General features: G+C 71.7%; 100 protein-coding genes, 1 tRNA gene and 1 pseudogene (1 of these 102 cut by a window edge). 66 read left to right on the top strand and 36 right to left on the bottom strand.

What is annotated here, in order from left to right:
• A protein-coding gene (locus FB453_RS34000; protein ID WP_186718022.1) for a hypothetical protein crosses the window boundary here: on the top strand, positions 1-181 show its end. 329 nt of this gene lie to the left of the window's left edge; the window shows 181 of its 510 coding nt (coding positions 330-510); its start codon lies beyond the left edge, outside the window; it ends in the stop codon at positions 179-181.
• Positions 182-204: 23 nt separating this feature from the next.
• Here the strand turns inward: FB453_RS34000 and FB453_RS03230 are convergent, their stop codons facing one another.
• Positions 205-663, bottom strand: coding sequence for a hypothetical protein (locus FB453_RS03230; RefSeq protein WP_145787357.1), 459 nt, complete (start codon positions 661-663; stop codon positions 205-207).
• Positions 664-754: 91 nt separating this feature from the next.
• Complete coding sequence (locus tag FB453_RS03225) at positions 755-949, bottom strand: acyl-CoA carboxylase subunit epsilon (protein WP_145787355.1); 195 nt, start codon at positions 947-949, stop codon at positions 755-757.
• Positions 950-1,039: 90 nt separating this feature from the next.
• Here FB453_RS03225 and FB453_RS03220 point away from each other — a divergent pair, with 90 nt between their 5' ends.
• Together FB453_RS03220 and FB453_RS03215 are read left to right on the top strand one after the other, a co-directional pair.
• Positions 1,040-3,058 (top strand): serine/threonine-protein kinase, encoded by a 2,019-nt coding sequence (locus FB453_RS03220; RefSeq protein ID WP_145787353.1) that lies wholly within the window; start codon positions 1,040-1,042, stop codon positions 3,056-3,058.
• Positions 3,059-3,123: 65 nt separating this feature from the next.
• Positions 3,124-3,351: a hypothetical protein gene (locus FB453_RS03215; RefSeq protein WP_145787351.1), complete on the top strand. Its 228-nt coding sequence runs from the start codon at positions 3,124-3,126 to the stop codon at positions 3,349-3,351.
• 82 nt (positions 3,352-3,433) lie between these two features.
• Here FB453_RS03215 and FB453_RS03210 read toward each other — a convergent pair whose 3' ends face one another.
• A complete protein-coding gene (locus tag FB453_RS03210; RefSeq protein WP_145787349.1) occupies positions 3,434-4,186 on the bottom strand; it encodes a GH25 family lysozyme in 753 nt (250 codons plus the stop codon).
• A gap of 127 nt (positions 4,187-4,313) precedes the next feature.
• A complete protein-coding gene (locus tag FB453_RS03205; RefSeq protein WP_145787347.1) occupies positions 4,314-4,865 on the bottom strand; it encodes a Uma2 family endonuclease in 552 nt (183 codons plus the stop codon).
• Positions 4,866-4,966: 101 nt separating this feature from the next.
• Between FB453_RS03205 and FB453_RS03200 the strand changes: the two genes are divergently transcribed.
• The 4 genes from FB453_RS03200 (at position 4,967) to FB453_RS03185 (ending at position 8,193) form a co-directional block, all read left to right on the top strand.
• The gene (locus tag FB453_RS03200) at positions 4,967-5,710 is read left to right on the top strand and encodes a M50 family metallopeptidase (protein WP_145787344.1); all 744 of its coding nucleotides are present in this window, start codon (positions 4,967-4,969) and stop codon (positions 5,708-5,710) included.
• Between the two features lie 84 nt (positions 5,711-5,794).
• Complete coding sequence (locus FB453_RS03195; RefSeq protein WP_145787342.1) at positions 5,795-6,778, top strand: 2-dehydropantoate 2-reductase N-terminal domain-containing protein; 984 nt, start codon at positions 5,795-5,797, stop codon at positions 6,776-6,778.
• 61 nt (positions 6,779-6,839) lie between these two features.
• Positions 6,840-7,340 carry a SigE family RNA polymerase sigma factor gene (locus FB453_RS03190; protein WP_112581912.1) on the top strand — a complete coding sequence of 167 codons (501 nt, stop codon included), beginning with the start codon at positions 6,840-6,842 and terminating at the stop codon, positions 7,338-7,340.
• Positions 7,333-8,193 (top strand): hypothetical protein, encoded by an 861-nt coding sequence (locus tag FB453_RS03185; protein ID WP_145787340.1) that lies wholly within the window; start codon positions 7,333-7,335, stop codon positions 8,191-8,193. The genes FB453_RS03190 and FB453_RS03185 overlap by 8 nt, the downstream gene beginning before the upstream one ends.
• 28 nt (positions 8,194-8,221) lie before the next feature.
• Here FB453_RS03185 and FB453_RS03180 read toward each other — a convergent pair whose 3' ends face one another.
• Positions 8,222-9,805 (bottom strand): acyl-CoA carboxylase subunit beta, encoded by a 1,584-nt coding sequence (locus FB453_RS03180; protein ID WP_145787339.1) that lies wholly within the window; start codon positions 9,803-9,805, stop codon positions 8,222-8,224.
• 84 nt (positions 9,806-9,889) lie between these two features.
• Here FB453_RS03180 and FB453_RS03175 point away from each other — a divergent pair, with 84 nt between their 5' ends.
• Positions 9,890-10,765: a biotin--[acetyl-CoA-carboxylase] ligase gene (locus FB453_RS03175; RefSeq protein ID WP_112581916.1), complete on the top strand. Its 876-nt coding sequence runs from the start codon at positions 9,890-9,892 to the stop codon at positions 10,763-10,765.
• 107 nt (positions 10,766-10,872) lie between these two features.
• The gene (locus FB453_RS03170; RefSeq protein WP_112581918.1) at positions 10,873-11,445 is read left to right on the top strand and encodes a PH domain-containing protein; all 573 of its coding nucleotides are present in this window, start codon (positions 10,873-10,875) and stop codon (positions 11,443-11,445) included.
• 44 nt (positions 11,446-11,489) lie between these two features.
• Here the strand turns inward: FB453_RS03170 and FB453_RS03165 are convergent, their stop codons facing one another.
• The 3 genes from FB453_RS03165 to FB453_RS03155 form a co-directional block, all read right to left on the bottom strand.
• Positions 11,490-12,152 (bottom strand): MaoC/PaaZ C-terminal domain-containing protein, encoded by a 663-nt coding sequence (locus FB453_RS03165; RefSeq protein ID WP_222431301.1) that lies wholly within the window; start codon positions 12,150-12,152, stop codon positions 11,490-11,492.
• On the bottom strand, positions 12,149-12,856 hold the full coding sequence (locus FB453_RS03160) for a GtrA family protein (protein ID WP_145787846.1): 708 nt from the start codon (positions 12,854-12,856) through the stop codon (positions 12,149-12,151). Before FB453_RS03160 ends, FB453_RS03165 begins: the two co-directional genes overlap by 4 nt.
• Positions 12,857-12,919: 63 nt before the next feature.
• A complete protein-coding gene (locus FB453_RS03155) occupies positions 12,920-13,456 on the bottom strand; it encodes a GtrA family protein (protein WP_112679150.1) in 537 nt (178 codons plus the stop codon).
• A gap of 439 nt (positions 13,457-13,895) precedes the next feature.
• Between FB453_RS03155 and FB453_RS03150 the strand changes: the two genes are divergently transcribed.
• The 4 genes from FB453_RS03150 (at position 13,896) to FB453_RS03135 (ending at position 18,846) form a co-directional block, all read left to right on the top strand.
• Complete coding sequence (locus FB453_RS03150) at positions 13,896-15,740, top strand: phosphoenolpyruvate carboxykinase (GTP) (protein ID WP_112581919.1); 1,845 nt, start codon at positions 13,896-13,898, stop codon at positions 15,738-15,740.
• Between the two features lie 37 nt (positions 15,741-15,777).
• Positions 15,778-16,635 carry a hypothetical protein gene (locus tag FB453_RS03145; RefSeq protein ID WP_145787338.1) on the top strand — a complete coding sequence of 286 codons (858 nt, stop codon included), beginning with the start codon at positions 15,778-15,780 and terminating at the stop codon, positions 16,633-16,635.
• 221 nt (positions 16,636-16,856) lie between these two features.
• Positions 16,857-18,044 carry a geranylgeranyl reductase family protein gene (locus FB453_RS03140; RefSeq protein ID WP_486480139.1) on the top strand — a complete coding sequence of 396 codons (1,188 nt, stop codon included), beginning with the start codon at positions 16,857-16,859 and terminating at the stop codon, positions 18,042-18,044.
• Between the two features lie 31 nt (positions 18,045-18,075).
• Positions 18,076-18,846, top strand: coding sequence for an isoprenyl transferase (locus tag FB453_RS03135; RefSeq protein WP_091394347.1), 771 nt, complete (start codon positions 18,076-18,078; stop codon positions 18,844-18,846).
• 31 nt (positions 18,847-18,877) lie between these two features.
• Here FB453_RS03135 and otsB read toward each other — a convergent pair whose 3' ends face one another.
• The 3 genes from otsB to FB453_RS03120 form a co-directional block, all read right to left on the bottom strand.
• Positions 18,878-19,702, bottom strand: coding sequence for a trehalose-phosphatase (otsB, locus tag FB453_RS03130; RefSeq protein ID WP_145787335.1), 825 nt, complete (start codon positions 19,700-19,702; stop codon positions 18,878-18,880).
• 67 nt (positions 19,703-19,769) lie between these two features.
• Positions 19,770-20,123, bottom strand: coding sequence for a hypothetical protein (locus tag FB453_RS03125; RefSeq protein ID WP_091394345.1), 354 nt, complete (start codon positions 20,121-20,123; stop codon positions 19,770-19,772).
• A gap of 162 nt (positions 20,124-20,285) precedes the next feature.
• Entirely contained in the window at positions 20,286-20,729 is a 444-nt protein-coding gene (locus tag FB453_RS03120) for an XRE family transcriptional regulator (RefSeq protein ID WP_091394342.1), read from the bottom strand.
• Positions 20,730-20,993: 264 nt separating this feature from the next.
• Here FB453_RS03120 and FB453_RS03115 point away from each other — a divergent pair, with 264 nt between their 5' ends.
• From FB453_RS03115 to FB453_RS33995, 7 genes are all read left to right on the top strand, one after another.
• A complete protein-coding gene (locus tag FB453_RS03115; RefSeq protein ID WP_030328857.1) occupies positions 20,994-21,338 on the top strand; it encodes a hypothetical protein in 345 nt (114 codons plus the stop codon).
• Positions 21,339-21,369: 31 nt separating this feature from the next.
• Entirely contained in the window at positions 21,370-21,705 is a 336-nt protein-coding gene (locus FB453_RS03110; protein WP_091394339.1) for a hypothetical protein, read from the top strand.
• A 414-nt stretch (positions 21,706-22,119) separates the two neighbouring features.
• Positions 22,120-23,535: an RNA 5'-3' helicase PhoH2 gene (gene phoH2, locus FB453_RS03105; protein ID WP_112581923.1), complete on the top strand. Its 1,416-nt coding sequence runs from the start codon at positions 22,120-22,122 to the stop codon at positions 23,533-23,535.
• Positions 23,536-23,812: 277 nt separating this feature from the next.
• Positions 23,813-24,490, top strand: a complete 678-nt coding sequence (locus tag FB453_RS03100; protein WP_112581925.1) for an aggregation-promoting factor C-terminal-like domain-containing protein — start codon at positions 23,813-23,815, stop codon at positions 24,488-24,490.
• A 106-nt stretch (positions 24,491-24,596) separates the two neighbouring features.
• Positions 24,597-25,250, top strand: a complete 654-nt coding sequence (locus tag FB453_RS03095) for a rhomboid family intramembrane serine protease (RefSeq protein WP_145787332.1) — start codon at positions 24,597-24,599, stop codon at positions 25,248-25,250.
• Between the two features lie 106 nt (positions 25,251-25,356).
• A complete protein-coding gene (locus FB453_RS03090; RefSeq protein ID WP_145787844.1) occupies positions 25,357-26,325 on the top strand; it encodes an NAD(P)/FAD-dependent oxidoreductase in 969 nt (322 codons plus the stop codon).
• A gap of 65 nt (positions 26,326-26,390) precedes the next feature.
• Positions 26,391-28,079, top strand: coding sequence for a hypothetical protein (locus FB453_RS33995; RefSeq protein ID WP_186718020.1), 1,689 nt, complete (start codon positions 26,391-26,393; stop codon positions 28,077-28,079).
• 21 nt (positions 28,080-28,100) lie between these two features.
• Here FB453_RS33995 and FB453_RS03080 read toward each other — a convergent pair whose 3' ends face one another.
• Both FB453_RS03080 and glpX read right to left on the bottom strand, forming a co-directional pair.
• On the bottom strand, positions 28,101-29,072 hold the full coding sequence (locus FB453_RS03080) for a DMT family transporter (RefSeq protein ID WP_091394316.1): 972 nt from the start codon (positions 29,070-29,072) through the stop codon (positions 28,101-28,103).
• Complete coding sequence (gene glpX / locus FB453_RS03075; RefSeq protein ID WP_091394313.1) at positions 29,069-30,100, bottom strand: class II fructose-bisphosphatase; 1,032 nt, start codon at positions 30,098-30,100, stop codon at positions 29,069-29,071. The genes FB453_RS03080 and glpX overlap by 4 nt, the downstream gene beginning before the upstream one ends.
• Positions 30,101-30,259: 159 nt before the next feature.
• Between glpX and FB453_RS03070 the strand changes: the two genes are divergently transcribed.
• Both FB453_RS03070 and FB453_RS03065 read left to right on the top strand, forming a co-directional pair.
• Complete coding sequence (locus FB453_RS03070; RefSeq protein WP_112620123.1) at positions 30,260-30,907, top strand: DUF4245 domain-containing protein; 648 nt, start codon at positions 30,260-30,262, stop codon at positions 30,905-30,907.
• A gap of 204 nt (positions 30,908-31,111) precedes the next feature.
• Positions 31,112-31,957, top strand: coding sequence for a hypothetical protein (locus FB453_RS03065; RefSeq protein ID WP_145787330.1), 846 nt, complete (start codon positions 31,112-31,114; stop codon positions 31,955-31,957).
• A 43-nt stretch (positions 31,958-32,000) separates the two neighbouring features.
• Here FB453_RS03065 and FB453_RS03060 read toward each other — a convergent pair whose 3' ends face one another.
• Both FB453_RS03060 and xseA read right to left on the bottom strand, forming a co-directional pair.
• Complete coding sequence (locus FB453_RS03060; RefSeq protein WP_030486721.1) at positions 32,001-32,222, bottom strand: exodeoxyribonuclease VII small subunit; 222 nt, start codon at positions 32,220-32,222, stop codon at positions 32,001-32,003.
• 45 nt (positions 32,223-32,267) lie between these two features.
• Entirely contained in the window at positions 32,268-33,512 is a 1,245-nt protein-coding gene (gene xseA / locus FB453_RS03055) for an exodeoxyribonuclease VII large subunit (protein ID WP_258398204.1), read from the bottom strand.
• 144 nt (positions 33,513-33,656) lie between these two features.
• Here xseA and FB453_RS03050 point away from each other — a divergent pair, with 144 nt between their 5' ends.
• Together FB453_RS03050 and FB453_RS03045 are read left to right on the top strand one after the other, a co-directional pair.
• A complete protein-coding gene (locus FB453_RS03050) occupies positions 33,657-34,643 on the top strand; it encodes a 4-hydroxy-3-methylbut-2-enyl diphosphate reductase (protein WP_091397205.1) in 987 nt (328 codons plus the stop codon).
• A 41-nt stretch (positions 34,644-34,684) separates the two neighbouring features.
• Positions 34,685-35,119 carry a hypothetical protein gene (locus tag FB453_RS03045; protein WP_112581935.1) on the top strand — a complete coding sequence of 145 codons (435 nt, stop codon included), beginning with the start codon at positions 34,685-34,687 and terminating at the stop codon, positions 35,117-35,119.
• 71 nt (positions 35,120-35,190) lie between these two features.
• On the opposite strand, the gene FB453_RS03040 is transcribed toward FB453_RS03045, so the two are convergent.
• Together FB453_RS03040 and FB453_RS03035 are read right to left on the bottom strand one after the other, a co-directional pair.
• The gene (locus FB453_RS03040; protein ID WP_145787328.1) at positions 35,191-38,487 is read right to left on the bottom strand and encodes a S8 family serine peptidase; all 3,297 of its coding nucleotides are present in this window, start codon (positions 38,485-38,487) and stop codon (positions 35,191-35,193) included.
• 149 nt (positions 38,488-38,636) lie between these two features.
• Positions 38,637-39,797: a DNA recombination protein RmuC gene (locus FB453_RS03035; RefSeq protein WP_145787326.1), complete on the bottom strand. Its 1,161-nt coding sequence runs from the start codon at positions 39,795-39,797 to the stop codon at positions 38,637-38,639.
• A gap of 54 nt (positions 39,798-39,851) precedes the next feature.
• On the opposite strand from FB453_RS03035, the gene FB453_RS03030 reads away from it, so the two are divergent.
• On the top strand, positions 39,852-40,685 hold the full coding sequence (locus tag FB453_RS03030; protein WP_145787324.1) for a hypothetical protein: 834 nt from the start codon (positions 39,852-39,854) through the stop codon (positions 40,683-40,685).
• 68 nt (positions 40,686-40,753) lie between these two features.
• Here FB453_RS03030 and ppc read toward each other — a convergent pair whose 3' ends face one another.
• The 3 genes from ppc to FB453_RS03015 form a co-directional block, all read right to left on the bottom strand.
• Positions 40,754-43,540: a phosphoenolpyruvate carboxylase gene (gene ppc, locus FB453_RS03025; RefSeq protein ID WP_112581942.1), complete on the bottom strand. Its 2,787-nt coding sequence runs from the start codon at positions 43,538-43,540 to the stop codon at positions 40,754-40,756.
• A 129-nt stretch (positions 43,541-43,669) separates the two neighbouring features.
• Positions 43,670-44,701: a YhgE/Pip domain-containing protein gene (locus tag FB453_RS03020; protein WP_145787322.1), complete on the bottom strand. Its 1,032-nt coding sequence runs from the start codon at positions 44,699-44,701 to the stop codon at positions 43,670-43,672.
• Positions 44,702-44,816: 115 nt separating this feature from the next.
• Positions 44,817-45,605, bottom strand: coding sequence for a cyclase family protein (locus FB453_RS03015; RefSeq protein ID WP_486480138.1), 789 nt, complete (start codon positions 45,603-45,605; stop codon positions 44,817-44,819).
• A gap of 442 nt (positions 45,606-46,047) precedes the next feature.
• Here FB453_RS03015 and FB453_RS03010 point away from each other — a divergent pair, with 442 nt between their 5' ends.
• Positions 46,048-46,380: a helix-turn-helix domain-containing protein gene (locus tag FB453_RS03010; protein WP_145787318.1), complete on the top strand. Its 333-nt coding sequence runs from the start codon at positions 46,048-46,050 to the stop codon at positions 46,378-46,380.
• Here the strand turns inward: FB453_RS03010 and FB453_RS03005 are convergent.
• Entirely contained in the window at positions 46,371-46,736 is a 366-nt protein-coding gene (locus FB453_RS03005; protein WP_145787316.1) for a hypothetical protein, read from the bottom strand. The two genes, FB453_RS03010 and FB453_RS03005, sit on opposite strands and share 10 nt — an antisense overlap.
• Positions 46,737-47,260: 524 nt before the next feature.
• Here FB453_RS03005 and mfd point away from each other — a divergent pair.
• The 4 genes from mfd to FB453_RS02985 all read left to right on the top strand — a co-directional run bounded on the left by mfd (position 47,261) and on the right by FB453_RS02985 (position 54,552).
• Complete coding sequence (gene mfd, locus FB453_RS03000) at positions 47,261-50,950, top strand: transcription-repair coupling factor (protein ID WP_145787314.1); 3,690 nt, start codon at positions 47,261-47,263, stop codon at positions 50,948-50,950.
• Positions 50,951-51,064: 114 nt separating this feature from the next.
• Positions 51,065-51,817, top strand: a complete 753-nt coding sequence (locus FB453_RS02995; protein ID WP_112581947.1) for a hypothetical protein — start codon at positions 51,065-51,067, stop codon at positions 51,815-51,817.
• A 2-nt stretch (positions 51,818-51,819) separates the two neighbouring features.
• Positions 51,820-52,812 (top strand): nucleoside triphosphate pyrophosphohydrolase, encoded by a 993-nt coding sequence (locus FB453_RS02990; RefSeq protein WP_145787312.1) that lies wholly within the window; start codon positions 51,820-51,822, stop codon positions 52,810-52,812.
• Positions 52,813-52,932: 120 nt separating this feature from the next.
• Positions 52,933-54,552, top strand: a complete 1,620-nt coding sequence (locus FB453_RS02985) for a DUF885 domain-containing protein (RefSeq protein WP_145787310.1) — start codon at positions 52,933-52,935, stop codon at positions 54,550-54,552.
• 25 nt (positions 54,553-54,577) lie between these two features.
• Here the strand turns inward: FB453_RS02985 and FB453_RS02980 are convergent, their stop codons facing one another.
• Together FB453_RS02980 and FB453_RS02975 are read right to left on the bottom strand one after the other, a co-directional pair.
• On the bottom strand, positions 54,578-55,522 hold the full coding sequence (locus tag FB453_RS02980) for an NUDIX domain-containing protein (RefSeq protein WP_145787308.1): 945 nt from the start codon (positions 55,520-55,522) through the stop codon (positions 54,578-54,580).
• Positions 55,491-56,186: a hypothetical protein gene (locus FB453_RS02975; protein ID WP_112581953.1), complete on the bottom strand. Its 696-nt coding sequence runs from the start codon at positions 56,184-56,186 to the stop codon at positions 55,491-55,493. The genes FB453_RS02980 and FB453_RS02975 overlap by 32 nt, the downstream gene beginning before the upstream one ends.
• A 213-nt stretch (positions 56,187-56,399) precedes the next feature.
• Between FB453_RS02975 and eno the strand changes: the two genes are divergently transcribed.
• The 4 genes from eno to FB453_RS02955 are packed head-to-tail and all read left to right on the top strand — an operon-like array spanning position 56,400 to position 59,479.
• Entirely contained in the window at positions 56,400-57,683 is a 1,284-nt protein-coding gene (eno, locus tag FB453_RS02970; protein ID WP_145787306.1) for a phosphopyruvate hydratase, read from the top strand.
• Positions 57,684-57,715: 32 nt separating this feature from the next.
• Positions 57,716-58,354 carry an FtsB family cell division protein gene (locus FB453_RS02965; protein WP_112601968.1) on the top strand — a complete coding sequence of 213 codons (639 nt, stop codon included), beginning with the start codon at positions 57,716-57,718 and terminating at the stop codon, positions 58,352-58,354.
• 34 nt (positions 58,355-58,388) lie between these two features.
• Positions 58,389-58,946, top strand: a complete 558-nt coding sequence (locus FB453_RS02960) for a DUF501 domain-containing protein (protein ID WP_145787304.1) — start codon at positions 58,389-58,391, stop codon at positions 58,944-58,946.
• On the top strand, positions 58,943-59,479 hold the full coding sequence (locus FB453_RS02955; protein WP_145787302.1) for an amino-acid N-acetyltransferase: 537 nt from the start codon (positions 58,943-58,945) through the stop codon (positions 59,477-59,479). The genes FB453_RS02960 and FB453_RS02955 overlap by 4 nt, the downstream gene beginning before the upstream one ends.
• A gap of 1 nt (position 59,480) precedes the next feature.
• On the opposite strand, the gene FB453_RS02950 is transcribed toward FB453_RS02955, so the two are convergent.
• On the bottom strand, positions 59,481-60,371 hold the full coding sequence (locus FB453_RS02950) for a CE1 family esterase (protein ID WP_486480137.1): 891 nt from the start codon (positions 60,369-60,371) through the stop codon (positions 59,481-59,483).
• A 97-nt stretch (positions 60,372-60,468) separates the two neighbouring features.
• Here FB453_RS02950 and FB453_RS02945 point away from each other — a divergent pair, with 97 nt between their 5' ends.
• The 13 genes from FB453_RS02945 to FB453_RS02885 all read left to right on the top strand — a co-directional run bounded on the left by FB453_RS02945 (position 60,469) and on the right by FB453_RS02885 (position 72,232).
• Complete coding sequence (locus tag FB453_RS02945; RefSeq protein ID WP_145787300.1) at positions 60,469-61,509, top strand: helix-turn-helix domain-containing protein; 1,041 nt, start codon at positions 60,469-60,471, stop codon at positions 61,507-61,509.
• A 22-nt stretch (positions 61,510-61,531) separates the two neighbouring features.
• Positions 61,532-62,461 (top strand): Ppx/GppA phosphatase family protein, encoded by a 930-nt coding sequence (locus FB453_RS02940; protein WP_145787839.1) that lies wholly within the window; start codon positions 61,532-61,534, stop codon positions 62,459-62,461.
• Positions 62,462-62,637: 176 nt separating this feature from the next.
• Positions 62,638-62,970 (top strand): PadR family transcriptional regulator, encoded by a 333-nt coding sequence (locus tag FB453_RS02935; RefSeq protein ID WP_112581960.1) that lies wholly within the window; start codon positions 62,638-62,640, stop codon positions 62,968-62,970.
• Positions 62,967-63,986: an HAAS signaling domain-containing protein gene (locus FB453_RS02930; protein ID WP_145787298.1), complete on the top strand. Its 1,020-nt coding sequence runs from the start codon at positions 62,967-62,969 to the stop codon at positions 63,984-63,986. Before FB453_RS02935 ends, FB453_RS02930 begins: the two co-directional genes overlap by 4 nt.
• A 131-nt stretch (positions 63,987-64,117) precedes the next feature.
• Positions 64,118-64,672 carry an LppU/SCO3897 family protein gene (locus FB453_RS02925; protein WP_145787296.1) on the top strand — a complete coding sequence of 185 codons (555 nt, stop codon included), beginning with the start codon at positions 64,118-64,120 and terminating at the stop codon, positions 64,670-64,672.
• Between the two features lie 199 nt (positions 64,673-64,871).
• Positions 64,872-65,558: a dienelactone hydrolase family protein gene (locus FB453_RS02920; protein ID WP_112581964.1), complete on the top strand. Its 687-nt coding sequence runs from the start codon at positions 64,872-64,874 to the stop codon at positions 65,556-65,558.
• A gap of 19 nt (positions 65,559-65,577) precedes the next feature.
• Entirely contained in the window at positions 65,578-66,291 is a 714-nt protein-coding gene (locus FB453_RS02915) for a uracil-DNA glycosylase (RefSeq protein WP_145787293.1), read from the top strand.
• Positions 66,292-66,313: 22 nt separating this feature from the next.
• Positions 66,314-67,099: a DUF4129 domain-containing protein gene (locus FB453_RS02910; protein ID WP_112581982.1), complete on the top strand. Its 786-nt coding sequence runs from the start codon at positions 66,314-66,316 to the stop codon at positions 67,097-67,099.
• On the top strand, positions 67,096-67,680 hold the full coding sequence (locus FB453_RS02905; RefSeq protein WP_145787291.1) for a hypothetical protein: 585 nt from the start codon (positions 67,096-67,098) through the stop codon (positions 67,678-67,680). The genes FB453_RS02910 and FB453_RS02905 overlap by 4 nt, the downstream gene beginning before the upstream one ends.
• Entirely contained in the window at positions 67,680-68,687 is a 1,008-nt protein-coding gene (locus FB453_RS02900; RefSeq protein WP_112581968.1) for an AAA family ATPase, read from the top strand. The genes FB453_RS02905 and FB453_RS02900 overlap by 1 nt, the downstream gene beginning before the upstream one ends.
• Positions 68,687-70,129, top strand: a complete 1,443-nt coding sequence (locus FB453_RS02895; protein ID WP_145787289.1) for a DUF58 domain-containing protein — start codon at positions 68,687-68,689, stop codon at positions 70,127-70,129. Before FB453_RS02900 ends, FB453_RS02895 begins: the two co-directional genes overlap by 1 nt.
• 108 nt (positions 70,130-70,237) lie before the next feature.
• A complete protein-coding gene (locus FB453_RS02890; RefSeq protein ID WP_145787287.1) occupies positions 70,238-70,798 on the top strand; it encodes a hypothetical protein in 561 nt (186 codons plus the stop codon).
• A gap of 102 nt (positions 70,799-70,900) precedes the next feature.
• The gene (locus FB453_RS02885; RefSeq protein WP_145787284.1) at positions 70,901-72,232 is read left to right on the top strand and encodes an NAD(P)/FAD-dependent oxidoreductase; all 1,332 of its coding nucleotides are present in this window, start codon (positions 70,901-70,903) and stop codon (positions 72,230-72,232) included.
• Between the two features lie 97 nt (positions 72,233-72,329).
• On the opposite strand, the gene FB453_RS02880 is transcribed toward FB453_RS02885, so the two are convergent.
• Positions 72,330-74,189 carry a hypothetical protein gene (locus FB453_RS02880; protein ID WP_186718018.1) on the bottom strand — a complete coding sequence of 620 codons (1,860 nt, stop codon included), beginning with the start codon at positions 74,187-74,189 and terminating at the stop codon, positions 72,330-72,332.
• 101 nt (positions 74,190-74,290) lie between these two features.
• Here FB453_RS02880 and FB453_RS02875 point away from each other — a divergent pair.
• From FB453_RS02875 to FB453_RS02860, 4 genes are all read left to right on the top strand, one after another.
• A tRNA-Leu gene (locus FB453_RS02875) sits at positions 74,291-74,371 on the top strand.
• 106 nt (positions 74,372-74,477) lie between these two features.
• On the top strand, positions 74,478-75,293 hold the full coding sequence (locus FB453_RS02870) for a Bax inhibitor-1/YccA family protein (protein ID WP_091394231.1): 816 nt from the start codon (positions 74,478-74,480) through the stop codon (positions 75,291-75,293).
• 136 nt (positions 75,294-75,429) lie between these two features.
• Positions 75,430-76,188 carry a Bax inhibitor-1/YccA family protein gene (locus FB453_RS02865; RefSeq protein WP_112582471.1) on the top strand — a complete coding sequence of 253 codons (759 nt, stop codon included), beginning with the start codon at positions 75,430-75,432 and terminating at the stop codon, positions 76,186-76,188.
• Between the two features lie 46 nt (positions 76,189-76,234).
• Positions 76,235-76,555 (top strand): hypothetical protein, encoded by a 321-nt coding sequence (locus FB453_RS02860; RefSeq protein WP_145787279.1) that lies wholly within the window; start codon positions 76,235-76,237, stop codon positions 76,553-76,555.
• An 11-nt stretch (positions 76,556-76,566) separates the two neighbouring features.
• Here FB453_RS02860 and FB453_RS02855 read toward each other — a convergent pair whose 3' ends face one another.
• The 3 genes and pseudogenes from FB453_RS02855 to FB453_RS02845 form a co-directional block, all read right to left on the bottom strand.
• Positions 76,567-77,829 carry an acetyl-CoA C-acetyltransferase gene (locus FB453_RS02855; protein WP_145787277.1) on the bottom strand — a complete coding sequence of 421 codons (1,263 nt, stop codon included), beginning with the start codon at positions 77,827-77,829 and terminating at the stop codon, positions 76,567-76,569.
• A 78-nt stretch (positions 77,830-77,907) separates the two neighbouring features.
• Positions 77,908-78,720, bottom strand: coding sequence for an SGNH/GDSL hydrolase family protein (locus FB453_RS02850; RefSeq protein WP_145787275.1), 813 nt, complete (start codon positions 78,718-78,720; stop codon positions 77,908-77,910).
• A pseudogene (locus FB453_RS02845) lies at positions 78,706-79,769 on the bottom strand (SGNH/GDSL hydrolase family protein); the annotation flags it as partial. The pseudogene FB453_RS02845 and the gene FB453_RS02850, both read right to left, overlap by 15 nt.
• A 150-nt stretch (positions 79,770-79,919) precedes the next feature.
• On the opposite strand from FB453_RS02845, the gene FB453_RS02840 reads away from it, so the two are divergent.
• Together FB453_RS02840 and FB453_RS02835 are read left to right on the top strand one after the other, a co-directional pair.
• Positions 79,920-80,276, top strand: a complete 357-nt coding sequence (locus tag FB453_RS02840; protein WP_112582466.1) for a YkvA family protein — start codon at positions 79,920-79,922, stop codon at positions 80,274-80,276.
• A gap of 73 nt (positions 80,277-80,349) precedes the next feature.
• The gene (locus FB453_RS02835) at positions 80,350-81,720 is read left to right on the top strand and encodes a cystathionine beta-synthase (protein WP_112679028.1); all 1,371 of its coding nucleotides are present in this window, start codon (positions 80,350-80,352) and stop codon (positions 81,718-81,720) included.
• Positions 81,721-81,738: 18 nt separating this feature from the next.
• Here FB453_RS02835 and FB453_RS02830 read toward each other — a convergent pair whose 3' ends face one another.
• The 4 genes from FB453_RS02830 to FB453_RS02815 form a co-directional block, all read right to left on the bottom strand.
• A complete protein-coding gene (locus tag FB453_RS02830) occupies positions 81,739-82,254 on the bottom strand; it encodes a GNAT family N-acetyltransferase (protein WP_145787273.1) in 516 nt (171 codons plus the stop codon).
• The gene (locus FB453_RS02825; protein WP_091397182.1) at positions 82,251-83,180 is read right to left on the bottom strand and encodes a ribonuclease Z; all 930 of its coding nucleotides are present in this window, start codon (positions 83,178-83,180) and stop codon (positions 82,251-82,253) included. The genes FB453_RS02830 and FB453_RS02825 overlap by 4 nt, the downstream gene beginning before the upstream one ends.
• A gap of 367 nt (positions 83,181-83,547) precedes the next feature.
• Positions 83,548-84,210, bottom strand: a complete 663-nt coding sequence (gene msrA / locus FB453_RS02820) for a peptide-methionine (S)-S-oxide reductase MsrA (protein WP_091394206.1) — start codon at positions 84,208-84,210, stop codon at positions 83,548-83,550.
• Between the two features lie 56 nt (positions 84,211-84,266).
• Positions 84,267-84,707, bottom strand: a complete 441-nt coding sequence (locus tag FB453_RS02815) for an HIT family protein (protein WP_145787271.1) — start codon at positions 84,705-84,707, stop codon at positions 84,267-84,269.
• 141 nt (positions 84,708-84,848) lie between these two features.
• Here FB453_RS02815 and FB453_RS02810 point away from each other — a divergent pair, with 141 nt between their 5' ends.
• The 4 genes from FB453_RS02810 (at position 84,849) to ilvA (ending at position 89,860) form a co-directional block, all read left to right on the top strand.
• Positions 84,849-85,895 (top strand): formate--tetrahydrofolate ligase, encoded by a 1,047-nt coding sequence (locus FB453_RS02810; RefSeq protein ID WP_145787269.1) that lies wholly within the window; start codon positions 84,849-84,851, stop codon positions 85,893-85,895.
• Between the two features lie 101 nt (positions 85,896-85,996).
• Positions 85,997-87,139 (top strand): cystathionine gamma-synthase, encoded by a 1,143-nt coding sequence (locus FB453_RS02805; protein WP_091394199.1) that lies wholly within the window; start codon positions 85,997-85,999, stop codon positions 87,137-87,139.
• 13 nt (positions 87,140-87,152) lie between these two features.
• Positions 87,153-88,562 carry an amidase gene (locus FB453_RS02800; RefSeq protein ID WP_112733108.1) on the top strand — a complete coding sequence of 470 codons (1,410 nt, stop codon included), beginning with the start codon at positions 87,153-87,155 and terminating at the stop codon, positions 88,560-88,562.
• A gap of 77 nt (positions 88,563-88,639) precedes the next feature.
• Positions 88,640-89,860: a threonine ammonia-lyase gene (gene ilvA / locus FB453_RS02795; RefSeq protein ID WP_145787267.1), complete on the top strand. Its 1,221-nt coding sequence runs from the start codon at positions 88,640-88,642 to the stop codon at positions 89,858-89,860.
• A 96-nt stretch (positions 89,861-89,956) separates the two neighbouring features.
• Here ilvA and greA read toward each other — a convergent pair whose 3' ends face one another.
• Positions 89,957-90,454, bottom strand: coding sequence for a transcription elongation factor GreA (gene greA / locus FB453_RS02790; protein WP_145787265.1), 498 nt, complete (start codon positions 90,452-90,454; stop codon positions 89,957-89,959).
• A gap of 156 nt (positions 90,455-90,610) precedes the next feature.
• Positions 90,611-91,051 carry a DUF4307 domain-containing protein gene (locus FB453_RS02785; RefSeq protein WP_112601904.1) on the bottom strand — a complete coding sequence of 147 codons (441 nt, stop codon included), beginning with the start codon at positions 91,049-91,051 and terminating at the stop codon, positions 90,611-90,613.
• 203 nt (positions 91,052-91,254) lie between these two features.
• On the opposite strand from FB453_RS02785, the gene mca reads away from it, so the two are divergent.
• From mca to purE, 6 genes are all read left to right on the top strand, one after another.
• Entirely contained in the window at positions 91,255-92,136 is an 882-nt protein-coding gene (gene mca, locus FB453_RS02780) for a mycothiol conjugate amidase Mca (RefSeq protein WP_112582454.1), read from the top strand.
• 48 nt (positions 92,137-92,184) lie between these two features.
• Complete coding sequence (locus FB453_RS02775) at positions 92,185-92,478, top strand: hypothetical protein (protein ID WP_112698482.1); 294 nt, start codon at positions 92,185-92,187, stop codon at positions 92,476-92,478.
• Between the two features lie 179 nt (positions 92,479-92,657).
• Entirely contained in the window at positions 92,658-95,189 is a 2,532-nt protein-coding gene (locus FB453_RS02770; RefSeq protein WP_145787263.1) for a bifunctional diguanylate cyclase/phosphodiesterase, read from the top strand.
• A gap of 52 nt (positions 95,190-95,241) precedes the next feature.
• Entirely contained in the window at positions 95,242-97,278 is a 2,037-nt protein-coding gene (locus FB453_RS02765; protein ID WP_145787261.1) for a thioredoxin domain-containing protein, read from the top strand.
• A gap of 121 nt (positions 97,279-97,399) precedes the next feature.
• Positions 97,400-98,575, top strand: a complete 1,176-nt coding sequence (locus FB453_RS02760) for a 5-(carboxyamino)imidazole ribonucleotide synthase (RefSeq protein WP_145787258.1) — start codon at positions 97,400-97,402, stop codon at positions 98,573-98,575.
• A gap of 32 nt (positions 98,576-98,607) precedes the next feature.
• Positions 98,608-99,099 (top strand): 5-(carboxyamino)imidazole ribonucleotide mutase, encoded by a 492-nt coding sequence (gene purE / locus FB453_RS02755; RefSeq protein ID WP_145787256.1) that lies wholly within the window; start codon positions 98,608-98,610, stop codon positions 99,097-99,099.
• 238 nt (positions 99,100-99,337) lie between these two features.
• Here the strand turns inward: purE and FB453_RS02750 are convergent, their stop codons facing one another.
• Both FB453_RS02750 and FB453_RS02745 read right to left on the bottom strand, forming a co-directional pair.
• Positions 99,338-104,233, bottom strand: a complete 4,896-nt coding sequence (locus FB453_RS02750; RefSeq protein ID WP_145787254.1) for an SCO7613 C-terminal domain-containing membrane protein — start codon at positions 104,231-104,233, stop codon at positions 99,338-99,340.
• Positions 104,234-104,384: 151 nt separating this feature from the next.
• Positions 104,385-105,812: a UDP-glucose dehydrogenase family protein gene (locus tag FB453_RS02745; RefSeq protein WP_112582447.1), complete on the bottom strand. Its 1,428-nt coding sequence runs from the start codon at positions 105,810-105,812 to the stop codon at positions 104,385-104,387.
• Positions 105,813-106,063: 251 nt separating this feature from the next.
• Between FB453_RS02745 and FB453_RS02740 the strand changes: the two genes are divergently transcribed.
• The 3 genes from FB453_RS02740 to FB453_RS02730 all read left to right on the top strand — a co-directional run.
• The gene (locus FB453_RS02740) at positions 106,064-107,227 is read left to right on the top strand and encodes an acyl-CoA dehydrogenase family protein (protein WP_145787252.1); all 1,164 of its coding nucleotides are present in this window, start codon (positions 106,064-106,066) and stop codon (positions 107,225-107,227) included.
• Between the two features lie 1,302 nt (positions 107,228-108,529).
• On the top strand, positions 108,530-108,754 hold the full coding sequence (locus FB453_RS02735) for an MbtH family NRPS accessory protein (protein ID WP_145787250.1): 225 nt from the start codon (positions 108,530-108,532) through the stop codon (positions 108,752-108,754).
• On the top strand, positions 108,754-115,343 hold a 6,590-nt coding region (locus FB453_RS02730), incomplete at its 3' end, for a non-ribosomal peptide synthetase (RefSeq protein WP_145787248.1). The genes FB453_RS02735 and FB453_RS02730, both read left to right, overlap by 1 nt.

Here is a 115,343-nt window from a genome sequence, read left to right as displayed (position 1 = left end):
CGGGAGGCCATGCCTCGGCGAGTCCGCGTCGGTACTGCTGGAGGCGGCCGAGGTGGGTTTGCGCGAGGTCGCAGACCTTGCGCCAGCCGGCGACCTGTTTCCAGTGGTTGGCGGTGTCGTGGTCCTGGAGGCAGGCCCACATGCTGTTGACGTCCATGAGGTGCCAGTCGGTGAGGCCTGAGGTGCGGCCGGTGCCTCGTTCGATCACGGCAGCATCACCGGCCCTTGGGCGTCGGGGCTGGTCGGGTCGGTCAGGGTTGGCGTCGGGCCGCCGGGGAGGACGCTGGCCGGGTTGGCGAGGGCTCGTTGCACGTCCATCACTCGGGCGGCGGTGAAGGCGTCGCTGTCGGCGTAGTGGGTGGCGACCTGGTCGGCGGCGGCGGCCAGGTGGCCGGTGGCGCCTCGGACGGCGTACACCATGTCGGCGGTGGCCTGCTGCGTTTCGTGGTGCGCGTGCAGGAACGTGACCAGCTCGATGAAGGCGTCGCACGGGTTGGGCAGCTTCGCGGACATGTCTTCGGCGATGTACGACAGGTGCGGTGCGTAGTTGCTCTCGACCTCGGCGGCGAGCCGGTCGGCGAACTCTCTGAGTTGGCTGATGTCGGCTTCGATGCCGCCGTAACCGCGTAGCCAGGGTGCTGGCCGGTCCTCTTCGGGGATCACGGATCCCTCCCTACCCGTAACGGCACCGTTTCCCTGAGTGAGGTTAACGGCTCAAAGCCACCATGACAGCCCCCGTGCGGCAGGTCTCGGGTTAGCGGGGCAGGCCGGCGGCGCGCCACCCACGGGAGCCGCCGGGCCGACCGCTGCGCGCCCAGGCGGATCCGGTCGCCGGGGCGGGGGCGGCGGCCGGACGGGTTCGGACGATGATCGCCCCCAACAGAGCGGCCAACTCCTCGGCGGTGGGCACGCCGCGGACGACCCGGAACAGCGGCTCTTCGGCAGACATGCCGCCAGGGTACGCGGCGCGAAGTTACGCGAAGCGCACAGTGGCGTGCCGGCGGTGTGAGCGTCGGCGGGTCCGGGTACCGTCTCACCGATGTCGAACGCGCTTCCCCAACTCGTCGCTGACCGATACCGGCTCCTGTCGCCGCTCGGCCAGGGCGGCATGGGCCGGGTGTGGAAGGCGCGCGACGAGGTGCTGCACCGGGACGTCGCCATCAAGGAGTTGGTGCCGCCGCCCGGTCTCACCGATGAGGAGCGCCGCGAGATGCGCGAGCGCTCGCTGCGGGAGGCGCGGGCCATCGCCCGGCTCAACCACGCCAACGTCGTACGCATCTTCGACGTGCTGCGCACCGACGGCGATCCGTGGATCGTCATGGAGTACGTGGCGTCGAAGTCGTTGCAGGACACTCTCGCCGAGGACGGTCCGGTAGGGGTGGCCCGCACGGTGGAGATCGGCCTGGGTGTGCTGGGTGCGCTCAGCGCCGCGCACAAGGCGGGTGTCATGCACCGCGACGTGAAGCCCGGCAACGTGTTGCTCGGCGACGACGGTCGGGTGGTGCTGACCGATTTCGGTCTCGCCACGATCCCCGGTGACCCCAATGTGACCCGCACCGGCATGGTCCTCGGCTCGCCCGCGTACATCTCGCCGGAGCGCGCTCGGGACGGCACGGCCGGGCCGGAGGCCGACCTGTGGTCGCTGGGCGCGACGCTCTACGCGGCGGTCGAGGGCAAATCGCCGTACGCCCGGCCGTCGGCGATCGGCACCCTGGCCGCGTTGGCCACCGAGCCGATTCCGCCGCCGAAGAACGCCGGTCCGCTCAAGGCCGTCCTCAACGGGCTGCTGCGTAAGGACCCGAACGAGCGGATCACCGCCGAGGTGGCGGAGCGGTTGCTGCGCCGCGCCGCCGGCAAGCGGTCGCGCGGCATCTCCCTGCTTGATGGCGTACGCCGGCCTGGGCCGAACGGTCCGCGCGAGCCGCGCCTGCCGGTGGTGCCGGCCCCGCGACCGGCCGAGAGTGCCGACCGGCCGGTGTCGCCGGCCGCCGCCGCAACCACCTCCGCCGCCACCTCTGCTGCCGCCGCGACCCCCGCCGCCGATGCCACTCCGACGGCCGTCGTCTCCTCCGACACCAAGGCCGCCGACCCGACCGCCCTGGTGCCGGGCGAGTCGACAGCAGCGGCGCCGGCCGAGCCGACCGCCACGATCGACAGTCTGTCCGATGCCGACCCGTCCGATGCCGAGCCGACAGCGAAGGTCACGGCCGCGTCCGACACGAGCGGCGACGGTACGACGAACGTGGACGACGAGCCGACTGTTGTCGACGGCCCGCCGGTGGCTCCGGTACAGCGCAAGCCGACCACGCCGACGTCGCTCATGCCGCCGGTGACTCCGGCCGGCCGCGCGGCGGTGCCGCCCTCGGATGGCACGAAGCCGAACAACACCCGACGTAACCTGCTGATCGGGGCGGTGATCGCCCTGCTGCTGATCGGCCTCGTGGTGGTCGTGCCGATGCTGACCACTGACGACGACAAGACCCCGCAGGCCAACCCGACAAGTGCTGCCGCGACCTCGGCGCCCGCGCCGACCACCGCTGCGGCGCCTCCGCCGCCCACCAGCGGTGCCCCGAGTCCGTCCGCCTCGGCCACCCCCTCGGTCGACCCGAACGCGTTGCCGGCGGGCTGGAAGCTGCACCGGGACCCGGCTGGCTTCGCCCTGCCGATCCCCGATGGTTGGGTGCGCAGCAAGGCCGACGACAACACGGTCGTCTTCAACCAGTCCAACGGGCCGGGTGAGCTGCTCGTGCAGTGGACCGACACGCCGGCGAAGGACGCGGTGAAGGACTGGCGGGAACAGGAGCCGAACCGCGCAAGCCGCGTCAACAACTACCAGTACCTCAGCATCGTGGCCTGCGACTTCTGGAAGACCTGCGGGGACTGGGAGTGGCTGGAGACCCGGGACGGGCAGCGGATCCACGTTCGTAACCGTGGGTTCGTGACGGCCAAGAACCGCGGTTACGCCCTGCGGTGGGAGATCGCCCAGAAGGACTGGCAGGCCAACCTGCCGAACTTCGACCGGATCGCCAAGGGTTTCGTGCCCGACCGTCAGGACTGAAACTCATTCGCATGACCTTCCGTCGTCCTGGGTAATTGACCTTCGACGACGGAAGGAGGCACGACATGGGTTACCGACGGAGGGACGCTCGGCCCCGGCTGGCACTGTGGATGCTCGTGGCGCTCGGCGACGCGATCCTGCTGCTGGTCAGCGCGGGGGTTTCGGTGCTCATCGCACTGCTCGGCGTCGTGATCGTTGCCGGCTTTGGCTTGGCTGCCTGGCGGTTGACCCGCCGGGGTGCGCTGGCTCGTGAGGATGCTGTGGTGCCGGTGTTGAGCCGGCGGCGGGCCTGACCCGTACCCGGTGGTGTGGCGGCAGCCGGACCGATTGTCGACCGTGTGGTGACCGTCGATCCCGCTGCCGCCAACGGCCCGGTCAGGTGTTGTTGGCCAACGCGATCAGGCGGCTACGGTCGCCGTTCCAGTAGTTGCGGTCCACGTTGCCGCTGATCCCGGAGACCGCGCCGGTGCTGGTGTACTGCCAGAAGCTCCACACTGACGCGCCGGCCGGCAGGGCGCCGGGGGTGCTCGACCAACGGGCCAGCCAGAGCGGGTGGTTCGCCCACGGGCCGGTCCAGCTGCCGGTGCACTGGTTCCACCAGCTCGTGGTGGTGTAGATGACCGCGTACCGGCCGGTGCGGGACCGGTAGGTGTTCAGGAAGTCCTGCACCCAGTTGCGCATTCCGGTGGTGCTGAGCCCGTAGCAGTAGCCGCCTGCGTACGGGTTGCCCTCGATGTCCAGCGCGGCTGGCAGGGTTCGGCTGTCCGCGGACCAGGCGCCGCCGTTGGAGGCCAGGTAGTTGGCCTGGGTCGAGCCGGCGGAGATGTTCGGGCGGGCGAAGTGGTACGCCCCGCGGATCACCCCGGCGTTGTACGCGTTGACGTAGTTGGCGTTGAAGTTCGGGTCCTTGTAGCTGGTGCCCTCGGTCGCCTTGATGAAGGCGAACTGGATGCCCGCGTTGCGGACGCTGGTCCAGTTGATGCTGCCCTGGTAGCGGGAGACGTCGACACCGGGTGTGGTGGCGGCGGCCGCCGGTCCGGCGGTCGCGACCAGGGCCGCCGCCGCGGTGGCGAGGACGGTGAGGCCGGCCGCGAGCGCGCGGCGCAGCGATGATCGGGTATGGGCCATGAGTGCCTCCAAGGACGTCGCTCTATCGACATCCATCTTTGGAGGTAAGTGCCCTAGATCACAAGAGTGACCGGAAAAAAGCTTCATCGACGGGCGCGAGTCGCCTCGGTGGCTGAAGTGGAACGGATCAGCCCAGGGCGGCCGGGTCGAGCTGCCAGCGGAACGGCTCGACGATGGTCATGGTCTCGCCCGCCTTGGCAACCTGGTCCTCGACGTAGTGCTCGCCGTCGAGCCGGTAGAGCCGCAGCGAGTGACCGTCGCCGTCCTGCTCGACCAGCAGATACCAGGGGATTCGCGCGATGGCGTAGAGCTGCATCTTGACCAGCCGGTCGGCGGCGGCATTGCCGGGCGAGACGATCTCGCCGACGAGGACCACCCGGTCGGGGTCGAGGAAGGTGCCGTCGTCATCGACATCGGTCACAACGAGGTCCGGAATGACGACTCGATCGATGCCGAGCCGGACGTTGATCGCGTCGTAGACCGACAGGCCGTGGAAGTCTGCCGCTGCTTCGATGCTGTTCGCCAGTCGGCGCGACACCCGCTGGTGCCGTCGGCTCGGGGCAGGGCTCACCAGAAGGCTCCCGTCGAGCAGTTCGATCCGGTCGGGCGTTTCGCCCAGGGCGAAGTAGTCGGCCTCGGTCCACAGACCGATGTGCGGCTCCAGGGGCGCTGCGCTCACCCGCGTTCACCTCCCGCTCGACTCGCCACCCGATCAGTCTCCCAGGATACGAGCCGGTGCTCCGGGAGCGACACGGAACGCCGCCGGTAGGCTCGCGCCCCATGATGTCGATCGACGGGCTGGGCGACCTGTGGGACACGCTGTTCGGCGCGCAGCCGGACCCGCCCCCGCTGCTGGTGCTGATCACCGGGGTCGTAGCGCTGGTGGTGGTTTCCACCCGGCTGCCGTGGCGGATCGCCCGTAACGCCATCACCATCGCGCACGAGGGCGGGCACGCTCTGGTCGCCCTGCTCACCGGCCGTAAGCTGCGCGGCATTCGGCTGCACTCGGACACGTCCGGGCTGACGCTTTCCGCCGGCCGCCCCACCGGGCCGGGCATGATCCTCACCCTGCTCGCCGGATATGTCGCACCGCCGCTGGTGGGGCTGGCCGGCGCCTGGCTGCTCGGTGGTAACCGGATCACCCTGCTGCTCTGGGTGGCCGTGGCGCTGCTGCTGGCCATGCTCGTCATGATCCGCAACGTCTTCGGCGTGGTGTCGTTGCTGATCACCGGGGCGCTGGTGTTCGCCGTCTCGTGGTACGCGACGCCGCAGGTCCAGGCCGCGTTCGCGTACACCGGGGTGTGGTTTCTGCTGCTCGGTGGGGTGCGGCCGGTGGTCGAGCTGCAACGGCTGCGTTCGCGCGGCCGGATGCCCGCCTCCGACGCCGACCAGCTCGCCGGGCTCACCCCGTTCCCGCCGCTCTTCTGGGTTGGCGTCTTCGCCCTCGTCAACCTGGCGGCGTTGGTCGCCGGCGCGCTCCTGCTCGCCGGTCCGATCCTCACCGACGCCGGCCTGACCGGCTGACCGACGGGCGAAAGCCGCACGGGCGGAAGGCGCACGGGCGGAAGGCGCACGGGCTGGAGGGGCGCGGGCGGGCAGAATGAGGCCATGCGATACGTGATCATCGGCGCGGGTGCGATCGGCGGGACCATCGGCGTACGGCTGGCCCAGGCCGACCGGGACGTGACACTGGTGGCCCGCGGCGCCCACCTGGACGCGATCCGCGCGCGGGGTCTGACAGTGCGGCAGCCCGACGGTGAGGTCACCGCCCGGCTCGCGGCGGTGGACCGGCCCATTGATCAGCCGCTGCCGGCGGACACGGTGCTGATCCTGACCGTGAAGTCGCAGGACACCGCCGGCGCGTTGGCCGCCTGGGTGGACGCGCCGGTGGTCGGCGGCGGTACGGCGGGCGAACGTCTGCCGCTGGTGACCGCGCAGAACGGGGTGGCCAACGAGCGGGCCGCGCTGCGCCTCTTCGCCGACGTGCACCCGGTCTGCGTCTGGCTGCCGGCCACCCACCTGGACCCGGGTGTGGTGGTCGCCAACGGGTACCCGCATCCCGGAATGCTCCACATCGGGCGGTACCCCGCAGGCGCCGACGACACGGACCGGGCGATCGCCGCCGACCTGACCGCCGCCGGCTTCGTCGCCCCGGTCCGCAACGACGTGCTGCGCTGGAAGTACGGCAAGCTGCTCAGCAACCTCGGTAACGGCCTACAGGCGTTGCTCGGCCGGGACATCCCGGACGCGCTGGTCGAGCGGGTACGCGCCGAGGGCGTCGCCGCGCTCGCCGCCGCCGGCATCGCGCACACCTCGCCGGAGGAGGAGAAGGCCGAACGCGGCGACCTGGTCGGGCAGCGCCCGGTCGACGGCGAGGCCCGCTCCGGCGGCTCCACCTGGCAGAGCCTGGCCCGGGGCACGGGCTCGACCGAGGTCGACCACCTCAACGGTGAGATCGCGCTGCTCGGTCGGTTGCACGGCGTACCGACACCGGTCAACGTCGCCGTGCAGCGGGCCGTACGCCGGGCGGTCCGGGAGCGGATCGGGGCCGGGGCGTTCCCGCTCACCGAGCTGGAAAAGTCGATCGCCTGACCGGGCAACCAACGGCCCTTGCCGGTGCGTGTTCCCAGCGACCGACACGGGGAGGTAGCGGGTGCCGGACGTCGACGGGTTCGACGAGTTCTACCGGGGGAGTCGGCAACGACTCCTCGGGTTCGTCTACGCCCTCACCGGCGATCGGGGTGAGGCGCAGGACGCCGTGCAGGAGGCGTACGTCCGGGCGTGGCAGCGCTGGTCGACGGTCAGCGCGTACGACGACCCGGAGGCGTGGGTGCGGGTGGTGGCCAGCCGGATCGCCGTCAGCCGGTGGCGCAGCCTGCGTAGCCGCGCCCGCGCCTACCTGCGACACGGGGCCACCGAGACCGTTCCCGGGCCGGGCACCGACACCGTCGCGGTGGTCGCCGCCCTGCGTCGGTTGCCCGAGGAGCAACGCGTCGCCATCGCCCTGTACTACCTGGTAGGCATGCCGGTCGCCGAGGTCGCGCGGGAGACCGCGGCCCCGGTGGGCACCGTCAAGGCCCGTCTCTCCCGGGGGCGTACCGCGCTCGCCGGCCTGCTCGCCGTCTCTGATCTGGAGGAGGCAACCGATGCGTGACGACCCGACGTTCGTCGAACAGATCCAGTGGGACCTGCGGGACGTGCGGTGGCTCGGCCCGGAGGAGATCCGCTCCCGGGGCCGCCGCCGCAGCCAGCGCAAGATCGTGGTGGCCACTGTCGTGCTGGCCCTCGCCGGGGTCTCCGCCGTGGCGGTCGCCGCCCCGAGGAAGTCTCCGCCGCCGGCCCTGCCGGCCGCCGCGCCCTCCGCCTCGCCGACCCGGCACGAGATCACCACCGACGCCCTGTTGCAGCCAGCCGACCTGTCGCAACAGGTCGATGTGCAGCTCAGCCAATCGGGGCTGGGCGAGCCGGTCCGGCTGGCGGACATGCTCAGCTACTGCCGGACGAGCCAGGGACGGTCGGAGGGCTGGCAGACGTCGATCCTGTCCCGTTCACAGACGTTTGTGCCCAAGCGCGCTGCGCCGATCCTCACCCAGTCGGATGGTCTGGTCACGCAGGATCTCTTCCGGCTGGTGCCCGAGACGGCCAGACAACTCTTCGCCAGTTTGGACGACCTGGTCGCTCCGTGTGCCACGTGGCTGAGCGTGGGCCCGGTCATGACGGCGGGAGGGACCCGCACGGGGGAAGCGCTGCACCGGTGGTCAGTGGTGCGGCGGGGCTTCGCCGGGGACGACGCCGCCATCCTGCGGGACTCGCTCACCGTCACCCGGGACCTGGAGACCGGGCAGCCGCTCGGCGACCAACCGTCGCCGATCCTGGTGGCGGTTGTCCGGGTCGGCGACACCGTCTCGGTACTCCGCCTCGGCTACGACGGCACCGAGGCCGAACTTGTCCAGCTCGCAGTCGCGGCGGCAGCGCGGATGTGTGCGGCCGCCAACCCACCCTGCTGACGCGGCCGGGGCGATCAGGGCGGCGAGATCAGAGCGGGATGTTGCCGTGCTTCTTGGGCGGCAGGGTCTCCCGCTTGGTGCGCAGGACGCGCAGCGCCCGGACGATCTGGGTGCGCGTCTCGTGCGGAGCGATCACCGAGTCGATGTACCCGCGCTCGGCGGCCACGTACGGGTTGGCCAGTGTGTCCTCGTACTCGGCGATCTTCTCGGCCCGGACCGCCGCCGGGTCCTCGGCGCCGGCCAACTCGGAGCGGTAGAGGATGTTCACCGCGCCCTGCGCGCCCATCACCGCGATCTGCGCTGTCGGCCAGGCGAAGTTCAGGTCCGCGCCGAGGTGCTTGGAGCCCATCACGTCGTACGCCCCGCCGTACGCCTTGCGGGTGATCACGGTGACCTTCGGGACGGTCGCCTCGGCGTACGCGTAGATGAGCTTCGCGCCCCGGCGGATGATGCCGTCCCACTCCTGACCGGTGCCGGGCAGGAAGCCGGGCACGTCCACGAAGGTCAGCACCGGGATGTTGAACGCGTCGCAGGTGCGAACGAAGCGGGCTGCCTTCTCCGAGGCGGCGATGTCCAGGGTGCCGGCGAAGTGCATCGGCTGGTTGGCCACCACACCGACCGGTCGTCCCTCGACCCGGCCGTAGCCGACCACGATGTTCTGCGCGTAGAGCGGCTGGACCTCCAGGAACTCTCCGTCGTCGAGGACGTGCTCGAGGACGGTGTGCATGTCGTACGGCTGGTTGGCCGAGTCCGGGATCAGGGTGTCCAACTCCCGGTCCTCGTCGCTGATCGCCAGCTCGGCGGGGGCCTCGACGACGACCGGCTCGTCGAGGTTGTTCGACGGCAGGTACGACAGCAGCGCCTTGACGTAGTCGACAGCGTCCTCCTCGTCGCTGGCGAGGTAGTGCGCGTTGCCGCTGCGGGAGTTGTGCGTACGCGCGCCGCCCAGCTCCTCCATGCCGACGTCCTCGCCCGTCACCGTCTTGATCACGTCGGGGCCGGTGATGAACATGTGCGAGGTCTGGTCGACCATCACTGTGAAGTCGGTGACCGCCGGGGAGTAGACCGCGCCGCCGGCACAGGGCCCCATCACCAGCGAGATCTGCGGGATGACGCCGGAGGCCCGCACGTTGCGGAAGAAGATCTCGCCGTAGAGGCCGAGCGAGACGACGCCCTCCTGGATGCGCGCGCCGCCGGAGTCGTTGATGCCGACCACCGGGCAGCCGATCTTCATGGCCAGGTCCATCACCTTGACGATCTTCTCGCCGAAGACCTCGCCGAGCGAGCCACCGAAGACCGTGAAGTCCTGCGCGAAGACGCACACCTGCCGGCCGTCGACCGTGCCGTAGCCGGTCACCACGCCGTCGCCGTACGGGCGGTTCTTCTCCAGCCCGAAGGCGGTCGACCGGTGCCGGGCCAGCCCGTCGAGTTCGACGAAGGAGCCCTCGTCGAGCAGCATCTCGATCCGCTCGCGGGCGGTCTTCTTGCCGCGTGCGTGCTGCTTCTCCACGGCGCGGGCCGACCCGGCGTGCACCGCCTCGTCGACCCGGCGCTCCAGGTCCGCCAGCTTGCCCGCGGTGCTGTGCATGTTGGTCCCGGTCTCGGTAGTCACCCAGGGAATATAACGATGGTTCAGGTGGGTGCCGCTGTGCAGTACGCCTCAGTGTCGACCGGAGCACCGCCGTAGGCTGGCGGAATGTCGGGCTCCCCGTACACCGATCTGGACCGGCCGCCGCTGTCGGCGGCCCGGCTGCGCCGCGCGTTGACCGCGCCGAACGGGCCGTGGGCCCGGCTGGAGCTGCGTGCCGAGACCGGCTCCACAAACGCCGACGTGGCCGAGGCCGCCCGGGCCGACGAGCCCGAGGGCCTGGTCGTGGTCGCCGAGCGGCAGACCGAAGGGCGCGGCCGGCGCGGTCGGGTCTGGCAGTCGCCGGCGCGGGCCGGCATCGCGACGAGCGTCCTGCTGCGGCCCGGCGAGGCCGTGCCGGACCGCGGCTGGCTGCCGGCGACACCCACGGGGTACGGGTGGCTGCCGTTGCTGGCCGGCGTGGCGCTGGTCGAGGCGGTGGCCCGGCTGGCCGAGCTGGAAGCCACCCTCAAGTGGCCGAACGACCTGCTGATCGACGACGCGAAGTGCGCTGGCGTGCTTGCCGAGGCGGTGCCCGGACGGGTGCCGGACCAACCGCCGGCGATCGTGCTGGGCATCGGGCTCAACGTGACGCTGCGCGCCGACGAGTTGCCGGTGAATCCGACCGGGCTGCCGGCCACCTCGCTCCAGCTGGCCGGCGCGGTGGCCACCGATCGGGATCCGCTGCTGCGGGCGCTGCTGCGGGCGGTCGCCGACTGGTACGACCGTTGGCGTTCGGCGGGCGGCGACGCCGTGGCCAGCGGCCTGCGCGACGCCTACCTGGCGGCCTGCGCGACGATCGGCCGCGAGGTACGCGTTCTGCTCCCCAACGGCGATTCCCTGACCGGCACCGCCACCGGAGTGGACCCGGACGGCCAGCTGATGGTCACCACGTCAACCGGCGCCCGAACCCTGGCCGCCGGGGACGTCCTGCACCTCCGCTGAGGACGGGCAAGATCACGAAGAGCCGAGTGGGCCCGCGCGGCGGATGTTGTGGTGGGGCTTGGGGGGTTTACCGTCTGCGCGTCTAGAAAATCGCGTTGGAGGTTCCCGTGGCGTTTCCTGAAGACGTGCTCACCGAGGACGAGCACGTCGTGCTGCACCTACATCCGCACTGGAAGGCGTTGATCCGGCCGATCGCGGTGCTGGTGCTGGCCATCGCCGCGGTGGTGGTCGGCGTGCTCCTGTTGCCCGAGAGTGGCGGCGGTTCGATCGCGCTGGCCGTGATCGGGGCGATCGCCCTGGTCGCGGTGCTCTGGCTCGGCCTGTGGCCGTTCCTGGTCTGGCGCACCACCCACTACCTGTTCACTAACGAGCGGGTCCTGCTTCAGCAGGGTGTGTTCTCCCGGGACCGGCGGGATCTCCCGCTCGCCCGGGTCAACGACCACTCGATGAACCAGCGTTTCGTCGAGCGTCTGCTCGGCTGCGGGACGCTCACCATCGAGTCGGCAGGTGAGCGCGGCCAGTCGGTCCTCCGCGACGTGCCGGACGTCGGGAAGGTGCAGACCACCCTGTACGAGCTGGTCGAGGCACAGCACGACAAGCACTCGCTGGGCGATGGCGAGATGCGCGACATGCTCGCCGACATGCAGGACGGCAAGCCGCTGCGCGACACCACTACCTGAACCGGATGGTTGGGACCCGCCCCTGCCGCACTGCCGGGGGCGGGTCAGTCGGGTCGTTGGGCCTCGGGTGAGCCGCTGCTCTGCGTCGGGTCGCCGTCGGACGACCCGACGGTGGACGGATCCGCTGCGGTCGGGCCGCTGTCGGGCTGGTCAGCTCCGGTCTGGTCAGCGTCGGTCGGGGCGGCTTCGGCTTCGGCGGGGTCGGCCTCGACCGGTCGCACGGCGAACCAGCCACGGAAGCGGGTCCGCAGCACCTCCTGCTCGGGCCGGTCGTCCGGGCCGAGGCGCAGCATGGTGCCGGTGAGGCTGACGGTGCCGAGCCCGGGGCGGGCGGTCGACGGCCGGGCGCCCATCACGTCGACCCGGACCGCGAGCCGGTCGCCGGCCCGCACCGGGGCCAGCCAACGCAGCTCCTCCAGGCCGGGGGACGCGTCCGCGGCGGCCCGGGACAGCAGGTGGTCGACGTACGCGCGCATGAACAGGCTGACCGTGTAGAAGCCGCTGGCGATCAGACCGCCGTGTCGGCTCTCCGCGGCCAGGTCGGGGTCGACGTGGTACCACTGCGGGTCGAAGCGGCGGGCGAAGGCGACCATCTCGTCGGCGTCCACGGTGACCACGCCGAGGTCGACGGTGAGCCCCGGGACGAGATCCTCGAAGAACAGCTCGGCCGGTCGCCCCGTGCCCGAGCGGGCGTCGGGGGTCGTCACCGGCGGGGCGCGCGGCGGGTGCTGACGTGCAGCTCCGCGGCGAGTTCCGCGTCCAGGTCGACGGCGGGGCTGACGCTCAGCCGCGGGGGCCGGCCCTGAGCCGGTGCGCCGGCTGGGGAGTCGAGGCGTTGCGCCGACTCCGCCTCCTCCAGCTCGGACACCGATTCCGCCAACTCGGCGACCGGGTCCATCTCCGCCATGGTGTCCCACTCGTCGCGCGGAATGTCGTGCCAGGTGGAGTCGGGCTTCGTGGCCTCGTCCTCGGCCGGTGCGACGGGCTGGAAGACGAAGGTGCGGTATGACCAGAACCGGAACAGCGTGGCCAGCATGACGCCGACGGTCTTGGCGAGATTCAGCGCCAGTAGGCCGTGTACGCCGAGGCCGTACTTGGCCGCCGCCACGGCTCCCAGCTCAATGAGCAGGCCGGCGCCGTTAAAAAGGAAGAAAAGGAGATATTCCCGGCGAAGCGCCGATTTCGGGCGATCGCGGTACGTCCAGTGCCGATTCATGAGGTACGACGTGATGGTGGCGACGATCGTCGCGATCACGGTCGCCTTCAACTGACCGTTGACGAAAACAGTCAGTGCAAGGGCATTGAACACCGCGTAATTGATGACGGTGTTGATGCCGCCGACGATGCCGAACTTGAGCGCCTCGTGGATGAACTTCTGCCAGCGCTCAGGCAGCAGGCGGACAAGACGCATGCGAAACACCTTAGGGCAGTCGGTGCGGCCGGCGATCACCGGCCGAACGAGGTGGGCGGCAGGTCACGCCCCGTGGTCACGGTCGGGATTCACCTGCGGAAGGGTCGGGGTTCCCGCTTCGACGAAGACGAACCGCCGGTACGACCAGAATCGAAACAGCGTGGCGAATCCCGTGCCGACGATGTAGCTGGCGAGATTGTCCGCCAGGCGCGTCTGGAACACCGCCGGCCAGATGGCTCCGAGCCCGTAGCGGCTGAGCGCGAGGCAGGCCACCGTGATGCCGAGACCGACCGCGTTGAAGAAGAAGAAGAGCGCGTACTCGCGCGCCGCGTTGTTGCGCTGACGGTGCCGCCACGTCCAGAACCGGTTGCCCACGAAGGCGACGGACGCCGCGATCACGGTGGAGATCGTCTTCGCCGTCAGCTCTTCGACGCCGTGCTTGCTCGTCAGGTAGTTGAAGAGCGCGAAGTCGACGAGGAAGGCGAAACCACCCACGGTGGCGAACTTGCTCATCTCGCGGATGAGGTGACCGAAGCGGTCGAGGAGTATGCCGACGAGACCCCGTCGGGTCTGCCGGGGACCCGGTTGTTCCCCGGTCATCGTGGCGGCCACGGAGGGAGCCTACCGGCTGCCGGCCAGTCAGAGGGGTAGCAACGGCAAGCGGGCGTGGCCTCCCGGAGGGGCCCAGCGCCGCGTACGTAACCACCGCACAGAGCGTAGCCAATTGGGAGGACTGAGCCGCCGAGGAACGGGAATCACCGCACCGGTCGGCGGGGCAGGTCCACGGCCCGACCGCAACAAGCGTCCGCCGGGGTGCTCGACAAGATTTGCGTGAAACTGCGCGGGAAAGCGGGTATCAGCTCGTGATGCCGCAGCGAGGCCGTAGCTTGTGCAGTTCTTCACAACCTGTCCCACTGACTCGGAAGGCTGCCCGGTTTACGCTGAGGCCAATCCCAGGTTTCCACGAAGGCGACGCATCGCGCCGCCGAGTCTCGTGCATCCCATAGATCGGTCAGCGTCGACCACAAGGAGATGTGTCATGGTTGCTCCGGCTGTTGTGCGGGGTATTGATCAGGCCCCGACGTCCCATCCGAAACTGCTCGCCTGGGTCCGTGAGGTCGCGGAACTGACCACCCCCGACCGTGTCGTCTGGGTGGACGGGTCCGACGAGGAGTGGCGCCGCCTCACCGATGAGCTGGTCGAGGCCGGCACCCTGATCCGGCTCAACCCGGAGAAGAAGCCCAACTCGTTCTACGCACGCACCGACCCGACGGACGTCGCCCGGGTCGAGGAGCGCACCTACATCTGTTCCGTCGACGAGGCGGACGCCGGCCCCACCAACAACTGGATGGCGCCGGCCGAGATGAAGCGGACGATGACGGATTTGTACCGGGGCTCCATGCGCGGTCGCACCATGTACGTCATCCCGTTCGTCATGGGGCCCGTCGAGGCCGAGTCGCCGATGTTCGGTGTCGAGATCACCGACAGCCCGTACGTGGTCGCCTCGATGCGCATCATGACGCGGATGGGCGCCCGGGTCCTCGAGGCCATGGGTGACGACGCGGACTTCGTGCACGCGCTGCACTCGATCGGCGCCCCGCTCGCCCCCGGCCAGCAGGATGTCGCCTGGCCGTGCAACGACACCAAGTACATCTCGCACTTCCCGGAGAGCCGGGAGATCTGGTCGTACGGCTCGGGTTACGGCGGCAACTCGCTGCTGGGCAAGAAGTGCTACTCGCTGCGGATCGCCAGCGTGATGGGCCGGGACGAGGGCTGGCTCGCCGAGCACATGCTGATCCTCAAGATCACCTCGCCGGAGGGCAAGACCTACCACATCGCCGGCGCGTTCCCGTCTGCCTGCGGCAAGACCAACCTCGCCATGGTGGAGCCGACAATTCCCGGCTGGAAGGTCGAGACCATCGGCGACGACATCGCCTGGATGCGATTCGGCCCGGACGGCCGCCTCTACGCCGTCAACCCCGAGTACGGCCTGTTCGGCGTCGCGCCCGGCACCGACTGGAAGACCAACGCCAACGCCATGCGCACGCTGGACCGTGGCAACTCCGTCTTCACCAACGTCGGCCTCACCGACGACGGCGACGTCTGGTGGGAAGGCATGGGCGAGCCGCCGGCACACCTGATCGACTGGAAGGGCAACGACTGGACGCCGGAGAGCGACAGCCTGTCCTCCCACGCCAACAGCCGGTTCTGCACCCCGATCACCCAGTGCCCGATCCTCGCCGACGAGTACTTCGACCCCAACGGGGTGCCGATCGACGCGATCCTCTTCGGCGGACGCCGCAAGGACACCATCCCGCTGGTGACCGAGGCCCGCGACTGGGTGCACGGCGTCTACATGGGCGCCACGCTCTCCTCGGAGACCACCGCCGCTGCGTCCGGCGCCGTCGGCGTGGTCCGGCGGGACCCGATGGCGATGCTGCCGTTCATCGGCTACCACGCCGGTGACTACTTCCGGCACTGGATCGAGATGGGCAAGGGCGCCGACGGCGACGAGGCGAAGCTGCCCAAGATCTACTACGTCAACTGGTTCCGCAAGGACCCGGACGGCTCGTTCCTCTGGCCGGGCTTCGGGGAGAACTCCCGGGTGCTCAAGTGGGTCGTCGAGCGGATCGAGGGCACTGCCGGCGCGGTCGAGACGCCGGTCGGCATGGTCCCCGCTCCGGACGCCCTGGACGTCGAGGGCCTGGACATGACCCCGGAGGATGTTCGGATCGCGCTGAAGGTCGACCCGGACGAGTGGCGCAACGAGCTGCCGATGATCACCGAGTGGTTTGAGAAGTTCGGTGACAAGCTGCCGGGCGTGCTCTGGGCCGAGCTGGACGCGCTGCGCGCCCGCCTGGACGCCGCGCAGCCGCAGCGGTAGGTGTGAACGAGACCCTTCGCGGGCAACATCGGATTTCATGAGGACGGCCGCCGAGACCCAGGTCCGGCGGCCGTCCGCAGTCCGGGTCCTCACCATCCTGCTCGCGACGACGGCGGCGGCCACCGTCGTGGTCGAGCTGCTCAACTGGTGGTACGCCCCGGAGCAGGGATTCGGGCTGGCCGTACGGACCGGCTGGGCCATGCTGCGCTCGTTCGGCTTTCTGCTGCTGATCGGGCACGTGCGACGGGGTCGTACGGTGGCCCGCCCGTTCGGGCTGATCCTCGCCGTCACCACGATCTTCGCGGTCGGCCGGCTCATCGTGCCCCGGCAGGGGGTGCCGCCACTGCCCGGCCTGATCGGCTTCGCCATTCTCACGGCGCTCTGTGTCGCTGTGGTCTGGTTGCTCTACCGCTCGTCGGCGTTGGCCGGGCACCTGGTCCGGCACCGTCCACGCCTCGTCATCGACCGGGACGGCATCTCCTGGCGGGAGACCCCTCCACGCCGACCACAGGCCAGTGCCTGGTTGTTGACCAGCCGGGTGGCGGCCTTCACCTACAGCCCGCTGATGCTGGTGCCGGCCCTGGTGGCCGGAGGTTCCATCCTGGACGGTCGGCTGACCGCGGTGCCGGCCGTGCTGTTCTGGTTCGGTGCGGGCGTCACTGCCAGCTACGCGGTGCTGTTCTGCACCGCGTTCCTGATGCGGGGCAAGGACTGGGCGCGTGGCCTGCTGGTCGTCGTCACGGTGGCCGTACTCGCCGTGGACCTGCCGCTGTGCTGGTGGCTGCTGGGCGTGGACGGCCTGATCCGCGACGGCGCACCCCTGCTCGCCGCCGCCGGGCTGGCCCTCTACGGCCTACGCCGCGCCGCCCGCACCCCCGACGCCGCCCCAGCCTGACCGCGTCCCGCGCCCCGCCCCACGGATCGCCGATCTTGCGCTTTCTGCGGTGATAAAAGGTGCATCCTTCGCAGAACGTCCACACAAACTGCAAGATCGCGTGGTGGTGGGCGGCGGCAACGCCGCGCACGGCGGCCGTTGCCCGAGGGGTGTGTGGGGGAGGATGGGCATGGCGGCGGTCACCACGGTCGGCGCCGGTGCGGCGTGGGTGGTTGTCGTCGGTGCGAGACCGTGTCGCGCCGCTTCGGGCTGACGGGAGGCGCGCGGTGGGCGACGAGTTCGACGTGGTGGTGGTGGGGGCAGGGCCGGCCGGGGCGGCAGCCGCGCTGACGGCGCGCCGGGCCGGTGCCAGCGTGCTGCTGCTGGACCGGGCCGATTTTCCTCGGGACAAGGCGTGTGGTGACGGGATCGCCGCGCACTCGGTGGACGTGCTCGCCGAGCTGGGGGTGACCGAGGCGGTGGCGGGCTATGCGCCGCTGCCGGCGCTACGCATGATCTCGCCCGGTGGCGGTGCAGTGGCTCGGGCGCTGCCCCGACCCGCGTACACAGTGCCCCGGGAGGTTTTCGACGCGCGGCTGGTGGCGGCCGCGGTGGCCGCCGGCGCGCAGCTTCGCCGGCACACCGTGCGTCAGGTCGAGCCGCGCGCCGACCGGGTGGTGCTCGACGGGCAGGTGTCCGGTCGGGTGGTGATCGGCGCGGACGGCGCCGGTTCGGTGGTACGTCGGGCGCTCGGCCATCCGCAGAACCCCGATCGGCACCTCGCGCTGGCCATCCGGGGGTACGCCCCGGCTCTGCCCGGCCCGTCCGAGCAGCTCATCGTCACCTCGAAGGCGCGTTGGCCGGCGTACGCCTGGTCGTTTCCGATCGGTGACGGACGGGCGAACGTCGGCTACGGGGAGGTCCTGCGCGGTGAGCCGCTGAGCCGCGCGTACCTGCTGGACCGGCTGGCCGCCCTGCTGCCCGGCACCGATCTGGCGACCGTGACCGCGTTGCGGGCCCATCACCTGCCGCTCTCCACCCACCGGCCGTCACCGGGGCGGGGGCGCACCCTGCTGGCGGGGGATGCCCTGTCACTGATCAATCCGTTCACCGGGGAGGGGATCTTCTACGCGTTGCTCTCCGGCGCGCTCGCCGGGTCGGCGGCGGCCCGGTCGCCCGAGGGCGCGGCTGGCCGCTACGCCGACGGGTTGCGTCGCCGCCTCGGCACCCACCTGCGGCACAGTTCGGTCGCGGCCTGGTTGGCCCGGCGACGCCGGGTGGTGGACGCGGCGGTCCGGGCCGCCCGTCGGGACGACCGGGTGTTCTACGACGTGGTCGAGTTGGGGCTGGGTGACGGACGCCTCACCGCTCGTACGCTCGCACTGATCGGCGCAGGTCTGGGCGGCGGGGTTGGGGCTCCGAGGCAGTGAACTGGCTGAAGGGTCGCTACGCTGCTAGGTGATGACGCTGCGGAACCTTATCTACTCCGTGTACGAGCGCCGGCTCACGGCGAAGCTCGCGGGTAAGCCGGTGCCCCGGCACGTCGGGGTGATGTGCGACGGCAACCGCCGATGGGCGAGGGAGATGGGCTTCGTCGACCCGAACGACGGGCACCGGGTCGGCGCGGCGAAGATCAAGCATGTCCTCGGCTGGTGTGACCAGGCAGGGGTCGGGCACGTGACTCTCTACCTGCTGGCCACCGACAACCTGCGCCGACCGGCCGCCGAGCTGGACCCGCTCCTCAAGATCATTGAGGATCTGGTGGTGGAGCTCTCCGAGGAGGGCAACCCCTGGCGACTGCGCATCGTCGGGGCGCTCGACCTGCTGCCGGCGCAGACCGCGGCGGCGCTCAAGGGCGCCGAGGAGCGCACCCGCGAGCGCACCGGCGGCGCGGAGGTCAACATCGCGGTGGGCTACGGCGGTCGCCGGGAGATCACCGACGCGGTCCGTTCGCTGCTGCTTGAGCACGCCGCCACCGGGGGCACGATAGAGGAGTTGGCCGAGGTGCTGGACGTCGAGCACATCGCCGAGCACCTCTACACCCGGGGCCAGCCCGACCCGGACCTGGTCATCCGCACCAGCGGCGAGCAGCGGCTGTCCGGTTTCATGCTCTGGCAGTCCGCGCACTCGGAGTTCTACTTCTGCGAGCTCAACTGGCCGGACTTCCGGCACATCGACTTTCTGCGGGCCCTGCGCTCGTACGCCACCAGACAACGCCGCTACGGGGCCTGACCCCGCGGCGACGTCGTCGGTCGCCGCCCGGTCAGGGCAGGTGGGTCAGCGCCCGGGTGAGGAAGTCGCCCAGGGCGGCCGGCGACTCGATGGTCAGGTCGGCGGCGTTGGCCACCTCGTGCCCGGTCTCCGGGTTGGCCACCGCCACGCAGATACCGAGGAAGTCCGGGTCGGCGGCGGCGCGAGCGCGTAGCGCGGCGAAGGCCTTGATGTCGGAGACATCGTCGCCGAAGTACCAGGCGCCGGTGGCACCCTTGATCGCCTCGCCGATCACCATGCCCTTGTCCCGGTCGACTGGAGGCTTGAGCTCCAGCACCATCCGCCCGGCCTGCGAGCGCAACCCCAGACGGTCGGCCTGCGCCTGCCCCCACTGCTGCACGGTCGGGCCGAGTTGCGGGGCGGTACGCCAGTGCAGCGCGACCGAGAGCCGCTTGTACTCCACGAGCGTGCCGGGCGGCAGTTCCGCCCGAGCCAGGTCGGCCAGCTCCGCCATCGTCGGCACCCAGGGCAGCGCGGCCGGCTCGGTGACTGTCTCGCCGCCGGAGTGGCTGTGCTCCAGGCCGTAGAGGCCATAGAGGTCCACGCCAGCGAGCCCGCCGAGCTGGTCCCGAAGGAACTCGACGGGTCGGGCGGAGACGATCGCGACCCGCTGCACGACCGGGGCGAGCGCCTCGATCGCGGCCAACGCCTTGGGCGCCGGGCGTACCGCGGTCGGATCGTCGTCGACGGGCGCGAGCGTGCCGTCGAAGTCGAAGAAGAGCACGGTCCCGGCCGCCCGGCTGGCGGTTATCCGCCAGGCCTGGTCGGCGTTCAACGGGGTTCTCGGCTGCTGATTGCCCAGATTCAACGGCGGCACGCGCGTCAGCGTACCCCGGCGATCCAGGCTCATTCCTGGCCGAGCGGACCCATTGAGCGGTAGGCGATCAGCGTTCGGCGGCTCCTCGTCCGCGCCGGCCGAACGGCACCACTGCCGCCTCCTGGCCGTGGCTCAACAGGTAGCCCTCCACGAACCCGGTGTTGCGATCGCCGGTGTGATTCTCGATCTCGTTGAGCCGTGCCACCAGGAACTCGGTGAGCGCGCTGATTCGGTTGTTGAGACGCTCGTGCAGCTCGGCGACGACGGCCAGGACGACCGCGGTGCCGGCGGTGATGAGCGCAAAGAGGTTGACGAGCAGCGGCAGCTGCCCGCCGTCGACCGCGAGGGTCACCGTGTTGCCGGTCGCCCACAGTGTCACCGACACCGTTGCAACCACGACTGCCAACCACTTCAGGGTCATGGACAGACCCCTCCTTCTGTCCCGCAGGGCTGGGTTCGGCCTTGTCCCGTCCCCCCGCCGATGACGAGCCCAAGCAGTACGAATAGGGACGCTAGCGTGCCCGTTCCAGCCCCGGAGGCAAACGAATGAACCTGACCAGGCGTTCTTTCGCTATCTGAGGAACTAGCCTGCCTGATTGCCCCTTTTTCGGACATCGACCGGCAACGTTGGGCGGTATGCGAGGTATCTGATGGTTTCGCGGATGTGGAACTTCTCCGCGTCCGACACCTGCGGATCGACCAGACGGCGCAGCAGCGCCTCCACGTCTGGGTCCATCGGAGGGGCGGCCTGGCCGGTGCGGGGGCCGGCCGCGGCGCGGTCCCAGCCGAGTGCGGCGAAGGCGGCGGCCGGGTTCAACCCCAGGCCCTCGCAGAAGGCGACCACCCGCTCGGCCTCCGGGTCGCTGGCCCAGTCGCCCCGGACCCAGCGGTTGATGGTCTGCCGGGAGACGCCGGTGCGCCGGGACACCTCGGTGCCGCTCCAGGCTCGGGTCGCCCGTGCCTCGTCCAGGGCCCGCCGGACGAAGGTGGCGAAGGCGATCTTCCGCGCATTGGCCGTCTCGGTCACTCCGTGACGGTACGGCCAGCCGGCTGCGGGTGCGCGCCCCGGCTCGCCACTGTCACGCAGACGTGACGAGGCGTTCGGATTTCCGGTAAACGAGTCAGTGCCACTGTTGAGGGGTGTCACGCGGGCAGAATAGATGAACGTAGTGGCAAACGTAAGCGGACGAAAAGCTGATACTGTCACGCCCATGGGACAATCTACGGTGTGTCACGTGCATGAGACGATTGGTGCTCACATGCGTCACGCCCCCGGTGCCAGGGGGTCGTGGTGACCGAGCTCGCCACCCGCGCCCAGGCCTTCGGGCTGATCGCCGAGGGGGTCGCCGCGGGGCTGACCGCCCCCTGGCGTCTCTACCTGGCCCGAGGCTGCCGCTACCTGTCGCTGAGCGTCGGTGATCGTGCCGAGTGGAACGCCTGGCGTACCCATCTCGGCTGCCCGGAGCTGAGCGTCCGGGTCTACGACGCCGGCGGCGAGATCCGCCGGTCCTCGGTGGCCGAGGTCGTGCTGGACGGCTGCCGGATCAGCGTCGAGCTGGTCGAGGAGGTCAGCACCGACGACCTGGACCGGCTGCTCGTCGCCGACCCCACCACGATCGAGCCGGAGGAGCGATGACCTGGCGTCCCGGCTGGGCCGGAGCTGCCCGATGAGCCCGTTTCTCGCGGTGTTCCTCGTCCTGGTGCTCGGTGCCACCAGTTACGCGGCCGGCCGGCTGCACGGGCAGCTCAGCTACCGCATCGGCTACCGCTTCGGTTACCGGCAGGGTTACTTCGACGGTGACCGGGGCGCCTGGAACCGGCGTCGTCGGGACGCCCAGGCGGCGATCGCCTCGGCCCTGTCGGTCTCGCCTGCGGGCGTGGTCCGCTCCGCCGGCGCCGTCGAACGCCCCGGCACCACGTACACCGGCTCGTCGTTCAGCGCGCCGGCCGCCCCGATCACCGGGCGGCACCCGACCGGCACGCTCGTCCGACGTACCGGTTGAGGTCGGTCGGCGGGGGCTGCCCCGCCGACCGGCACCACGAGCGCGGTGCGTCGTCCGCGGCGGACACGCACCGTCGGGGTCACGGTCAGACCGGTGACGGTGGCCCCACCGGCCGGGATGCGCGCAGGGGGCATGCATCCCGGCCGGGTCCGCCGCGTTCACCGCCGGTCTCACGGCTGGTGAGAACGTCGACGGAGCGCTGTTCATGAGCGCGTCTTGGGAGATCCACGTTCGGCCTCTAGCCGGGAAGGTCAGGCGGGGCTAGCGTCTAGGCATGGCACGGGGTTCTCCCGAGCCAGCCGGTCCGCCCGGATCTGCGACCTCGCGCATGGGGTTCCGCATCCGACCCCGTGTCCCCGGGCACCGGAGGAGGCGGAACACGGGTGGCGGGTGCCCATCCGTCGGAGCAGGCCTGTGACGACTCGCCGTACCATCGCCGGTGCCGACCAGACCCCGGCCGCGACTGCCACGCCCCGCCGAGCCACCAGGAGCCGCCGTTCGGCGGCCACCGCGCCGGCCGACCCCAAGGAGCCACGACCAGCCGGCCAGGCCTTTGTCCTGGACACGTCGGTGCTGCTCTCCGATCCGGCGGCGTTCCACCGGTTCGCGGAGCACGAGGTGGTGCTACCTCTGGTGGTCATCACCGAGCTGGAAGGCAAGCGGCACCATCCGGAGCTGGGCTGGTTCGCCCGGCAGTCGCTGCGGATGCTCGACGACCTGCGGGTTCGGCACGGCCGACTCGACCGCCCGGTGCCCGCCAACGACGTCGGCGGCACCCTGCGGGTGGAGCTCAACCACACCGACGACGGCGTCCTGCCGCCCGGTTTCCGCACCGAGAGCAATGACGCCCGGATCCTCTCCGTCGCGCTCAACCTCGCCGCCGAAGGGCGGGAGGTGACCCTGGTCAGCAAGGACATGCCGTTGCGGGTCAAGGCGGCCTCGGTAGGTCTGCGTGCCGACGAGTACCGCCACGGCCAGGCCAGCGACCCGACCTGGACCGGCATGTCGGAGATGGAGTTGAGCGAGGAGCAGATCGGCCAGCTGTACGCCGGCGAGACGCTCGATCTCGACGAGGCGGCCGGGCTGCCCTGCCACACCGGTCTGGTGCTGCACTCGGGGCGTGGCTCCGCGCTCGGTCGGGTGCTGCCGGACAAGTCGGTGCGTCTGGTCCGGGGCGACCGGGAGGCGTTCGGGCTGCACGGCCGCTCGGCCGAGCAGCGAATCGCTCTCGACCTGCTGTTGGACGAGTCGATCGGGATCGTCTCGTTGGGTGGCCGGGCCGGCACCGGCAAGTCGGCGCTGGCGCTCTGCGCCGGGCTGGAGGCGGTGATGGAGCGCCGCCGGCACAAGAAGGTGATCGTTTTCCGCCCGCTGTACGCCGTCGGTGGCCAGGAGTTGGGCTACCTGCCGGGCTCGGAGTCGGAGAAGATGTCGCCGTGGGCCCAGGCGGTCTTCGACACGCTCGGCGCGGTGGTGCACGAGAACGTGCTGGAGGAGGTCACCTCACGGGGCATCCTGGAGGTGCTGCCGCTGACCCACATCCGCGGGCGCAGCCTGCACGACGCATACGTGATCGTGGACGAGGCCCAGTCGCTGGAGCGCGGGGTGCTGCTGACCGTGCTGTCCAGGATCGGGCAGGGCTCCCGGGTGGTGCTCACCCACGACGTGGCCCAGCGGGACAATCTGCGGGTCGGCCGGCACGACGGGGTGACGGCTGTCATCGAAGCGCTCAAGGGCCATCCGCTCTTCGCGCACGTCACCCTCAGCCGTTCGGAGCGGTCGCCGATCGCCGCGATGGTCACCGACCTCCTGGAGGACATCCCAATCTGACGGGCCTTATGTGGGCTTATGTCCGCATTTTTGGTGTGGCACAGATCACAAACAGGCTGGTTGGTTTCCCATCAGCCTCACTGTGCGCAATCGTGTCCCACGAGCGTCCATGCACCACCGGAATCGTTGGCGATCGTTCGTCCCGAGACGGACAACATCAGCGAAGGTCGGTGCGTCGGCGCGACCGGCAACCGGTCGGGGCGCTCGTGGCACGGCTGACGGCCCACCTGTGGTCTGCGCCGCGCCACGTCCTTGCTCCCGACGAAGGGACCACTTCGTGAGTCGGCTGTGGAGCCGGTTGGGCGCCCGTACGGCTGCTGTAGCGCTGCTCTCCGTGGGCGTTGCCGGTGGCTTCTACCTGGGCGAAGACCGGGAAACCCAGCAACAGGGTCTGACCGAGCAGGTCAGTCTCGAGGTCGACCGGGCCGACCTCGCGTACCAGCGCGAGCGGCAGGCCGCCCACCAGGTGCAGTTCTCCAAGCAGCGGGCCGCCGAGTACCAGGCCAAGCTGCGGGCGAAGCAGGCCGCCAAGGAAGCCGCCGAGCGGGCCCGCCGGGCCGAGGCCGCCGCGGCGTCCCGCAAGCGCGAACGTGCCGCCGCCAACGCGCCCGCCAAGCCGTACGACGGGCCGATCCCGGCGTCCTGCGCCGAGTACAGCGGCAACCGCAAGACCGGTTGCGCGCTGATGATCAGCGCGGGCTTCGGCATCGCCGAGTTCCCCTGCCTGGAGAAGCTCTGGACCAAGGAGAGCGGCTGGAACCACAAGGCCAGCAACTCCTCGTCCGGTGCGTACGGCATCCCGCAGTCTCTGCCGGGCAGCAAGATGGGCTCCATCGCGTCCGACTGGCGGACCAACCCGGCCACGCAGATCAAGTGGGGGTTGGGCTACATCAAGGGCAGGTACAAGACGCCCTGCGGCGCCTGGACCTACTTCCAGAACAACAACCACTACTGACGGCTCTCGAAGGCGGGGCAGGTGGCTCTCCACTCGCCCCGCCTTCGCGCGTACCCGGACGGGACGTGAGTGGCGGTCGGCCGCTTTTGCTGATAGCAGTTGTGGAGTGACCCTGCACCCGTCAAGCGGCGACCCCTACCGGTTCGGCACCGAGGCGTTCTACGCCGCGCTCGGCCGGGCGTTCGTCGCCATGTGCGCGGTGGTCCCGTTTCTCTTTCTCATCGAGGCCGTCGACCAGGGGCTCGCGTTCGGCCTGGACGCCACCGCCGGCATCATCCCGCAGCGCATCGACGGGCTGGACGGGGTCTTCTTCTCCCCGTTCCTGCACCACGGCTTCGACCACCTCTACAGCAACAGCATCCCGCTGATCCTGCTGGGCACCTTCGTCCTCGCCGCCGGCGCCCGCCGTTTCCTCTGGTCGACCCTGGTCATCATCCTGGTCAGCGGGCTCGGCGTGTGGTTCACCGGCTCACCCAACTCGGTGGTGGTCGGCGCCAGCGGTGTCATCTTCGGCTACCTGGGCATCCTGCTCACCCGGGGCATCGTCGAGCGCAGCTGGTGGAACTTCGCTGTCTTCCTCCTGGTCGGCCTGCTCTACGGCTGGCAGCTGGTCGGCATCCTCCCCACCGATGAGCGGATCTCCTGGCAGGGGCACCTGTTCGGCCTGCTCGGCGGGGTGGTGGCGGCGGTCCTGTTCCGTCGGCGGCGACCCGCCGCGGGCGGCCCGGACTACTCGGGCTCCACGCTCAGCCTGCCCTGAGGCGATTCTCCGGCGTGCCTCTGGAAGGTGCTTGCCCGACCGTCGCCGCCCGCTTACGGTCGAGATCAGCACGCGTTGATCCGTGAGCGGAAAGCGACGGTACGCCATGCGCGAGGTCGATGTCGCCGTGATCGGGGCCGGTCCGGCCGGCCTCTTCGCCGCGTACTACGCCGGGTTCCGGGGGCTGTCGGTGGCGGTGATCGACGCGTTGCCCGAGCCAGGCGGTCAGGTCACCGCCATGTACCCGGAGAAGCTGATCCTCGACGTCGCCGGTTTCCCCGCGGTCAAGGGCCGCGACCTGGTGGCCAACCTGGTGGCCCAGGCGGCCCCGTTCGGTCCGCAGTACCTGCTCGGCACCCGGGCGGAGAAGCTCGCGTACGCCGACGGTCGCCCGGTGCTCGGCCTGGCCGGTGGCGCGCAGCTCGCGTGCGGCGCGATCGTGGTCACCGGCGGGCTCGGCAGCTTCAGCCCTCGGCCGTTGCCGTGCGCCGACGGCGCGCCCGGCTCGGGAATCGTCTACTTCGTGACCGAGCCGACCGAGCTGACCGATCGGGACGTGCTGATCGTCGGTGGCGGCGACTCCGCATTCGACTGGGCGCTGGCGCTGCAACCGCTGGCCAGGTCGGTGACCCTGGTGCACCGCCGGGAGAAGTTCCGGGCCCACGCCTCGACTGTCGCCCGGGTGCTGTCCCTGCCGGTGCGGGTGGTGGTCAACGCCGAGGTCACCAGGCTCCTCGGGGACGGCGTGGTGACCGGTGCCGAGGTGACCGTACGCGGCGGCGCTACCGAGACGTTGCCGGTGGACGTCGTGGTGGCCGCCCTCGGCTTCACGGCCGACCTGGGCCCGCTCGCCGAGTGGGGGCTGCGGCTGGACCGCCGGCACATCCTGGTCGACAGCGCGATGGCCACCAACCTGCCCCGGGTCTTCGCGGCGGGTGACATCACCGAATACCCGGGCAAGGTCCGGCTGATCGCCACCGGCTTCGGTGAGGCGGCGACGGCGGTCAACAACGCGGCCGTGGCCATCGACCCGAGCGCACACCTCTTCCCCGGGCACTCCTCCGACGCCGGCTGAGCGTCGGTATCGGACCCAGGCCGACCTGAGTCCGCATCGAGACGGGTCGACCGGATCCTGAGGGCATGACGGGTTCCGCGACACCGCAGGACGGCGCACCCACCACGCTTTCCTGGCTCTGCCACCCCGCCAGCCTGTTCGCGCTGGTCCTGCTGCTGGTCAACGACCATGTGCTGAAGGCGGCCTTCCCCGGCCTGGTGACCGGCAAGCTGAGCGATATCGCCGGTCTGGTGCTCGCCCCGCCGCTGGTCGCGGTGCTGCTGACCCTCCTGGTGCCACGGCTGCCATCCCGGGCCGCCGCGGTGGCCGGCCTGGTCGCGGTGGGCGCCGGGTTCACTGTCGTCAAATCCAGCGGGTATGCCGCCGAACTCGTCTCCTCCGCCTGGACCGTGCTGGCCGGGCCGTCGCTGGTCCGGGCCGACTGGACCGACCTGCTCACCCTGCCGGCGCTCGGCCTGGCCTGGTGGAGTTGGACGCGGTCACGTCGCCGCCCGGTCCGCCAACGGACCGCCCGGCTGGTCCGGCTGCTGGTGGTGCTGCCACCGGCGGTGTTGGCGGTGGCCGCGACCAGCGTGATCCACTATCCGTACGCGGTGAGCACCGCTCTGCTCGACGGTCAGCCGGCGGTCTCGATCGGCTCGGGCTACGACAACGAGAGCTGGCCGGTCGAGCCGGCCGACGGCAACTGGTCGGTCAGTGCGGACGGGGGGACCACCTGGCGACCCGCCGAAGCCGCCGAGCAACAGCAGTTGTCCCGTCCAGAGGTCGGGCAGCGGCAGGCGTGCGTGCCGGCCCAGCCACAGCGGTGCTACCGGGCGGTCCCCGGTCACCTGCGGGTGGAGCAGAGCGACGACGCCGGTGCGACGTGGCGGAGAGTCTGGGAGGTGGCGGACGTGCGCCGCGAGGCGTTCGCCCGTCGGTTCGACAGTCCGGGCGACATTCGCCGGCACTTCGCCTCCCGTGATCTCATCGTCTATCCCGCCGCCGACGGCGGCCACGAGGTGCTGGTCGCCAACGGCCGGGACGGCTTCCTGCGCCGAGGGTCGGACGGCGGGTGGCGGCGGGCCGGCTTCCTCAGCCAGCGGGATTCACCTGAGGCACGCTCGGACGATGCACTCGTGCTGGAGCGCGGCGGACCCGCCGGCCGCGGCACCGACGCGTTTCTCGCCTTCGCGCTCGCGCTGACCCTCGGTGTCACGGTCACCCTGCTCGCTGCGCACCTGGCGATCCGCCGCGGCGGAGGTCCACGCTGGTGGGGAATCGCCGGCAGCGGGGTGATGCTGGCCGTGGGGATCGTGCTGGCCCTGGCCTGGGAGCGCAACGACGACTCAACGACATTCGATGCCCTGCTGGTCGTCGTGATGCCCGCGTGCCTCCTGACGGCGGTGACCCTGGTCGTCCGAGCCTCCTATCAGGGGGCCCTGCCCCGGTGGATCAGGTGGGCCCTGACCGGGCTTCTGCTCACCGCCGTCCTGGCCGGGCTGCCGCTCATCGGTTGGCTGCACGGCACCCCGTCGCAGACCCGGTTCGCGGTGCCGCTCGCCCTGTTGGGCGCGGTGCCGGGCGTGCTGCTGGCCACCCGGATCGCGGGGCTGGTGGACCCGGCCCGTGGGTTCGAGCGCCGGTACCCGCCGCGCCCGCCCTACCCGCCCTACCCGAATGCGCCCTACCCTCCGCGCCCGTCGGCGGTGCCTGATCCGCCCTACCCGTCGCAGGTCCGGCCGCCCTCCCCGCCACAGGTCCCGCCAGGCTGACCGTTCGGCGGACGGGCTTGGTCAGCGGCGGGCGGGTGGCGCCAGCGCGGCGATCAGTACCGCCACCATGGTCAGCGCCGCCCCGAGCAGGGTGTTCACACCGGGGTGCGAGGCCGCCGTGGGGAGGATGAGGTCCAGCAGGACGGCGCCCACGATCTGCCCGGCGATGGTGGCCAGGCCGAGCAGCAGCACACCGGTGAAGCGGACGATCGCGGCGGCGATCGCGATGAACACGATGCCGATCGGGCCGCCCAGGTAGAGCCACGGCTCGGTCGGCAGGTGGCCGCCGGGCCAGCCGCGTACGGCGATGTCGATCGCGAACGCGACGAGCAGGGTGACAGTGCCGACGGCGAAGTTGACAAGCGTGGCGGTCAACGCACTGTCGGCCGCCGCCCGGACCCGGCCGTTGACGGCCTGCTGCCAGGCGATACCCACCCCGGCGAGCAGCGGTAGCAGGGCCAGCGCCAGCGCGCCCGGGTCGCCAAGACGGTCGCCGACCGCCAGGCCGACCGCCAGCACGGTGAGCACCGCGCCGGCCAGCCGCTGCCGGGTGACCGGCTGCCGGCCGGTCGGCCCGATCCCGGCCCGGTCCACGGCGAGGCTGCTGCCGGTCTGGCCGGCGACCACCGCCACGGTGAAGACCGCCACACCCAACGTGCCGATGGTGAGGCCCTGGGTGGCCACCAGGAAGGCTCCGCACATCCCGCCGAGGCACTGCCAGGGCCGCAGCGTGCCGGTCCGCAGGGCCCGCCGCGTCGCGGCCAGCCCCCGCCGACCACCGGGGGTCGCGGGCACCAGCACCAGCAGCACCAGCAGACCGACGCCGAACGAGACGACCGCGGCGGCGAAACCGTCGTCGAGGCGTACCCCCAGCTCGCCGTTGATTCGCGACTGCACCGCCACCGCGACCCCGGAGGCCGACGCCAGCGCGACGCCGGTGATCCGGCGGGCGGCCGACAGGGTCTGCGGGGTCGCCGTGTCGGTGGCTGTCACTCCTGCTCGGCCAGCGGACGACCATCGAAGTCGACCGCGGAGTAGAGCGCCAGCTTCTCCAGCCGGTGGTACGAGTCGATCACCCGGATGGTGCCGCTCTTCGAGCGCATGACGATCGACTGGGTGTACGCGCCGCCCGCCCGGTAACGCACCCCGCGCAGCAGGTCGCCCGAGGTGACCCCGGTCGCCACGAAGAAGCAGTTGTCGCCGGTGACCAGATCGTCGGTGCCCAGCACCCGGTCCAGGTCGTGCCCGGCGGCGATCGCCTTCTCCCGCTCCTGCTCGTCGCGCGGCCACAGCTTGGCCTGCATCGCACCGCCCATACACTTCAGCGCGCACGCGGAGATGATGCCCTCCGGGGTGCCGCCGATGCCCATCAGGACGTCGACGTCCGACTCGCCCCGGGCCGCCGCGATGGAGCCCGCGATATCGCCGTCGGAGATGAACCGGATCCCCGCCCCGGTGCGACGGATCTGTGCGACCAGGTCGTCGTGACGGCTCCGGTCCAGCACGCAGACGGTCACCTCGGAGACGTCGGTGCCCTTGACCTTGGCGATCCGGCGCAGGTTCTCGGCCACACCGGCGTTGATGTCGATCACGTCGGCGTACGCCGGCCCGACGGCGAGCTTCTCCATGTAGAACACGGCGCTGGGGTCGAACATCGCACCGCGCTCGGAGACGGCGAGCACCGCCACCGCGTTCGGCATGCCCTTGCTCATCAGGGTGGTGCCGTCCACCGGGTCGACGGCGACGTCCACCTCCGGGCCCGTGCCGTCGCCGACGTGTTCGCCGTTGAAGAGCATCGGGGCGTTGTCCTTCTCGCCCTCGCCAATCACCACCACACCGCGCATCTGGATCGAGTTGATCAGCTTGCGCATCGCGTCGACCGCGGCTCCGTCGCCGCCCTCCTTGTCGCCCCGGCCGACCCACCGGCCGGCGGCCATCGCCGCGGCCTCGGTGACCCGGACCAGGTCGAGGGCAAGGTTTCGGTCGAGATCCTGTGGGATCCGCGTCCTGGTGTTCGTCATGACGGCTACTCCTCCTCGCGACGGTGCGGGGACGACCGGCGGCGGGGAGGCCCCCACTGACGGCTTTGTCGCTGATCCTCACACGATGGCCGACCGAGCGTCGGCGCGGGGCGGTGATGGCCCGGATACCGCCGGTCGGGCGGCTGCGAAGATAAGGGGGTGGAACCCGCACAGCCAGCCGACCGCGTACCCGCCGACCGCACGCCGCCCGACGGTCAGCCGCCGGCCGACGTCCCCGCCGGCCGCGGTGGTGAGCCCGCCGCGACTGACCCGACCCCACCGCCGCCGGCGGTGTCCGGCAAGTCCGAGCGGTCGCCGAAGGACATGGCGATCTCGCTGCTGGTGCTGCTCGTCCCGATCGCGCTGCTGCTGGCGTTCTACCGGGGATTCCTCGGCGGCGACCAGGCCACCACCGTCGATCCGGCGCCCGCCATTGAGCAGGCACGTTCGGCGAACGTCTTTCCGGTGAGCCAGCCGCAGGGGCTCGGCGGCGACTGGAAGACGGTAAGCGCCCGCTACCAGACCGTCGAGGACGGTGCGAACCTGCGACTCGGCTACCTCACACCGGAGGGGCGGGGCGTCCAACTGCTGCAGAGCAGCGTCCCGGCGGACCGCCTGCTCCCCGCCGAGCTGACCAGTCAGGGCCAGCCGCAGGGCCCCACCGAGCTGGCCGGGCGCACCTGGCAGCTCTACACGGCCCGGGGAAACCAGCAGGCGCTGGTCCTGCTGGAGCCGACCCGCACGGTGATCGTCGTCGGCGACGCCCGGGACAACGAACTCCGTGAACTGGCCGGCTCGCTGCGCTGACCGACCCGGTGGGGTGGCCCCGCTGGCGCCGAATCTGGGCAACAGGCCCGAAGGGTGATTGTCCGACCCGTCGACAGGGAACAAGGAGGGTGTGATCCGGGCGCGCTGCTCGGCCCGGGTCGCGCGACGCAGCCGACGGTGCTGCTGCGTCGCCCGGTTTCCGGCGCCGTCCAGGTCGTCGGGTGACCCCCTTGGGAGACACGTATGACTGTTCGACGACTCGGCGCCGGCCTGGTAGCCGCCGCTCTGATCACGCCCGCACTGGCCGCCTGCGCCAGCGGAACCGGCACCGCCGGATCGACGCCGTCCCCGACGGTGAGCGCGTCCGGCACGGCGAGCCCGTCCGGTGCCCCGGTCGCGGGTGACGCCAAGCAGGCCCTGCTCGACTCCACCAAGGAGATCAGCAACGGGAACTTCCGGTTCACCCTGGCCGGCGCCGGCTCGACGGCGGAGGGGCTGGTGCACCAGCCGAGCCAGAGCGCGGCGATGAAGATCGCGATCGGTGGCCCCTCGGCCGACCTGGCGATGAAGCTCGACGTGGTCCACTTCAAGCCGGACAGCTGGGTCAAGCTGGAGCTGAGCGGCCCCACCGCCGACAGCCTGCCCGCCATCAAGCAGCTCAACCTCGGCAAGTACCAGCACCTTGACCAGAACCGGATCAAGGGCAACCGCAACCTCGGCTTCGACTTCGAGAAGGTCGACCCGGCCGGTAGCGCGGTGCTCACCCAGGGCATCACCGAGGTCCGCAGCACCGGCACCGGCGCGTACGCCGGCACCATCGACGTCACCAAGGCCGCCGAGGCGGGCTCGTTGAACGCCGCCACGATCGCCGCGCTGGGCACCCAGGCGAAGACCGTCCCGTTCACCGCGAAGGTGGACCCGCAGGGCCGGCTCAGCGAGCTGGTGCTGCAGTTGCCGGCCGCCGGGCAGACCGCCGCCCAGGAGGTCAAGATGACCTACTCCGACTACGGTGCCGCCATCGCCGCGCAGAAGCCGCCGGCGGACCAGGTCGTCGAGGCGCCGGCCGAGCTGTACAGCCTGTTCAACTGACGTACCGAGGTGGGGCGGCTCCGGCCGCCCCACCGGCGGTCGGTCAGGAAGTGGGCTCCTGCCGGGCGGCGTCGATCCGCGCCCGCGCACCATCCAGCCAGCGTTGACAGATCACCGCCAGCGCCTCGCCGCGCTCCCAGAGCGCCAGCGACTCCTCCAGGGACGTGCCGCCGGCCTCCAGCCGCTCCACCACCGAGGCCAGCTCGGCGCGGGCCTGCTCGTAACTGAGCCGTTCGTCCGGCCCGGCCTTCGTGTCGTCAGTCATCGCGTTCATCTCAGCACACCGCTCCCCACCGCGCCGCGTCGCCACTCAGCCATCGACCGTGGCGGCCAGCTCGCCGTCGGCCAGTCGTACCCGCAGCGGGTCGCCCTTACCGACCTCCGCCGCCGCGCGGACCACGTGGCCGTCCGCGCGCTGCACGATCGCGTACCCCCGGTCGAGGGTGGCGGCGGGGGAGAGGGCGCGCAGCCGCGCGAGGGTGTGCCGGAGGTCATCCTCGGCGGCCGCGAGCCGGTGCTCCAGGCAGCGGCCGGCCCGCTGACGCAACGCGGTCAGCTCGGTGGCCCGATGCTCCACCATTACCTGGGGTCGGGCCAGCACCGGCCGCGAACGCAGCCCGTCGAGCCGGTGCGTCTCCCGGTCGACCAGGTTGCGCACCGCCCGTTCGAGGCGGTGCCGCGCCTGACCGATGAGGCGTACCTCCTCGGTGAGGTCGGGGACGACCCGCTTCGCCGCGTCGGTCGGGGTGGAGGCACGGACGTCGGCGACGTAGTCGATCAAGGGCGCGTCCGTCTCGTGGCCGATCGCGCTGACCACCGGCGTACGACAGCCGAACACCGCGCGGCAGAGCGCCTCGTCGGAGAAGGGCAGCAAATCTTCGATGCCGCCGCCACCCCGGGCGATGATGATCACGTCGATGCTCGGGTCGGCGTCCAACACCTTGAGCGCGTCGACGATCTGTGGCACCGCGGACGGGCCCTGCACGGCCACGTTGACAGTCCGGAACTCCACCGCCGGCCAGCGCCGCCGGGTATTTGTCAGCACGTCCCGCTCCGCCGCCGACGCGCGGCCGGTGATGAGCCCGATCCGGCCGGGCAGGAACGGCAGTCGACGCTTGCGGGCGCGGTCGAAGAGCCCTTCGGCGGCGAGCAGCTTCTTGAGCTTCTCCAGTCGGGCCAGCAACTCCCCGAGCCCCACCTGGCGAATCTCGTCGGCCCGCAGGCTCAGCGTGCCCCGGGCGGCGTAGAACTCAGGCTTGGCGTGCAGCACCACACGTGCGCCCTCGCGTAGCTCTGGCGCGCCGGAGTCCAGGACGTCCCGGTTGGTGGTGACGGTCAGGCTCAGGTCGGCCGACGGGTCACGCAGGGTGAGGAAGACAGTGCTGGCCCCGGGGCGACGGCTGATCTGCGCCACCTGCCCGTCCACCCACACCCAGCCCAGCTTGGCGATCCAGGCCCCCACTTTCTGGCTGACCACCCGTACCGGCCAAGGCTCCTCAGCGCTGCTGGCCCCGCCGCTGCCCCCGCCGCTTCCCACCCGCCCACCCTCGCTCACCCGCCCACCCTACGGACCTCCCCGGTGATCAAGAGGTTTGCGTCGGCGCTGGGCGCGTTTCTGACGCAAACCTCTTGATCACCGGGGGCTGGTGGTGGGTTGCTGGCCGGTGCCGGGCTGCGGGGTGGCACGTACGATGGGGTGGTGACTGAGGCTCAGGCGACTCACCGGACCGGCAAGCGCGTGCTCCTGGCCAAGCCCCGCGGCTACTGCGCGGGTGTCGACCGCGCGGTGCAGACCGTGGAGGAGGCGCTGAAGCTCTACGGCGCTCCGATCTACGTGCGCAAGCAGATCGTGCACAACAAGCACGTGGTGCAGACCCTGGAGGCCCAGGGCGCGATCTTCGTGGAGGAGAACGAGGAGGTGCCGGAGGGCGCCACCGTCGTCTTCTCCGCACACGGTGTGGCGCCGGAGGTCCACGAGCAGGCCAAGGCGCGGTCGCTCAAGGCGATCGACGCGACCTGTCCGCTGGTCACCAAGGTGCACCACGAGGCGCGGCGCTTCGCGGCCGAGGACTACGACATCCTGCTCATCGGCCACGAGGGGCACGAAGAGGTCATCGGCACCGCCGGTGAGGCCCCCGCGCACATCCAACTGGTGGACGGCCCGGACGGCGCCGACAAGATCACCGTACGTGATCCGGAGAAGGTGGTCTGGCTCTCCCAGACCACGCTCTCGGTCGACGAGACGCTGGAGACGGTGGCCCGCCTCAAGCAGCGGCTGCCGCTGTTGCAGTCCCCACCCAGCGACGACATCTGCTACGCCACCTCCAACCGGCAGCACGTGGTCAAGGAGATCGCCGCCGACTGTGACGTGGTGATCGTGGTCGGCTCGACGAACTCCTCCAACTCGGTCCGCCTGGTCGAGGTCGCCCTGGACGCTGGCGCCCGCGCCGGTCACCTGGTCGACTTCGCGCACGAGATCGACGACGCCTGGCTGGAGGGGGCCACCACGGTCGGCCTGACCTCGGGCGCGAGCGTCCCGGACGACCTGGTCCAGGAGGTGCTGGTCCACCTCGCCGCCCGCGGCTTCGCCGACGTCGAGGAGATCACCACCGCCAACGAGCGGCTCACGTTCTCGCTTCCGCAGGAGCTGAGGCGGGACATGAAGGCCGCTGCGGCGCGCGGCTGAAGCGCGGGAACGAACTCGGGTCGGCGTACGTCAGATTCGGCATGAGGACTCTTCGGCTCGCCGTCCCCGCGCTGGCCGTCTGCGTGGCGCTGAGCGCCTGCGGCGGCCAGGGTGTCGGGGGCGGCACACCCACCCCGACACCGACGGGAGCGCAGCCGGTGACCAGCCAGCCCACGCCCGACCCGACGCCCTCGCCAGAGACCGGCACCCGGTCCGTGCCGCCCGGCCTGAAGACTCCGAAACCGGGCGGCCCGAGCACGCCGCCGGGCGTCGGGGCCACCACCCTGAGCGGCACCGTGCAGGGCGGTGTGGAGCCCGGCTGCGTACTGCTCGACGGTTACCTGCTGCTCGGCGGCCCGCGTGAGGTGCTGACGCCGGGCGCCCGGGTCGAGGTCACCGGTCGGGTGGAGCCCGGCATGATGACCACCTGCCAGCAGGGCACCCCGTTCGTCGTGACGGCCGCCCACCGATCCTGACCACTCACCCCTGACACGCGGGAGCCCGCCCCCGAACGTGGGGACGGGCTCCTGCTGGTGTTACGAGTGGATCAGTTCACGGCACCGATGGACACGTTGCCGCGACCCACGATGGCACCCTCGCTGGTGACGATCGCCAGTTCACCGGAGAGTTGACGCCCGTCGGCCGGAACGGCCACCGCGGTCACCGTGCCGGTGATGGTGGCCGACTCGCCGTGCATCAGCGGCACCGCCGCGGCCGGAGCGGTGATCGTGCCCAGCGACGCTGACGCGAACGCGTCGTAGTAGTCGTAGGCGGTGCTGGTCCCCGGCCCGTCAACCCCGTACGGCTCCACCACGACGCGGTAGGTGCCAGCGGGCGGGTTGGTCAGCGTGACCGCCTCCTCCGAGTCGCCGTCCGCGGCCCGGCCGACCTCGGTGGTACCCCGGTAGACGAACAGGTCCAGGTCGGCCCCCGCGTTGGCGGGGTTGCCGATCCGGGCGGTGAACGTCGACGTACCCGCCGGGATCTCGACGGTCCACTCCTGGTTGGGACCGCCCTCAGTGATGGTCGGACGCTCGGTCCGCACACCGGTCAGCGCGCCACTGCGGCCGCTGATCGAGACCGGACCGAAGGCGTTGGTGACCTTCCAGCTCACCGGGGTCGGCTCGCCGGCCTCGACACTGGGCAGCTCGACCAGCGCCGGCTCGACCGTCAGGCCCTGCACCCGCGCCTGGAGCTTGAACGGGTTGTTCAGCGCCGGGGACGTCCGCCGCGACTCCACCTCGATCTCCCAGACCCCGGGCAGCGGGTTCTGGTAGTCACGCTCCTGCGGCTTGCAGACGTTGACGTCGGAGAAGTTGGTGTAGCAGACGGTGCTGGTGGTGGCCTCCACCGGCACACCCAACGGGTTGATCGCGATGAACCGGGTCTGCGAACCGGTGGCGATCCCGGAGAGGTTCACCTGGAGGGCCTTGGCGCCCTCCGGCACCGTGACGAAGTACGACGTGAAGCCGTTGCGGTCGACCGAGCCCTCGTTGGTGTACGAGAAGTTGGGCTTCTTCACGTCGTTCGAGGCCACCACCACTGTCGACACCTCGAAGTCGACGACGTTGGTGGCCGGGTCGTCGATCCGCACGATCGCGCCGTGCGCACCCTCGGTGGCCGGCTTGGCGGTGACGCTGATGGTGACGGCCTTGTTGAGCGGCAACGCGACGGTCTTCGGTGCCTTGAAGGTGCCGTCGTTGCCCTGGAGCGTGATGTTGTGCTTGATGGTGCCGGCCGGGCCGCTGGTGCGGGTGAGCTTGACCGGGTACGTCTTGCTCTGGCCGACCTTGTGGCCACCCTCGGACGAGGTGCAACGGTTGTAGACGCCGGTGCCCCGACCCGGGTTCGGTACGAACTTCACACCGTTCCAGATGGTCAGCTGCTCCGCGAGGGGGCTGCAGACCGGCGCGTCGGAGACGTACGACCGGGTTTCGACGCCCTGGCGCAGCAGCTGCCAGGCGCCCGGAACGTTGACCATGCCGTAGCCCTGCGCGTACGTCGGCACGTCCGCGATCGGCTTGGCGGAGGTGAACAGCGCCCGCCGCAGTGCCGCCGGGCTGACGCCCCGGTCGGTGGCCTTGGCGGCCGACAGCAGCAACGCGCCGGCGCCGGTGGTCTGCGGAGACGCCATCGAGGTGCCGTTCAGCATCGCGTAGCCCGGGGGCAGCGCGTATCCGGCCTCGGGGACCGGGGCGCCGAGCTGCCAGGTCGGTGCGGTGGAGATGGCCGAGCCGGGGGCGGCGATGTTCGGCTTGAAGCCGCCGTCCTCGCGCGGGCCACGAGAGGAGAAGTTGAACAAGGCGTTCTTCTTCTTGACGACCGAGCCGTAGTTGGCCAGCCAGGTGTCCTTGCTGATGTTGGCGGCAACGCTGATCACGTTGCTGGCCACCGACGGGTCGCCGATGGTGTTGAGACCCGGGCCGGAGTTGCCGGCCGAGATGACCAACTGCACGCCGTACGTCTCGATCAGTTCGTTGTAGAGGTTCGTCCGCGCGTTGTTGCCGTCGTTCAGGCCCGGAAGGCCACCGATCGACATGTTGACGATGTCGACGCCACGGTTGGCCACCAGGTCGATCATGCCGGTGGTCAGGGCCGCCGCGCTGCAGCCGCCGCCCCAGGAGCAGGCGCGGGCGGAGACCAGCTTGGCGCCGGGCGCGGCGCCGTCGAAGGCCCCGTTGCCGAGCATGTCGTTGGCGGCGGTGATGCCGGCGACGTGGGTGCCGTGGGTGCTCTCGACGATGCCGATGTTCACGTAGTCGTAGGTGCCCGGCAGCCCGATCGGCGTGGTGTTGACGTTCTTGCGGAACTCGACGACGAACGGCTGCCGCTCGGCGACCGGGGTCGCCGGGTTGTCGGTGCCGAAGTAGCCGATGTCGTACTTCTCCTTGTACGGCCGCATGACCGGGTCGTCGGTGAAGTTGAGGTTCTGGTTGGCGTCCACCCGGATGTTGTTGGTGGCCGGGTCGAAGAGCACACCCCAGGTGTCGGTCGTGTCGCCGTCGCGGTTGACGTCACCCCGGGCGTCGCTCGCGGCGGTGACCGACTCGCTGAACAGGTTGAACCGGTACGTGCCGGCCGGTGCCGTCCAGGTGCCGCCGGCGATGGTGAACGACGGGCCGGCGACCTCGGCCTGCATCCGCCGCCACGAGCCGTCCTCCAGCGGATCGGTCGCGGTCACCCAATCGACGATCTTGCGCTCGCCGGTGGTGGTTTGCTGCAACGCCGGGTGGGCAAGGTCCACACCGGAGTCCATGATGCCGATCGTGACGCCCCGGCCGTCCCACTCGGGGTGGGTCGCGGTGAACGCCACCGCGCCGGTCTCGTTGGTGGGCATGTAGGGGTTGTCGGCCGGGGTGGTCTCTCCCGGCGCCCCGACGGTGGCCTGCCGCGCGCCGGCGGTGCCGGTGGGGGTGTTTTCCGGGGCCGGGTCCGGCAGTTGGATGACCTCGTCCAGGTCGACGGCCGAGACGCCGGGCAGCCGCGCCGCCTTGAGGACGCGGTCGGTCGGGACCTTGGCCAACACGAAGCCGACCCGGTCCTGCCGCTGGCTGACAGTGCCGCCGAGCTTCGTGAGGCTGTCGGCGACGTCCCCTGCCTCACCCTTCTCGGTGGCGACGATCAACGTGACGGTCGGGGCCTTCTTGGCGCGGGCCTCGCTGAGCAGTTTGGCGTCGTGGGCGCCCAACGTCTCGGCGGCGGTGGCCGGGGAAGCGTCCGGTGTGGTGGCGGGAGCGGCGGCCGCGGTGGCGGCGCCACCCATGGTCGTCATGGCGCTCGCCGCCAGGACCGACGCGAAGAGCGCGGCTGCGGTGCGCCGGCTCAAGTTTCGAAGTCTGCTCACGTTCTCTTTACCTCCAGAGAACAGGGCCCTTCAGAGAAGGGCGCTCGGGTGAGCAGAATCTTTCGGGGTGTCGACAAGCACTGTCACTACTGGTCAGTCCCTTGTGACCAGTTCGTGACACGCGGGCACACACACTGTCACATAGATGGCTAGCGGGCCGAGACCTCGTCGGCCGGATCGGTCAGCTCGGGTGCCTGCGGCTGCCGGGGCGCCAACTCGACCTGGGCCGGCGTGGCCAACTCGTCGTCCGAGACGCCCAACTCGGCGAGCTTGCGGGCGCTGACCAGCACCCGGGCCTCCAGCGAGCCGACCGCCCGGTTGTAGGCGGTCACCGCGCCGGCCAGCGAGGACCCCAGCTTGCCAACGTGGTCGCCCAGGGTGGAGAGCCGGCCGTACAGCTCCCGGGCGAGGGTGTGCACCGCGAGCGCGTTGCGGGCCAGTGCCTCCTGCCGCCAGGAGTAGGCCACGGTGCGGAGCAGGGCGACCAGCGTGGCCGGCGTGGCGAGCACCACGTTGCGGGTGAAGGCGTGCTCCAGCAGCGTCGGGTCCCGCTGGAGCGCGACGTCGAGGAACGGGTCGGCGGGGACGAACAGCACCACGAACTCGGGTGAGTTGTCGAACGCCGACCAGTACGACTTGGCGGCGAGGGCGTCGACGTGCCCCCGCAGGTGCCGCGCGTGCGCGTCGAGGTGGGTGTCCCGGCCGCGCTCGTCGCGGGCCTCCATGGCTGTCAGGTACGCGTCGAACGGGGCCTTGGCGTCCACCACCACCGAGCGACCACCGTGCAGGCGGACCACCAGGTCCGGGCGCACGACCTGCTGGTCGGTGGCGGCGGTGACCTGCTCGGAGAAGTCGCAGTGCTCCAGCATGCCGGCAGCCTCGACGATCCGGCGCAGCTGGTGCTCGCCCCACCGGCCCCGCACCTGCGGTGCGCGCAGCGCCGCCACCAACTGCTTGGTCTCGGTGCGCAGCTCACCGGAGACCGCGTTCATCGAGCGGACCTGCTCACGCAGCTCGGCGTACGCGTCGACGCGGTCGTGCTCCAGCTCGGCCACCCGCTGCTCGTAGCGGCGCAGGGTGTCGTGCAGCGGCGCGACCGCCCGGGCCACCGCCTCCTGGGACTGCGCGGTCGCCTCGTAGCTCAACGCCCGCATGGACTGCTCCAGCCGACCCTCACCCTCCCGGGTGGCGGCCAGGGTGGCATCCAGGCGGGCGATGTCGGCGGCCGACCGGGACCGGGCCGCGAGCCAGCCCACCGCCCCGCCGGCGCCGAGGCACACGATCACCAGGAGCAGGGTCGAGACGTCCATCACCGGAGCTTGCCAGACGGATACGACGGGCGACCCGGGGGTACGTTCGATGACATGGAACTTGTGCTCTGCCTCGCCGTTGTGCTGGTCGGCGCGCTGGGCGCCGCCGCGCTCATCCGCGCTCAGGCCGGTGCCCGTCGGCGCACCGAGCTCGGCGACGCCCGCGCGGAGGCGCAGCGGTGGTACGAGCGCCTCGGCGGCCAGTTGATGAACCTGCACGGCGAGGAACCAGCGGTACGCCAGGCGCTGGCCGACGCCGGTGAGCGGTACAACGCGGCGGGCTCCCAGCTGGAGCAGGCGTCCACGCCGCACCAGTTCGGGCTGGCCCGGGAGACCGCGCTGGAGGGTTTGGCGTACATCCGGGCGGCGCGTACGGCGCTGGGCATCGATCCGGGCCCCGAGGTGCCGACCCTGGCCGCCGCCCGCGGCGTGGGACAGCTCACCAAGGAACGCGAGGTCGATGTGCAGGGGCAGACCTTCCGGGCCGGGCCGCAACCCGGCCGGGAAACGCCCTACTACTACCCCGGTGGGCGTTATCAGGGTCGCCCGGTGCCCGCCGGCTGGTATTCGACGCCCTGGTGGAAGACGGCGCTGGGTGCCGGCGCCGGTGTGCTCGGCGGCATCCTGATCGCCGACGCGCTTTTCTCTCCCGCCTTCGCCGACCCGGGGTACGGCTACGACGCCGGCTACCAGGAGGGCTTCGGTGACGGTGTCGACCAGGGCGGCGACGGCGGTGACCAGGGCGGCGACTTCGGCGGCGGCGACCAGGGTGGGGACTTTGGCGGCGGGGACTACGCCGGTGGGGACTTCGGTGGTGGCGACTTCGGTGGTGGCGGCTTCGGCGGCGGCGACTTCGGGGGCGGGGACTTCGGCGGCGGCGACTTCTGACCGTCGTTCAGACCTATGGAAACGGACCCCGGTCGCAGCGACCGGGGCCCGTTTTTCGTACCTGTCGATCAGCCGGTGTTGCGCATCCCGGCGGCGATGCCGTTCACGGTGGTGAGCAGCGCGCGTTCCAGTGCGGTGCCGTCGCTCGGTGCGCGTCGGCCGCCCGGTGCGGTGGCGATCGCCCTCCCGGCAGCGCCCGACTCCCGGTACTGCCGCAGCAGCGCCACCTGGAGGTGGTGCAGCGGCTCCAGGTAGGTGTCGCGGACGGCCAGGGTGCGCTGGAGCACCGGCGAGTTCTCCAGCAGGGCCGGTGAGGCGGTCACCGCCAGCACCTCCCGCTTGGTCAGCTCGTACTCCTGCTCGATCTGCTCGAAGATCGGGTGCAGCTTCTTCGGCACCAGCGTCTCGACGTACCGGCGGGCGATGCTCAGGTCGGTCTTGGTCAACATCATCTCGACGTTCGACAGGAACGTGCGGAAGAAGTGCCAGTTGCGGTGCATCTCGGCCAGCACGTCCGCCAGCCCCGCCTCGCGGGCGGCGGCCAGCCCGGAGCCGACGCCGAACCAGCCCGGCACGATCTGCCGGGTCTGCGTCCAACCGAACACCCACGGGATGGCCCGCAGCCCGGACAACCCGGCGCCGGTGTTCGGGCGCTTCGCCGGCCGGGAGCCGATGTTCAGCGCGCCGAGCAGCTCGGTGGGGGTGGACGCCCAGAAGTACGCGGGCAGGTCCGGGTCCTCGACCAGCGACCGGTAGGACCGGAACGCCGACTCGGAGACCACATCCATCGTCGCGTCCCAGCGCTCCAACATCTCGGCCGGCTGCCGGGGTGCGGTGTGCAGCAGGGTCGCCTGGAGCACCGCGGCGAGGGTGAGCTCCAGATTCTCCCGGGCCAGCGAGGGCAGGGTGTACTTGTCGGAGATCACCTCGCCCTGCTCGGTCACCTTGATCGCGCCGTCCATGGTGCCGTACGGCTGCGCCAGGATCGCCTCATGCGTCGGCCCGCCGCCGCGCCCGACCGTGCCGCCCCGGCCGTGGAACAGCCGCAGGTGGACACCGTGCCGGGCGGCCACGTCGCGCAGCGCGCGCTGCGCCCGGTGGATCGACCACTGGCTGGTGGTGATCCCGGCTTCCTTGTTCGAGTCGGAGTAGCCGAGCATGACCTCCTGCACGTCACCCCGGGCCGTCACCAGCGCCCGGTACGCGGGCAGCGACAGCAGCTCGTCGAGGAGTTCGCCGCCGGAGTTCAGCTCGGCCGGGGTCTCCAGGAGCGGCACGAACCCGACCCGGGCCCGACCGCTGTGCACGTCCACCAGACCGGCCTCGCGGGCCAGCACCACGGCGGCCAGCACGTCGTCGACACCCAGGGTCATCGAGATGATGTACGACTCGATCACCTCGGCGCCGAACCGGTCCTGTGCCTCCCGGATGGTCCCGAACACGTCGAACGTCTTGCGGGCCGGCTCGGACAGCGACGTGTCGACCGTCGACAGCGGACGGCGACCGGTCAGCTCGTCGGCGAGCAGCTTGGTGCGTTCCAGCCGGGTCAGCGCCGGGTAGTCGGAGACCTCGCCGACCGCTTCGTAGAGCTGCGCGAGCACCGCGTGGTGCGCCTCGGCGTGCTCCCGGACGTCCATGGTGGCCAGGTGCAGGCCGAACGCGGAGACCGTACGGATGGTGGAGGCCAGCCGGCCGACCGCGGTGAGCTGCCCGGAGTTGCGGGCCAGCGAGGCGCGCAGCAGGTCGAGGTCGGCGATCAGCTCGGCGGAGCCCCGGTAGTCCCGACCCGGTACGTGGGCGGTGCCCTGGCGCAACCTCAGCCGGGTGTTGGCGAGCTTCGCCTTCACGCAGCGTGCCTTGAGCCGGTACGGCTCCTCCGCGTTGACCCGGCGGAAGCGCTGCGCCACCTCGGGCAGCGCGTCCAGGTCGGCGGCGAGGCTGGCGGAGAGGTCCAGGGACACCCCGCGCAGTCGGCGGGACACCGAGACCTCGTTGATCAGGTGGTCCATCGCCTTCTCGGTGGCCGCGATGCCGTGCTCGTGCTGGATGGTCAGCACCTCGCGGGTGACCGCCGGGGTGACGAACGGGTTGCCGTCGCGGTCGCCGCCGATCCAGGTGCCGAAGCTCAGCGGCCGGGCCGTCGGCGAGGTCTCCACGCCGAGCGTGCGCAGCGTGTCGGCCAGGTCGTCGAGCACCTGCGGGGCGGCCTCGGCGTACAGGTCGCGCAGGTAGTAGATCGCGTTGCGGGCCTCGTCGGTCGGGTCCGGCCGGTCGAGCCGCAGCTCGTCGGTCTGCCACATCAGGTCCAACAACTCGGCCAGCCGACGGTTGGCCGGGCCCTCGTCGCTGGCGCCGTAGAGGATCGCGTTGGCGGTCTCGGTGTCCAACTCGTCGGCGATCGCCCGCAGCTTGGACAGGATCGAGCGACGGGCCGCCTCGGTCGGGTGCGCGGTGAAGACCGGTCGCACCGCCAGCCGGCGAGCCGCGTTGGCGATCTCCTCGGCCGGCACCCCGCGCTCGGCGATCATCTTGGCGGCCTGGTCCAGCCAGCCGCCCTGCACCGCGCGGCGACGGCGCAGATCCCGTGCACGGTGCACCTGCTCGGTGATGTTGGCCAGGTGGAAGTAGGTGGAGAAGGCGCGGGCCAGCTTGGTGCCGGTGGTGACGTCGAGCCCGCCGAGACGCTGGGCGGCCGCCGGGGCGTCGGAGCGAACCTGGGCGCGGATCTCCTCGACGAGGTCGAGCAGCGGGCGACCCTCCTGGCGGGCCAGGGTCTGGCCGAGCAGGGTGCCGAGTCGGCGAATGTCGGCGCGCAGTGCGGCGTCCGGGCCGTCGTGGTCGTGCTGGTCGGTCACGATGCGCTCCCTTACGTGGGTACGAAGGACAGCGCTGTCCGACTTACTGGATGGTATCCGCGCGCCGGGGATGTCTGGAGGGCCCCCTGGTGATCCACTGCCCTCGGGAGGGTGTTTTCCGGGGTGATCTCAACCACCGTCGCGGTCCGGCGAGGGGCCGGAGGGGGCGGCCCGGCGACCCCGGACCAGGCTCGCGCTGACCAACCCGAGCGCTCCGAGCACCGTCCAGATCCCGAGGGCGAAAGCCGGCCAGCCGGCCGACCGCCAGTCGAAGTACACGGCGGCCTTGGTCAAATCGTTGGCGAGCCCGGGGATGTTCCAGCGGTGCATGCCGCGCAGCACCCCGGGCAGGAACTCGGGCGCGTAGATGCCGCCGGACCCCGGGTTGCCGAGCACCACCAACAGCAGGATGACCAGCGCGGTGCCCGCGACGCCGAGCCAGCCCTGGATGGCGCTGGCGAACATGGCGGCGGCGAAGACGGCCAGCGCGCCGATGGCGGCGATCGTCGGCACGTCGTGGTGCCAGATGTCCAGGACGGGTCCGACCACTACCGCGCCGGCGATGCCGAGCAGCACGCTGTAGACAGCCAGGGCGGCGATGCGCAGTCCGGCCCGTCGCGCCGTTCGGGGGGTGGTGCCGGCGGATATCCCGAGCACGGTCGAACCCAGGTAGCCGCCGAGCACGTACCCGACGTTCAGGTAGAAGGGCACCACCCCGCGCGGGTCGGCCGGGGTGACCGGCACCTCGTCGACGATCTGGAGCGGGGTGCCGGTGCGGGTGGTGGCGGTGCCGAGGACCTCCTTGATCGCGCTGGTGGCCGAGGGGCCGGAGGCGCTCGCCACGGTGAGGACCAGGCCGTTGTCGGGTCCGGTGCTGAGCACGGCGTACACCGCGCGGCTCAGCAGTCCGTGCTCGGCGGCGCCCGGGTCGTCGTACTCGATGGGTTTGAGGATGTTGGTCTGGCCGCGCACGGCGTCGAGCGTCGCCCGGGCGCGTTGGTCGCCGGAGACGACGCCGATCGGCACGTCGCGGGGTGTGGGCTGGTGCAACGCGCCGACGTAGGCCGCGATGAACGCCGTGGCCAGCACGAGGGTGCCGAGGAGCAGTCCGATGCTGCGCGGCGCCCAGTCGCGAGCTGTGCCGTGCGAGTCCTTGTCCACGTTGTCAGCCTATGGTCCGTTTTGCAGACCGCAGGGTGGAACCAGTTGGCCGCGCGCCCCCACGGTGCGGCAGAGACCGGCCGCCGGCCGTGCGTCGACGGCCTCGCGGGTGGCGTCAGGGGTTGACGACGGCGAAGGCGCGAACGGGGAAGGTGCCCATGCCGGCCACCATCGGCGGGGCAGCGGTGAACCGGAACCCGCTCGGCGGCAACGCGTCCAGGCCGGTCAGGTGCTCGACGATCTGGATGCCGGCGGCGAGCAGCGTGCTGTGCGCGGGGCGTACGCCAGCGGCCGCCGGGCTCATGTCGTCGATGTTGATCGAGTCGATGCCGACCAGGGCCGCCCCCGCGTCGACCAGCGCCTGGGCGGCGTCCCCGGTCAGGTACGGCGCGTCCGGGGCGCCGTACCTCTCGGTGCCGAAGTGCGCGTCCCACCCGGTGTGCAGCAGCACCGCCTGGCCGGTCACCTCGTACGGGGCCAGCATCAGCCGGTCCACCGCGCGGATGCCGGCCGGCACCCGGACCACCACCCCCGGTAGATCGGCGAGACGGTCCAGCGGCACCCCGGTCAGGTCGTCCCGGCCGGCCCAGCGGTGGGCGGGGGTGTCCAGGTACGTGCCGGTGTTGGCGATCATGTCGATTCGGGCCACATGGAACTCGGTGTCCTGGGCGTACCGCTCGCGGGATGCCGCGAAGGTCAGCCAGTCGGTGATCCGGGGGCCCGGCCAATCCGGCAGGGTGGTCATCCCGTCGCTGATCACGTGGCTCAACTCGACCAGCCGACGACCGGCGCCGGATCCGTCGACCGCGACACCCCGGCCACCCTTGTGCGGCTCCTCGATGATCGTCTTGGCGCTGATCCGGACGTCGGCGACCATCAGCAGCCCGAAGTGCCGGACGAACAACGCCGCCAGGTCGCCGTCGGTGATCTCCCGACCGGGAATGTCCAGCCGGAACCCCTCGGTACGCAGCCCGCCGCCGTTGGCGAAGCTGACCTCCGCGTCGAACTGTGCCCGCCACTGTCACCCATACCGAAACCCGACCACGCCCGCCGTCAGTGGTCAAGATCCGCCAGGATGGCGCGACAAGCGGTCGCGTGGCGGAAGATCCACTCGGGTTCAAGGAAAGCGCGGTGTCGACGTGCCGAGGATGCCCCGATTTCCTTGAAGTCGACTGGATCAACAAAGCCCGGGGCGGCGGCAGGAATGGTCGCCTGGTGTCGCCATTCAGACTCGGGTCAACGTGGGAATACATGTGCTGCGTCGATCTAATACAGTGACGTCCGTAATGGTCGGACAAGGGTAAAGGTGATCGAGGATAGGTGCAGCAAGTTACGGGGGGATTGTCATGGAGAAGGGCATGCGCGCGAAAGAGCATTCTGGGAACGTCGTTGCGCCGGCGGCTGCCGACGTCAGCGACATTCCTCTCACGCCTCGGGAGCGCCGCATCGTGAAATTGCTGGCCGCAGGCTATACGGACGAGGCGGCAGCCCGCGAGCTGGAGATCAGTCGACGGACGGTCTGCTATGCCGTGCGAGGGTTGATGGTGCGGATGGGTGCCGGGAGCAGGTTCCAGCTCGCCTGGCTGTTGAAGTCGTTGGCAAACTCCGATCGGAGCGGCCGATCGCCAGAGGGGCGCGTCGTCACCACGCGCCCCCCTGGTCGACAGGGTCACACGTAGTAGCCGTACACGCCCCACGAGGTCCGTGACGTTCCGCTCGGGCAGGTTCCGAACGAGTAGCGCCGATCGCCGGCCCAGCGCTCCGGCCCGTAGTACGTGCGGCTGTTGCTGCAGGCGACCCAGCCCTGGTAGCGGGCGTCTGGCCCGTTGCCGTCGCACCACCCGCCGCCGCTGCGCGAGTTGGCGGGGTTCGGGAGCTTGTAGCACATGCCCAGCCATCCGGCCGCCATGGTCGCTGACCTCGCTCCGGTGGTCGCCGTCTGGTCGGACTCGCCGCCAGCGGCGGACGCCGGGCCGGCCAGGCCCGCGAGGGCGACGCTGATGGTGGCCGCGACCACCATCACCCTTGTCTGCATTTTCTTCACGCTTTTCATCCCCTCTCCCGAGCCCTTGTGGGCTCAATGGTCGATGTCATCGCGACGACTTCCTTCACGGTACATACGGCTATCGAGGATCGACTATTGATTTGCGCAATTGTGCTGCGCAAAGATGCAGGCGGTACGGGTCCGACCTTTTCTTTCGTGGCTGCCACTGTCGGCGAGGTGGAATTCGGCCGGCCATCGCAGGTGCGCGGAGCCTCGGCGCGTTCAGCTGATCGAGTGCGTCGACAGTGCTCGGCCTGGCTGGTCGACCACGAGGCGACGGTGGTCGACTCAAGTTGGAGTTGGGCATCTCATGAGCGACGTCACCGTGGTCCAATCGACCGGGACGCGCCCTGCCGGTCAGGAGAGCGGGATGGTGTCGGGGTCCCGCTGGCGTCTCGGCTGGCCGGGGAGCGGGAAATGGCTGACCCGCGGAGATAGGCTTGCCGGGTGCACCCCCCGTCCGGCTGGACGAGGGGCCGCCGTCGTGTGCGTCGACTCCCCGGGAAGGATTTCCCTTGCTCACCGGTCTGTTCACCGCCGCCCTGGCCGACCCCGGGCTGACCCGGGCGCGTGACCTGGCGCGCTCCGGTGCCGCCCAGGTCGACGGCCTCGACATCACCGCCCCGGCGGCGCTGCGCCCGTTCGCCGTCGCGGCGGTCGCCGCGGACAACGACGGCGCCGGGCGACCGGTGCTGGCGGTGACCGCCACCACCCGGGAGGCCGACGACCTGGCCGCCGCGCTGGGCGGGTTGCTGCCGGCCGAGCAGGTAGTGGTCTTCCCCTCCTGGGAGACGCTGCCGCACGAGCGGCTGTCCCCCCGCTCCGACACGGTCGGCCGGCGGCTGGCCGTGCTGCGCCGGCTGGCGCACCCGGAGGCGACCGACGCGCACGGCGGCACCGGGCCACTGCGAGTGGTCGTGGCCCCGGTCCGTTCGCTGCTCCAGCCCCAGTTGAAGGGGCTCGGCGATCTGGAGCCGGTGCAGCTCGCCGCCGGCGAGGAGGCAGACCTGGAAGAGGTCGCCCGCCGGCTGATCGACATGGCGTACGCCCGGGTCGACCTGGTCACCAAGCGCGGCGAGTTCGCGGTGCGCGGCGGCATCCTGGACGTCTTCCCGCCCACCGACGAGCACCCGTCCCGCGTCGAGTTCTGGGGCGACGAGGTGGAGGAGATCCGCACTTTCGCCGTCGCCGACCAACGGACCATCGAGCAGGTTCCGCTGCTCTGGGCACCGCCCTGCCGCGAGCTGCTGCTCACCCCGGCGGTCCGCGACCGGGCCGCCGCGCTCGCCGAGCAGCACCCCGAGCTGGCCGAGATCCTCGACAAGCTGGCCGAGGGCATCCCGGTGGAGGGGATGGAGTCGCTGGCCCCGGTGCTGGTCGGCCCCGACTCACTGGAGCTGCTGCTGGACGCCATGCCGGCCGGCACCCACGTCCTGCTCTGCGACCCGGAACGGATCCGCACGCGGGCGCACGACCTGGTGCGTACCTCGGAGGAGTTCCTGCAGGCCAGTTGGGCCGCCGCCGCGGTCGGCGGCCAGGCCCCGGTGGACGTCGGCGCAGCCGCCTTCCGCACCCTCGGCGAGGTACGCGCCGCCGCAGGCAGGCTCGGCCAGCCGTGGTGGACGCTGTCCCCGTTCGGATTGGTGGACGACCCTCATTCGGTCCGGAGTGCCGGCTCCCGGCGCGGAGGCCGAATTATGGTCGATGGGGAGACCGCGGAGACGCGGCAGCCCTGGGAGGACGCGCCCGAGCAGGCCGCAGTCACTCCGGACGACGCCATCGCGGTGACCCTGTCCGCCCAACCGGCGCCGCTCTATCACGGCGAGACCTCGCGGGTGGTCGACGACCTCAAGCGCTGGGCCGGCGAGGGTTGGTCGATCGCGCTGGTCTTCGAGGGGCACGGCCCCGCCCAGCGCGCCGTGGAGGTGCTGCGCGACGCCGGCCTGGGTGCCCGGTTGACCGAGGAGGTGCCGACCGCGCCCGTCCCCGGCGAGCTGGTGGTCACCTGTGGCGCACTGAGCAGCGGGTTCGTCGACGAGGCGTCCCGCTTCGTGCTGCTCACCGGCAATGACGTGACCGGCGGTCGGGGCACCTCGACGCGGGACATGCGCAAGATGCCGAGCCGGCGGCGCAACACCATCGACCCGCTGGAGTTGAAGGCCGGCGACCACGTGGTGCACGAGCAGCACGGCATCGGCCGCTACGTCGAGCTGGTGCAGCGCACAGTCAACGGGGCCAGCCGCGAATACCTGGTGATCGAATACGCGGCCAGCAAGCGTGGTCAGCCCGGCGACCGCCTGTTCGTCCCCACCGACCAGCTCGACCAGCTCTCCCGCTACGTGGGCGGCGAGCAGCCGACCCTGCACAAGATGGGCGGCTCGGACTGGCAGAAGTCCAAGGCCCGGGCCCGCAAGGCGGTCCGGGAGATCGCCGCGCAGCTCATCCAGCTCTACGCCGCCCGCAAGGCGTCCAAGGGGCACTCGTTCGGCCCGGACACCCCGTGGCAGCGTGAGCTGGAGGACGCCTTCCCCTGGCAGGAGACGCCGGACCAGCTCGCCGCGATCGACGAGGTCAAGCGGGACATGGAGCAGACCGTCCCGATGGACCGGCTGATCTGCGGTGATGTCGGCTACGGCAAGACCGAGATCGCGGTCCGGGCGGCCTTCAAGGCGGTGCAGGACGGTAAGCAGGTGGCGGTGCTGGTGCCGACCACCCTGCTGGTTCAGCAGCACTACAACACGTTCGCCGAGCGGATGAGCCAGTTCCCGGTCGAGATCCGGCAGCTGTCCCGGTTCCAGACTCCGAAGGAGACCGAGCGGACGCTGGAGATGGTCGCCGACGGCACCGTCGACATCGTCATCGGCACGCACCGGTTGCTCCAGACGGCGACCCGCTTCAAGCAGCTCGGTCTGGTGATCGTCGACGAGGAGCAGCGCTTCGGTGTCGAGCACAAGGAGCACCTGAAGACGCTGCGCGCGTCGGTCGACGTGCTCAGCATGTCGGCCACCCCGATCCCGCGCACCCTGGAGATGGCGATCACCGGCATCCGGGAGATGTCCACCATCGCCACCCCGCCGGAGGAGCGGCACCCGGTGCTCACCTTCGTCGGCGCGCAGGACGACCGGCAGGTCGCCGCGTCCATCCACCGTGAGCTGCTCCGCGACGGGCAGGTCTTCTACCTGCACAACCGGGTCGAGTCGATCGACCGGGCGGCACGGCGGCTGCGGGAGCTGGTGCCCGAGGCGCGGGTCGCGGTGGCGCACGGCCAGATGGGCGAGGACGCCCTGGAGAAGGTCATGGTCGGCTTCTGGGAGAAGGAGTTCGACGTCCTGGTCTGCACCACGATCGTCGAGTCGGGCATCGACATCCCGAATGCCAACACCCTGATCGTGGAGCGGGCCGACCTGCTCGGCCTGGCCCAGCTGCACCAGATCCGGGGCCGGGTCGGCCGGGGCCGGGAGCGGGCGTACGCCTACTTCCTCTACCCGCCGGAGAAGCCGCTCACCGAGCACGCCCACGAGCGGTTGGCGACCATCGCCCAGCACACCGAGTTGGGTGCTGGCATGTACGTGGCGATGAAGGACCTGGAGATCCGGGGCGCCGGCAACCTGCTCGGCGGCGAGCAGTCCGGGCACATCGAGGGCGTCGGCTTCGACCTGTACGTGCGGATGGTCGGCGAGGCGGTCTCCGCGTTCAAGGGTGAGCGGTCGGAGGACGAGCCCGACGTCAAGATCGACCTGCCGATCGACGCGCACCTGCCGCACGACTACGTGAGCGTGGAGCGACTGCGCCTGGAGATGTACCGCAAGCTGGCCGAGGCGCGCGACGAGGAGCGGCTGGGTGAGGTGGTCGCCGAGATGAAGGACCGGTACGGCGAGCCGCCGGCCCCGGTGCAGAACCTGGTGGAGGTGGCCCGGTTCCGTCTGCTGGCCCGCCGCTACGGCCTCACCGACGTGTCCATGCAGGGCAAGCACGTGCGGTTCGGCCCGCTGCCGTTGCCGGACTCGAAGCAGATGCGGCTCAAGCGCTACCACCCGGACGCCGTCTACAAGCAGGCCACCGACCAGGTCAGCGTGCCCCGACCGACCACCCGTCGGATCGGCGGCGAGCCGCTGCGTGACCAGGCGCTGCTCCAGTGGTGCGCGCAACTGCTCTCCGATGTGCTCGGTGCTCCCGCCCCAATCACCGTCGCCGCGAGCGCCTGAACCTGCGGTGTGCTCTCGACCAGGGACGGTCGCGTCGACGCCGTCCCTGGTCGTGGGATGAGCGGAGGTGGGGGGCGTCACAACCCCGGGTGACGGCGTGAGAGAGTGACGGCTATGCGTGCTCGCCGTCTTGCCGCCGTCGCCACTGTGGCGCTCGGCCTCGTCGCCCTCTCCGGTTGCCGTGCTGAGCCTGGTATCGCCGCTTACATCGGTGACCAGCGCATCACCGACGTTCAGGTCACCACCGCGATGAAGGACCTGCGGACGAAGAACCCGGCGCCGGAGTCATCCGCCAGTGGGCAGCCCGAGGCGGCGCAACCGACCCTGCCCAAGGTGGCCGACGTGGTTCGGACCATGGTGCTGACCAAGGTGTGCGAGAAGCTCTCCGCCGAGAAGAACTACCAGCCGCGCGGCCAGGTGGCGGCCGACCAGGCCGCCCAGCAGCTCGGTCTCGCCCCGGAGACCGGGCACGTGCGGGAGGTGGCGAAGCTCTTCACCTGCCTGTCCGGGTTGCCGGCCGAGCCGGTCGAGCCGACCAAGGAGGAGATCGCCGACGTGATCGCCGCCGGGCGTGCGGCCGGCAAGATCCCAGCTGAGGTGACCGATGCGGACGCCGCCCAGCAGCTCGACGGCGAGCAGCTACGCGGCGCGCTGGCGACCAAGCGGATCCTGGCCGAGGCGGTCGGTCGTTACGACGTCACCGTCAGCCCTCGGTACCGTCCGCTTGAGTTCCCGCTTCTCAGCTTCGCCGGTGACGCACCCGCGGTGAGTGTGCCGTTGGGTGAGCCCGCCTCTGACGCGGTCACCGACATTTCCACCCCGGAGGGGCCGACCGGGACGCCGGAGGCCGAGGGCACGGCCAGCTGAGCATGACCGCACGGATCGTCCTCCTGGTCACCTCACCTCGGTTGCCCGCCGGTCTGTTGACGGCCGCGGCCTGGGACGTCGTACGCCAGCACCCGGTGTTGACCGGCGCGGACAGCGAGTTGACCACGGCCGTGCGCCAGGCGGGCGCCGAGGTCACCGTGGTGGACGGTCCGGCGACGCAGCCGTTGCTGGACGCGGTGGCGACGCACGGCACTGTGGTGTGGCTGGCCGGTCCGGCGGGTGACGAGGCGCTGGCCCGGGAGTTGGGTCTGCGGCTGGCCCGGCAGCCCGGGTTGGCCGAGATGGAGTTGATGTACGGCTCGTGGGATCCGCCGGGTGCTCGGCTGCTCGACGCGGTGGCCGTGCTGGATCGACTGGCCTCTCCGGGTGGCGACCCGTGGAAGCGGGCGCAGACGCACCGCAGCCTCGCCGGTTACCTGCTGGAGGAGAGCTACGAGGCGTACGACGCCATCAGCGCCGACGACACCGACGCGCTGCGCGAGGAGTTGGGCGACGTGTTGTTGCAGGTGGTGCTGCACGCGCGGCTTGCCGAGGAGTTGCCCGAGGACGAGCGGTGGACCATCGACGACGTGGCCGGTGGTCTGGTCGACAAGATGATCCGGCGTAATCCGCACGTCTTCGCCGGTGCTGAGGCGGGCACCCTGGAGGAGATCACCGAGAACTGGGAGCGGATCAAGCGGGCGGAGAAGGCACGGCATTCGGTGTTGGACGGCGTGGCCCTGAGTCAGCCCGCGCTGGCCCTGGCAGCGCAGATCCTCGACCGCGCCGCCCGCAGGGGCATCGAGGTTCCGCCCCCGTTGGCGGACACCCAGGTGGACGCCGAAGCGCGACTGGGTGCCAGCCTGCTGGCAACGGTCGCCGCGGCCCGCGAGGCAGGCATCGACCCAGAGGCAGCCCTCCGCCGCGCCACCCTGGCCTACGCCGAAGCCATCCGCCAAGCCGAACCCCCACCCGCGCCCGCCAGCCCGCGGTGATCAAGAGGTTTGCGTCAGGATTCGGCTCGAGCCTGCCGTAAACCTCTTGATCAACCCGACGGTGCGGGGGCGGTGGGCGGAACCGGCGGCCTGGGGTGGGGCGGTCGGTAGGGTGGGGCGGTGGAAGCGTTTGGGGTGCTGGCTGAGCGGGTTGTCGAGGCTTTACTGGAGTCACGGCCGGGGGTTGCCACCGCCGCCGGGGACCACCGGTTCGACGACCGACTGCCGGACCTGTCCGCCGACGGGTTGACCGCCGATCGGGCGATGCTCTCCGACGCGGGGAACGCACTGTCCGAACTGGACCCGGACTCGCTCGACGTCGATGAGCAGGTCGACCACGCGCTGCTCACCTCATTCGTGGACCGGGAGCTGTTCGAGCTGACCGAGATCCGCTCGCACGAGTGGGATCCGCTGCGGCACAACCCCGGCCCGCTGCTGCACCCGCTGCTGGCCCGCCCGTACGCCCCCGCGGACGTGCGGCTGACCCAACTGGCCGGCCGGCTCGCCGCCGTACCGGACGCCCTCGCCACCGCCCGCGCGACGCTGCGGGACATGCCGCGCATCCACGCGGAGACGGCGGTGGGGCAGTTCACCGGCACGGCCGCGCTGATCCGCGACGAGCTGCCGCCGTTGCTCGCCCAGGCGCCGGGCCACCTCGACCGGGTCGAGCCGGCGGCCACCGCCGCGATCGCCGCGCTGGAGGAGTTCGTCGCCTGGTTGCGCACCGGCCTGGCCGCCGATGCCGGCCCCGGCCGTGACCCGCGACTGGGCCGGCGTCGCTGGGAGGCACGGCTCTGGCACACCCTCGACACCGAGTTGGGCGCCGCCGAGATCCAGCGTCGCGCCTGGGCCAACCTGGACCGCGTCACCGGGGAGATCCGCGAGGCGGCCGTCGAGCTGGTCGGTGGTCCGGCCGACGACGCGACAGTACGTCGGGCGCTGGACCTGCTCGCCGGCGAGCACCCGAACGACGCGACGATCGTCGAGCTGGCCGGGGTGACCCTGGACGAGGCGACCGACTTCGTCCGCGCACACGACCTGGTCACACTGGTCGACGACCGCTGCGTGATCCAGGAGATGCCGGAGTTCGCCCGGGGGGTCGCGGTGGCGTACTGCGACGCGCCCGGCCCGCTGGAGACCGCCGCCGTGCCGACCTTCTACTGCATCGCGCCCACCCCGTCGGAGTGGCCGGCAAAGCGGGTCGAGTCGTTCTACCGCGAATACAACGACCACATGATCCGCAACCTCACCGTGCACGAGGCGATGCCGGGGCACTTCCTCCAACTCGCCCACGCCCGCCGCTACGTGGGTGGGACGCGGGTCCGCGCGTTGGCCGAGTCCGGCCCGTTCATCGAGGGCTGGGCGGTCTACGCGGAGGAGCTGATGACGGGGCTCGGCTTCGGCGGTCTGCCGGTGCGGTTGCAGCAGCTCAAGATGCAACTGCGAATGACCATCAACGCGCTCCTCGACCAGTTGGTGCACGCCGAGGACCTGCCCGAGGCCGAGGCGATGGCGTTGATGACCGGGCGCGGCTTCCAGGAGGAGGGTGAGGCGGCCGGCAAGTGGCGGCGCGCGCAGCTGACCTCCACCCAGCTCTCCACCTACTTCGTCGGGTACAGCGAGGTGGCCGAGATCGCCGCTGCCCGCCCCGACGGGGTGTCGGTCCGCGGCTGGCACGACTCGATGCTCGCCCACGACTGCCCGCCCCCGCGCCACCTGCGCACCCTGCTCGGTCTCTGAGGAGAAAGCGCGGGCCGCGCGGGTTTCAGCGCCGCCCGGCGGTCATCGTCGCGTCGATGAGCCAGCGCGAGATGGAGTACGCGGGCGGCAGTTGCGCCGGCAGCGCATCCAGGCCGAACCACTGAGCCCTGGTCAGCTCCCGCCCGTCGACCACCGGTTCGGCGTGCGGGTCGGCGGCACGGGCGGTGAAGCCGGCGAGCAGCACGCCCGGGCCGGAGATCGCCCACGGTTGGCTGCCGAAGTAGGCCAGCCGGTCGACGGGCAGCCCGACCTCCTCGCCGACCTCCCGGTGTACCGCCGCCTCAAGTGTCTCGCCGGCTTCGACGAAGCCGGCCACCAGCGCCCACAGCCCGGTCGGACCGGTGGCGTGCCGGACCAGCAGCAGCTCGTCAACGTGCCCGGGTGGGCCGGGTCGGGTGATCGCCACCAGTACGGCGGCGGAGAGCTGCATCGGCACGTACAGGCCGCAGCCGGGGCACTGTCGGGCGGTCTCGCCGGGCAGGTCGGTCAGCTCCGCTCGGCAGGCGCCGCACCACCGGTGGGTACGCCGCCAGGTCAGCACCGCCAGCGCCCGGCCGGCGAGCGTGGCGTGCGGCTCCGGCACCTCGGCGGCGAGTGACGCCCAGGCGCGCGCCGGACCGGGAAGGTCGTTGGCTGTGGTGGTCAGGTCGGCGCCCCAGGCGGGCACTCCGTCGAGCGTGCCCAGCGGCACCCAGTCAGTGTCGGCGGGCAGGTCGGCGACGCGGAGGAGTTGGCCGTCGACGCCGGTCAGCAGCTTCGCGCCGGTCACCGGCAGGGCCAGGTCGCCGGGGCCGGGAGGCAGGCTCCGATCGGCTCCCGGCAGGAACCCGCCGGGCGGCGCGGGCGTGATCCCGCCGAGCGGCGTTCCGGACGCGGACCCACCGGGCGGCGCGACGGTTGGGGGCTCGACCGGTCGGTCACGAGCCGCCGGGGCGGCGGTCGACGACATCGGCGCCGGCGGGCGGTTCGAACGCGCCCTCGTCGACGGTCGCGGAGTAGTTGCTCAGTGCCAGCTCCATCGGCTTGCCGTCGACCGGCCCGGTGAAGCTGCCGAGCACGCCCTCGGTGGTCACGCAGGCGGTGAAGTCGCCGGACGACGAGCTCTGCACCGCGACGCAGGCGGCGTGGTGCCCGGCGACGGTGGTGTCACTCTGCTTGATGACCGCCTGTGGGTCGAGCGCGGCGGCGGTGAGCAGCCCGACCACCACCGGCGGCGTGACGAGGCCCTGCTGGTTGGCCTCGCCGAACAGCGTCACTGTGGGCTTGCTGCCCGGGGTGGGTGGGGTGATCAGCGTGCACTGCGGGCGGGCGCCGGTCGTCGTGCACCGGGTGATGGCCTCCGGGGTGACGGTGAGTTGCCCGCCCGGATAGGTGTAGGTGGATCGCGCCGGGTCCTGTGCCTGCGCGATCGCGGCGCGCTGGCCGCCGGGCAACTGGTAGTCGGCCGAGTAGGTCAACTCCAGTGCCCGATCGAGCCGGGCGGCGAGGTCGTTGACGAGTTCCGAGCGGCCCATGGCGACTCCGGCGTCCTCGAATGTCTGACAGCCGGTGACCGTGAGCGACGCGATGACCGACACGGCGAGCATGCGGAGGGTGGTCGAGGCGGCGGGCATGGCGACCAGCCTGGTGGATCTGGTCCGCGCAGCGCAAACCCGTTGCCGGTTGACGCCCGGAAATCCGGGAATGTCCGTCAACGCGGGGTGACCCGGGTGCGCGGGCGACGCCGTGCCCGTTCGCGTCGCCCGATACGCTGCGTTCAACACCTGCCTCAGCCGCACCGTCGCGGCCCACCCACGGACCGGATCACAACAACGAGGAGCGACTTAGTGGCAACCATCGAGGGAATCGTCGCCCGGGAGATTCTCGACTCGCGGGGCAACCCGACGGTCGAGGTCGAGGTCGGTCTGGACGACGGCACGGTAGCCCGCGCCGCCGTGCCCTCCGGCGCCTCCACCGGCGCCTTCGAGGCGATCGAGCTGCGCGACGGTGACGCCGACCGCTACCAGGGCAAGGGCGTGGAGAAGGCGGTCTCCAACGTCGAAGACAAGATCGTCGACCAGATCATCGGGTACGAGGCCAGCGAGCAGCGGCTGATCGACCAGAAGATGCTCGACATCGACGGCACGGAGAGCAAGTCGGAGCTGGGCGCGAACGCCATCCTCGGGGTCTCCCTGGCGGTGGCGAAGGCCGCTGCCGGCAGCGCCGAGCTGAGCCTCTTCCGCTACCTGGGCGGCCCGAACGCGCACCTCCTGCCCGTGCCGATGATGAACATCCTCAACGGTGGGGCGCACGCCGACTCGAACGTCGACATCCAGGAGTTCATGATCGCGCCGATCGGCGCGCCCACCTTCCGTGAGGCGCTGCGCTCGGGCGCGGAGGTCTACCACGCGCTGAAGTCGGTGCTGAAGAAGAAGGGCCTCTCCACCGGGCTCGGCGACGAGGGTGGCTTCGCGCCGAACCTGCCGACGAACGCGGCGGCTCTGGACCTGATCGCCGAGGCGGTCGAGAAGGCCGGTTACCGGCTCGGCACCGACATCGTGTTCGCGCTCGACGTGGCGGCCACGGAGTTCTTCGACAACGGCACCTACACGTTCGAGGGTGCCTCGAAGTCCGCCGAGGAGATGAGCACCTACTACACGAAGCTTGCCGACGAGTACCCGATCGTGTCGATCGAGGACCCGCTGGCCGAGGACGACTGGAGCGGTTGGCAGACGCTGACCGCCTCGATCGGCGACCGGGTGCAGATCGTCGGTGACGACCTGTTCGTGACCAACCCGCAGCGCATCGCCCGCGGCATCGCGGAGAAGGCGGCGAACGCCGTTCTCGTCAAGGTCAACCAGATCGGCTCGCTGACCGAGACCCTGGACGCGGTGGACCTGGCCCACCGGGCCGGCTTCAAGTGCATGATGAGCCACCGTTCCGGCGAGACCGAGGACACCACCATCGCCGACCTGGCGGTGGCCACCGGCTGCGGCCAGATCAAGACCGGCGCCCCGGCCCGCTCGGACCGTGTCGCCAAGTACAACCAGTTGCTCCGGATCGAGGAGGAGCTGGCCGACGCGGCGCGCTACGCCGGCGCTGGCGCGTTCCCGCGCTACCGTTCGGCCTGAGACGCACGAAGCCTCGGGGGAGGGGTGTGACGATGCAGCAGCGCCGCACACCGGGTGGTCAGCGTCCCGCCCGCCGGCCCGGTCAGTCCGGTCGGCCGGGCGGCGGGCGTGCCACGCGGGGATCGGTCCGGGAGGCTGGCGTACGCGCCGAGCCGCGCGCAGCCGGTCGCGCGCCGGGTGCTGCCCGCGGCGCCGAAGGCGTGCGCTCCGCGAATCGTCCCGCCGCCGCTCGGCGTACCGCTGCCGCTGGTTCCGTGAAGCGGCTCGCCGCACCCCACCCCCGTCGCTTCACCGGCCGGGCCACAGTGCTGTTCGCGGTCCTGATCGCGCTCGCTCTGGCCTACACCTACCCGGTTCGGGTCTACCTGGACCAGCAGGCCGACATCGAGCGGATGGAGGCGGCCCAGGCGGTGCAGGAGCGGGAGATCGCGAAGCTCGCCGCCGAGGCCGCCAACTGGAAAGACGACGAGTTCATCAAGACGCAGGCTCGGGAGCGGTTCTTCATGGGCGAGCCGGGCGAGAAGATGATGGTGGTGCTGCACGACCCGGAGGGCGCCGCCCGGGACGCCGGCAAGTCGGCCGGTACGGCCCCGCCAACCGGGCCGGTGACCTGGTACGACACGCTCTGGTCGAGCGTGCGGGCGGCGGACAGCCAGCAGCCGGGCCAGTGATCCACCGACCAGCACACCAGGAGAGATGGGCACCGTGACTGTCGTACCACCGTCGGAGCCGGCGGCGGATTCCGTTCCCCTGCCGCAGCGCGAGCCGGCCACCGAGGCCGACCTGGCCGCGGTGGCCGCGCAACTCGGCCGGACGCCCCGGGGCACCCGGGCGGTGGCCCACCGGTGCCCGTGTGGCCTTCCCGACGTGGTGGAGACGACCCCCCGCCTCGCCGACGGCACCCCGTTCCCGACGCTCTTCTACCTGACCTGCCCCCGGGCCACCGCCGCGTGCAGCCGACTGGAGTCGGCGGGGCTGATGAAGGAGATGGCGGATCGGCTGACGACGGACCCGGAGTTGGCCGCCCACTACCGTGCCGCGCACGAGGACTACCTCACCCGCCGGGAGGCGATCGGCGAGGTGCCGGAGATCGCCGGCATCTCGGCCGGCGGGATGCCGGGCCGGGTGAAGTGCCTGCACGTACACCTGGGTCACGCGCTGGGCGCCGGCCCCGGGGTGAACCCGTTCGGCGACGAGACGTTGGGCCTGGTCGAGCCCTGGTGGTCGGCGGGGCCGTGCGTGGACGTGCCGGCGGCCGAATGAGCACGCAGGCCGGGTCCGAGACACCCGAGAGTCAGATCCTCGTACGGCGGGCCCGCACCGGGGACGTGCGGGGCATCCGACGACTCGTCGACACCTACACCGACGACCGGCGGCTGCTGAGCAAGGCGACAGTCACCCTCTACGAGCAGGTGCAGGAGTTCCGGGTCGCGGTCCGGGCCGAGGACGACGTCGTGGTGGGTTGCGGTGCGCTGCACGTCATGTGGGAGGACCTGGCCGAGATCCGCACGGTCGCGGTGGACCCGGTCTGTCGGGGCCGGCGGATCGGGCACCGGCTGGTGGGCGAGCTGATCGACGCGGCCCGGGAGTTGGGCGTGGCGCGGATCTTCGTGCTCACCTTCGAGACGCAGTTCTTCGGCGCGTTCGGTTTTCAGGAGATCGACGGCGCTCCGGTGCCGCAGCCGGTCTACGAGCAGCTGCTGCGCTCGTACGACGAGGGTGTCGCGGAGTTCCTCGACCTGGAGCGGGTCAAGCCGAACACGCTGGGCAACACCCGGATGCTGCTGCGCCTGTAGGTCAGGCCTTGCGCGGGTGGGCGGCGAAGAACTCCCACATCAGGTCGGTGGCGGACAGCCCCGCGGAGGATGCGGCGAGTTGGCCCGTTGTCGCTCCCGGCCAACTGTGGCCCATGTCGGCGATCGTGTAGACGCTGACCTCGCTGCCGTCCGCGCAGCCCGCCACCGTGTGCGTCACACCCGGCACCCCGGACGCCTTCGGGCTCGGCCGGCAGCCGAGCCGCTGCTGCCAGGTCCGCATGCCGGCCTGGAAGATCGAGGCGTAGCGGTCCTGGCCGCCGATGAAGGTGATCACGGAGACCGAGCTCTTCGGCACGTAACTGTCGGCGGTGGTCAGATTTCCGCTGTAACCACCGCTGACCACCCCGATCGCGGCGAACCTGCCAGTGCTCTCCACCGCCGTCCGGAAGCTCATGTCGCCGCCGTTCGAGATGCCGGTGAGGAACACGCGGTTCGGGTCCGCGTGCCAGGTCTGCACCAGATGGTCGGTGAGGGCGTTGAGGAAGCCGACGTCGTCCGCGCCGCCGCAGCAGACCAGCGCGTTGAAGCCGCCGCCCTGCCCGTCGGGGTAGGCGACCAGCACGTTGTCCTTGTCGGCTTTGACGTCCAGGCCCGCCAACTCCCGCATCGAGGATCCGAGGCCGGGATAGAAGTGCAGCCCGATGACCAGCGCGGAGGGCCTGCCCGGGTCGTACCCCGGGGGCGCGTGCAGCAGGTAGGTGCGGTCGAGTCCGTTGTGGTGCAGGGTGAGATGGTGGTCACCGGCCGCCGGTCGTTCGCCTGACGCGGACGGTGCGGCTGGCGGGGCCGACGAGGGTTGCCCCCGCTCACCACAAGCTGCGGCAACGACCATGAGGCAGAGCCCCGTCAACACCGCCACTGTTCGCCGCACGCCGGCCACCCCCCGTCGACCCCGCAGTCCACACTGGAGAGCGTTCGGCCGCGGATCAACCCTTTCGGTCCTGGGCGAAGGCAGGCAGGCTGTTGCCATGCTTCGCCTCCAGCTCGGGTCGGCCGACCTGTGCCGGGTGCGGTTCGCCGATCGACTGCATCCGGTCGGGATCGCGCTGCTGGCTGGTCAGTGGCTGCGCGATCCCACTGTCGCGGCGATGGCGCCGACCCTGGCCGAGCGGGCGGTGGCGGCCGAGGGTACGGCTGCTGCCCAGGCTGCCACAGCGGTCCTGCGCCATCTGCTGCCCGACCGGGGACGTCTGCCGGACTTCGTCACTCCCTTCGACGGCCTGGAGTCGGTGGAGGCCGGTCTGGAGGCGATCCGGGCCACCCCGGCGCGGCGGGTCCGCGCCGAGGTCACCCTGGCGTACGCGGACACGTCGGCCAGCCTGCTGCGGCGGCGGTTCGCGGCGGCCGACCCGGAGGTGCTGGACCTGTTCGGCGGGGCCGTGCGGACCTGGTTCGACGCGGTGCTCGAACCGCACTGGGCCGAGCTGGTGTCCGCGTACCGTCAGCAGATGGCATCTGCCAGCCGGCGGCTGGCGCAGCACGGACTGGCCGCACTCCTCGCGGGTCTGCACCCGGGGATCCGGTGGCGGGAGCCGGTGCTGGAGGTACGCACGTGGTGGGACGGGGATCTCCCCGGCACCGGTCACGGGATCATCCTGCTGCCCTCCCCGTTGGCCGGGCCGCGGCCCCGGGTACTTGTCGAGCAGGGTTACCCGATCCTGCTCGTCTACCCGGTGGTCATGCCCGCGGGCGGGGCTCCCGCCGACGACGATGCCCTCGGTCGGCTGCTCGGCGTCACCCGGGCGCTGGTGCTGCGCCGGCTGGCGACCGACGGGGGGTTGACCACCACCGTGTTGTCCCGGGCGGTCGGGATCAGTCTCTCCTCGGCCTCGGAGCACGCCCGCGCGCTGCGGACCGCCGGTCTGGTGACCAGCGAGCGGGAGGGCGGGGCCGTCCGACATCACCTGACTGCGCTCGGGTTGGGGTTGTTGCGGGGCCGGTCGGGCGACCTGGGCGAGTCGTGGCCTACGGCCAACCAAGCCGCCGGGTGGCCGCCCGTCCTGCCGTAAGGTTGCCGCCGTGACGACGCGTGTGGCGGCCATCGACTGCGGGACCAACTCGATCCGACTGCTGGTCGCCGACCTGCCCGACGCCTCGGCCGGGCCGCAGGCGCCGCTGGTCGACCTGACCCGGCGGATGGAGATCGTCCGGTTGGGGCAGGGCGTGGACCGCACCGGCCGACTGGCGCCGGAGGCGATCGAGCGGACCCGGGTGGCGTTGGCGTCGTACGCCGCCGACATCGAGAAGCTGGGCGCGCAGCGGGTGCGGATGTGTGCCACCTCGGCCTCCCGCGATGCCGCCAACGCCGCCGACTTCACCGAGATGGTGCGGGCCACCCTCGGTGTCGCGCCCGAGGTGGTCAGCGGCGATGAGGAGGCCCGGCTGTCGTTCACCGGCGCGGTGCGCGGGCTGCCCGCCGACGCGAAGGAGCCCTTCCTGGTCGTCGACATCGGTGGTGGTTCCACCGAGTTCGTGGTCGGTGACCGGGCCACCGGGGTGCGGTCGGCGATCTCGGTGGACATCGGCTGCGTCCGGATGACCGAGCGGCACCTGCCCGGTGACCCGCCGACGGCCGAGCAGATCGAGGCGGCGCAGGCCGACATCGCTGCGGTGGTGGACCGGGCGCTCACCGTGGTGCCCGGTCGCGAGGCGGCCACCCTGGTCGGCCTCGCCGGGTCGGTCACCACAGTGGTCGCGCTCGCGCAGGGGCTGCGGGAGTACGACCCGGAGCGCATCCACCACGCCCGGGTGTCGTACGAGGAGGTCGCCCGGGTGACAGCGGAGCTGCTGGGTCAGACCCGTGCGCAGCGGTTGGCGAACCCGGTGATGCACCCGGGTCGCGCCGACGTGATCGGCGCAGGTGCCCTGGTGCTTCGCGTGATCATGGAGCGGGCCGGGATGCCGTCGGTGGTCGCCTCGGAGCACGACATCCTCGACGGCATCGCCTGGAGCGTCCGGTAAGCCACCGCGCGCGCGGAGCTTGATCAACTCGCCTTCATTGAAGTCGTGGTGCCCAGGTGCCTCTGATGCCCCGATTTCCTGAAAACCGAGTCGATCAGCGCCCCCGGCGCCTCACTGGCGGCGTGTCGGGGCGGATGCGTTGACGCTACTTCGCATTACGCAGTAGTGTGCAATGCGTGGACACCACACAGTTGTTGAAGGGCGTGCTTGATCTGGCCGTCCTGGCCGTGCTCCGAGAGGAGGACGGTTACGGTTACGACATCCTGCGCCGGCTGCGCGAGGCCGGCCTGGAGGAGGTCGGTGACGCCTCGGTCTACGGGACGCTGCGCCGCCTCTTCGCCGCCGGCCTGCTCACCACCTACGTCGTGCCGAGCGAATCCGGGCCGCACCGCAAGTACTACTCACTCAACGCCGCGGGGCGTGACCAGTTGACCCGCTCCGGCAAGCTCTGGCGCTCGTTCGCCACCACAATGGACACTCTGCTCGACGATCGGGGGGTGGCGGCATGACCGTCGCGGAGCAGGAGATCACCGACTATGTGGCGCGGGTCCGGGCCGCTCTGGCCGACCTGCCGCCCGGGCAACGCGACGAGTTGACCGAGGATCTCGCCGACCACCTCACCGAGGTCGCCGCCGAGGCCGAGGGCACCCTGGTCGAGCGGTTGGGTGAGCCCGAGACGTACGCCGCCGAGCTGCGCGCCGCGGCCGGCGCCGCGCCGGGCAGCGGGCGCAACCTCGACCAGCGGGTGGCGAGCGGGATGGCCCGGGTCCGCGGCCGGCTGCGCGCCATGGACACCCGGCTCGGCCCACCCCTGGGGTACGAGACGGCCAGCGACTTCCTCCGACTGTTGCGCCCGGCATGGTGGGTGCTGCGCGGTTATCTGGCGGCGATGCTGGTCACCGTGATCACCACCGGTGGCGAATTCGGGCTACTGCCGAGGTTCGGCGGTGAGCTGCTCGCCGGCCTGATCATGCTGATCGGCTTCGTACTCGGCTCCATCTGGATCGGTCGCCGTTCGGCCCAGCTGACCCGCTGGCCGCGCTCGGTCGTGCAGGTCGCCAGCGTGGTGCTGGTGGTCTTCGCGTTCGCCGCGTTGATCCAGGCCGAGGACCGGATGCGCTACGGCGACTACGGCTACGACCAGACCGCTGTCGACAGCCAGTACGACCGGGTCCGGGACGTCTTCGTCTACGACAGCGAGGGCCGCCTGGTGGAGAACGCCCGGCTCTTCGACCAGAACGGCAACCCGATCCGGCTCGGTTACCCGGACTGCTCGGAAGACGCCTATGAAAAGCAGACGCTGCGGGCGTACCCGTACTGCCCGGAGCAGGCGCCCTTCGTGCCCCGCGCACCGGGCGCGCCCCTACCGCCTGTGTCGCCCACCAGCACGTCGGACCCGACCAGCACGCCGGACCCGAGCGGCACACCGGGGGAGACCGGGACGCCGCTGCCGACCGGTACGGCCACCGGCCTGCCGCCGAGCGGAACGCCAACCCCCACGCCCACTCCCACCCCGACGCGCTGAACCCACGGTGTGAACTGGATCATGCTGATGAAGCTGGGAAATAGCTGAACGGACGAGGCGAGCGGGACGGCACCGGAAATCAATGATCGTTACGGTGTCGTCTGCTCATCAACCCCTCGGAAGGAACCCCCGTGTCAGAGCAGGTCGCACCGCCCCCCGCGCCCGACGCCGCAACCCCTGAGCCGGCCGTCGAGACGCCGCAAGCGGCCGCGCCGCAGTCTGCCGCGCAGCAGCCGCAGACGCCCGAGCAGCAGCCGGCCGCTGAGCAGCAGCCGACGGCCGAGCCGAAGGCGGAGAAGTCCGGTGCGAAGAAGGCCATCGGCATCGTCGGTGCGGTCCTCGCCGTCGTCGTCATCGCCGGCCTGAAGTTCGGTGTCGCCTCGGCGATCGGCAACTACTTCAACAAGGACGAGACCGCAGCCGCCAAGACCGGCGACTGCATCGCCGAGCTGCCCGAGATCACCGGCACCGAGCAGGAGGAGGTCGACGGCGCCAAGGTCGTCGAGTGCACCTCCACCGACGCGGCGTACAGCGTGGTCGGTCGGGTGGACGGCCAGAGCGAGGCGCAGGCCAAGGCCGACACCACCTGCACCCAGTTCTTCAAGGAGGGCGAGGAGGGGTACGTCTTCTCCAGCATCGAGCCGGGCAAGACGGGCTACGTGCTCTGCCTGACCAAGAAGGTCTGACCACAGCGGTAGCTCGGCATCGACGGCGGCGGGAGCAGACCCCGCCGCCGTCGGCGTACCCGGAGTCACCGGGGGGCGAACAGGAGGTGAATGCCACTGTTCCGGCGTCTTCCCGACGGCCGCGTGGCGTGGCAGGCTACCGGCACGTAGGACCACTGGGCGACCAGCCAACGATGACTGACCGCTAGGAGGACGGCCCATGGGCGAAATGGTGAGCTACCGCAGCAACGGGGGCACGAGCGAGGGGTATCTCGCGATACCCGCCAGCGGCACGGCCAGCCCCGCCGTCATCGTCATTCAGGAATGGTGGGGTCTGGTCCCGCACATCCGGTCGGTGGCGGACCGGTTCGCCGAGGCCGGCTTCGTCGCCCTCGCCCCGGACTTCTACCACGGTGAGACGACCAGCGAGCCGGACGAGGCGCAGCGGCTCCTGCTGGCCATGCGGATGGACGAGGCGGCGAAGGACATCGCCGGAGCGGCCGACTATCTCGCCGGGCGGCCCGAGGTCACCGGTAAGGTCGGTGCCGTGGGCTTCTGCGCCGGTGGCAGCCTGGCCCTCTGGTCGGCCACCATCTCCGAGCGGATCGTCGCGACCGCCGGCTTCTATCCCGTGCTGCCCTGGGAGTCGATGCGCCCCGACTGGGCCGACTACGCCGGCAAGGCAGCGGTCATCCACTGCTCCGAAGAGGACGGCACCTCGGCCAACGACGGCGTACAGACCGCCCGGCGGGCCATCGAGGAGGCCGGCGGCGACTGCCACCTCTACGACTACCCGGGCACCTCGCACGCCTTCTTCAACGACGACCGGCCGGAGGCGTTCGACCAGCGCGCCGCCGCCAGCGCCTGGGCCCGCACCCTGGAACTCTTCCGGGCCAAGCTTGGCTGAGACGCGTACCCCCGCACAGGTGGTCGCCCGCGCAGCGCGGGCGACCGACCTGGCCGACCTCGACGCGGCGGTGAGCGACTGTTTCGCCTGCCCGCGGCTGGTCCAGTGGCGGGAGGAGGTCGCCCGCACCCGGCGGGCCGCCTTCCGCGACCAGGAGTACTGGGGTCGGCCGGTGCCGGGCCTCGGCACGGGTGACGCCCGGATCGCCATCCTCGGGCTGGCGCCCGCCGCACACGGCGGCAACCGCACCGGCCGGATCTTCACCGGTGACCGGTCGGGTGACGTGCTGTTCGCCGCGCTGCACCGGGCCGGGCTTGCCAACCAGCCGACCAGCGTCGCCGCCGACGACGGGCTCACAGTGCGCGATCTGCGGATCTTCTCGGCCGTCCGGTGTGCGCCTCCGGACAACAAGCCGACCCCAGTGGAACGGGACACCTGCGCACCCTGGCTGCACCGCGAGGTCACGTTGATCCGGCCCACGCTGCGGGTCGTGGTCGCGCTGGGCGCGTTCGCCTGGGCCGCGTGGTGGCCGGTGCTCCGCGCGGTGTACGCGCAGCCCCCGCCCAGCCCGCGACCGGTGTTCGGGCATGGGGCACACTGGTCCGGCACGAACGCCCCGGACTTGCTCGGCTGCTACCACGTCAGTCAGCAGAACACCTTCACGGGGCGGTTGACACCAGGGATGTTGGACGACGTCTTCGGCCAGGCTAAACAGCTGGCCGGAGTGGACTGAGACGACGCGTGGGGTGGTGGCGATGACAGACGGAACACGCCCGCCCACACCGGCACCGTCCGCCGATCCCGGTGCGCTGCGGCCGGTCCTCGGCCTGCTCCGCCGGTGGTGGCCGGTCGGCGCGGTCGCCGCCCTGCTCGCCGGTGCCGCGCTGGCGTCCGCTCACTCGTCGATCGGGGCCAGTCGCATCCCGCCGGCCGCGGACAACGTTCCCTGGGTCCCCGAGTACCCGACCGTTGAGCCATCGCCGTCCATCCCGATCGAGCCCCGCGACGCCGGCGAGGCCACCCAGGCGCACATCCCGCAGTGGGTCGGCACGGTGGCTGTGGTCCTGCTCGGGCTGGCCATCCTCGCCGCGCTCGGCTACCTCAGCTGGGTCCTGATCCGGGGTGCGCTGCGCCGTACCACCCGGGCGCTACCCGCGCAGCGGGCCCGTCGTACCGCCGAGGGCACCGCCCGCGAGGTGGTCGCCGCCCTCGACGCCGGCCTGGTGGAGCTCGACGACCGGGACACCGACCCCCGGGTGGCGGTGATCGCCTGCTGGGTGCGCCTGGAGGAGACCGCCGCCGCGGCCGGTGTGCCGAGGCTCGCCGGAGACACCCCCACCGATCTGGTCAGCCGGCTGTTGCAGGGTGACCCCGCGGCGGGCGTGCCGGCCATCGCCAGCACCGACGTGCTCGCCGAGTTCGCGCACGTCTACCGGGAGGCCCGGTACGCCACCCACCCGGTCGGCGAACGCACCCGGGACCAGGCCCGCGCCGCGCTCGGCCGGCTGCGCGGAGAGCTCACCGCGGCGGTGACCTCATGAGCAGCACCAGCATCGACGATCTGCTCGCGTTCGAGGAGGAGGCCGCGCCGGTCGGTCCGCAGGCGCGCCCGTCCCGGTGGCGTCCCGTGCTGCGCTCGCTCGCGTGGGCCGCCGCGTTGGTCGCGGTCCTGCTGGTCGGCCTCCGCGCGGTGGGCCTCCAGGTCTCGCTGCCCGTACTGATCGCCGGGGTGCTCGCCGTGCTGGCGGTCCGCCGGGTCACCGCCCTGCTGGCGCCGCCGCCCCCGCCGCCCGGCGGTGGTCGGGTCGGCACGGGCGAGGAGGACGGCAGCTACAACTGGGGTGCCCGGGACGCGCTACGCAGCGCGATCAACCGGTGGGAATGGCCCCTGGACTGGTCCTCGTCCCGACCCGAACGGTTCACCGGGACGATCCTGCCCCGGATCGGTGAACTGGCCGACGAGCGGATGCGGCTGAAACACGGCGTCACCCGTGAATCGGATCCCGCCCGCGCTCGCGTCCTGCTGGGTGACCGCCTGTGGACGTTCCTGGAGACCCCGCCTCGCCGCACCCCGTCGCCGCGCGACCTCGCGGTGATCGTCGCCGAACTGGAGAACATCTGATGAACGACGTGGACCGGAGCATTGCCCCCGCCGAGGTCGGGCAGCTGGCTCGGACGGTCCTGGACGCGGTCGGCACCGTCGTGGTCGGCAAACGGGACGCGTTGGAGCTGGTCCTCGCCGGCATCCTCGCGGGCGGGCACGTGCTCCTGGAGGACCTGCCGGGGCTCGGTAAGACACTCACCGCCCGCTCGTTCGCCCAGGCCCTCGGGTTGGACTTCCGTCGGTTGCAGTTCACCCCCGACCTGCTCCCCGCCGACGTCACCGGCTCCTTCCTGTACGACCAGCGCAACGGCGACTTCACCTTCCGGGCCGGCCCGGTCTTCACCAACCTGCTCCTCGCCGACGAGATCAACCGGACACCGCCGAAGACCCAGTCCGCGCTGCTGGAGGCGATGCAGGAGAAGCAGGTGTCGGTCGAGGGTGTCACCTACAAGCTCGACGAGCCGTTCCACGTGCTGGCCACCGCCAACCCCATCGAGTACGAGGGCACCTACCCGCTGCCGGAGGCGCAGCTGGACCGGTTCCTGCTGCGGGTCTCGTTCGGTTACCCGCAGCACGAAGAGGAGTGGGAGGTGCTGCGCCGTCGGATGAGCCGTCGCCGGGAGGAGGCGGACATCAAGGCGGTTGTCGACGCGGCGACGCTGCGGGCCATGCAGGCCGCACTGGAGGACGTGGTGGTGGAGGACTCCATCGGCCGCTACATCGTGTCGCTCACCGCGGCCACCCGGGAACACCCGTCGGTGCTGGTCGGCGCCTCACCTCGCGGTTCGCTGGCGCTGCTGCTGCTGGCCCGGGTCCGCGCGGTGTTCGGCGGACGGGACTACGTGGTACCGGAGGACGTCAAGTCGGTGGCGGCGCCCGCCCTGGCCCACCGGATCACCCTGCGCCCGGAGATGTGGTTGCGTCGGGTCGACCCGGCGTTCGTGGTGGGCGAGGTACTGGAGGCGACTCCCGCCCCGGCCAGTGGCGCGCTGCCCAGCTACGCCGCCGGCGGGCCCCGGCACTGATGTCCGGACCGACAGTGCCGACGGCCACCGAAGCGGAACCGGCTGCCGGCTGGGCGCCCACCCCGGCGCTCGGCCGCGCGGTGCTGCTCGCCGGCCTGCTGCTGGTGGCCGGGGTGCTGCTGGGCCGGGTGGACCTCATCGTGCTCGCCGCACCGTTCGCGTTGGGCACCGCGTACGCGCTGCGTCGACGGCCCACGGCGCTGCCGCAGGTGTGGATCACCCAGGGTGACGGTGGGCCGCTGGTCGAGGGCGGCGACGTGGCGGCGGCGGTGAGCGTCGGCAACCCGGACACTGTCGACTACGACCTGGTGGTGATGCGTACCCGCGTGTCGCCGTGGCTGCGGATCGACCGGGCCGGCTTCGCCCGCGACGAGGTTGTCGACGACGGGGCGCCGAGCGCCACAGCGGAAACCAGTGCGACGGCGCAGGGCAACGGCGGGCGCCGTTCCGTCGCGGACCGGCCGTTCGTGACGTCGGTGCCGATCGGCGCCGCCGTGGACCTGGAGCTGGTCGGCAAGGCCCTGCGCTGGGGCCGGCACCCGGTCGGCCCCGCCGGTGCCCGGGTCGCCACGGCCGGGGGTCTGCTGGTCTCCCGGGCGGTGATCACCGAGCCGGTGCGGGTGCGGGTGTACCCCCGTACCGAGCCGTTCGAGGCGGTCGAGGCGATGCCCCGCGCGGCCGGGCTGGTCGGAGCGCACCACTCTCGCCGACCGGGAGAGGGCGGCGAGCTTGCCGGCGTACGCGTCTTCGCCCCCGGGGACCGGCTGCGCCGGATCGACTGGCGGGTCTCGTTGCGGGCCCGGCAGCTGCACGTGGCCGCCACCCTCTCCGACCGGGACGCGGAGGTGGTGGTGCTGCTCGACGTGCTCGCCGAGGCGGGCCGCTCCGGTGGGGTGGACGGCGCCGCCTCGGTGCTGGACACCACCGTCCGGGCCACCGCCGCGATCGCCGAGCACTACCTGCACCGTGGTGATCGGGTCTCGCTGCTGGAGTACGGGCCGGCCGCCCGCCGGCTCCGGCCGGCCGCCGGGCGGCGGCAGTACCTGACCGTGCTGGAGTGGTTGCTCGACGTCCGGGTCCACGTGTCCGCGCACGAACCGTACGACCAGGTCTTCGGCCCGCAGTTGCTCTCCTCGGACGCGTTGGTGGTGGTGCTCACCCCGCTGCTGGACGAACGGTCGGCGCAGATGCTCGCCCGGTTGGCCCGCGGCGGGAGGTTCGTGGTGGCGGTCGACACGTTGCCGACCGACCTGGCGTCACCGAAGGACCGGGGTTGGGCCGAGGTGGCGTACCGGCTGTGGCGCCTGGATCGGGAGATCATGATCGGGCAGCTCCGGGAGCACGGCGTACCGGTGGTGCGCTGGGCCGGTGCCGGCAGCCTGGACCAGGTGTTGCGGGACGTGGCCCGGTTGGCGACGGCCCCAAGGGTAGGTGGCCGGTGAGCGCGAGGAGTGAGCTTGCGAGCCCCGCAGTCGCGAACGAGAGGCGGGTGCGGTGAGCGCGAGGAGTGAGCTTGCGAGCCCCGCAGTCGCGAACGGAAGGCGGGTGCGGTGAACGCTGTGGTGGAGCGGGTTCGGGCGGCGCAGTACGCCGTCGCCCGCGTCAGCGTGGCCCCGCTGCTGGTCCGGGCCGGGATCTTCGTCATCGTGTTTGCCGGGTTCGCCCTGGCCTTCCCCGCGGAGGTGCTTTCCGGCCGGCCGATCTTCTTCCTGGCGGTGGCCGCCCTGTTGCCCGCGTTCGGGCCGCGCAAGGTCTGGACGACCTTCACGGCGTTGGTCACGGTCGGCGGCTGGCTGCTCGCCACCGACGGGTACGGCCGTCCGGTCGCCCTCTGGCGGCTTCTCGCCGTCGCGGCCCTGCTCTACCTGGGTCACACCCTCTGCGCGCTGGCCGCACTGTTGCCCTATGACGCGATGGTGGACCCCGAGTTGATCACCCGTTGGTTGGTGCGGTCGGCCGCCGTGCTGTTGGGTTCCGCCGTGCTCGGCGTGCTGATGCTGCAGGCGACGGGGACGGGTGGGGGCGCCGGATACCAGTGGGTGACAGTGCTGGGGCTGCTGGTGGCGGTGGGAATGGCAGTGTTGCTGGGCTGGCTTCTGCGGCGTCGGTGACCACTGCGACCGGAGGGTTACGCAGGTCACATGGGTTGTGCTCCGTCACAGATGGGGGGCGCGAGCGGGATTACCTGAGCCGGCCGGGGAAAGATAGACAACGTGAATCCGAAGCGGATCCTTGTGGTTGGTGCCGGGCACGTCGGTCTGTACGCGGCCCTGCGCCTGTCGAAGAAGCTCAGCTCCCGTGAGGCTGAGGTCATGGTGGTTGACCCCCAACCCCACATGACCTATCAGCCGTTCCTGCCGGAGGCGGCGGCGGGCAACATCTCCCCGCGGCACTCCGTGGTGCCGCTGCGGCGGGAGTTGCGCCGGTGCAAGATGGTGGCCGGCACGGTCACGCGGATCGAGCACGACCGCAAGGTGGCCACCGTGCAGCCGATCAGCGGCCCGGCCCGGGAGATCACCTACGACCACGTGATCGTGGCTCCGGGTTCGGTCTCCCGCACCCTGCCGATCCCTGGTCTGCACGAGCAGGGCATCGGGTTCAAGACCATCGGCGAGGCGATCTACCTGCGCAACCACGTGCTGGATCGGCTCGACGTGGCGGCCGCCACGCCGGATCCGGACGTCCGCCGTTCGGCGCTGACCTTCACCTTCGTCGGCGGTGGGTACGCCGGCATCGAGGCGCTCGCCGAGATGGAGGACATGGCTCGCGACGCCCTGCGTTACTACCCGGAGCTCAAGCAGGACGAGGTCCGCTGGGTGCTGGTTGAGGCGACCCAGCGGGTGCTGCCCGAGGTCGACCGGGACATGGGTGCCTACACCGTGCAGCAGTTGATGAAGCGCAACATGGACATCCGGCTGGACACCCGCCTCGAGTCCTGCGTCGACGGGGTGGTCAAGCTCTCCGACGGTGACAGCTTCCGCTCGGACACGATCGTCTGGACGGCCGGTGTGAAGCCGTCGCCGATGCTGGACTCGACCGACTTCCCGCGCGACGACCGTCGACGGATCACCTGCCTGCCCACGCTCCAGGTGGTCGACGGTGACCAGGTGCTCGAGGGTGCCTGGAGCGCCGGGGACTGCGCCGCCGTGCCGGACCTGACCAAGGAGCCGGGCAACTTCTGCTCGCCGAGCGCTCAGCACGCGGTGCGCCAGGCCGCGCGGATGGCCGACAACATCGCGGCCGTGATCCGGGGTCGCGAGCCGGTGAACTACAAGCACAAGCACGTCGGCAGTGTGGCGAGCCTCGGCCTGCACAAGGGCGTGGCCCAGGTGTACGGGATCAAGATGACCGGTTGGCCGGCCTGGGTGATGCACCGGACGTACCACATGAGCCGGATCCCGTCGTTCAACCGGAAGGTCCGCGTGGTGGTGGACTGGTCGTTGGCGTTCTTCCTCAAGCGTGAGGTGGTCGCCCTGGGCCAGCTGCACGACCCGCGCGAGGAGTTCGTCGAGGCATCCCAGCCGGTCGGCGCGCCCCGCGTTTGACCACCAACTGCACGAAGGGGCCCCTGCCTACCGTTTCTGGTAGGGCAGGGGCCCTTTGTCGCAGCCGGTACCGGTCGCGCGCGGCGTCAAGGCGTGTTCAGACCCGCCAGGTCCAGGCGTCGGCGATGCGGGTGGGTGGGCCGTAGAGCTGCTCCAGGGTGGCGCGCAGGGCCTGGGCGTGGGGGGCGTCGTCGGTCAACGCCACACAGGAGGCGCCCCAGAAGTCGGCGTCGCGGGCGGCCTGTCGGCGCTGCTCGTCGCCGATGGCCGGTTGGTCGCCGCGGCGGGCGACATCCGCCAGTAGCGCGGAGGTGGGCTGCTTGAAGGTGCCCATCGCCGCGGTGCCGCCCCTTCCGTACGGGCCGATGAAGAAGCCTTCCGGCAGCCCGAAGCCGGCGTCGGCGGCGGTCGCCCAGCGCATCGGCCAAGGCTCCTTCGGGGTTGGCAGTGGCACCGGGACCAGCACTCCGCCCGGCGGTACGCACTGCCGCCAGTGGCCGCCGGTGATGAACTCCGGCACGGCGGGCCGTCCCGCGGTCGGCAGGGGGGTCGGGAAGATCGGCAGCAGCGCCACTCCGACGGCCACGGGCACCAGCCGCCGCGCCGGACCGGAGTTGCGCAGGGCCCGGTCGACAGCGAGCACCAGCAGCGTCGCGACGATCGGCAGCAACGCCAGCGCGAACCGCATCGGCAACGCCCCGTCCACCACCGGCAGCCCTCCAATCAGGGCGTACGGGCCGGGGATCGCCGTCCTGGTGCCGCCGAGCACCACCTCCGGGCCGAGCGAGAGCGCCCCCATCACCAGGCCCGCCGCGACGCTGGCGTTGACCAGCCGGCGTCGCCCGGCCCAGATCGCGCAGACCCCGGCGACCAGCAGCAGTGGCCAGCCGAGGAACGTGTTGTACTCGGCGGGGCCGGTGGTCAGCCGGGCGGATTCGTCGCTGCCGGCCACCGACAGCGGGGAGAGCGCCCACCAACTGCTCAGGTCGGCGGAGAAGTAGGCCGGGGTGAACATCCCGTCGGCGACTCCCTGCGGCCCGGCGAACTGGAACCACAGCGGATAGCCGAGCACCAGCAGGGCGAGCGCGGCGGCGATCGCCAACCCGCCGGCGAACCCGGGGAGCGCCCGGCGGGCCAGGTCCCGGTCCGCCACGGCGTAGCTGATCGCCATCACCAGCAGCGTGATCGCGGCGAGGAAGAGCACCTCCTCGCCGATGAAGACCTGCGCGCTGATCGCGCCGGCCAGCCCCGCCGCGGAGGTAAACAGCCGACGACGGTCCGGCCCGGTGGCTCGGGTACGGCCCGCCTCGTCGGGGGTATCGGGCCCCGGGTCGGCCGCCCGCAGCAGCCGGACCACCAGCCAGACGATCACCGGCACCAGCCACTGGGCGGTCATGTGCAGGTGGCTGTTGGTCTGCGACATCATGCCGGGTCCGAATCCGCACAGCCCGCCGCCGAGTGCGGCGGCCACCCGGCGGACGCGCAGCGTCCGGTGGAACAGCAGGTACCAGGCGAGTGCGGTGCCGGCGAGGTTGCCGGCGGCGAGCAGCGCGAAGGTGACCGGTGCGCCCAGCAGCAGGGTGACCGGCGCGAAGAGGACGCCGAGGGCGATCACCGTGGTGTTGGCCATCAGGTTCACACCGTCGGGAGCGTTGAGCCGGTCGGTGAGCAGGTCGAAGTCGCCGAGCAGCGCGCGGGCGTCCACCGCCAGGAACCACTCGTAGAGGGTCTGGTCCTCCGGGTTGAGCGCCAGGATGCGGGCGCCCGGGTCGGGCCACAGCCCGTGCGTGAGCCAGCCGGCCAGCACCGCGAAGATCAGAGCGGCCAGCAGATCTGCCCGGTGGCGGCGGACGGCGGCCAGCAGCCGGGTGGCCCGGGGTCGGCGGTTGACCTGATCGGCGAGGCGGAATGCCTGCTCAGGGGCGGCGTCGGGGGCCGTGGGGGCTGCGCTGCTCACGGCATCGACCCTAATGCGGCCAGGCCGGCGGGGTACGCCGGGTCGCCGCAGACCGGCTACGGTGACAATGCATCAGGCGTGTCGGCGCGCCGGTGCCACTCGCCCGGGTGGTGGAAAGGCAGACACGGCCGCCTTAAAAGCGGCTGCCGAAAGGCGTGCGGGTTCGACCCCCGCCCCGGGCACCGGTCGACTCACACATTCTCATTCGTGATCTCCAGGACTTGGCTCTGCCGTTTACTCTTGGAGGGCACGTTCACGTGCAAACGACCCCCTGAGGGAGGCCAGACAGTGAAGACCTCGAACCCGGTGCTCGCCCGGCTCGGCCAAGCGGCCGAGCGGGAGCGCTCCGCCGGGTACGCCCCGGCCGGGCCGTACGGACAGCCCGGCATTCCCCAGCAGTACCCGTCCCAGGCCGGTTACCCGGCCGCGCCGCCGACCGTGGCGCCGATGACCGTCGACGACGTGGTCGTCAAGACGGTCGCTCTGCTCGGCATCCTCGGCATCACCGCCGCGGCCGCCTGGGTGCTCGTGCCCGACGCGCTGGTCGGTACCGCGTGGATCGGCGCGGCGGTGGTCGGCCTGGTCCTCGGCTTGATCATTTCGTTCTCCCGGATGGCCAACCCGGCGCTCGTGATCGCGTACGCGGTCGTCGAGGGTGTCTTCGTCGGCATGGTCAGCAAGGCGTTCGAGACGCGTTACGACGGCATCGTGCTCCAGGCCGCCGTGGCCAGCTTCGGCATCTTCTTCCTGATGGCGATGCTCTACAAGGCGAAGGTCATCCGGGCCACCCCGGCCTTCGTCAAGGGCATGATCGCGGTGATGGTCGGCCTCTTCGCCGTCATGATGATCAACCTGGTGCTGGCGCTGTTCGGCGTCAACACCGGCCTGCGTGACGGCAGCCCGCTCGCCATCGGGTTCAGCCTGGTCTGCATCGTGGTCGCCTCGCTGAGCTTCGTGCTCAGCTTCAAGGAGATCGAGGACGGCGTCCGGATGGGCCTGCCGCAGCGCTACTCCTGGGTGGCCGCGTTCGGCATCCTGGTCAGCCTGGTCTGGCTCTACATCGAGATCCTGCGCCTGCTGAGCTACTTCCAGGGCGACGACTGACCTCGTCCGCACTGCCGACCGGCGCCCGTCCCCACTCCGGTGGGGGCGGGCGCCGTCGTCCGCGCCGTTTGCCCGCCGCCGCCGGTCCGCCCGGGGCAGAGTGACTTCGGGGGGTACGCGGGCGAAGGAGGCGGCGGTGCGCAGCAACAACCCGGTGCTCAACCGGCTGGACGAGCCCAGCCGGGTGGAGGCACGGGTGCTCGGCGCCCGCGACGTCGAGCCGATGACCGTCGACGACGTGGTGGTCCGTACCGTCGGGTTGCTGCTCGTGACCGGCGCGGCCGCCGCGGTGTCCTGGGCGGTGATCCCCGACGCGGTGTGGCTGGGCGCCGCGTTGGCCGGCACCGCGCTCGCCTCGATAGCGCTGGTCCTGGTCATCTCGTTGCGAGCGATCACCAACCCGGTGCCGATCGTCGGCTACGCGGTCCTCCAGGGCCTGCTGCTGGGGGTGGCGAGCCGCACCTTCGAGCAGGTCTACCCGGGCATCGTGGTGCAGGCGGTGGCCGGCACCTTCGGTGTCTTCCTCGGCATGGCGGCGCTCTACCGGGCCCGGGTGATCCGGGCGACGCCTCGGCTGGCCCGCCTGGTGATCGGCACTCTGCTCGGCATCGCCGTGCTCAGCGTGGTCAACCTGGTGTCGTACCTGATCACCGGGCGACCGGGCCTGGCGGTCTACAGCGTCAGCGGGGAGGTCGGCTGGCTGCCGTACGCCTTCTCGGTGGTGGCCATCATCGCCGGGGCGTTCAGTTTCATCCTCGACTTCGATCTCGTCGAACGCTCGGTGCGCGACGGTCGAGCCCGTCGGTACGCGTGGCTGAGCGCGTTCGGCCTGCTCACCGGGTTGGTCTTCCTCTACTGGCAGTTGCTGCGGCTGCTCAGCTACCTGCGCCGCTGACCGGCCCGACCCGGCGCGGTCGGTGTCGGCCGTAGACTCGGCGGCGATGAGCGCAGCGGAGTTGGACAAGGCCGTGCAGTTGCTGGTCCGTCAGATCGCGCACTGGCAGCAGCCCCGGTGGGCGGCGGTCGCGACCGCCGGCAACGTGTCCCGCGCCGACCTGGTGCACCGCCTGGTGCAGGAGGTGGCCAACCTGGCCGCCGACGCCGAGGGGAAGCCGCGCCGGGTGGTGCCCCGGCTCGACAACGACCTGGCCCTGCCCGACCAACTGCGGGTGGTCACGGCGGACCTGCTGGCCGCCGACCCGGGGGACGAGGCGCTGAGCCGGGCCGCCGCCGAGGTGACGGCGACCCGCAGCGCGCTCTGAGGCAGCTCGGCTCAGTTGAGCCGTTCGAGCACCATGGCCATGCCCTGGCCACCGCCCACGCACATGGTCTCCAGACCGATGGTCTTGTCGTGCCACTCCAGTGCGTTGAGCAGGGTGCCGGTGATCCGGGCGCCGGTCATGCCGAACGGGTGGCCGACCGCGATGGCCCCGCCCATCACGTTCAGCTTCTCCTCCGGGATGCCCAGCTCGCGGTAGGAGGGAATGACCTGCGCGGCGAACGCCTCGTTGATCTCGACGAGGTCGACGTCGTCGATGGTCATGCCGGCTCGGCGCAGTGCCTGCCGGGACGCCTCGACCGGCCCGAGACCCATGATCTCCGGCGACAGGGCTGTCACACCGGTCGAGACGATCCGGGCCAGCGGGGTGAGCCCGAGCTCCTCGGCCCGTTGGGCGCTCATCACCACCACGGCGGCGGCGCCGTCGTTGAGCGGGCAGCAGTTGCCGGCGGTGATTCGACCGTCCGGGCGGAACACCGGCTTCAGGCCGGCGACCGCGTCGAGGGTGACGCCGGCCCGGGGCCCGTCGTCGGTGCTCACCACGGTGCCGTCCGGCGTGGTGACCGGAGTGATCTCCCGGGCCCAGAAACCGTCGGCGATGGCCTTCTCGGCGAGGTTCTGGCTGCGTACGCCGAACTCGTCCATGTCGGCGCGGGTGACGTCGTACACCTGGGCCAGGTTCTCCGCGGTCTGCCCCATGGTCAGGTAGATGTCGGGCAGTTCGCCGGCCTCACGCGGGTCGGTCCACACTTCGGCGCCGCCCTGCGCGCGGCGCTTCGAGCGCTCACCGGCCGGCCCGAAGCGGTGGTTCTCCCAGCCGCCGCCGACCAGGGCCTGCGCCTCGGGCGGCAGCCCGTCGGAGCTGCCCCGGGCGTAGCGGGAAACCATCTCCACGCCGGCGGAGACGAACACGTCTCCCTCGCCGGCCCGGATCGCGTGCATCGCCATCCGGGTGGTCTGCAACGAGGAGGCGCAGTAGCGGGTCAGCGTGGCGCCGGGGACAGTGTCCAGACCGAGGAGGGTGGACACCACCCGGGCCATGTTGAAGCCCTGCTCGCCGCCGGGCAGGCCGCACCCGAGGTAGAGGTCGTCGATCGTGGTCGGATCGAGCGAGGGAATCTTGTCCAGCGCGGCCTGGACGATGGTCGCGGCGAGGTCGTCGGAGCGGACGTCGCGCAGGGACCCCTTGTGCGCCCGGCCGATGGGGGAGCGGGCGGTGGCGACGATGACGGCGTCGCGGGACGACTCAATCGGCATGGACCAACGTTAACCCGCCGGTAACATGGCGCGGAAGAAGCCGGCGCGGCGGGAAATGTCACCCTGGCCGGGGACGATCTAGCGCCGGGTCGTGGCCGCCGCCGCCGCGACGACGGCGGGCAGCAGCGCGTGTGCCCAGACCCGGTAGCCGTCGGCGGAGGGGTGGAAACCGTCCTGGCAGAGCGTCCCGGCGTCGGCCCGGAACACCGGCCCGGTCTCGGTGGCCAGGTCGACCACCGAGCCGCCCGCCTCCAGCACGGCGGTGGTCTGCGCGCGGGCCACCCGACGCCCGGACCAGCCGACCACCTGGCGCAGCGGAGGCGCGATGGCCCGCACCGCGCCGAGGTCGGGGCAGGTGCCCACCACCACCTCGACGCGCGCCTCGCGCAGGCGGTGCACCGCCGCGCCGAGATAGGCCGCCGCGTCGGACGGTCGGCGCAGCCCGGTGGCGTCGTTCGCGCCGATCAGGATCAACGCCACGTCGGGCCGCTCACCCAGCAGGGCCCGGGCCACCTGGGTGGCGAGGTCGGTCGAGCGGGACCCGGAGACGCCGACGCTGGACAGGTGGACCCGTCCGCCCGTCGGGCCCTCGGCGAGCAGGTTGGCCAACTGCCCGCCGATGGTGTCCTCCAGACGGTCGACACCGACGCCCAGTGCCGACGAGTCGCCCAGCAACACCAGTCGTAGCGGGGCGGCGCCCGCCCGGCCGATCGTCGCGCGCAGGGCAAGGCCGAGCTCCGGTTCGGCGTAGCGTCGGTGCCGGGCGATGAACGCCTCACCTGCGAGGACGGCGGCGCCCCCGACGGTGCCGGCGAACAGCGAGATCGCCGCCGCCCGACCCAGTCGGCCGGCGAGGCCGGAGGTCACGCTCCGCGCGCTGCGCTCGTTCATGCCAGTCCCTCCACTGTCGAGGTGTCCGAGGCGGACCCGCGCTGCGGCACCGCGCCAACACCGAAGAACGCCCGTCGGCGCAGCTGCGCCCACCGGCCGGCCGGCCCTCGGTCGCGGCCCCGGACCTGGACGCCGCTGACCTCCGTGCCGGCGTGTCGAGCCGCCTCCTGCGCAGCCTTCGGCAGCGACCGTACGCCGTCGCCGCGCGTCATTGTGGCCCGTCGTTCCGGGGTCGCGCCGAGGGCGGAGAGCATCGTGGGCAGGAGCGCGGCAGCGGCCATCGCGTACCCCTCGGCGGAGGGATGGAACCGGTCCCAGGCGAACATCCGGGTCGGCTCGGCCGCGAACCGGGGGCCGAGCAGGTCACCGAGGGAGACCGTCCACCCGCCCGCCTCGACCACCGCCACCGTCTGGGCGGCGGCGAGCTGGCGGCTCCAGCGGTGCGCCAGCCAGCGCAGAGGTGGCTGGATCGGACGGATCGCGCCCAGGTCGGGGCAGGTGCCGACGACCACCTCGCACCCCGCGTCGCGCAGGGTGTGCACCGCCTCGACCAGATAGCGCACCGCCAGACCGCGCGGGGTGCGGTTGGTGATGTCGTTGCCGCCGATGAGGATCACCGCGATGTCGGGTCGGCACTCCAGCGCCGCCTCCACCTGGTGGCGCAGCGCCGCCGAAATGGCGCCGACCACCGCGAAGCGGTGCAGCCGCACCGGCCGGTGCAGCCGACGGGACAGGCCGGTGGCGAGCAACGCCCCGGGCGTCTCCCGACGGCGGTGCACTCCGTAGCCGGCCGCCGACGAGTCACCGAGCACGACCATGGTGAGCGCCGGACCGGGGAACTTCGCGCCGTACATCCCATCGCAGCGGGGCGGCGGCGCCTCGGCCATCGGGATGGTCCGTCGAGCCTGGCGGGCCTGGCCGACCAGCACCCCGCCGGTCGCAACCGCGGCAGCCGCGGTGGCGCCTGTCCCGATGGCGGCCAGCCGGACGAACCGCCGGGCCTGCCGCCAGCGCTCACCACCGGGTACGACGGAATGTGCCACCCCCATACCGCGACATTATCGCGCTGGCCCGACACACCGCTGTCGTCGTGACGGCACCCGGGTGCCTGGAAACCGACGCGACGGGGTACCTGGGTGGGTGAGGCCGGCCGACTTGCGCCGACCCGCCACGCTGATCCGGCGGAGAGGAGCGCGACGATGGGTAAGACACTGAAGCGCAGCGCGGCGTTCACGGCGCTGGCGCGGGCCCTGGCGGCCGGGGCGCGCAACGGGCCGTCGATCGGCACGCGGTTGGCCGCGTTGCCCCGGATGATCAGGGCCACCACCAAGGGGGAGTACGACGGCGGCCTTCGGCTGGCCCTGATGACCGCGGCGACGGCGTACATCGTCTCGCCGATCGACCTGCTCCCGGAGATCCCGCTGGCGATCTTCGGGCTGGCCGACGACGCGGTCATGGTCACCTGGTTGGCCGGCAGCGTGCTCGCCGAGACCGACCGGTTCCTGGAGTGGGAGGCCCGCCGCAGCTCGGTCATCCCCGGGGGGCTGGTGCCCTGACGACACGTACGCTGGGCGGTGAGCAAACGTCTTCCCGGCCGCCCACCGCCGGCGCCGCAACGAAGGGCACACCGTGCAGTACTACGACAACGTCGTCGACATGATCGGAAACACCCCGCTGGTGCGTCTGCGTAACGTCACCGAGGGCATCCAGGCCACAGTGCTGGCCAAGGTGGAGTACGTCAACCCGGGCGGCTCGGTGAAGGACCGGATCGCGCTGCGGATGGTGGAGGACGCCGAGGCCGCCGGCCTGCTCAAGCCCGGCGGCACCATCGTCGAGCCGACCAGCGGCAACACCGGCGTCGGGCTGGCCCTGGTGGCCCAGCTCAAGGGCTACAAGTGCGTCTTCGTCTGCCCCGACAAGGTCAGCCAGGACAAGCAGGACGTGCTCCGGGCGTACGGCGCCGAGGTGGTGGTCTGCCCGACCGCCGTCGCGCCGGAGGACCCGCGCTCGTACTACAACGTCTCCGACCGGCTGACCCGGGAGATCCCCGGCGCCTGGAAGCCCAACCAGTACAGCAACCCGGCCAACCCGCGCTCGCACTACGAGACGACCGGCCCGGAGCTGTGGAAGCAGACCGACGGCGAACTCACCCACTTCGTGACCGGCGTCGGCACCGGCGGCACCATCTCCGGCATCGGCCGGTACCTCAAGGAGGCGTCCGACGGCCGGGTGCGCGTCGTCGGGGCCGACCCGGAGGGCTCGGTCTACTCCGGCGGCACCGGCCGCCCGTACCTGGTGGAGGGCGTCGGCGAGGACTTCTGGCCGGAGACGTACGACCGGGGTGTCGCCGACGAGATCGTGGAGGTCTCCGACAAGGCGTCCTTCGAGATGACCCGGCGACTGGCCCGCGAGGAGGGGCTGCTGGTCGGCGGTTCCTGCGGAATGGCGGTGGTCGCCGCCCTGGAGGTCGCCCGCCGGGCCGGCCCGGACGACGTGGTGGTGGTGCTGCTGCCCGACGGCGGTCGTGGCTACCTTTCCAAGATCTTCAACGACTCGTGGATGGCCCGGTACGGCTTCCTCGACAACTCCGGCGCAGAGCCGACGGTGGCCGACGCGCTGGCCAGCAAGCCGGGCGGGCTGCCCGAGCTGGTGCACGTGCACCCGACCGAGACCGTCCGCGACGCGATCGACTACATGCGCGAGTACGGCGTCTCGCAGCTACCGGTGCTCAAGGCCGAGCCGCCAGTGGTGACCGGTGAGGTCGCCGGCTCGATCGCCGAGCGGGACCTGCTCGACGCGCTGTTCACCGGCCAGGCTCACCTGCACGACACGATCGAGCGGCACATGGGTGACCCGCTGCCGATGATCGGTGGTGGTCAGCCGGTGAGCGAGGCGGTGGGCATGCTGGAGAAGTCCGACGCCGCCCTGGTGCTGGTCGACGGCAAGCCGAAGGGCGTCCTAACCCGCCAGGACCTCCTGTCCCACCTGGGCGCCCACTGAGCCTGCTGGAGGCCTCGTTCAGGCATCCAGCAGCCGGGTGTAGCGGAGTTGGGGCGTGAGGGCGGTACCGATGTGCTCCTCACGCTCCGCTCCGGTCGGGGCCCAGCCGCCACGCTCGTAGAACGAGCGGGCGTGGGCGTTGTCCCGCAGCACCCAGAGCGCGGCACGCCGCCAGCCCTGCGCCCGCATGGCGTCCAGGGCGTCCACCATCAGGGTGCGGCCGACGCCCCGGCCCTGCTCGGCAGGGTCGAGGTGGATCGCGTTGAGCAGCCCGGTGGCGGGGTCGTCCTCGTCGTCCGGGCCCAGGTGGCTGAACCCGACCAGCGCACCGGCCCGCTCGGCCACCGTCATGCGGTGGGTGTCCCGCTCCCAGATCCACCGCTCGACCCAGTACCGCCCCATCGCCTCCGGTGTCGGGTCGGCCAGCGCCTCGGCCGGCAGGAAGGCGGAGTACGCGGCGACCCGGGAGCGCTGGTGCAGGGCACCCACCGCCATCAGGTCGCCTTCGGTCGCGGGGCGGAGCGTGACGGTCACCCGGCCGAGGCTACCCGGCGCGGCGGGAGCTGCACCGTGGTCAGATCCTCGGCGATGATCAGATCGCCGTCGAAGTGCGCGCGCGCCTCGTCGTGGAACCGGCGCGGGTCCGGGTAGCGCTGGGAGAAGTGGGTGAGCACGAGTCGGCGTACGCCGGACTCGGTCGCCACCCGGGCGGCCTGCGCCGCAGTCAGGTGGCCGACCTCGGCGGCGAGCGCGGCCTCCGACTCCAGGAACGTCGACTCGATGACCAGCAGGTCGGCGTGCTCGGCGAGGGCGTACACCCCGTCGCAGAGGCCGGTGTCCATCACGAACGCGAACCGCTGCCCCGGCCGGGGCACGCTCACCTCGGCCCGGGTGACGCGGCGTCCGTCGAGGTCCAGGTGCCCGACGCGGATCAGCTCGCCGACGGCCGGCCCGGCGATGCCGTACGCGGCCAGCTTCTCCGGCAGCATCCGGTGCCCGTCCGGCTCGACCAGCCGGTAGCCGTACGTCTCGATGGGGTGCCGGAGCCGGCGTGCCTCCAGCGTGCCGCAGCGCAGGGCGATCCGCTGCCCGTCCGCCTCGATGGGCTCGACCCGCAGCTCGGCGGTCTCGTAGAAGGAAGTGGCGTACCGCAGCCGGGCGAAGTATTCGGCGCCGCCGGAGGGAAAGTGCACGGCGACCGGGTGCGCAACCCGGTCCAGGGAGAGTCGCTGGATGGTGCCGGGCAGGCCCAGGCAGTGGTCGCCGTGGAAGTGGGTGACGCAGATCCGGGTCAGGTCGGTGGCGGTGACCGTTGTGTGCAGGAGCTGACGTTGGCTGCCTTCGCCCGGGTCGAAGAGGATCACCTCGTCGTCCCAGCGCAACACGTACCCGTTGTGGTTGCGCTGACGGGTCGGTGCCTGGCTGGCCGTCCCCAGCACCACCAGCTCGCGCATGGACATCGCCACTCCCGCGGATATGGAGCGACCCCCGGGGCGCTCCGCGCATGTGCGCGGGCCGGCTGGACTTGGCCGGCACCCCGGGGGTCGGGTGGCTGTCGTGGATTCGCCGCACCGCTGCCACACGGTCTCGACGATGGTGCTTTTTGCCCGCCTCGCGGCAGGCCGATCACTGTCGAGGACAGCGGCTAGCTGACAGCCACCTCACGAGTCCGATTGCTATACAAGTCTGGACCACCTCCTTTCACGTGTACGGCCACGTTATCGAGTTCTCGTCGAGCTCGGCAACGGATTTCGATCACAGGGCCGAACGGGAATGCCCGGCCACCTCATCGGCGGCCGGGCATCACACATGTGCGGGTGGCGGTGGTCAGCCGCCGACTCGGGCGACTCCCACCGGGCAGCTCAGCCCGTTCGGGCCGTGGTTGCAGTACCCGTTCGGGTTCTTGGTCGGCGCCAGGTACTGCTGGTGGTAGTCCTCGGCGAAGTAGTAGCTGCCGAGCGGGGCGATCTCGGTGGTGATCTCACCCTTGCCGGCCCGCGTCACGATCGGCTGGAACGCGTCCCGGGACGACTCCGCGATGGTCCGCTGCTCGTCCGTGGTCGTGTAGATCGCCGAGCGGTACTGGGTGCCCACGTCGTTGCCCTGGCGCATGCCCTGGGTCGGGTCGTGGTTCTCCCAGAAGACCTTCAGCAGATCCTCATAGTTGATCTTGCTGGGGTCGTACACCACCTGGACGACCTCGGCGTGCCCGGTTCGGCCGGAACACGTCTCCTCGTACGTCGGGTTCTTGGTGATGCCACCCGCGTAGCCGGCGGAGGTGGTGTAGACGCCGGGCAGCGTCCAGAACAGCCGCTCGGCGCCCCAGAAACAGCCCATGCCGAAGACCGCGACCTGGAGGCCCTCAGGGAACGGGCCCTTCAACGGGGTGCCCAGCACCTCGTGGCGGTCGGCGACCGGCATGGCGATCTGACGGCCCGGCAGGGCCTGGTCGGGCGAGACCATATCGGCGTTCATACGGCGCAAAAACACGTGGGGATCTCCTCTCGTACCTCTCCCAGCGTGTAACACCGGAGGGTCTGGCTTTCTTACCCGCGTGAGGGTGAGTCAGGCCCCCCGGGGAGAGCCGCCGCGATCCGGTCCGCGTACGTCTGGGCCTCGGTGTCGTCGTCGTACCGGGTGCGTGGCCAGAAGAAGCCCCGCAACCCGTCGCCCTTCGTGCGCGGGACCACGTGGGTGTGCAGGTGGGGCACCGATTGGGACACCTTGTTGTTCATCGCCACGAACGTCCCACCGGCACCGAGAGCGGTCTCCACCGCCACCGCCAGCCGCTGGACCATGGCGAAGTAGTCGGGCAGCAGGTCGGCCGGCAACTCGGCGAGGGTCACCAGGTGCACCCGGGGCACCACCAGGACATGCCCCTTGAACACCGGCCGGGTGTCCAGGAACGCCACCCCGTCCGGGGTGTCGGCCACCCGGAACGCCGGCACCTCGTCCGTCACGATCCCGCAGAACACGCAACCGCTCATCGGGCCAGGCTATGCCGGCGGCCTCGCGGGTCACGGTGCCCCCCACGCGTGAACCGACTGTGGTACTCATCTACGTGAATGGATGAGTGCGGGGCGATCCCGGCCATCGGCGTGCGCGTCGATGCTCCGAAAGGACCAAGCTTGCAGATCAGAAGAGGCCTCACCCTGGCGCTGGCCGCGCTCACCGCCGGGCTGCTCACCGGCGCGACCCCGGGCCACGCCCAGGCGGCCGCCGCGCCGACCGCCACCCCACTGCCGCTGAGCACTGTGGCCGACGTGGTGTCGGCGGGTGACCGGGTCTTCGTCAGTGGTGGCAGCTCCGCCACTGATGTCGTGGTGACCAGCGCGACAGGCCCTGTGGTCGGCACGCTGTCGGGCCTGCCCGGCCCCACCGACCTGCTGCTCAGCGCCGACCGGCGGACCCTCTACGTGGCGCTGCCCACCGCCAACGCCATCGCCGCCTTCGACACCGGCTCGCTGCTCGAGTCCGCCCGGTACGACACCGGCGCGGGCGAGTGCCCGTCGTCGCTGGCGTTGACCGGCCGGTACCTGTGGTTCGGCTACGGCTGTGACCAGTGGGGCGGCAACATCGGCCGGATCGACCTGGGACGCCAGCCGGCCCGCCTCAGCACCGGCCTGGTCAGCGAGGACTTCTACTACGCTCCGCTGCTGGCCGCCGCCAGTCAGAACCGGGCGGTGCTGCTCGCCGGTCAGCCGGGGTTGAGCCCGGCGTCGGTGTACGCCTACGGGATCGGTGCCGCAGGAGCGCTGACCATGCTGCGGACCAACCAGTTCTCGGCCGTCGGCAGCAACCTGCGCGACATCGCCCTCGACCCGACTGGCACCACCCTCTACACGGCTGCCGGCTCCCCGCCGCTGGTGCAGGCGTTCCCGTTCGCCGACATCGCCACCCCCAGCGCAACGTACGCCACCGGTCCCTACCCGCGGGCCGTCGAGCTGTCGCGTCTCGGCACCCGGATCGCCGCCGGCGCCGACGCCGCCTACGCCCCGGACGTCTTCGTCTTCGCCGCGGACGGCACCGAACAGGCCCGCTACGAGTTGGGCGATGAACTCAGTGCCGGAGGGCTGGCCTGGGCGCCGAACGAAACCCGGGTCTACGCGGTCACCTCGGACTGGACCGGAGCCCGTCCGGCGACCCTGCACGTCCTGCCCGTCCCGGCCGCCTGACCGGGCCTGCGGAGCGCGAGGGCCGGGCCGGTCGGTCCGACCCTCGCCCGGGAGCGCGGGTTCCGTTCCAGCCTGCGGGACGGGGCACTAGCCTCACCAGAATGAGTCACGGCTTCGAGACGCTCGCCATCCACGCCGGTCAGGACCCCGAGGCCCGCACCGGCGCGGTGATCCCACCGATCTACCAGACCAGCACGTACGCCCAGGACGCCGTCGGCGCACCTCGCCTCGGCTACGAGTACAGCCGCTCCGGCAACCCGACCCGTGATGCGCTCCAGGAGTGCCTGGCGGCGCTGGAGGGTGGGCCGGTGGGGCTCGCCTTCGCCAGCGGCCTGGCGGCGGAGGACACCCTGCTGCGGGCCGTGTGCCAGCCCGGCGACCACGTGGTGATCCCGGACGACGCGTACGGCGGCACGTACCGGCTCTTCGCCCGGGTCGCCCAGCGCTGGGGCCTGGAATTCAGCCCGGCCAAGGTCTCCGACCCGGACGCGGTCCGTGCGGCCGTGCAGCCAGGCCGCACGAAGATCGTCTGGGTGGAGACGCCGACCAACCCGCTGCTCGGCATCGCCGACATCGCCGCCCTGGCCGCCGTGGCACACGACGCGGGCGCCCTGCTGGTGGTGGACAACACCTTCGCCTCGCCGTACCTCCAGCAGCCGATCGCCTTCGGCGCGGACGTGGTGGTGCACTCCACCACCAAGTACGTCGGCGGGCACTCCGACGTGGTCGGTGGCGCGCTCGTCGTCGCCGACGCCGGGCTCGGCGAGGAGTTGCGCTACCACCAGAACGCGATGGGTGCGATCAACGGCCCGTTCGACGCCTGGCTCACCCTGCGGGGCATCAAGACCCTCGGGGTACGTATGGACCGGCACTGCGACAACGCCGAGCGGCTCGCCGCGTACCTCGACGGTCACGCCAAGGTCGCCCAGGTGCTCTATCCGGGGCTGCCCTCGCACCCCGGTCACGAGGTGGCCGCCAAGCAGATGCGCCGGTTCGGCGGCATGATCTCGTTCCGGGCCGCCGGTGGTGAGGACCACGCCGTGGACATCTGCAACCGGGCCAAGCTCTTCGTGCTCGCCGAGTCGCTGGGTGGTGTGGAATCCCTGATCGAGCACCCGGGTCGGATGACACACGCAAGTGCTGCCGGCTCGCCGCTTGAAGTTCCCGGCGATCTCGTGCGACTGTCTGTCGGCATCGAGACGGTCGACGACCTACTCGCCGATCTGGAGCAGGCGCTGGGCTGACCGCTGGGGGAGGATGGCCGTGCAGGACATCATGGCGACCTGGGTCGGAGCGACCGCAAAGCAGATCGCCCGGGGCGTACGCCGAGGTGACGTCTCGGCGACCCAGGTCGTCGCCGACCACCTCGAGTACATCTCCCGAGCCGACCGTGAGCTGGCCGCGTTCCGCGCCGTTCGCGGCGGTGAGGCGATCACCGAGGCGGAGAAGGTCGACGAGCAGGAGGACCTGGCCAACCTGCCGCTGGCCGGGGTTCCGGTGGCGGTCAAGGAGAACACCCCGGTCGCCGGCCTGCCCACCTGGAACGGGTCGGCCGCCGCCCGCACCGACGTGGCGGAGGCCGACCACGAGGTGGTGCGTCGGCTGCGCGGCGCCGGTGCGGTGATCCTCGGCGTGACCCGGATGCCGGAGCTGGGGCTGTGGGCGCTGACCGACGACGACAGCGCGGTGACCCGTAACCCGTGGGACAGCACGCGTACCCCCGGTGGGTCCTCGGGTGGTGCCGCCGCCGCGGTCGCCGCCGGGCTGGTGCCGATCGCGCACGCCAACGACGGTCTCGGCTCGATCCGGATTCCCGCTGCCTGCTGCGGACTCGTCGGGCTCAAGCCCGGCCGGGGCGTGGTCCCCTGCCAGCTCGGGGCGGACGACTGGTTCGGCCTCACCGAGCACGGCATGCTGACCAGCACTGTCGCCGACGCGGCGGTCGGCTTCTCGGTGCTCGCCGGCCGGCGTCCCGAGAAGCTCGTTCCCCCGCAGCGGCTGCGGGTTGGTGTCTCGCTGCGCTCCCCGGTGCGCGGTGTCGCACCGGACGCGCCCAACCGGGACGCGGTCGCCGCCGCCGGTCGGCTCCTCGCCGCCGCCGGGCACGACACGGTGCCGGCCGATCCGGTCTACCCGACAGCGCTCGGCCTGCAGGGCATCGCCACCTGGTTCGCGGCAGCCGCCACCGACGTCCGGGCCTCCGGTCTGGACCGGCGTGGCCTGCAACGGCGTACCCGGCGGCACGTGGCGCTGGGCGAGTGGGCGCAGCGTCGCGGCTACGTGCGGGAGGCGGACCGGGCCGCCTGGCGGCAACGGTCTGTCGACTTCTTCACCGACCACTCGGTCGACCTGCTGCTCACCCCGGCGCTCGCCAGCGCGCCACCGGAGGCGGCCCGCTGGTCGGAGCGGTCCTGGCGGGCGAACATGACAGCCAACATCCGGTACGCCCCGTACGCCGCACCCTGGAACATCGCGGGCCTGCCGGCGGTCGTCGTACCGGTCGGACGCCGCCCGGACGGCCTGCCGGTCGCCGTGCAGCTGGTCGGTCCGCCCGGCTCGGAGCTGCTGCTGCTCGGTGTGGCCGGTCAGTTCGAGATGGCCGCCCCGTGGACGCGTCACGCCCCCGGCTACCCGCGGGTCGGCACGGAGTCGCCGGCCACCGCCTGACCGTCGACGGTGTGCGCGCTGTCGGGCACTCCGGTGTCGCCGCCGAGGGCTCCGGAGTCGGGTGGCACGATCGGGGCATGACGGAACTGGTCGGTCTCGACGACGTGCGGGCCGCACGGGAGTTGCTCGCTGGCGTCACCCGCACCACCCCACTGGAGCCCTCCCGGCCGCTCAGCGCGGCACTGGGCGGGCCGACGTGGCTCAAGTGCGAGAACGTCCAGCGCGCCGGCTCGTACAAGGTGCGGGGCGCGTACGTGCGGATCTCCCGGTTGTCGGCGGCGGAGCGGGAGCGCGGCGTGGTCGCGGCGAGCGCGGGCAACCACGCGCAGGGCGTGGCTCTCGCCGCCGGCCTGGTCGGCACGCACGCCACAGTCTTCATGCCGGTCAACGCGCCGCTGCCGAAGGTGGCCGCCACCAAGGGGTACGGCGCGCAGGTCGAGTTGGCCGGCAACACCGTCGACGAGTCGCTGGTCGCGGCGCACACGTACGCCGAGCGCACCGGCGCGGTGCTGATCCACCCGTTCGACCATCCCGATGTGATCGCCGGGCAGGGCACTGTGGCGCTGGAGATCCTCGAACAGTGCCCGGAGGTGAAGACGATCATCACCGGGGTGGGTGGCGGCGGTCTGATCTCGGGCATGGCGGTGGCCGCGAAGGCGTTGCGCCCGGACGTCCGGATCATCGGCGTGCAGGCGGCCGGGGCGGCGGCGTTCCCGCCCTCACTGGTGGCCGGGGAACCGGTCCGGCTGCCCATCTTCTCCACCATCGCCGACGGCATCGCGGTCGGCCGGCCGGGCGAGATCACCTTCAACCACGTGCGCAAGCTGGTCGACGAGATCGTCACGGTCTCCGAGGAGGACATCTCCCGGGCCCTGCTGATGCTGCTGGAGCGGGGCAAGCAGGTGGTCGAGCCGGCCGGGGCGGTCGGTGTGGCCGCGCTGCTGGCCGGGGTGGTCGAGGTGGAGACCCCGGTGGTCGCGGTGCTCTCCGGCGGCAACATCGACCCGTTGCTGATGCTGCGGGTGATCGAGCACGGGTTGGCCGCGGCGGGTCGCTACCTGCGGGTGACCGTCCGCTGTTCGGACCGGCCGGGGCAGCTCGCGTCGCTGCTCACTCAGATCGCCGAGCACCGGGCCAACGTGGTGGACGTGGAGCACCAGCGGGCCAACCCGCACCTCGGCCTCGGCGAGGTGGAGGTGGCGTTGTCGGTGGAGACCCGGGGCGTCGAGCACTCGGACACCCTGATCAGCGCCCTACGGGCCAGCGGCTACCAGGTGGTCTTCGCGGCCGAGGCGTGACACCGGTGGGTGCCACGCCTCGGATGCGCGGTGTTTCGACAGGTGGTGCCGGGGTCGGTCGAGCCGGCCGGCAGCGGGTGGCGCGACCGGCGACGGTCAGCCGGAGAACGGCTCGAAGCTGACCACTGTCACCTTGATGTCGGCGCCGCTGGGCGCCGTGTAGGTGCAGGTCTGCCCGGCTCGACCGCCGAGGATCGCCTTGCCCAGCGCGGACTCGGGGCTGTAGACGGTCAGGTCGGTGGTGGCCGCGATCTCCCGGGAACCGAGCAGGAAGGTCTCGGTGTCGTTGGTGTCGTCGTCGAAGTAGATCGTCACGACCATGCCGGGCGACACCGCGTCCGCCGTCGGCGCCGTGCCGACCTTCGCGGTGCGCAGCAGCTCCTGTAGGTAACGGATGCGACCCTCGGCCTTGCCCTGCTCCTCGCGGGCGGCGTGGTAGCCGCCGTTCTCCTTCAGGTCGCCCTCTTCGCGCCGAGCGTTGATTTCGGCTGCGATCGCCGGACGGTTGGCGATGTGCTCGTCGAGCTCGGCCTGGAGGCGGTCGTGCGCGTCCTGGGACAGCCAGGTGGCGGGCGCCTCGTTGCCAGTGGACACAGGCGTTCTCCTCAGATGTGCGTGGCTGGCTGACAGGTGAACTACCAAGTTACCAGTGCGGTACGACACAGCGTGTCGGCCATCACCGCCGGTGTCCGGATCCGACACCGGCGGTAGGCGCCCCGCCAGCTCCGCTCTTGGTGCTGTTCGAGCAGCTCAGGACGGTGGTCGGCAGCGCAGGACCTCACCGATGAACGGCCGCGCGGTGGTGGCCAGGCGGTGCTGCGTCGTGACGTGCCGATCCCCGGGATCGGCGGTCACGGTGACCTGTTCGCGGCCGACCTCGGCGCCGGCACGGTCCCGGGCGCGCAGCACACAGACCGCTGACCCACCCGGCGGGACTGTCACCCGGAAGTCGACAAGCACCTGCTTGTCCGTGATGTCGGTGTAGGTGATCACCTGGGCGTCGTAGACCGGGTCGCCGTACTGGCGGTAGAGCCGGACCGAGATCACGGTCAGCGTCGCCACGAGCGCCAACAGCGCCAGCGCGGCCAGCAGCGTACGGCGGCGCTTTCCGCCCGGTGCCCGACGGCGGCCGTAGCGCCCGGCCGGGAATACCGGCGCGCCTGGTGAAATTGTGGCGTGCGTCTCGGTCACCGGCGGGTATCTCCTGGCGTTGTTGTCGGCGGCATCGGCAAGAATGACAGAGCACCATCCTCCCACCCGGTCCAGCGGCAGGAATGGCAGGTCATGCCCGGCGCTGGTGGCCGGTGACAGGGTGCGGTGAGGAAAGATCCCGGCAGGTCAGCCGGTCGAGCCCGGTCGGGTCCACCGTCCGGCACAGACGAGGAGCGCCGAAGTTGGCAGAGCAACTGCGTCTCATGGCCGTGCACGCGCACCCGGACGACGAGTCGAGCAAGGGCGCGGCGACGACGGCGAAATATGTCGCTCAGGGGGTGGACGTCCTGGTCGTGACGTGCACCGGCGGCGAGCGCGGGAGCGTGCTCAACCCCAAGCTCGACCGACCCGACGTGTGGGCCAACATCGGCGAGATCCGGCGTGCCGAGATGGACGCCGCGCGGGCGATCCTCGGCGTCGACCAGGCCTGGCTGGGCTTCGTCGACTCGGGCCTGCCCGAGGGCGATCCGCTGCCGCCCCTGCCCGGGGGCTGTTTCGCCCTCCAGGACGTCGAGGTCGCCGCGGGCCCGCTGGTGCGGCTGATGCGCGAGTTCCGTCCGCACGTGGTGACCACGTACGACGAGGAGGGTGGCTACCCGCACCCGGACCACATCATGTGCCACAAGGTGAGCGTGGCCGCGTTCGAGGCCGCCGGTGACCCGGAGCGTTACCCCGAGCTGGGCGCGCCCTGGCAGCCGCTGAAGCTCTACTACGACATCGGTTTCTCCAAGGGCAAGATCATGGCCTTGCACGAGGGCATGCTGGCCGCCGGTCTGGAGTCGCCCTACGAGGAGTGGCTCAAGCGGTGGGAGGATCGCCCCGACAAGGGCCCGCGGATCACCACCCGGGTCGAGTGCGCCGAATACTTCCCGGTCCGCGATGACGCGCTGCGCGCCCACGCCACCCAGGTCGACCCGGACGGCTTCTGGTTCCACGTGCCGATGGAGCTCCAGCAGCGGGCCTGGCCGACCGAGGATTACGAGCTGGCCCGCTCGATGGTCGACAGCCCACTGCCCGAGTCCGATCTCTTCGCCGGGGTGCGGGAGACGGCGCACGCGCGCTGATTCCCGGCGGGGCTACCCTGGTTACCAACCGCACATCGGAGGAACGCCATGCTGACCGCTGCCCAGGTGCTCGCGGAGAACAACTTCGGGGACACCCGCACGGGTGGTCTGGCCGGGCCGATGGGCCTGTTCCTCATCCTGCTGCTGGCCACCGCGACCATCCTGCTGATCCGCAACATGAACGCTCGGCTGCGCCGCCTGCCGGACCGTTTCCCCCAGCAGTCCGCGCCGACCGATCCGACCAGGGCCGATGCGGCAGTCGTCGATCCGACAGACGGGACCGGGGGGCGTGATTCATCCACGCCCGCTCCCAACGGGCACCAGCAGCACCTGAACGGGTAGTCCGCGCGTGAATCACGCTGAACCGGGTGGTCGCCCCCTGTTGCGGCCACCCGGTTTGGCTTAGCCTTCCGCCGGGGGGACCAAAAGTCTCCGAGCCGTGTGCGGGAGGGGGCGCCGATGACCAGCACAGCACCGGCCGCCCACCGCGACGTCGGTCGGTCGGCTGACGGGGGAGGTCGATGACCTCCGGTTCGGCCGACGACCCGTTCGATCGGCTCGGGGTGCGTGGCACACCGGGCCGGCTGCTCGTGCTCACCGCCGCCGTCACGCTGACCGCCCTGGCCGCCGCCGCGGTCGGGTTGACCCTCCCGGTCCGGCTGCCGGCCGACGATCCCCTCGGCGGTCCGGCCCGCTTCGGCATCGCCGTCGCCGTCCTGGCCCTCGCCCAGCTCGCCCGGCTGCGATTCCGTTCGGCCGCGGGCATGGTCAGCATCACCTGGGGCGAGGCGGCCCTGATCGTCTGCCTCTACCTGACTCCAGCCGGCTGGCTCCCGTCCGCCACGCTGCTCGGCACCGGGCTGGCCTGGACGTTGCTGTCACTGCACAACGACCGCCGTCCGGCCCTGGAGATTGTTCGGATCGCCGCTTCGCTGGCCGCCGCGTCGGCACTGGCCGTCTCCGTGACCACCGCGCTCGGGCAGCCCTTGCTCTCGCCACCCACCCCGATCCTGGCGCTGGCCGTGATCGCCGGTTCGGTGACGTACCTCCTGGTGACCGCCTGGCTGGGGGGCGTGACGCTGGGTCTGCGGCACGGGTTGCCGATCGGGCCACCGCTGCTCGCCGCGCTGCGCGGCAAGCTGCTGATGTTCGTCGGCAACGTGGCGGTCGGCCTCGTGGTGGTCGCCCTGCTGGAACTCGACCCACGCTGGTTGCTGTTGCTGCCGCCGCTGCTGTGGCTGTTGCAGCAGACCTACCGTTACCGGCTGCGCTCCGATCAGGAGCGGCGCACCTGGCGTGCCTTCGCCGAGGCCACCGCGGCCCTCAACCAGCTCGACGAGCGGGGCGTGGCGAGTGCGGCGGTCACCGGGGCGCTGACGCTGTTCAACGCCGAACTGGTGGACGTCGACGTGGCCCGGGCCGACGGGCGGTGGCACCGCTACCGGGGCGACGCCGGCGGTCAGCTGGTCGACCGGGAGATTGGCTCACCGGACCAGTCGGAGCCGGACGAGCACGAGCTGAGCCGGGCGCTGTCGGTCGGCGCCACGCCGGTCGGTCGGTTGCGGGTGCGGTTCCCCCGCTCGGCCCCGCCCACGGCCCGGGAACGTGACGCGGTGGCCGCGTTCGGCGACGCCCTCGCCGCCGCGCTGCACGACGCCGCGACCCACCGCGAGCTGCGGCTGGTGACCGCCCGTTCGTCGTACGAGGCGGTGCACGACCCGCTCACCGGGCTCGCCAACCGGGCGGCGATGCTGAGCAAGGGCGACCAGTCGCTGCGACAGCTCAGCCACGACCACCCGGTGGCGTTGCTGCTGCTGGACATCAACCAGTTCAAGGAAGTCAACGACACCCTCGGCCATGCGGCGGGTGACCAGCTGCTGCGACTGACCGCGAACCGACTCAACGCGCTGGTCCGCGCCGGTGACCTGCTCGGTCGACTCGGTGGGGACGAGTTCGCGCTGCTGCTCACTGCGGTGCCGGTGCTCGGCGACCGGACCGCCCCGATGGCCCACGCGTTGCGTCAGGCCCGCGAGATCGCCGAACGGCTGGCCGCACCGACCGAGGTGGCCGGCGTACGGATGTCCATCGAGGTCTCGGTCGGGGTGGTGGTGGCCGCCGCGGGCACCGCGGACCTGACCGAGCTGCTGCGTCGGGCCGACATCGCGATGTACCAGGCCAAGGAGGGCGGCGGCAACGTCGCCGCGTACGACGGCGCGCGTGACGCGGCCAGCACCGACCAGCTCGCCCTGCTGGCCGAGCTGCGTGAGGCGTTGAAGGTCGATGATCAGCTGGTGCTGGCGTTGCAGCCGGCGGTCGACCTGGCCACCGGTGCGCCCACCGGGGTGGAGGCGCTGATCCGTTGGCAGCACCCCAGGCGTGGGTGGCTGAACCCTGCCGACTTCATCCGGCCGGTGGAGAACAGCGAGCAGCTCGGCACCTTCACCCGATACGTGCTGAACAAGGCGCTCAGCGTGGCCGCCGGTTGGGCTCGGGAGGGGTTGGACGTCCCGATCTCGGTCAACCTTTCGGCGCGCAGCCTGCTCGACCCCCGGTTGCCGGCGGAGATCGCCGAGGCGTTGCGCCGCCACCAGGTGCCGCCGCACCGGCTCGTTCTGGAGATCACCGAGACGGTGGTGATGAGCGAGCTGGAGGTCATCGACGAGGTGCTGGCGACGCTCCGGTCGATGGGCGTGCAGCTCGCGGTCGACGACTTCGGCACCGGCTTCTCGTCGCTGACCTTCCTCACCCGGATCGCGGTGGACGAGTTGAAGGTGGACCGTTCCTTCGTCATCCGGATGGCCGACTCGCCGGAGGCCGCCGCGATCGTCCGGACGACCGTCGGCCTCGCTCATGAGCTGGGGCTGCGGGTGGTCGCCGAAGGGGTGGAGACCGCCGAGCAGCGAATGGCCCTGGCCGAGTTGGGTTGCACCTCCGCGCAGGGCTACCACTTCTTCAAGCCGATGCCGGCGGACAAGATCAGCGCGGTGCTGGGGTCGCTGCGCGACTCGGCAGAGTCGAACGTGTTCCGGCTCCGCGCCGACGGCGCGTCCTGACCGTCCGGGTGGACCCCGCGCGGTCCGCGCCGAGGCTGGCTATGGTCGTCAGGTGAACCGACTTGCCGACGCCACCAGTCCGTACCTGCTTCAGCACAAGGACAACCCGGTCGACTGGTGGCCGTGGTCGGACGAGGCGTTCGCCGAGGCGAAGCGGCGGGACGTTCCGGTGCTCATCTCGGTGGGCTACGCGGCCTGCCACTGGTGCCACGTCATGGCGCACGAGTCGTTCGAGAACGAGCAGGTCGGCGCCCTGATGAACGACAACTTCGTGTCGATCAAGGTGGATCGCGAGGAACGTCCGGACGTGGACGCGGTCTACATGACCGCGACCCAGGCGATGACCGGCCAGGGCGGTTGGCCGATGACCGTCTTCGCCACTCCGGACGGCACTCCGTTCTTCTGCGGCACCTACTTCCCGCGACCCAACTTCATCCAGTTGCTCCAGTCGGTCGCCACCGCCTGGCGTGAGCAGCGCGAGGCGGTGCTGGGCCAGGGCGCCGCCGTGGTCGAGGCGATCGGTGGCGCGCAGGCCGTGGGCGGCCCCACCGCGCCGCTGGACGCCCCGCTGCTCGACGCGGCGGCCGCAAGGCTGGCCAGCGAGTACGACGCCACGAACGGCGGGTTCGGTGGCGCCCCGAAGTTTCCGCCGCACATGAACCTGCTCTTCCTGCTGCGCCACCACCAGCGCACCGGCGACCCGCGCAGCCTGGAGATCACCCGGCACACGGCCGAGGCGATGGCCCGGGGCGGCATCTACGACCAGCTCGCGGGGGGCTTCGCCCGCTATTCGGTGGACGCGCACTGGACGGTGCCGCACTTCGAGAAGATGCTCTACGACAACGCGCTGCTGCTGCGGGTCTACACCCAGCTGTGGCGACTCACCGGCGACCCACTGGCCCGCCGGGTGGCCCGGGACACCGCCCGGTTCCTCGCCGACGAGCTGCACCGGCCGGGGCAGGGGTTCGCGTCCGCACTGGACGCCGACACCGAGGGCGTCGAGGGGCTCACCTACGCCTGGACGCCCGCCCAACTCGTGGAGGCGTTGGGCGAGGAGGACGGCCGGTTCGCCGCCGACCTGTTCACCGTCACGGAGGAGGGCACCTTCGAGCACGGCATGAGCGTGCTCAAGCTCGCCCGGGACGTGGACGATGCCGCCCCCGAGGTGCGCGCCCGCTGGCAGCAGGTGGTCGGGCGGCTGCTCGCCGCCCGGGACACCCGACCCCAGCCGGCCCTCGACGACAAGGTGGTGGCCGCCTGGAATGGTCTGGCGATCACCGCCATCGCCGAGTTCCAGCAGGTCGCCGCCGTGTACGCGTCCCCGCAGGACGAGGACGCCAACCTGATGGACGGCGTCACCATCGTCGCCGACGGGGCTATGCACCAGGCCGCCGAGCACCTCGCCACCGTGCACCTGGTGGACGGCCGGCTGCGCCGGGTCTCCCGGAACGGCAAGGTCGGCGAGCCGGCCGGTGTCCTGGAGGACTACGGCTGTGTTGCCGAGGCCTTCTGCGCGCTGCACCAGCTCACCGGCGAGGGCCGCTGGCTGACCCTGGCTGGCGAGTTGCTGGACACCGCACTCGCGCACTTCGCCGCGCCCGGTGGTGCCTTCTACGACACCGCCGACGACGCGGAGCGGCTCGTCGCCCGGCCGGCCGACCCGACCGACAACGCCACCCCGTCCGGCCGGTCGGCGTTGATCGCCGGGCTGGTGGCGTACTCGGCGCTGACCGGGGAGACGCGCTACCGGGAGGCCGCCGAAGCGGCCCTCGGCACTGTCGCGCCGATCGTCGGCAAGCACCCCCGGTTCACCGGGTACGCGGCCATGGTCGGCGAGGCGTTGCTCTCCGGGCCGTACGAGATCGCAGTGGTCACCGGCGACCCGGCCGGCGACCCCCTGGTGGCCGCCGCCCGCCGGCACGCGCCGCCCGGAGCTGTGGTCGTCGCCGGGCGTCCGGACCAGCCGGGTGTGCCGCTGCTCGCCGGCCGTCCGCTGGTCGGGGGGCAGTCCGCCGCGTACGTCTGCCGGGGTTTCGTCTGCCAGCGGCCGGTCACCTCTGTCGAGGACCTGGTCGCCGAGCTGGGCTGAGCGTACGGCCACGCCCGGTAGTCGCCCGCGTCGTCCGCCGGGTGGTCCCGCCGGCGCTTCCGAGGCGGGTCGCCAGCCCTCCCGGTGGGCCCGTCGGCGGCCCGGATAGGCTGGCCGCGCTATGGATTCCCGTACCGGTCTGCCAGTTGTCGGCATGGTGGGTGGCGGCCAGTTGGCCCGGATGACCCACCAGGCCGCGATCGCCCTCGGCCAGTCACTGCGTGTGCTCGCGACCGCCCCCGACGACGGCGCGGCGCTGGTCGCCGCCGACGTCCAGTACGGCGACCACACCGACCTCGCCGCGCTGCGCACCTTTGCCAAGGGCTGCGACGTCGTCACCTTCGACCACGAGCACGTGCCCTCCGAGCACATCCGCACGCTGGCGGCCGAAGGGGTGCCCCTCTACCCGCCGGCGGACGCGCTGCTGCACGCCCAGGACAAGCAGGTCATGCGGGAACGCCTGACCGAGCTGGGTGCGCCCAATCCGGCCTGGCGGCCGGTCGGGGAGCCCGCCGACCTCGTCGGCTTCGGCGAGCAGGTCGGCTGGCCGGTGGTGCTCAAGGCGGCCCGGGGTGGGTACGACGGCCGGGGCGTCTGGATGGTCGACGACGCCGCCCAGGCCACCGAGTTGGCGACCACGCTGCTCGCCGGCGGCACCCGGCTGATCGTCGAGGAGCGGGTGCCGCTGCGGCGGGAGTTGGCAGTGCAGGTGGCCCGTTCGCCGTTCGGTCAGGTGGCCGCGTACCCGGTGGTCGAGACCGTGCAGCGCGACGGCATCAACGTGGAGGTGCTGGCGCCGGCGCCCGGCCTGGACGAGGGGCTGGCGGTCGCCGCTCAGCAGCTCGCCATCGACCTGGCCACCGCGCTCGGTGTGATCGGCCTGCTGGCCGTGGAGCTGTTCGAGGTGCGCGACGACGCCGGCCGGCCCGCGATCGTGGTCAACGAGCTGGCGATGCGTCCGCACAACTCCGGGCACTGGACCATCGAGGGTGCCCGGACCTCGCAGTTCGAGCAGCACCTGCGGGCCGTGCTGGACTACCCGATGGGTGACACGGCGCTGACCGCCCCGGTGGTGGTGTCGGCGAACGTGCTCGGCGGTGAGCCGGGCGGGATGTCGATCGACGAGCGGTTGCACCACCTCTTCGCCGCCGAGCCGGGTGCCAAGGTGCACCTGTACGGCAAGCAGGTGCGACCTGGCCGCAAGATCGGGCACGTCACGGTGCTCGGTGACGACCTGGACGACCTGCGGGCGCGGGCCGCGCGGGCCGCGCGCTGGCTGCGCGAGGGCCACGAGTGAGTCACGGTTTCGGGAACGAGGAGAGGGCCGCAGTGAGCACGGTTGGCTTGATCATGGGCAGCGACTCGGACTGGCCGACCATGCGGGCCGCGGCCGAGGTGTTGGACGACTTCGGCGTGGCGTACGAGGTCCGGGTGATCTCGGCGCACCGGACTCCGGTCGCGATGATCGAGTACGGGCGCGACGCCGCCGACCGCGGCCTCAAGGTGATCATCGCGGGGGCTGGGGGTGCCGCCGCGTTGCCCGGCATGGTGGCCTCGGTGACGCCGCTGCCGGTGATCGGTGTGCCGGTGCCGCTGAAGCACCTTGACGGCATGGACTCGCTGCTGTCCATCGTGCAGATGCCGGCCGGGATCCCGGTCGCCACCGTGTCGATCGGCAACGCCCGCAACGCCGGCCTGCTCGCCGTACGGATCCTCGGTGCCGCCGACGACGACCTGCGCGCCAAGATGACGACCTACCAGCAGGATCTGGAGAAGCTGGTAGCAACCAAGGAAGCCGCCCTCCACGCCACCCTGCGCTAACCCCCCGCACGCCGCCCCACCCCGCCCGCGATCTTGCACCTTCGGTCGCTGCTGCGCGGCCTTCACCCCCTATGCCGCAACAGAAAGCGCAAGATCGCGCGCGGCAATCGCTTGGGCCCGCGAACCGCGCCCACTCACCGCGCCCACTCACCCACGCCGCAGGGGCCCTCCGATTAGTCTCACGCACGCCGCAGGGGCCCTCCGATTAGTCTCACCCACGCCGCAGGGACCCTCCGTCTTACCTCATGCCGCGCAGGGCGGTCTGTAGGCGTTCCTGGGCGCGGCGGCGGCGTTCGTTGCTCGCGCCGAGCACCAGCAGCAGGATGCCCACCGGGATCAGCGCCAGCCACGGGCCCAGGCTGAACAGGGCGTGGATCGCCGTGATCGCGGTGACCGACGCGCCGACGATCACCGGGGCCTGTTGTTGGCTGGACGAGCCGAAGATCAGTACCGCGACCGCGCCGAGCAGCAGCAGCATCTGCCGCATCGTGCTGGACTCGGTGGCCAGCACGATCGCCAGCGTCGGGACGAAGGCCGCGACCAGCGCCGGCCCGTACGCCACCCAGCTGCTCATGTCGGGTCGGTGGCGCAGCTCCAGGACTCCGACGAGGAGTGCCAACACGGCGAACGGCAGCGTGTACGCCTCGGGCAACGCCACGTCGGCGACTCGCATCAGGATCCACCACGCGGTGATCTCACACACCACCACGGCCCAGAACAGGATCCGGCGTTCCACCGGCCGGCGACCGGGTCGGGTCGCCGCCACCCCGAGGACAGCGCCCCAGGCGGCCAGCAGGGCGGCGATGTGGCGGGGCGAGTCGAAGGCGAGGGCCAACGCGATCAGCGCGGCAGCGTACCCGGTCCACTCCACGGTGGAGGCCTCCCGCTGCGCCTCGGGGCGGCGCAGCCGGGGCAGGGTCGCGGCGAGCACCTGCAGGACCGCGCCGACGGCGAGCACCCCGAACGCGGACCAGACCGCCGCCAGCCCGGCGACCAGGCCGGCGGTGAGCACGAAGAGCTGCGCCATGAGTGATGCGAAGAGCCAGCCGAGGATGCGCGCCCGCTGGGTGGTGCCGAACAGCGCCGCCACCGCGCCCACGCCGACCGCGCTGCCGAGGGTGAACAGGGTCATCTGCCGGTCGGCCAGGCTGCCGGCGAGCCCGGCGCTGCCACCGGCCAGACCGATGGCGAACACCAGCACCCGGGCCAGCCGCAGCGAGCGGGCCCGCTCGACCAGCGGCGGCGGTGGGGTCAGTGCGAGACCGAGCATTGCGATGGTGAAGACGGAGAGCGCGGCGACGGTGCTGGCGGGCCAGCCCTGACCCAGCGCGATGGGCGCGATCAGCAGCGTGACGGCTGCTCCGGGCAGCACCACCGGCACGGCCCGGGACCGCCGCCCACCGCTGAACCCGGTGGCGGCCAGCGCGGCGGTCGCGGTGAGCAGCAACGCCGTCAGCACGTGGGTCGGGTTCACCACGTCCGACGGTGGGGTGAGCAGCTCCGGCGGCGGGCCCTGCCAGATCCGGGTCAGTGTGCGGTGCGGCTCGACCAGGGCGGTGACCAGCGCGGGTGCGATCGAGGCGAGCGCCAGGGCGGTCGGCAGCGCCGCCGCGGCCAACGCACCCGCGGCCGGGTTGACCCGCCAGCGTCGTCGCTCCGGGTCGTCCGGCAACCGCCGTAGGGCGCCGTCCAGTCGTACCGCCCAGCGCCGGACCGGCTGGGCCGCGCCGGTGGGCGGCACGGTGGCCGCGCGGATCAGCTCGGCCAGTACGCCGAGCAGGGCGGCGGCGGCCGCGTAGACGCCGGCGGCGAGGCCGGTGGGGATGGCGGCGAGGGCGCTGATGGTGGCCCCGCCGACCACCGCCACGCTGACCCAGGGCAGATATTGCGGCACCAGCCGGCGGACCGCGGCCACGGCGGCCAGACCGAGGCTGGTCGCGGCCAGCGCGGCGGTCAGCACCACCTGCGCCGAGTGTTCGAACTCGGCGGACAGTGCCGCCACCGCACCGGGGAGGGCCAGCAGGGCGGCACCGATCGCCGCGCCACCGATCTGCGCCAGGTGCGGCGGCATCCCCTCGGTTTCGATGTCGACGACCTGTGGATCGGCGAGGACGCGGGCCAGCGCGGCCACCACCACGCCGATCAGCGCGATGCTGCCCAGCGCCAGGGCCGTGGTCCACGGGCGGACCAGTCCGGCTCCGGCGGCGTGCAGCGCGACAACCCCGGCCACGGTGGCCCGGGACAGCCCGGCGCGCGCCTCCTCCGTGGCCACCGCGGCCATGCCGAACACGGTGGCGACCATTCCGCCGACCAGGACCGGCGACCACCAGGCCAGATCGAATGCGGCCGGCGCGCCGATCGTGGCGAGCACCACCGCCACCCCGGACACGTCCCAGCGCCACGGCGGCGGGAGCAGGATGCCGGCGGCGAGGGCCAGCAGCGCCAGCGCGACCGGCGCCTGCCAGGTGGCACCGCCGACGGGGGCGGCCGGCCAGTCGCTCAGATCGCCCCTCCAGATCGGGCCGGGGGTGGCCAGCACGCCGACCCCACCGCGCACCGCCGACCAGCCGGCGAGGACGCCGATCAGGGCACCGCCGACGGTGAGGCCGAGGATCGGGCCGCGTCGCCACTCCTCCGGCATGCTGCGGGCGCCCACGGCGACCACCAGGAGCAGGGCGGCGGCCACCGCCAGCTGCCCACCCGGGGCGAGCACCGCCCCGATCCGTACCAGCGTGGCGATCAGGGCGGTGGTGACCGCCGCGGCGGCCAGGTCCGAGCCGTCGAGGGTGAGGTCGGCTCGACGGCCGGCGTCGATGGAGGGGGCCAGGAAGAGCAGCACCGCCGCGACCAGCAGGAGCGCGCCCACCCACGCGTCGGCGACGGTCGCGCCGGGCGCCCCGAACGCGGCGGCGGTGACCATCAGCGCGCCCAGCCCGGTGCCGACCGACAGCGGCGCGGGGATGTGGCGCTGGGAGACCTGCACGACGGCGGCGTAGCCCAGGGTCACGCAGACCGCCAGGAAGCTGGCCGCCAGGATCGGGACGGTCACCTCGCGGAGGCTCGCCGGGGTGGGGGTCGGGTCGCTCGGCATGGTCGCGGCCACGAACGCCGCCACTGCCCCGGGCAGCGCGAACGCGGCGCCACCGGCGGCCCAGGCGGTGACCGTGTCGGAGGCGGCGGAGGCGATCCGGATCCGGGGCGCCAGCGTGACCAGCGTGCCGGCCGCAAACAGGGTGATCAGGACCGCGGCGGTGAGGGTGGGGCTGGCCAGGCTGGCACCCGCACCGAACAGGCCGACCACGGCCGCCCCGACGGCGTGCGCCACCGCGGCTCGGTCGGTGCGGGCGGAGAGCCCGATGACCCCGATGCCGATCGCGGTGATCACCATTGGCCAGGGTGCCGTCGCCCAGCCGAGACCGAACGAGGCAGGGACGGCGAGCGCGGTCAGCGCCGCGCCGGCGACCGCGAACTCCCGGCGGATCTCGGTGGGCAGGGCCAGCACCGCCGCGATGGTCAGCAGGAACGCGGCACCCGCGAGCTGCCAGGTGGTCGGCCCGACGGCGGCGGCCAACTCGCCCGGGTACCGGCTGAGGTCGGGGTTCCAGGCGGGCAGTGCCGCCCGGACCGGTGCCACCCCGGCGCGTAGCGCGCCGCCGGCGACCACCAGACCACTGACTGTCAGCGCCACCGCGGAGGCCAACTGTGGGCCACGCCGGGCCGCCTCCGGGACCGCGCGCACCGCCAGCCCGGTCACCGTGATGACCGCCGCGATCAGCAGCAGCGCCCGGCCGGGGAGTGCCACCGAGGCGATTCGGCTGAGCGAGCCGATCACCGCCAGGGTGACGATGCCGGCCGCGACGTCCGGCAGCGGTGGGCGACGCAGCACCAACGCGCCGGCCAGCCCGATCATGGCGGCCAGCAGCAGCACCACCCCGGCGCCGGTCGCCGTCGGCACGGTCTGTGCCCGCAGCAGGGCGGTGACCGCGTACGCCAGCGAGACGGCGACCGCCAGGGCGTGCAGCAACCAGGTCAGCTCACGCAGGCCGGGCACCGGCCGGGTCGGCCGCGGGTCAGTGGCGCCCCCGCTGGCGTCGATCAGCTCGGCGGCCTCCTCCGGGTCGCCCTCCGGTCGGCTCTCGGCGTCGCGTTGGCGGGGCGCGGACGGCATGCCGGGCGACGGCAGGTCCTGCCGGACGGGGCGTTCGACGGTCACGCCGGAGCGGGCCAGGCCGAGATTGACGAGGGCGACCAGGGCCAGCACCAGCGCCCAGCCGCCCGGGCCGGTGATCTGGTCGTACGCCAGCAGAGGCAGCACCGGCTGCGCGGCGAGCACTGTGGCGAAGCGGGGCGCGCGCAGACCGGTCCAACCGGCGTACCCGAATGCGACCGCGGCGGTGACCGCGAAGATCACCCCGGCGAAGACCGTGCCGGAGCCGCCGCCAGCGCCGATCCGGTCCACCGCCCAGAGGGCGTTGCCGGCGAGCGGCACCAGCAGCAGGCCGACCGCGGCGATGGTCTCGGCGGTCGAGGTGAGCCCGCGCCGGGCCAGTGCCGGTGGGGCGAGCAGCATCAGCACGGTGGCCAGGAGCAGGATGCCGAGTCGGGCCAGCGCGTCCATCGAGCTGGTGGCCACCGCGGCGAAGACCACCGCAGCCACGCCGAGCAGCAGCGCGCCCAGCCCGAGCGGGATGTTCTGCACCTCGCGCGAGGACGCCTCCGGCGGGTGCTCCGGGTCGTCCGCGTCCAGCCAGGCGGCCCGGGGCGGGGGCGGCGGCGGATCCTCCGGGGCGGACGGAGTGCCCTGGCGGGGCACCCGGGGCGGCGTTCCCATGGTGGCCGTCGGGGGCCGCCGGCCGGGGCGGCGGCGCAGCACCCGGCGCGGCCGGGTGGCCTGCTTGATCCGCTCCTCGCCGGCGTGGGCGAGGATGTCCCGCTGGAAGAGCGCGGCCTGCATCTTGGCGGCGATCTGCCGCTGCTCGCGGGCGATGGCGGCGTCGCGCGCCTTCATCTCCGCGATTGAACGCTCAATGTCGGCCAGGTGCTCGACCCACTGTGGTTGATCTGCCCCACAGTGCGGGCATCGGACGGCCGGCTTGATCTCCCGGCCGCACGAGGAGCATTGAAAGGTCGCCACGACACCCCTCCACCCGCACTGTGGACTCCCACTGTCGCAGCATGCCCAAAGCTGGCGCGGATTTCGACTCTTGTCGGCGGGTCCGGGGCAAACAACGACACCGGCCGGCCACCGAGATGCTCGATGGCCGGCCGGTGGTGCGTCGGTTGGGTCAGGGGCGGCCCATGCCCCGGTACTCCCAGCCGGCCTGGGCCCACAGCGCCGGGTCGAGGCAGTTGCGGCCGTCGACGACCTTGCGACCCTTGACCAACTCGCCGAGGGCGACCGGATCGGCGTTGCGGAAGTCGGCCCACTCGGTGAGGACGCAGACCAGGTCGGCGTCGTTGACCGCCTCGTTGATGCTGCTCTCGTAGGTCAACTCGGGAACCGCGCGGCGGGCGTTCTCGGTGCCCTGCGGGTCGTACACGTGCACGTCGGCGCCGGCCTTGTGCAGCAGCGCGGCGACGGCGAGCGCCGGGGCGTCGCGGACGTCGTCGGTGTTGGGCTTGAAGGTGGCACCGAGCACGGCGATCCGGGTGCCGGAGAAGTCCGGGCCGGCCGGGCCGGAGCGGCGGCCGAGCAGGTCCGCGGCGAGCTGGAGCACCCGGGTACGCCGGCGCAGGTTGATCAGGTCGACCTCGTGAAGGAAGCGCAGCGCCTCGCCGGCGCCCAGCTCCTGGGCGCGGGCCTGGAAGGCCCGGATGTCCTTGGGCAGGCAGGCGCCTCCGAAGCCGAGGCCGGCCTGGAGGAACCGGTTGCCGATCCGCGGGTCGTAGCCGATCGCGCGGGCCAGCTGGGTGACGTCGCCACCGGAGGCCTCGCAGACCTCGGCCATCGCGTTGATGAAGGAGATCTTGGTGGCCAGGAAGGCGTTCGCGGCTACCTTGACCAGCTCGGCGGTGGAGAAGTCGGTGACCACCAGGGGCACCTCGCGGTCCTCCGTGGCGGCCAGGTCGAACACGCCCTTGTGCGCGGCGTAGAGCATGCCGTTGGCCCACTCGCTCTTGACGCCGACCACGATCCGGTTGGGCCGCAGGACGTCGTCGACGGCGAAGCCCTCCTGGAGGAACTCGGGGCTCCACGCCACCTCGACGTCCAGGTCGTTCGGGGTGTGCTTCCCGACGAGCTGCTCGACCCACTCGGCGGTGCCGACCGGCACGGTGGACTTGCCGACGATCAACGCCTTGCGGGTCAGGTGCTGAGCGAGGCTGGTGACCGACGCCTCGACGTACGACAGGTCGGCGCCCATGCCGTCGGCCCGCTGCGGGGTGCCGACGCAGATGAAGTGCACGTCACCGAACTCGGCGGTCTCGGCGATGTCAGTGCTGAACCGGAGGCGGCCGGCGGCGAGGTTGCGCCGGAGCAGCTCGTCCAGGCCGGGCTCATGGATCGGCACCTGACCGGCGTTCAGCATCGCGATCTTGTCGGCGTCGACGTCGAACCCGAGAACCTCGTAGCCCAGCTCGGCGTAGCAGATGGCGTACGTCGCACCGAGGTAACCAGTCCCTAGGAACGTCACCCGCGGCCGGGGTGCGCCCGAGGGCGGGGTCACCGCGGCGATGGCGGGGGTCGGCTGGATGGTGGGGTAGGGGATCGTCACGCCTGTCTTCTCCGCTCGCGCTGGCGTCGCGTCGTCGCGTCGCATTCTGCTGCGGCGCCTGGGCGGGGCACCGGAGGGTGGCTCACTGTTCCAATTCTCCATCATCGCTGAGCGCGTTAGGTGCACCGTCCTGCCCATACCTACGCGCCGGTAACATCACCTGAACTGCAGTCGCTAGTCTTCAGTCTGCGCGGTCGGCGGTCAGGAGTCGTCACAGACTGCGCATGATAGTGGTGAAGGGGAGGGCCGAGATGGCCGCAGGGGAGTCGTTCGACGTCTACCGGTTGCCTGAGGAGCACCAGGCGATCCGGGAAGCCGTGCGGGAGGTCTGCGCCGCGAAGGTGGCTCCGCACGCCGCGGAGGCCGACGAGACGGGGGAGTTCCCCAAGGCGTCCTACGACGCGCTGCGAGCGGCCGACTTCCACGCACCGCACATACCCGAGGAGTACGGCGGCGCGGGCGCGGACGCGCTGGCCACCGCCATCGTGATCGAGGAGGTGGCCCGCGCCTGCGCGTCCTCCTCGCTGATCCCGGCGGTGAACAAACTCGGCACCATGCCGCTGTTGTTGTCCGGTTCCGCCGACCTCAAGACTCGTTACCTGACGCCGGTCGCGGCCGGTGACGCGATGTTCTCGTACTGCCTCTCCGAACCGGAGGCGGGCAGTGACGCGGCCTCGATGACCACCAGGGCGGTACGTGACGGGGATCACTGGGTGCTCAACGGTGTGAAGCGCTGGATCACCAACGCCGGGCTGTCCGAGTTCTACACCGTCTTCGCCGTCACCGACCCGTCCGCCCGGTCCCGGGGCATCTCGGCCTTCGTGGTCGAGAAGTCCGATGCCGGGGTGAGCTTCGGCGCGCCGGAGAAGAAACTCGGCATCAAGGGCTCGCCCACCCGCGAGGTCTACCTCGACAACGTGCGGATCCCGGCCGACCGGATGATCGGCGCGGAGGGCACCGGCTTCGCGACCGCGATGAAGACCCTGGACCACACCCGGGTCACCATCGCCGCGCAGGCCGTCGGGATCGCGCAGGGCGCGCTCGACTACGCCAAGGGGTACGTGGCCGAGCGTCGCCAGTTCGGCAAGGCCGTCGCCGAGTTCCAGGGGATCCAGTTCATGCTGGCCGACATGGGCATGAAGCTCGAGGCGGCCCGGCAGCTCACGTACGCGGCTGCCGGCAAGTCGGAGCGTGGCGACGCAGATCTCACCTACTTCGGCGCGGCGGCGAAGTGCTTCGCCTCCGACGCCGCCATGGAGATCACCACCGACGCGGTGCAGTTGCTCGGTGGTTACGGCTACACGCGGGACTACCCGGTCGAGCGGATGATGCGGGACGCCAAGATCACTCAGATCTACGAGGGCACCAACCAGGTGCAGCGGATCGTGATGGCTCGGCAGCTATTGCAGGGCTGACCGAGGTGTTTTCCGAACCCCGTGGCACGAGCGTCCGGTGCCGGCAATCGCCGGTGCCGGCGCACGGCATCCCGGCGCTCGGGTAAAGGCGGGGACGCGACGGACCGGGCCTGATTCGGCGCGTACGTACACTGGTCTTCGTCGATGGCCCCGGCGCACGCGTCCGCCCGAATTCTGGCGTCGATGGCCTGCTGGGTGCCCGGCGTGCGGGTGCCTCCGGGTACGCCGGGCGCCTACCCCCCCGCCGCGCACGCGTGGTGGCGGGCCCGTGCGGCGACGAGGTCCCGCGCTCGACGCGACGTCTCGGCCTGACCGGATCCGGCAATCGGACGCAATCGTCGGGCGGCCCACGCGTCGGCTTGTCGGCCCGGATGGTCGACGGCTTCGCGGGAGCTGCGATCCGGCGACGGTGGCGCTCTCTGTCGTGCCTCGCATTGGGCACGTTAACAACCATTACATTGACTGTCGTTCAACCAATCGGATGCTCGGCCAATGGATGATCGGTCGTTCTTTCCGACTGTCGTGTGAAACTCGTCTCCGTGTCGGATTCTGACCACGAGTTCCGCGATAAAGGATTCTCCCCGTCCGGGCAAGTCATTTTTCCGACGCGCCGCGTCCAACCTGGACGGTGGCGTCGTCGTTGATCGGTCTGCACGCCGCACGGAGTAGGCGGCAATGCCCCTGTCCTGCGCAGATGCGTTGCCGGCAACGCATTTCGGGCCGATTCCGGTCGTCTCGCCCGACCGCCCGCAGCCCCGCCGACGGAGCGCCGGCGGGCCTGGCGGCGTGCCCGGTCGACCAACCACCTGCGGAGTATTTGTCATAAATACGTCCCGGTTGGCATGGTGGACTTCAGCGGCAGGCAAGGGTCTTGACACGCTCCGTGTCTGATGGTTTTCTGTGCCTCGCTTGCGTTTACATTCATGAACGCTGTTGGGTCGCAAACTTCGGGGGGGAGCGCGACGTGGGTTCAGCATGGCTTGCCAGAATCTGCTTGACATCGACCGGGTTGCGTCCGCAAAGGGCCCTCGGCTTCGGGTCGGATAGCCGATTAACGTGCAGGTGGCCGGCCGTGGCCGTGGTGGAATCCGACAGCGAGACACGCGGCGGTGAAACCCCGCACGTCCTCTGAGTGACGCATAGCAAAAGTCTCCGCAAACGACAGTTGACGACGCCCGACCTGGGGACGCGCGTCCCGACTTCGACGCTGGCAGGTCTGACCGCCGTGGTCCCTGCCTGGCCGCCGTGCCGGTTCAGCGCTTCCCCGTCGGGTCCTGGGACCAGGCGCAGAGTGAGGAAGACGTGAACATTCTCGACAACCCCGACGGACGCTTCTTCGTAGTGGTGAACGACGAGGGGCAGCACTCGCTGTGGCCCGAGTCGCTCAGCCTGCCGGCCGGGTGGACGGTGACCCACGGGCCCGCCGACCGCGCCTCCTGCCTGGACCACGTCACCACCGAGTGGACGGACATGCGGCCGCGCAGCCTCGTGACGCACCTGGAGAGCGCCGCTCGGGAGGTGGCCTGATGACCACCGACGCGAGTGCCAGCCGCCCCGCGCCGCACGGCGCGGGGCTCTCGCCCGGCCGGTCACGCCTCGACTCGATGTCGCCCTCGAAGCGGGCCCTGTTCGAGAAGCGTCTCGGCGGCCGGCGCCCCCGGCCGGCCGAGGCGCTCGCCCGGGTGCCGCGCGGTGGCGACCTGCCCGTCTCCCCCGCACAGCGCCGGCTGTGGTTCATGGACCAGCTCGTCCCCGGCTCGGCGATGTTCAACGTGCCGACCGCCCTACGCCTGACCGGCGCACTCCGGCTCGACGTGATGACCGACGCGGTGCGCGCCCTCCTCGACAGGCACGAGGCGCTGCGGACCGTGTTCGCGGCGAACGAGGGCGACCCGGTGCAGCGCATCCTGCCCGACATCGAGGTGGACCTCACCCCGCGCCCACTGCCCGTCAACGACGCGGCGGTGCTGGCCGCCGTACGCGACGAGGCGAGTCGTCCGTTCTCCCTCTCCGACGGGCCACTGGCTCGCGCCGCGCTGTTCCGGCAGACCCCCACCGCGCACGTGCTGGTGCTGACCCTGCACCACAGCATCTGCGACGGTTGGTCGGTCAGCCTGCTCATCGATGAGCTGCTGGAGCTGTACCGCGCCGGAGCACAGGACCTGGCTCCCACGCTCGCGCCCCTCACCGTGCAGTACGCGGACTACGCCGCCTGGGAGAGTCGTCCCGACCGGGCCGCCGAGCTGGCCGAGGGCCTCGACTACTGGAAGCGCGCGCTGGCGGGCGCGGTACCCGTCATCGACCTGCCGTTGGACCGTCCCCGCCCGCCCGTGCAGTCCTTCCGGGGCGAGCGGCACCGCTTCGCCCTGCCCGACGGCCTGTGGCAGGCGGTGACCCGCCTGGCCCAGGATGAGCGGGCCACCCCGTTCATGGTGCTGCTCGCCGGGTTCGCCGCGCTGATGTCGCGGTACGCGGCCCAGGACGAGGTCTCGGTGGTGACCCCGGTGGCGAACCGCCCCCGGGTCGAGCTGGAGACGATGGTCGGCTCCTTCGTCAACTCGATCGTCGTACGGGTCGACACCTCCGGCGCGCCCACCTTCCGGGCCCTGGTGGGACGGGTCCGCGATCTCGTGCAGCAGGGCATGGCGCACGGCGAGGTGCCCTTCGACACTGTGGTGGAGGCGGTCGACCCGGAGCGCGACCTCGGCCACACGCCCCTCGCGCAGGTGATGTTCGCCCTCGTCGAGGACCAGGCGTTGGAGGCAGAGGCGGCGGGGTTGCGGGTCACGGCCGTCGAACACCACCTGCCGATCAGCAAGCACGACCTGACGGTCGAGGTGTGGCCGGACGCCGACGGCCGGCTGCGGGGGGTGGCCGAGTACGCGACCGACATCCTCGACGAGCGCACCGTGGCGCGGATGGCCGCTCACCTCGGCGTTCTGCTGGTCGGTCTGACCGCCGCGCCGGACGCCCCGGTCGGGTTGGCCCGCCTCCTGTCCGATGAGGAGACCCGGGCGGCGGTCGTGGACGGCAACCGCACCGAGGACCCGCTCCTCGGTGACGTGCGCGCGCACGAGCTGTTCGCTCGGCAGGCCGCCCGTACCCCTGACGCGCCCGCGCTCCTGGTCGGCGACCTGACTGTCACGTTCGGAGAGCTGGACCGCCGGGCCGACGCCCTCGCCGCCCGGCTGCGCCGGCACGGGGTGGGACCGGAGACCCGCGTCGGCCTCTTCCTGGACCGTGGTGTCGACCTCGTCACGGCCCTGCTGGCCACCCTCCGGGCCGGCGGCGCGTACGTGCCGCTGGACGTGGGCGAGCCCGCCGAGCGGGTGCGGTTCATGCTCACCGACGCCGAGGTGCGGGTGGTCGTCACCAGCGCGGGCCGGGTCGCGGACCTACCGGACACCGACGTGTCGGTGCTGCTGCCCGACGGCGACGAGGACGCCACCACCGACCTGCCGCCGCTGCCGCGACCGCACCCGGACAGCGCCTGCTACGTCATCTACACCTCGGGCTCGACGGGGCGACCGAAGGGTGTGGTGGTCACCCACCGCGGCCTGACCAACTACCTGGCGTGGAGCCTGCGGGCGTACCGGGTGGCCGAGGGCGGGGGCGCGCCACTGGTCTCGCCGTTGCGGTTCGACCTGTCGGTGACGACGCTGTTCTGTCCGCTGCTGGCCGGGCGTCCGGTGGTGCTCGTCGCCGACGGCACCGAGCTGGAGACCCTCACCGAACTGCTCGGCAGCGACCTGGACCTCGGGCTGGTCAAGCTCACCCCGGCCCACCTGGAGGCGCTGGACCGGGCCGTTCCGAGCCGGACCATCGCTGCGGACGGCTATCTGATCGTCGGTGGCGAGTCGCTGCACGGCGCCACCGCCGCCGCCTGGCGACGCCGGGCTCCGGGCCTGCGCATCGTCAACGAGTATGGGCCCACCGAGACCGTCGTCGGCTGCTGCGTGCACGAGGTGCACGACGGCACCGACCTGTCCGGTGTGGTGCCGATCGGTCGTCCGATCGCCAACACGCGGCTCTACGTGCTGGACGGCAACCTGCTGCCGGTGCCGCCCGGCACGGTCGGTGAGCTGTATGTGGCGGGTGCTGGTGTGGCCCGTGGCTACCACGGTCGGCCGGACCTGACCGCCGGGCGCTTCCTGCCCGACCCCTTCGCCCCGACGCCGGGGGAGCGCATGTACCGCACCGGCGACCTCGTCCGGGTGCGACCCGACGGCGAGCTCGACTGCCTGGGCCGGATCGACACCCAGGTGAAGATCCGGGGGTACCGGGTCGAGTTGGCGGAGATCGAGGCCACCCTGACCCGGCTGCCACAGGTCCGCGAGGCGGTCGTCCTGCTGCGAACCGACCGGCCTGGTGAGGAGCGGTTGGTCGCGTACGTCACAGCGGCCGGGGACTCCGTGGCCTACGACCCGCGTGACGCGCTGCGCGCGGAACTGCCGGACTACATGGTGCCGGAGGTCGTCGTCACGCTCGACGCGCTGCCGTTGGCCGCCAACGGCAAGGTGGACCGGGCGGCCCTGCCCGCACCCACGGCGGCCGAGCCGGCGCCCACCCTTGCCGCTCCGGAGAGCCGGCTGGAGGAGGCCATCGCCGAGGTCTGGGCAGACGTGCTGGGGCGGCCGGTCGAGTCGATCGGGCGGGACGCGAACTTCCTCGACCTGGGTGGGCACTCCCTGCTCGCGGTCCGGGCCATGGCCCGGCTGCGCAAGAAGCTCGACATCGAGCTGCCGCTGGCGGTGTTCCTGGAGTCCACCTCGCTGGCCGACCTGGGGGCCCGGATCGAGGCGCTCGGCGGGCGGGCCCCCCGGCCCGGTCTCGTCGCCGTCCCGAGGACCGGCCCGGTGCCGTTGTCGCACGCGCAAGGACGCCTGTACTTCCTCAACCGGCTCGCCGAGGACAGCGCGTTCTACAACGTGCCCCTCGCGCTGCGCTTCGACGGTGACCTGCGCGCGGACGCGCTGCGGGTGGCCTTCGGCGCGCTGTGGGCCCGGCACGAGGGGCTGCGCACCCGGTTCCCGTCCGTGGACGGCGAACCGGTACAGGAGTTCTTGCCCGTCGACGCCGTGGCGTACGCCGAGGTGGACGTGCGGGGCGACGCCGACCCGGAGGGTCGGCTGGCCGCCCTCTTCGACGCCGAGGGGCGCACTCCGTTCGACCTGGCCGCCGGGCCGCTGCTGCGCGGCACCCTGGTGCGGGTACGCCCCGACTCGCACGTGCTGCTGCTGACGCTGCACCACACCGTCTCCGACGGCTGGTCCCTGAACATCGTGTTGAACGACCTGGTGACGCTCTACCGGGAGATCGCCCAGGGGCAGCCGTCGTCGTTGCCCGAGCTGACACACACCTATGTGGACTACACGTTCTGGCAGCGGTCCTGGCTGACCGGTGCCGAGCTGGACGACCAGCTCGACTGGTGGAAGCGGCAGCTCGACGGCGTACCCACGCTGGACCTGCCGACCGATCGGCCGCGACCGGCGGTGCAGACCTTCCGCGGAGCGCGCCACGACATCAGCTGGTCGGCCGAGCGATCCCGGGCGGTGGCCGACCTGGCCCGGCGGGAGAAGGTCTCCCTGTTCATGGCGTTGCTGGCCGGCTTCGACGTGCTCATGGCCCAGCTCAGTGGTCAACGGGACATCACCGTCGGTACGCCCGTCGCCAACCGCACCAGCACCGAGTTGGAGAAGCTCGTCGGGTTCTTCGCCAACACCCTGGCGCTGCGGGTCGACCTCTCCGGCGACCCCACCTTCCGCGAGGTGCTGCGGCGGGTCCGCAGCACGGCGCACGGCGCGTACGCCCACCAGGACGTCCCCTTCGAGATGGTCGTCGACGCGGTGGCGCCCACCCGCAGCCTCAGCCACTCACCGCTGTTCCAGGTGCGCTTCGCGTTGCAGAACGCCCCGGGCGGCCTGCCCGACCCGGGCCCCGGCCTCACCCTCACGTCGATCGACAACGAGCAGTGCACCGCCCGCTTCGACCTGCTGATCGACCTGTGGGAGAACGGGGACGGCATCGAGGGACACGCCGAGTACAGCACCGACCTGTTCGACGCGGGCACCGTCGAGGCGATGATGAGCCGCCTCGGGGTGCTGATGGACCGGTTGGTCGGGGACCCCGACCAGCGCGTCTTCGACGTGGATCCCCTCCTGCCGGGCGAGCGGGAGCGTCTCGACGCGCTCGCGCACGGTCCGGCGCTGCCGGTTGGCGCCGCGTACCGCACGCTCACCGCCCGGGTGGGCGAGCAGGCGCGACGCCGACCCGACGCTCCGGCGGTCACCAGCGGCGAGACGACCCTCTCCTACGGCGACCTGCACCGCCGCAGCGGTGACCTGGCCCGGGTGCTCGCCGAACACGGCGCGGGCCCGGGAACGACGATCGCCCTGCACCTCGACCGGGGCGTCGACGTCGTCGTGGCGGCGTTGGCGGTCCTGGAGACGGGTGCCGCGTACGTGCCGCTGGACCCCGCGTACCCCGCGCAGCGGTTGGCCGCGATCGTGGCGGACGCCCGGCCGACGATGACGCTCACCACGCGCGACCTGGCGGGTCGTACGCCCCAGGGCGCGGGCGAGGTGGTGACGATCGAGGACCTGCCGGCCCCGGTGGGCCCCCGGCCGACACCGGCGCTGCGACCGGAGCACCCGGCCTACGTGGTCTACACCTCCGGCACCAAGGGGCTCCCCAAGGGTGTGGTGGTGACCCACGGCGGGCTGTCCGCGTACCTGGAGGGGCTGCCGGCCGCGCTGGCCCTGCCCGACGAGCCGGTGTTCCTGCACACCGCGTCGTTCGCGTTCTCGTCGTCGGTGCGGCAGTTCGCCGTTCCGCTGACGCTGGGCGGCCACGTGGTCGTCGCCGGGCGCGCGCACCTGGCCGACCCGTTGGCGCTGCTCACCTTCGTCACCGCGCACGGCGTGCAGGTGCTGGACCTGGTGCCGTCGTACCTGCGGGTCCTGCTGCCGGCGCTCACCTCGCCCGGCGGGTGGCGGCCACGGGTGGTGCTCACCGCCAGCGAGCCGCTGCGCTACGAACTTCCCGAGGCCATCCGCAATGCGCCGGGGACCGCGCCCCGGCTGGTCAACATGTACGGCCAGACCGAGACGACGGGCATCGTCGCCGTGGCGGAGGTCCGCATCGACCGGGCGGGCCGCGAGGCGGTGGTGCCGCTCGGTCGGCCGATCCCGGGCGCACGGCTGTACGTACTCGACGAGAGGCTGCGGCCGGTGCCGACCGGCCTGCCCGGCGAGATCGTCGTCGGTGGTGCGGGCCTGGCCCGCGGCTACCTGGGGGACGCCGCGTTGACCGCCGAGCGGTTCGTGCCCGATCCGCTGGGCGCGCCGGGCGACCGGCTCTACCGCACCGGTGACCGGGGGCGGCTGCTGCCGGACGGCACCGTGGAGTTCCTGGGCCGGATCGGCGACCAGGTCAAGATCCGGGGTCACCGGGTCGAGCCGGACGAGGTCGCCTCGGCGCTGTCCGCCCTGAACGGCGTGGGCGAGTGCGTGGTGCTCTGCGACGACGACGGGGCGGACGACCGGCGGTTGGTGGCCCACGTGGCGCTGCGGCCGGGTGCCGCGCTCTCCACCGACGACCTGCGCGCGGCGCTGCGGGAGCGGCTGCCGGATTACATGGTGCCGACGGTGGCGCTCGTCGACCGCCTGCCCCGGCTGCCCAACGGGAAGGTCGACCGGGCCGCGTTGACGGCACCGAACCCCACCGTGGCTCCGGCCACCGCCGCTGCCACCGCCACCGAAGAGGCCCGGCGTGGACCGGTGGAGGGAATCCTGACCGGGATCTGGCGGGAGGTGCTGCGGGTGCCGTCGGTGGGTCCGGAGGACAACTTCTTCGCCCTGGGTGGGGACTCGCTGCACGTGATCCGGGTGGTGGACCGGGCCCGTAAGGCGGGTGTGGTGATCACGCCCGCGCAGTTCATCGCGTACCCGACCATCGCCGCGCTCGCCTCGGTCGCGACTGACGCGCAGACGCCGGCCGACAAGGCGCGGGAGGTCCTGGCCGGGATCTGGCGGGAGGTGCTGCGGGTGCCGTCGGTGGGTCCGGAGGACAACTTCTTCGCCCTGGGTGGGGACTCGCTGCACGTGATCCGGGTGGT

The organism is Micromonospora sp. CNZ322 (assembly GCF_007827755.1).
The sequence above is the reverse complement of the archived record's forward strand: the minus strand, read 5'-3'. Positions and strand labels throughout refer to the sequence as shown.

What these genes read in the sequence shown, in the direction of transcription:
- FB453_RS03225 (WP_145787355.1), bottom strand. Translation starts at nt 949, where the DNA reads ATGTCTGCCGAAGAGCCGCTGTTCCGGGTCGTCCGCGGCGTGCCCACC.
- FB453_RS03220 (WP_145787353.1), top strand. Translation starts at nt 1,040, where the DNA reads ATGTCGAACGCGCTTCCCCAACTCGTCGCTGACCGATACCGGCTCCTG.
- FB453_RS03215 (WP_145787351.1), top strand. Translation starts at nt 3,124, where the DNA reads ATGGGTTACCGACGGAGGGACGCTCGGCCCCGGCTGGCACTGTGGATG.
- FB453_RS03210 (WP_145787349.1), bottom strand. Translation starts at nt 4,186, where the DNA reads ATGGCCCATACCCGATCATCGCTGCGCCGCGCGCTCGCGGCCGGCCTC.
- FB453_RS03200 (WP_145787344.1), top strand. Translation starts at nt 4,967, where the DNA reads ATGATGTCGATCGACGGGCTGGGCGACCTGTGGGACACGCTGTTCGGC.
- FB453_RS03195 (WP_145787342.1), top strand. Translation starts at nt 5,795, where the DNA reads ATGCGATACGTGATCATCGGCGCGGGTGCGATCGGCGGGACCATCGGC.
- FB453_RS03185 (WP_145787340.1), top strand. Translation starts at nt 7,333, where the DNA reads ATGCGTGACGACCCGACGTTCGTCGAACAGATCCAGTGGGACCTGCGG.
- FB453_RS03175 (WP_112581916.1), top strand. Translation starts at nt 9,890, where the DNA reads ATGTCGGGCTCCCCGTACACCGATCTGGACCGGCCGCCGCTGTCGGCG.
- FB453_RS03160 (WP_145787846.1), bottom strand. Translation starts at nt 12,856, where the DNA reads ATGCGTCTTGTCCGCCTGCTGCCTGAGCGCTGGCAGAAGTTCATCCAC.
- FB453_RS03155 (WP_112679150.1), bottom strand. Translation starts at nt 13,456, where the DNA reads ATGACCGGGGAACAACCGGGTCCCCGGCAGACCCGACGGGGTCTCGTC.
- FB453_RS03150 (WP_112581919.1), top strand. Translation starts at nt 13,896, where the DNA reads ATGGTTGCTCCGGCTGTTGTGCGGGGTATTGATCAGGCCCCGACGTCC.
- FB453_RS03145 (WP_145787338.1), top strand. Translation starts at nt 15,778, where the DNA reads ATGAGGACGGCCGCCGAGACCCAGGTCCGGCGGCCGTCCGCAGTCCGG.
- FB453_RS03135 (WP_091394347.1), top strand. Translation starts at nt 18,076, where the DNA reads ATGACGCTGCGGAACCTTATCTACTCCGTGTACGAGCGCCGGCTCACG.
- FB453_RS03125 (WP_091394345.1), bottom strand. Translation starts at nt 20,123, where the DNA reads ATGACCCTGAAGTGGTTGGCAGTCGTGGTTGCAACGGTGTCGGTGACA.
- FB453_RS03110 (WP_091394339.1), top strand. Translation starts at nt 21,370, where the DNA reads ATGAGCCCGTTTCTCGCGGTGTTCCTCGTCCTGGTGCTCGGTGCCACC.
- FB453_RS03090 (WP_145787844.1), top strand. Translation starts at nt 25,357, where the DNA reads ATGCGCGAGGTCGATGTCGCCGTGATCGGGGCCGGTCCGGCCGGCCTC.
- FB453_RS33995 (WP_186718020.1), top strand. Translation starts at nt 26,391, where the DNA reads ATGACGGGTTCCGCGACACCGCAGGACGGCGCACCCACCACGCTTTCC.
- glpX (WP_091394313.1), bottom strand. Translation starts at nt 30,100, where the DNA reads ATGACGAACACCAGGACGCGGATCCCACAGGATCTCGACCGAAACCTT.
- FB453_RS03065 (WP_145787330.1), top strand. Translation starts at nt 31,112, where the DNA reads ATGACTGTTCGACGACTCGGCGCCGGCCTGGTAGCCGCCGCTCTGATC.
- FB453_RS03060 (WP_030486721.1), bottom strand. Translation starts at nt 32,222, where the DNA reads ATGACTGACGACACGAAGGCCGGGCCGGACGAACGGCTCAGTTACGAG.
- FB453_RS03045 (WP_112581935.1), top strand. Translation starts at nt 34,685, where the DNA reads ATGAGGACTCTTCGGCTCGCCGTCCCCGCGCTGGCCGTCTGCGTGGCG.
- FB453_RS03035 (WP_145787326.1), bottom strand. Translation starts at nt 39,797, where the DNA reads ATGGACGTCTCGACCCTGCTCCTGGTGATCGTGTGCCTCGGCGCCGGC.
- FB453_RS03030 (WP_145787324.1), top strand. Translation starts at nt 39,852, where the DNA reads ATGGAACTTGTGCTCTGCCTCGCCGTTGTGCTGGTCGGCGCGCTGGGC.
- FB453_RS03010 (WP_145787318.1), top strand. Translation starts at nt 46,048, where the DNA reads ATGGAGAAGGGCATGCGCGCGAAAGAGCATTCTGGGAACGTCGTTGCG.
- FB453_RS03005 (WP_145787316.1), bottom strand. Translation starts at nt 46,736, where the DNA reads ATGCAGACAAGGGTGATGGTGGTCGCGGCCACCATCAGCGTCGCCCTC.
- FB453_RS02995 (WP_112581947.1), top strand. Translation starts at nt 51,065, where the DNA reads ATGCGTGCTCGCCGTCTTGCCGCCGTCGCCACTGTGGCGCTCGGCCTC.
- FB453_RS02990 (WP_145787312.1), top strand. Translation starts at nt 51,820, where the DNA reads ATGACCGCACGGATCGTCCTCCTGGTCACCTCACCTCGGTTGCCCGCC.
- FB453_RS02980 (WP_145787308.1), bottom strand. Translation starts at nt 55,522, where the DNA reads ATGTCGTCGACCGCCGCCCCGGCGGCTCGTGACCGACCGGTCGAGCCC.
- FB453_RS02975 (WP_112581953.1), bottom strand. Translation starts at nt 56,186, where the DNA reads ATGCCCGCCGCCTCGACCACCCTCCGCATGCTCGCCGTGTCGGTCATC.
- FB453_RS02965 (WP_112601968.1), top strand. Translation starts at nt 57,716, where the DNA reads ATGCAGCAGCGCCGCACACCGGGTGGTCAGCGTCCCGCCCGCCGGCCC.
- FB453_RS02955 (WP_145787302.1), top strand. Translation starts at nt 58,943, where the DNA reads ATGAGCACGCAGGCCGGGTCCGAGACACCCGAGAGTCAGATCCTCGTA.
- FB453_RS02945 (WP_145787300.1), top strand. Translation starts at nt 60,469, where the DNA reads ATGCTTCGCCTCCAGCTCGGGTCGGCCGACCTGTGCCGGGTGCGGTTC.
- FB453_RS02930 (WP_145787298.1), top strand. Translation starts at nt 62,967, where the DNA reads ATGACCGTCGCGGAGCAGGAGATCACCGACTATGTGGCGCGGGTCCGG.
- FB453_RS02920 (WP_112581964.1), top strand. Translation starts at nt 64,872, where the DNA reads ATGGGCGAAATGGTGAGCTACCGCAGCAACGGGGGCACGAGCGAGGGG.
- FB453_RS02910 (WP_112581982.1), top strand. Translation starts at nt 66,314, where the DNA reads ATGACAGACGGAACACGCCCGCCCACACCGGCACCGTCCGCCGATCCC.
- FB453_RS02905 (WP_145787291.1), top strand. Translation starts at nt 67,096, where the DNA reads ATGAGCAGCACCAGCATCGACGATCTGCTCGCGTTCGAGGAGGAGGCC.
- FB453_RS02900 (WP_112581968.1), top strand. Translation starts at nt 67,680, where the DNA reads ATGAACGACGTGGACCGGAGCATTGCCCCCGCCGAGGTCGGGCAGCTG.
- FB453_RS02895 (WP_145787289.1), top strand. Translation starts at nt 68,687, where the DNA reads ATGTCCGGACCGACAGTGCCGACGGCCACCGAAGCGGAACCGGCTGCC.
- FB453_RS02860 (WP_145787279.1), top strand. Translation starts at nt 76,235, where the DNA reads ATGAGCGCAGCGGAGTTGGACAAGGCCGTGCAGTTGCTGGTCCGTCAG.
- FB453_RS02855 (WP_145787277.1), bottom strand. Translation starts at nt 77,829, where the DNA reads ATGCCGATTGAGTCGTCCCGCGACGCCGTCATCGTCGCCACCGCCCGC.
- FB453_RS02850 (WP_145787275.1), bottom strand. Translation starts at nt 78,720, where the DNA reads ATGAACGAGCGCAGCGCGCGGAGCGTGACCTCCGGCCTCGCCGGCCGA.
- FB453_RS02840 (WP_112582466.1), top strand. Translation starts at nt 79,920, where the DNA reads ATGGGTAAGACACTGAAGCGCAGCGCGGCGTTCACGGCGCTGGCGCGG.
- FB453_RS02825 (WP_091397182.1), bottom strand. Translation starts at nt 83,180, where the DNA reads ATGTCCATGCGCGAGCTGGTGGTGCTGGGGACGGCCAGCCAGGCACCG.
- FB453_RS02815 (WP_145787271.1), bottom strand. Translation starts at nt 84,707, where the DNA reads ATGAGCGGTTGCGTGTTCTGCGGGATCGTGACGGACGAGGTGCCGGCG.
- FB453_RS02805 (WP_091394199.1), top strand. Translation starts at nt 85,997, where the DNA reads ATGAGTCACGGCTTCGAGACGCTCGCCATCCACGCCGGTCAGGACCCC.
- FB453_RS02800 (WP_112733108.1), top strand. Translation starts at nt 87,153, where the DNA reads ATGGCCGTGCAGGACATCATGGCGACCTGGGTCGGAGCGACCGCAAAG.
- ilvA (WP_145787267.1), top strand. Translation starts at nt 88,640, where the DNA reads ATGACGGAACTGGTCGGTCTCGACGACGTGCGGGCCGCACGGGAGTTG.
- FB453_RS02775 (WP_112698482.1), top strand. Translation starts at nt 92,185, where the DNA reads ATGCTGACCGCTGCCCAGGTGCTCGCGGAGAACAACTTCGGGGACACC.
- FB453_RS02770 (WP_145787263.1), top strand. Translation starts at nt 92,658, where the DNA reads ATGACCTCCGGTTCGGCCGACGACCCGTTCGATCGGCTCGGGGTGCGT.
- FB453_RS02760 (WP_145787258.1), top strand. Translation starts at nt 97,400, where the DNA reads ATGGATTCCCGTACCGGTCTGCCAGTTGTCGGCATGGTGGGTGGCGGC.
- FB453_RS02740 (WP_145787252.1), top strand. Translation starts at nt 106,064, where the DNA reads ATGGCCGCAGGGGAGTCGTTCGACGTCTACCGGTTGCCTGAGGAGCAC.